We start from the raw sequence: 115,343 nt of genomic DNA, 5'->3' as shown, positions 1-115,343 counted from the left end.
CCAATCGCAACATTGCCGTCTTTCGCGTCAATCCCGACCCGACGCCGGAGCGCCGCTCGCGCCGCCGCGCCGCCATGCTCTTCGGTCGCGACTCGGCCTTGGCCGAACTCGCCGCCGCCCATGCGTGCGTGCGCGATGCAAGCGCCGGCCATGGCGTTGTCGCGCTCGTGATCGGCGAAGCGGGTATCGGCAAGTCAGCGCTCACACGCCACTTCATCGAAACACGCGGCTTGCGCGTGATCGATCTGGCCTGCGCGCAGGATGGTGCCGGCACCCCGTTCCATCCCATCGCGCGCTGGTTGCGCACGCAGTCGGCCACCGAGGCATCGCAATTGCCGCAACCGGCGCTGCTCGCGCACCGGCGTTTGCGTCACCTGTTCGAGTCACCGGCTGAAATCTCCGCGCCGCACGCGTGGAAGCAAGCGGTGCTCGACGAAGCGCCGCATCTGCTCGCCTCGCTACTGCCCGACGACGGCGTGCTGATGCTCGACGATGCGCACTGGGCAGACCCGTCCACGCAGGAACTGCTCGCGCTCATGGCGGAGAACCCACCGGCGGGCCGTTTGCTGATGGTTTGCGCGCGGCCTGAATTCGAAGTGCCGTGGCGGCATACGGTGGCGTTGCGCCGTGTCGATCTCGCGCCGCTCGATGCTGGGGCAGCCGCGTCGATCGTGCGCGCGGCGACACCGCGTGTGGCACTGCCTGCCGCCATGCGCGAGCGCATCGTGCATCTGGCCGAAGGCGTACCGCTGTTTCTGCAAGAACTCGCCCGCGCGACCGCGGCGCAACAGGGCGGGCGCAATGCCACCGGCATGCCCATGCCCGCCAGCCTGCAAGAGTTGATGATGGCGCGCATCGACGCGGCGGGCAGCGCCAAGCCCGTCGCCCATTTCGCCTCGTGCTTCGGCCCCGAGTTTCATGCGGAGATGCTCGCCTCGGCAAGTGGGCGAACCATGGCGCTCGTCGAACGCGCCCTCGATACGCTCGTGGCCTGCGCTCTGGTACAGCGGCAAGAGAGCGGTCGCTACGTATTCCGGCATGCGCTGCTGCATAAGGCCGCCTACGACGCCCAGCCGCAAGAGCGTCGGCAGGACGCGCATCGCCGCATCGCCCTCTCGATGCGCGAGCACGATCCGGCCATCGTTCAGACCGAACCCGAAGTGCTCGCGTGGCATTTCCGTCAAGCCGACGAGCCCGACGCCGCCATCGAGCATTACCGACTGGCAGGTGGTTATGCCACTGGACGGCAGGCGTTCCGCGAGGCCTGCGCGCATTACCAAAGCGCGCTCGACGTGTTGCGCCAAACCGGCACCAGCACCCAAACCGCGCAGCATGAATTGCAACTACGCATGGCGATGGGCGTGCCGCTCGTCTCGCTGCACGGCTACGGTTCCGAGCCCGCGCGTCACAACTTCGAGACGGCACTGGCGCTCGCGCAGCCGATGGGCGACGACGTCGCGCTGTTCCCGGTGTACTGGGGACTGTGGCTCGGCTCGAGTTCATGGAGCGACTTCGACCGCAGCGTCGATCTCGCCCGCAAGCTCATCCTGATCGCAGAACAAGCCGACGCGGCACCGCTGCTCGCCCACGCCTATTACGCGCTGGGCAACAGCCTGTGTTGTCAGGGCGACTTCGGCGGTGCGGTCACGGCGCTCGAAACCGGTATCGCGCATTACCGTGCGGAGACGGCGGACACCGGCCTTGGCGAAGATGCCAAGATCACCGGCCTGTCGTTCCTGTCGTGGGCGTACTGGTTCACGGGGCGGCACGATGCCTCGCTCGCGGCCAGCGAAGAAGCGCTGGCCATGGGGCGTCAGCAGGGTCGCCGCTACTCGTTCTCGTTTGCGCTGGTGTTTGCGGCCATGCTGCGCCGCTTGCGCCGTGAGGTGGCTTCCGCCGAGGCCTTGGCGAGCGAAGCCACGGAAGTGGCCACGGAAACCGGTGTGGCGCTCTGGGCGCTGGCCGGTCAGACGATTCGCGGCTGGGCGCTTGCCTCGCGCGGCGACGTGGCCGGGCTGGAGCGCATTACCGACAGCGTCGGGCGTCTGAGCGAAATCATGGGGGGCGTGGAAGGGATCTTCTTCGGCTTGCTGGTGGAAGCGTGCTCGGGCACGGGCGATATCGCACTGGGCCTACATGCGGCAGAACGCGGCGCGCATGTCTCGGCACGACGCAACGATGGGCATTGGCAGGCGGAATTCCTGCGGCAGAAGGGCGACTTCCTGCGTGCCGGTCATCACCCGGAAGACGCCGTGCGCCCTTGGCTCGAACATGCGTTGCAGATCGCGCGCGCACAAGCGTCGCCGATGCTGACTCTGCGTGCGGCCGTGAGCCTGCTACGCGTGGGCGGCGGCAAAGCCCCGGGAGATGCCGACAGCGCGGCGCTGTTGCGTGAAGCCCTCGACGCGCTGCAAGGCGGTGAGAGTCTCGCAGACGTGCAGGAAGCGCGCGCCATGCTCGCCGATCTTTCCGCGCAGTTGCCCGAGCGGCGCACGGCACGCTGCGGGAGTTGATGCTCTCACCCGTTACTGGCAATCCAGAGCATATGACACGCACTGGCGGGCCTTTGCGGCGGGCTGAATAGCGGCTATCAGGCGCCTCGTATGTCCATGCGGGGCGCCGCCGCTATATTGAGGCGACCGGTGCCCCCAAGCCCGTACACCGAATCCGACATGCCCATCGAATCCTTGCGCGCGCCGGCGGCCAACCCGCTGGCCGCTTCCGACGCTTCTCGTCTGACCGCCAACGGTGCAGCGCTCACGTTAGTGAGTCCGCCACCGGCCATCGCATCGCTCGTCTCGCACGAAGTCGTGGTCTCCGGCTGCGTGAATCGGCGGCATTCGTTTGACCTCGCTGCGCTCATGCGCCTGCCCACGCAGTTGACCGGGCCGCTCGACGTCGTGTGTTTGTCCGGCCGCAAGGTGCGCAGCGCCATCGACTACAAAGGCGTGCGGCTCACGGCACTCCTCGACGTTGCGCGGCTGCGTCTGCCGCAAGCGCGCGACTTCACCCGCGCCTACGTGCTCGCCGAAGGGGCCGACGGATACACCGTCATGTTTTCGTGGCATGAGTTGTACAACACCCCGGTGGGTGTTGGGGCGCTCGTGGTGTATGAGCGCGATGGCCAGCCGCTGGGCGAAGACGAAGGCGGCATCGGTTTGATTTCAACGTGCGATTTGCGCGTGGCGTTGCGGCAAGTGCGCGCACTCACGCGGCTCACGGTTCATCTGGCGGAAACCGGCGCGCGCTAACGCAGCGCGCGACGCGATATCAGGTCGATCAGGTCGTCTTGCGGCGCGGCGCACGCGCTGCAACTTCAGACTTCCCCGCCGCTTTCACCGCCTTCTTCGCCGGTGCTTTCACAGCGGCCTTCGGTGCCGCCTTCGCGCCGCCGATCTCCACACGTTTCGCTGCGGTCTTGCGCGGCACTTTCACCACGGCGACTTCCGGCTCTGCGGCCACGCTTCGTTTCGTCGTCGCACGCGAAGTCTTCACCGGTGCCGTCGCCCCGAGTTGCGAGCGCACGCGCTGCTGCATGTCGGCGATATCCGAATCGAGAATCAACCGCCCGCGCAACTTCCCGTTCATGCGCTTGATATAGGTGCGCGCCTCTTGCATGTGGAATTGCATGAGTTCGCGCACGCGCTGCGCGTCGCCCGCGCGCGCGGCGTCGGTAATTTGGCGATGAATATTGACGTTGGCGGTGCCGAACTTCTCGTGTTCCTTACGCGGTGTTTCGTTGCCGAACACGATCAGTTGGCGAATCATCTCGTTGACGAGTTCGCAGGTAAAACGCAGAAAACTATTCGGATTGGCGGCCGCGAGAATGTCGTGAAAATCGACATCGGCCTGACGCTGACGCAGCAGCTCGCGCCGGTCGTGCGACGCCGGGCTGCAACAGGTCATATTGTTTTCGAGCGCCTCGAAATCGGCCTCGGTGAGATGCGGCACCGCACCGGCGGCGAGCTCCGGTTCGAGCAACTGACGCACGGTATAGATGTCGTCGATGCTCACCTCTTTGAAGAACAGATAGTTCTGCATCAACTGGAACGTGCGCTCGAGCGGCACTTCCACCACCATGCCGCCGCCCGACGGCCCCGTGCTCACCTTGATGAGCCCCTGCACTTCGAGCGACTTGAGCGCTTCACGAATCGTGCTCTTCGACACCGAGAACATCTGCTGCAACTCGATCTCGCGCGGCAGACGATCGCCGGGCAAGAGGTTGCCTTCGGTGATCAGACGCTTGATGGCTTCGGCGACCAGATCGCCGCGTTTCTGTTGTTTGATTTCCAACGGTTCTCGCATCGCTTGCGGATCCAATGCCATGTGGCGCCTCGTTTGGGTCTGTGCCTCGGCGATATTTTTTCCCGATTGACAGTGAAAAGCATTATACCTACGATCAAATTCATCCTATTTATCATAATAAATATGACCGATAGGGATAAGGCCCCGGACGTCGCATTTCGTCGTTGCCAGGTTGCTGCCTGACCGGAGCGTGACGCGCTGCACGTTTGCACCCCATGAACGATTGCTCCCCTTCATTGGAGACCATCTTGAATCGTCGTGAACTGTTGAAGCTCGCCGCCGCTGCGTCTCTGCCTGGCTCCCTACTCACCACCCGCGATGCGTTCGCGCAGGCCTCCGGCGCCATTCAACTGGCGTGTCCGGTGCCGATGTCGGGCCCCTTTGCCGCCAACGGCAAGTTCGCCGATCTCGGCATGAAGCTCATCGTCGAGCAGTACGGCAAAGTGCTCGGCCGACCGCTCGCCTACACCACACTCGATACCGAAGGAAAACCCGCGACGGCCATTCGCCGTGTGCAGGAAATCGCCCAGCAAAAGGGCGCACGCTTCTTCGCCGGCGGCATTCTGTCGTCCGAAGCCCTCGCCATGGGCAAGGAAGCCGAGAAGGCTGGCGGCATTTTCATCACCACGGCAGGCGCCGACGAAATCACCGGCAAAGACTGCAACAGCGCGACCTTCCGCTGGTCGGTGCCCACCTTCGGCGCCATCGAACAAACCGTGCGTCCGCTCATCGACGCGCATCCCAAAGCGAAGCGCTGGTACACCATCACGCCGCAATACGTCTTCGGCGACGGGCTGCTCACCGCCGCGAAAAACATCTTCAAAGAGAAGGGCATCGAGCACGTGGGCAATAGCTACCACTCGCTCACCGAGAAGGAATTCTCGGGCTATCTCACCAATGCTGCGGCGGCCAAGCCCGACGTGCTGCTCATCCTAAATTTCGGTTCGCAATCGTCCGACACGCTACGTCAGGCCGTGAGCTTCGGCATGAAGAACAACTGCGTAATCCTGATGGCGTGGGCCTCGGGGTTGGAACAGTTCGAGACGCTCGGTGCCGACTTGTGCGACGGCGTCTATTTCGGCGCGCAGTACTGGCATGCGGTCGCGTCGCCGCTCAACCTCGACCTCGTCAAGCGCACGCAAGACCGCTTCAAGCAAAACCCGAACTACAGCCTCGCGGGCTCGTACATCTGCACCAAGCTCATGCTCGACGCCATGGTCAAAGCGGGCAGCGCCGATCCGAAGGCGGTGATCGCGGCGATGGAAGGCATGAAGTACGACGGGCTCACCGGGCCGGAAGAGATTCGCAAGGGCGACCACCAGGTGCTCAAGAATTACTACCTGCTCAAGGGCAAGGCAAAGTCGAAGATGAAGAACGCCGACGACTACGCCGACATCGTGAGTGCAGGCAAGTCGTTCCTGCCGCTCGACAAGACCGAGTGCAAGATGGCTTGAGTCGCGCCAGCGCGCACTCAGTTGCTGCCGTTCGCGGGGACGCGTTTCGCTGTCCCCGCCTCTGTCGTCCGCGCGATGCGTCACCGTACGCTCGCGCGGCGGACCACGTCCACTCAAGCTCTTCGGGACGCGCATGAACGTTTATTTGCTGCAAGTCATCAACGGCGTCGGCATTGGCATGCTGTACTTCCTGCTCGCCGTCGGGTTATCGATCATCTTCGGCCTGTTGCGCTTCGTGAACTTCGCGCACGGTGCCTTCTATCTGCTCGGCGCTTACTTCTGCTTTCAGGCGATGCAATGGGGTATGTCGTTCTGGCTCGCACTGATCGTCTGCCCCATCGTCGTGGGTGCCGTCGCGTGGATTGCCGAAAAAGTTCTGCTCTCGCACATCTACGAAAAGCCGCATGAATTTCACATTCTCGTGACGGTCGGGCTTGCGCTCGTCGTGCAGGAACTCGTCATCATTGTGTGGGGTCCGCTCGGCGACAACGTCCCCGTACCGGCCGCGTTGGACGGCGTGGTGATGTGGGGCAGCTTCATTTATCCGAAATACCGGCTCTTCCTGATCGGCTTCACTGCCGTCTTCGCCGCCGTGCTCTGGTGGCTGCTCGAAGGCACCCGCCTGGGCAGCGCAGTGCGCGCGGGCAGCGAGTCGTCGGAGATGGTGTCGTTGCTCGGCATCAACGTGTTCCGCGTGTTCAGTCTCGCGTTTGCGCTCGGTGCGGGCACGGCGGCACTCGCTGGCGTGCTGGCGGCGCCGGTGCGTGGCGTCGAGCCCTTCATGGGCATCGAGGCGTTAGGCATTGCGTTCGTCGTCGTGGTGATCGGCGGCATGGGCAGCTTCGCCGGCGCGCTGGTCGGCGGCCTAGTGATCGGTATCGTGCAGAGCTTGATGAGCACGATCTGGCCGGAAGGCGCGCGCCTGATGATCTATGTGGCGATGGCGGCGGTGTTGCTCATGCGCCCGCACGGCCTGCTCGGGAGGGGATGATGTTGGCACGTTACCGTTTTTGGCTGCTGGCGGCGGCCGTCACGCTGATTCTGCCCGCGACACTCTCGTCGGGCACGCTCGCCACCGAAGTGCTCGTCTACGCGCTCGCGGTGCTGGGCTGCAATTTGCTGCTTGGCTACACGGGGCTGCTGTCGTTCGGTCAGGGCATCTTCTTCGGCCTCGGCAGTTACACACTGGGCATTTTGCTCACGCGCACGTCGCTGCCGATGCCGGTGGCCGTCATCGCGGCCATCGTGCTCGGTGCGTTGATCGCGGCGGTGGTCGGCAGTTTTGCCATCCGGCAGAAGGGCACCTATTTCGTGATGCTCACGCTGGCTTGCGCGCAAATGTTCTACTTCGTCGCCTATACGGCGACCGACTGGACCGGTGGCGACAACGGTCTGCTCGACATCCCGCGTAAGTCGCTCACTGTCGGCGATCAGACGCTGATTCCGCTGACGACGCCGTGGCAGTACTACACCTTCGTTGCGGTCATCTTTTTGATCGTGTTTGCCGTGCTGCTTCGCGTGGCCGACTCGGTGTTCGGGCGCACGTTGCTCGCCATTCGCGACAACGAGACGCGTGCGGCGGCGATCGGCTATCACGTGAAAACCTTCAAGCTCGTGGCGTTTGCGATCTCGGGTGCGGTCACGGCACTGGCCGGTGCGCTGCACGCGCTGATGACGGGCATCGCGCCGCTCTCGAACATCGAGTACCACACGAGCGAGATGATTCTGGTGATGACGGTCATCGGCGGCACGGGCAACCTGTTCGCATCGGTACTCGGCGCAGCGTTCTACGTGTTGGCCGCCGATTGGCTCTCGACGCTCTGGCCGCGCTGGCTGCTGCTGCTCGGTCTGCTGCTTATCGCCGTGAGCCTGTTCATGCATCGCGGCCTGTGGGGCGTGGGCGAGTCGCTGTGGTATCGCCTCGGCGGCAAACGTCGCGACGCCGATGGCGACGCGGCCGAGCCCAGCAAACTGGATACGCAGGGAGACCCGACATGAGCGAAGCCCTCATCGAAGCCGCTGGCATCGTCAAGCGCTACGGCAAGTTCACGGCCCTGCATGGTGTCGACCTGCGGGTCGCACCCCGCACCGTGCACTCTGTCATCGGCCCGAACGGCGCGGGCAAGACGACGCTGTTCCACATGCTGACCGGCACCGTGCCGGTCTCGGGCGGGCGCATCTTGTTCGACGGCCATGACGTCACCACCGAAGCCGACTACCGGCGCGTGCAGCGCGGCATCGCCCGTTCGTTTCAGGTCACCGCCTTGTTTCAGAATCTGTCGGTGCGAGAGAACTTGCGCCTAGCGGCCCTCGGCGTCACGCCAAGCCGTGCGCTGTCGTGCTGGCGCAAGGCGGATGGCCCGCGGGCCTGCGCTTCGGTTGTCGACGATGTGCTGACCCGCCTTGCGCTCACGCGCCACGCCAACACCGCAGCGGGCGCGCTCTCGCACGGTCAGCAGCGCAGGCTTGAAGTGGGTATGGCGCTCGCCGCACGTCCTAAGGCGATTTTTCTCGACGAGCCGACCTCAGGCATGGGGATCGACGATCTCGACGACATGAAGCAACTCATTCGCGGGCTGCGCGACGATCACACGGTCGTGCTCATCGAGCACAACATGAACATCGTGATGGACATCTCCGACACGATCACCGTGATGCAACAGGGCCGCGTGCTGGTCGAAGGCAAGCCCGACGCCATTCGCGCCGACGAGCGCGTGCGCGCCGCCTACCTTGGCAACATGATCACCGGAGGCCGCGCATGATTCTCGACGTCGCAGGCGTTCATAGCTATTACGGCAAGAGCCACATCCTGCAAGGCGTGTCGTTGACGGTCGGTGACGGCGAGCTCGTCACGTTGCTCGGGCGCAATGGTGCAGGCAAATCCACCACACTCAAGACCATCGCGGGCGTCGTCACGCCGAAGGCGGGCAGCATCTCGTTTCTCGGCAAACCCGTCGCGGGTCAGCCCGCGCACCGCATTGCTGCGCGCGGCGTGTGCTTCGTGCCCGAGCATCGCGGCATCTTCAAGCTGCTCACTGTCGAAGAGAACCTGAAGCTCGGTGCGTGCCGCGATTCGCCGTGGCAGCTCGCGGACATTTACCGGATCTTTCCGCGCTTGCAGGAACGCCGCAAGAACGGCGGCGCGCAGTTGTCCGGCGGCGAACAGCAGATGCTCGCCATCGGCCGTGCGCTGATGAATCACCCGCGTCTGCTCATGCTCGATGAACCGGTCGAAGGTCTCGCACCGGTGATCGTCGAAGAGATCGTGGCCCAGTTGAAGCTCATCAAGCAGGCGGGCGTCGCGATCTTGCTCGTGGAACAGAATTTGGAAGTCTGCACGCAGCTTGCCGACCGACATTACATCGTTGAACAGGGCGTGATCGTCTATGGCGCGGACAACGCCGCATTCCTCGCCGACGAAGTGGTGAAAGATCGCTACTTGGGCGTCGGTGTGGCCTGACGGCTAACGCCTGCCCCCTAACGACACGCCATCGAATCCGGCGCGCGCCGCTCCGCCGCACAGCGCACGCGCCATTGTGCCAATGCGTCCGTCCGCGAGACGGACGCCTCAAAGGACTGATGAATCATGGAACGTCTCGATCCAAAGGCTGCCGCAGTGCGCGTCGACGGCGCGCGCCTGTGGGACAGCCTCATGCAACTCGCCAACATCGGTGCGACCGCCAAGGGCGGCGTGTGCCGTCTCGCGCTGACAGACCTCGACCGGCAAGGGCGCGATCTGTTCGTGAAGTGGGCCACCGAAATCGGCTGCACGGTGCGCGTCGATGCCATCGGCAACATCTTTGCGCGTCGCGCCGGGCGCAACCCTTCGCTGCCCCCGGTGATGACGGGCAGCCATATCGACACGCAACCCACCGGCGGCAAATTCGACGGCAACTACGGGGTGCTCGCTGGGCTGGAGGTGCTGCGTACCCTCAACGACCACGGCATCGATACCGAAGCGCCGCTCGAAGTCGCCGTCTGGACCAACGAAGAAGGCTCGCGCTTCGTGCCGGTGATGATGGGCTCCGGCGTCTACGCGGGGGCATTCACGCTCGATCACGCGCTGGTGCAAAAAGATCACGATGGCGTGAGCGTGGCCGAGGCGCTTGCCGCGATTGGCTACGCCGGACCGGAATCGGCCGTGGGTCAGCCGGGTGCCGTCGGCGCGTATTTCGAAGCGCACATCGAGCAAGGGCCGGTGCTGGAGGCGAATGGCAAGACGATCGGCGTCGTGCAAGGCGCGCTTGGACAGCGCTGGTACGACGTGATCGTCACGGGCATGGAAGCGCACGCAGGCCCCACGCCGATGGAGCTGCGCCGCGACGCCCTGCTCACGGCTGCGCGACTGATTCAGGCCGTCAATCGCATCGCCTGCGAGCATGCACCGCACGCGCGCGGTACCGTGGGCTGGGTCGACAACTACCCGAACTCGCGCAACGTCATTCCCGGACGCGTGAAGCTTTCCGTCGATCTGCGTGCGGCCGACGACGCCACGCTCGATGCGCTCGACGCAAAGCTGCGCGCCGAATGCGCGGCACTCGCGACTCACGACATCGATGTCGCGATTGAGCAGGTGGTGTACTTCCCGCCGCAACCGTTTGCGCCCGAGTTGGTCGAGGCCATCCGTAGCGGCGCGCAAGCGCTCGGTCTGTCGTCGATGGATGCGATCAGCGGCGCGGGTCACGACGCCGTGTATCTCGCACGCGTTGCGCCGACGGCCATGATCTTCGTGCCGTGCAAGGACGGCATCAGCCATAACGAGATTGAAGACGCGGACCCCGTGCATCTGGAGGCAGGCTGCAATGTGCTACTTCAGGCCATGCTGCAACGCGCAGGAGGTGCCGCATGAAAGTGATGATCGCCCGCATGAATCACGAGACGAATACGTTCTCGCCAGTGCCCACGCCGCTGGAAGCGTTCGGCAATCACGGGCCGACTTACGACAGCGAGGCGTATCGCGATAACAAGGGCATGCGCACGGCGATGTCCGCGTTCATCGATCTGGCCGAAGCGGCAGGCGCAGAGATGGTCACGCCGGTGTCCGCCAGCGCTAACCCGAGCGGCCCGGTTGCAGCCGCGGCGTATGACGAACTGTGCCGTCGCATCGTGGCGGCCGTGACGGGTGGAACGGGTGGAGCGGGCGTCGATGCCATCTTGCTCGACCTGCATGGCGCGATGGTGGCCGAGAACAGCAACGACGGTGAGGGCGATCTGCTCGAACGCGTTCGCGCTGCGGCCCCCGGCACACCGATTGCCGTGGCGCTGGATCTGCACGCTAACGTCACGCAGAAGATCGCGGCGAATGCCGATATCGTGGTCGGTTTCAAGACCTATCCACACGTCGACATGTATGAAACGGGCGAGCACGCGGGGCGTCTGTTGTTCGACATGCTGGCCGGTAAGCGCCGCCCGCGTGTGGTGTGGCAACAGCCGCCGTTAATGGTGCATTCGCTGCGCAGCACGAGCCACGGCGGCGCGATGAAGCGCGCACTGGACGCCGCACGCCGCGCGGAAGCCGAGGAAGGCATTCCGGCGGTGTCGGTGTTCTCGGGTTTCTCGCTGGCCGACATTCCGGCACCGTGTATCAGCATCGTGGTCACGGCAGATGAAGGCGATGACGGCGTTGCGCGTGCGCAAGCGGTCGCTGATCGTATTGCGAAGCAGGCATGGGACGAGCGCGACGGTTTCGTCTACAACAGCGCGCCGCTGGACGACTCGATTGCCGAAGCGAAGCGCTTGGCGCAGGGCGCGGACAAACCGGTGCTATTGCTCGACCACAGCGACAACTGCATGTCGGGCGGAACGTGCGACACGATGGATGTGCTTGAGGCGGCACTGGCGGGTGGACTCACCGGCATCGGCGTCGGGCCGATATGTGACCCAGAGGCAGTCGCGTTGCTCATTGCGGCTGGCGAAGGGGCGGAAGTGACGCTTGCTGTCGGCAATAAGCGGGCGATGCCGCAGTTGGGCATCACCAAAACGCCGCCGGTCCTCACGGGGATCGTGCGCAGGATCAGCGACGGCGAATATGTCGTCACTGGGCCGACCTATACGGGACAGCGTTGTTATATGGGCCGCACGGTGCTGTTCGACATCGGCACGGCGCGCATCGTGGTGACGGAGCGCACGCACGAGCCGTGGGATCACGGCGTCTTCACGTGCGTGGGGCTCGATCCGCGCGGCGAGCGCTTCTTGCTGCTCAAATCACGCATGTACTGCCGCCCGGTGTTCGTGCCGATCTCGGCAGGGTTGGTGGAATGCGACAGCAATGGCGTGACGAGTTCGAACTACGCCCTATTCCCGTTCTCGCGCGTAAATCGTCCGGTGTATCCGCTGGATCGAGAGACAGGTTTCGACGTTTGAGCGGCTAACGCACGCGCACGCGGATGGCGCCTAAGGAGCGCTCGGATCAGCAGTGAAACCGATTACCGCACGATGTCATCCAGTCCCTCATCCTCCAACGACGGCAGCGTGTCCGCGACGTTCATCAGTTGCGTAAGCGCTTCCTCGATGGGGTTGAAGCCCCCAGCGACGCGGTGCGCTGCGATTGCCGCTTCGACGACCGTCGGCGTACCTTCGAGATGATGGGCGTAGTCGGCGGCTACGGCATTCACAGCCGCTACGTGCGGATCGTATCCATTCGAATCGGCCCAGTTGTCCAGCCCCGGCGCGTTGTTGGCCTGGGCGTGGAGCATCACCGCCATCTGCGCTTGATGCGACAGTTCGGAGACGAGGAATTCGTGGCGCCGCGCGATCAGATCGCCCAGCCACGCTTTGCCTTCCTCCACATACTGTTGCGTTGTCGCTTCCCGATAGGGCAACGACCGCAATTTGCCGAGGTTGTAATACAGCGCCTTCATCGTGCCCGGTTCGAAGCCTTGCTCGGTAAGCAGCATCGACGGCAGACGGTAGTCGAACAATCGAGGAATGGAAGCAGGTTTGATGCCGTCTTCCGGCGCCATGGCGAGCAACCGGTCGAGTAAGACCGGGTTCGACAGCGGTGCGTCGCCGCGCTCGTTCGCCGCCTCCATTTCATAGAACAGATTGGTCATCGTTCTCTGGACGAGCGGGTGTTCGTAGACACTACGGGGTACGCGTGAAGCGGCGCGGGTTGCGGTGGTGGACGCGTTATCGACGCCACTGCAACGCCATGACGCCGGTGCCCCCCCCTGCAACGTAGCCGCCGTTTGTAAATCGCCGGCAAGCGATACTGCGTCAGCCAGACCGGCGCGTACGAGAGGCGCAGCGGACGCCACCGGCACATGCGGCGCGAGCGACGCAGAAAGTGGGGAAAACGCCGCGGGGGTCAGCGAAGTCGAGGGAATAGCCGGCATCAATCATGCTCCTGAGAGTGGTGCGCCGACCCATTCGGCGCACGGAGCCGGGAGCGTCTCTTAGTGCCCTGCGTTCCACTATCGAAAATCGTCGACGGTCTATGCCCCTGCGCACGCCTGCCGTATATTCCCAGTGCATCAATCTCACCTGCGACAAACGACGAGTCGAAAAAACAAAAAAGGCAACGACAGTCTCCCGTCGTTGCCCTTCTGAAGCGATACCGCCCGTGCGTCGAACGATTACTCGTCGAGCACCTTATTACCCGTCTCTTCGAACATCGATACGGCGATCAGCGAGATCAGCACGCAGCCGATCATGTACCAAGCCGGTGCCATCTTGTTACCGCTCACACGAATCAGCCAGCCCGCGACAAGCTGCGCGGTACCGCCGAACAGCGACACGGCAATCGCGTACGCGCTCGACATATACCCTGCGCGCAGATGCTTCGGGAAGTTCTCCGGCATCAGCGCATAGGCCGGGGCCGAGCCCATCGTGTAGCAGAACATCAGCACGACGAGCGCCGCGAGCACCACCGGCAGCGACGGGAAGTGCGTCATGATCCAGAACGCCGGGTACAGCAGCACGATCAGCAACACACGGCCGATGATCGTCAGCGGTTTGCGACGGCCCATCTTGTCCGACCATGCGCCGTAGATCGGGCACATCACCAGCGAGATTGTGCTGGCGGCAACGCCTGCGAGCATCGACATCTTCGGCGGCAACCCGAGGTACTGGATACAGAACGTCGGCATGTAATACATCATCACGTACGTCGACACCGACATGCCCATGATCGAGAAGATCGTGAGGAACCAGTTACGGATGTACAAGCCGCGCTTCGGGTCCTGACGACCGGCGACCACTTTGGGCTTCGGCGGTTCTTCCTGAATATGACGGCGCAGATAGATACCGACCGGTGCGATCAACGTGCCGAGCAGGAACGGAATGCGCCAGCCCCAGCTGTGCATCGTGTCGTCCGAGAGCAGGAAGCCGAGCGTGGCCGCCAAGCCCGAGCCGAGCAACGCCGCAGCGCCCTGGCTCGCCAACTGCCAACTGGCGCGAAAGCCTCGGCTCTTTGCGCCGCCCACTTCCAGCAGCGTCGCCGTCGCCGCGCCGAACTCGCCGCCTTGCGCGAAGCCCTGCAACAAGCGCGCGCCGACAATCAGCAACGGCGCAGCGATCCCGATCTGCGCATACGTCGGCGCCAAACCGATCGCCGCCGAGCCTATCGCCATCAAACCGATGGTGAGCGTAAGCGCAGGCTTACGGCCAGCGCGGTCGGCATAGCGACCGAGCACGATGCCGCCGAGCGGACGCATCACGAAGCCCACGGCGAACACGGCAAACGCCAGCAGCGACGACGTGATCGGATCGTCCGACGGGAAGAACTGCTTGCCGATGGTCAGGGCGAAGTAGCTGTAGACCGTGAAGTCGAAGAACTCCAGCAGGTTGCCGATGACGGCCGCAAACACGACCTTGCGCTGTTGCGCCGGGGTCATTTGCGCAGCACCGGCCTCATTCGCCGGAAACGATTGCGTTGCAATGCTCATGCTCGGTCCTTCGCAAGGAAACGTTCGACCAGACGCGTCCAGAAGGCGGCCCCGATGGTCAAATTGTCGTCGTTGAAATCGTATTTGGCGTTGTGCAGCATCGGCTTGCCTTCGCCATTGCCCAGACGGATGAAGCAGCCCGGCACCTTTTGCAGGTAGTACGCAAAGTCTTCGCTACCGGCGATCGGCGGGAACGGCGAAATGATGTGCTCGTTGCCCACCAGTTCTTCCGCCACGCCGCGTGCGAATTCGGTTTCGGCTTCGCTGTTCACGAGCACCGGATAGCCGCGGATGTAGTCGATCTCGGCCGTGCCGCCGTAACCTTCAACGTGCGTCGTCACCAGCGCGCGAATGCGCTCTTCGAGCTTCGCACGCACGACCGCCGAGAACGAGCGAACGCTCATCTCCATCGTGGCCGATTCGGGAATCACATTCGGGGCAAAGCCTGCGTGGAACGTGCCGACCGTCACCACAGCGGCTTCGGTCGGATCGATATTGCGTGCCACCACGGTTTGCAGCGCCATCACGAGGCTGCTGCCGATCATCACCGGGTCGATCGCCAGATGCGGACGCGCCGCGTGACCGCCACGGCCATGAATCGTCACCTTCACGGTGTCGCAAGCGGCCATGAGCGGACCGGCGCGAAAGCCGAACGTGCCCGTGGCAACGCCCGGGTGATTGTGCAGACCGAAAATCGCCTGACACGGAAAACGCTCGAAGAGCCCGTCGGCAATCATCTGCTCGGCACCGCTGTTCGAACCCGCCTCTTCGGCCGGTTGGAAAATCAGATGCACGGTGCCGTCGAAATTGCGCGTCTTGGCGAGATGTTGGGCCGCCCCCAGCAACACCGTCGTGTGGCCGTCGTGGCCGCATGCGTGCATCTTGCCGTCGTGCACGCTGGCGTAAGCGAGGCCGGTCTGTTCGTGAATCGGCAGCGCATCCATGTCGGCGCGCACGCCCACGGTACGACCGCTGGTGCCCGCGGTGAGCGATGCCACTACGCCGTGGCCGCCCACGTTACGCGTGACCTGATACCCCCAGCTCTCGAGTTTTTCCGCCACGTAACGCGACGTGTCGACTTCCTCGTAGGACAGCTCGGGGTGTTGGTGGATGTGGTGGCGGATATCGGCCAGCTGCTCGCGCGCGTCGGCCAGATCGCTCACCTCGCAATAGCGAATCTCGCTCATCGGGGGCTCCTCTCAATTTTTTTGAATACCGCGAAGTCCCGGAGTATTGCACCGACGAAAATTCGCACCCATGACGCAAACCAGTCCAAAATGTTGCTCTCAGAGCAACAATCGGCGCGATGAAATCGCTCGAACGAGACAGTGAGACCCAGATGACGACCGAATCGTGGATGGACGAGATTGGCGAGCGGCCACTCAAATATCTGACCGAAATTGCCGCCACGGGCGGCGTGCGAATGGCCGCCGAATCGCTCGGCGTGAACCCGTCGGTCGTGAGCCGTCAGATCGCGGCGCTGGAGCGGCGGCTGCGCTTCCCACTGATCGAGCGGCGCGGGCGCAACGTGAGCGTGACCGAGATCGGTCAGGTGCTGATCGACTTCTACCGCGATGGTCAGCGCCGCCAACGCGATCTGTCGGCCCGGCTGGAGGAGTATCGCCACTTAAAACGGGGACGCGTCGCCATCGGCGTTGGCGAGGGCTTCATCGGCAATCTGATTGCGCGCGCGTTGCAGCGCTTTTCGATGACGTATCCCGACATCCTCGTCGAGATCCGCTCCGGCCCCACCCCCGTCGTGCTCTCGCTCGTGCGCGACGACGTGGTCGATATCGGCCTGTGCGCCCGCTCGGCGGACGACCCAGCCATGCGCATCCATCCGTTCGCTCCGAAGCCGCTATGCGCCGTCGTCGCGCCCTCACATCGCTTCGCGCAGATGACCAGCGTGCCGCCGCTGGAATTGGCCAACGAGCGGTTGATCTTCATGACCGAGACCTTCGGCGTGCAGCACTTCGTGCACTCGGTGCTCGACTCGGTACGGCTCAACGTCATTCCCGCCTATCGCGTCGATCTGTTCAATACGGCGCAGACGCTGGCGGCCGCCGGGCTCGGCGTGGCGTTTATGTCGTCGATCACGGCGCGGCGCGGTATCGAACTCGGTGAACTGGTCGCCGTGCCCATCGATCACCCGATTGCCGCCGGTTTCTCCAGCCAGATGATGACCCGCGTCGGCCGACGACTGTCACCGGCGGCCGATCACCTCTGGAAGCAACTCGCCCAAAGTCTGGCCCAGCGCTAATGGGAAGCGCGGCAGTCCCTATCCGCAGATGGCGTATCATCGGCCGAATGTTGGATATCCCTGCCTGCCGATGACGACCGACGAGAACCAACAACCGGGCCCGGCCCACAAACGACTGCGTGCGCGCTTCGTGGCGATTTCATGGCGCGACCTCGCCGTCTCCTTCGGCCCGGTCGTGCTGGTTGCGATTGCCGCGATCTGGCTGGCCGTCTGGCTCGTCCAGCCCGCACCGCCGCGCACCATCACCATCAGCGCCGGCCCCGAAGGCAGTTCCTTCTGGAATGCCGCGCAGCGTTACAAGACAATCCTTGCCCGCAACGACATCACGCTCAACGTGCTGGCCTCGGAAGGCTCGCGTCAGAACGTGGAGCGTCTGGCAGATGGCAAGCAGAACGTCGATCTGGGTCTCGTGCAAGGCGGCGTCTCGGGCGGACTCGATACCGACGGCCTCGTCTCGCTCGGCAGCGTGTTCTACGCGCCGATTTCCGTGTTTTATCGCGGCCCGCGCGTTAGCAAACTCTCCGACTTCACCGGCAAGCGCATCGCCATCGGCCGCGAAGGCAGCGGCGCGCGCGCCCTCGCCCTCGCACTGCTCAAAGCCAACGGCATCGAGCCGGGCGGCCCCACCGACCTAACGTCGTACGACGGGCAAGAGGCCGCACAAGCCCTGATCGATGGCCGCGTCGATGCGGCCATGCTCTCGGGCGATACGGCCACCGGCCCGACCATGGGCAAGCTGATTCGCACGCCTGGTGTGCGGCTGATGGACTTCGCGCAAGCCGACGCGTACACGCGCCGCTTCACGTATTTGAACCAGTTGACGCTGCCACGCGGCGTGTTCGATCTCGGCAAGAATTTGCCCGCGCAACCGGTGCACGTCATCAGCCCGACCGTCGAACTCGTGGCGCGCGACAGCCTGCACCCGGCACTCTCCGATCTGCTTATCGAAGCCGCACGCGAAGTGCACGGCAAAGCGAGCGTGCTGCAACGTGCCGACGAATTCCCATCGTCGCAAGTGCATGAGTTTCCGCTCTCCGACGATGCCGCGCGTTACTACAAGTCAGGTAAGGGCTTTCTGTACCGGCATCTGCCGTTCTGGATAGCGAGCCTCGCCGACCGCATCGTCGTGCTGCTCGTGCCGATTATCGTGGTGCTGATTCCGGCGTTCCGGCTGGTGCCGTCGCTCTACAGTTGGCGCGTGAAATCGAGGTTGTATCGCTGGTACGGCGGCCTCATTGCGCTGGAGCGCGAGGCACTGGCCGACGATGCGCACGTCGAGTACAAGAGCCTGCGTCACCGGCTCGACGCCATCGAAGCCGCCGTGAACCGGCTGAAGATTCCACTCGCCTATGCCGATCAGTTCTACGTGCTGCGCGAGCACATCGGGTTCGTGCGCCAGCGGCTCGACGCCATGAACGCTGAACCCGCGCGCGACGCCGCACCGGGCAGCGACACGGCTAAGCCCGCCGATTCCACAGATGCGGCCCCCACCGGGCACGCTTAGCGATCTCAAAGTGATGCTTATGCACGTCATAACCATCACAAGCTTTTCTTATGGACAGGGGCGGCGCACACTGCGGCAATGTCTCGGGCGGGTATGGCTTTCCTACCTGCCCGCCCTGAATGCCCGCGCTTTTGTCACCGATCGTTCGTATGTTTCTCGCTATGCCGTCCGCTCCCGTGCCTACGCCCGCTAAATCGGGCGCCGCCGCTTGTGTCGTTCGCCCCGTGCGCGACGACGACCTGCCTGCCATCACGGCGATCTATACCCACCACGTGCTGCACGGCTCGGCGTCGTTCGAAGAGGTGCCCCCGGGTCAGGCGGAGATGCGCGCGCGTTGCGCGAAGGTGATCGATGCGGGGTTGCCGTATCTGGTGGCGGAGCGCGACGGCAACGTGCTCGGCTACGCGTACGCCACGCACTACCGCCCGCGCTCGGCGTATCGCTTCACACTCGAAGACTCGGTGTATCTAGCGCCCGACGCCATTGGGCAAGGCGTTGGCCGCGCGCTCCTGCTCGCGCTCATCGCGCGCTGCGAAGGCGGCCCGTGGCGGCAACTGATTGCCAATGTGGGCGACAGCGGTAACGCGGCGTCGATTGGCCTTCATGCATCGTGCGGCTTCGTGCAAGCGGGCGTGCTCACGTCCGTCGGCTTCAAGTTCGGCCGCTGGGTCGACACCGTCCTCATGCAACGCCCGCTGGGCGCAGGCGACGCGACGTTGCCCGACTAATCCCCAACGTCAGAACGGCGACTCGCGATCCAATTCCTTGTAATACCGGAAGATGCCCGTCGTATTGAACGCGACGCGGCGCGGCGACTTGAGATACGCCGCGATACGCGGCTGCCGCGCCACCCCGTCGTGCACCGTCTGACAGCGCGGATACACCTTCGCAAAACCCGCCATGGCGCGCGGGAACGCGTAGTTCAGCCCGGCAATCACTTGAAACAACGAGAGATCGGCGTACGACATCGCCTGTTCGCTGAGCCATCCGCTGCGATGCGGATTGTTGGCCAGCACGCGTTCGAAATAATCGAAGAACTTGGGTAACCGGTAGTCGATCAGGTCGGCGGTGCGCTTGCGCGCCTCGGTGCGCTGATTGCTGTAGTACAGCCGACTGGCGATGGGGTGATGGCCGTCGTGCACTTCCGCGACGAGATCGGCCAGGGTGAGTTGCAACTGATTCACGAACCGCCGCGTGCGGGGCGACTCGCCGACGAGGCCTAGCACCGGCCCGAGATACGCGAGGATATTGGCCGTCTGGCCGATCAACTCATCGCCCACACGCAAGAACGGCGGCGCAAACGGCGGATCGGCGCATGCGGCATCGTCCATCGTGTGCAGCATGCCGTCCATGCCCTGCCCGGGCGCATCGCCCTGCACGATTTCCACGAACGGCGTGCCGGTCGCCTCAAAAGCCAGCCGCACAAACTCGCCGCGCCCCTGCAAACCCGGCCAATAGAACAGCTCGAAGGTCATGCCACCTCCTCACGCCGATTCGGGCTAACGCATCATGAGACGCCCGGCTGCATCTCCACGCGATTCTTGCCCTGTTGCTTGGCGCGATACAGCGCCAAATCCGCCGACTCGATGAGCGAAGTCGACGCCATGTGCGTGCGCGGCACCAGCGCCGCACCGCCCAGACTGATCGTCACGTTGCGCCCGTTTGCCGACCCGACATGCGGGATCGCCATCGCATCGATCTGCGCACGCACCTTCTCGGCAATGATCGCCGCACCAGCCGACGACGTATTCGGCAACACCATCACGAACTCTTCGCCACCGAAACGCGCCGCCAAATCGGCGGGGCGCGTCGCCGCATCGGCCAGCGTCTGCGCCACACGGCGCAGCACGTCGTCGCCAGCAATATGGCCGTACGTGTCGTTATAGATCTTGAAGTTGTCGACGTCGATCATCAACAGCGCCAGTTCGCGCTGCTCGCGCAACGCACGACGCCATTCCGCGCCGAAGTACTCGTCGAAATAGCGGCGATTCGCGAGCCCCGTCAGGCCATCGGAATGCGTGAGCCGCTGCAATTCCAGATTCGTCTCGAGCAACTGCTGCTGACTCTCGCGCAGCGCACGATACGCCTCGTCGCGTTGCAGCAGGTTCATGTACGAGCGCGAGTGATAACGCAGGCGGGCAACCAGTTCGATGGTGTCGGGCAGCTTCACCAGATAGTCGTTCGCGCCCGCCGCGAAAGCTTCACGCTTGATCGTCGACTCTTCCTTCGTCGAGAGCACGATGATCGGGATGTCGCGGGTGAGCGGGCTTGCGCGGTACTGCCGCACGAGCGACAGGCCGTCGGTGCCCGGCATCACCAAGTCCTGAAGAATTACCGTTGGGCGGGTCTGTTCGGCCACGCGCAACGCTTCTTCGGGATTCGAGCAGTAGTGGAAGTCGATGTTCGCCTCGCCCGCCAGCGCCCGCCGGATCGCTTCGCCGACCATCGCCTGATCGTCGACGAGCAACACCATGGCCGACGAATCGTTGAGGCTGCTCTCGGTGCCGGTCGGCAAAGCGGCCGGCGGCGTGGGTTGGCGTGGGGTTGTCGTCATGGTGTGCGTCCTGTCAAACGGTGCCAAACAGCGTAATCAATTGCGGCGCGATTGTCGTAAGCGGCAAGATTTCGGATGCCGCGCCAGCCTCCGCCGCCGCTTTGGGCATGCCATACACCGCACTCGTTGCACGGTCCTGCGCAATGGTGATGAACCCGCGCGTGCGCATGGCGCCCAGCCCGGCCGCGCCGTCGCGTCCCATGCCGGTCAGCAGCACGCCCACGGCGCGGGCGCGCCAGCATTCGGCCACGCTTTGCAGAAATACATCGATCGAAGGCCGGTACACCGCGCTCTTCGGCTCGTCGGAATACGAGCATCGTCCGCTCGCGTCCAACCGCAGATGCCGGTTACCGCCCGCGAGCAACACTTCACCCGCCACCGGGCGATCGCCCGCCTGCGCGAGCCGCACCGTGAGCGGCGTCTGCTGATCGAGCCATGCCGCCATGCCCGGCGCAAACGCATCGTCGACGTGCTGCACGACGATCACGCCCGCCGCGAAATTCGCAGGCAAGCGGCCCAGCAAAGTTGCGAGCGCCGCCGGTCCACCTGCCGAAGCGCCGATGGCGATGAGCGCATCGGTGCGCGGCGTCGCCTGCGGCACCACGGGCGGCACGGGCACGACCGCGTCGGCCTGTTGCGCCGCGACCGCGTCGATCTTGGCGAGCAGCGAGGATGCCGGGCGGGCGAGCTCCGAGCCGCCTAACACCGGCGTGTCGACCGCATCGACCGCCCCCGCACCCATCGCGTCGAAGACCAGACTGGCGTGATGGCCCACGTCGGAGGTCACGATCAGAATCGGGCACGGCGTGCGGCGCATGATTTCGCGCGTCGCGGCCACCCCGTCCATGACCGGCATCACCAGATCCATCAGCACGAGATCGGGAGGCACCGGCGAGCACATCGATACCGCCTGTGCGCCGTCGTATGCCACCCAAGCCACGTCGAGCCCCGGACGCTGCGCGAGCGTGCGGCGTAGCGCTTCCACAGCAATGATCGAATCGTTCACGATCCCGATCTTCATGACTGCGCCTCCCCGATGAGATCCACCACCGCACGCAGGAGCGCGTCGTCGTGGAAACTGCCTTTCGCGAGATAGTAATCCGCGCCGGCATCGAGCCCGCGCTGGCGATCCTCCTCGCGATCTTTATATGAAACGATCATCACCGGCAGGTCGGCGGTGCGCGCGTCGCGCTTAATCAGCGTGACGAGTTCGATACCGTCCATGCGCGGCATATCGACATCGGTAATCACCATGTCGAACGTCTCGCTGCGCACCGCATTCCAGCCGTCCATGCCGTCGACGGCCACACTCACGTCGTAGCCGCGCGCGGCCAGCAGTTTGCGTTCGAGTTCGCGCACGGTCAAGGAATCGTCGACCACCAACACGCGTTTGCGTGCGGCGACGCCCGCCTGCACCGCACGCGTCGGCAGGCGTTCTAGCGAGCCAGTCTCGACCGCCTTGGCGATCGAGCGCAGCAAGTCTGCTGGGTCGATGATGAGCAACGGCGTGCCGTCTTCCGCCAGCGCACCGGCCGCAATGTTCGGCAGCTTACCGAGACGGGCGTCGAGCGGCTGCACCACGAGCATGCGCTCGCCGAGGAATTTGTCGACGGCCAGCCCATAACGCGCTTCGCCGTCGCCAATCACCACCACCGGTTGTGCGCCGGGAGCAGCCACCGGCTCGCTGCCGTACAGCACCTGACGCGCGCTCACCACGCCGATCTGGCGGCCATCGAGCGTGAAATGCGGACGCCCTTCGAGCATTTCGATGTGTTCCGGCGCGAGGGCCAGCGTGCGCGACAGGCTCGCCAACGGCAAGGCATACGGCTCGCCGCCAATCTCCACGAGCAGACTGCGCACAACCGACAGCGTGAGCGGCAGTTGCAAGACGAACTTGGTGCCGCGCCCCGGTGAGTGTTCAATGCGCACCGTGCCACGCACGGCCGCGACCATCGCACGCACCGCATCGAGCCCCACCCCGCGCCCCGAGACGTCGGTGACTGTCTCGCGCAGCGTAAAGCCGGGCAGCATCAGGAATTCGAGCAGTTCGTTGTCGTCGAGCCGCTGCGCCGTTTCCATCGTCACCAGCCCGCGCGCGACGACCGCGTTGCGCACGCGTTCAAGATCGATGCCCGCGCCATCGTCGGCAACACTCACCAGCAGCAGACCGGCGCTGTGGCGTGCGCTCAACGTAATCGTGCCTTGCGCCGGTTTGCCCGCGGCGAGACGTTGCGCGGGGCTCTCAAGCCCGTGGTCGACGGCGTTGCGCAGCAGATGGCCGAGCGGCGCTTCGAGTTGATCGAGAATGTCGCGATCGACTTGCGTGTCGGCGCCGCGAATATCGAGTTGTGCCGGTTTGCCCAGCGAGCGGCCGAGGTCGCGCACCATGCGCGCGAAGCCGCCCAGCCGGTCGCCGAGCGGGCGCATACGGCAGGCGAGGGCTTCGTCGTAAAGCCGTTGCGAGAGTTGCGTCGAACGGCGATCGAACTGATCGAGTTCGTGAAGTTGTTCGCCAAGCAGTTGACTGCCGACGCCCAGCGCGCGACGCAAATCGGCCAGCGCACTGAGCAGCGTCTGACGGTCTTCGTCGTTGCTGACGGCGTGCGTCATGGCCGTGCTCATGCGATCGAGCGCTTCGCCCGCCTCATGCTGATGACGCTTGAGCCGCTGCAACGATTGCGCGAACGGCTGCGACCAGCGCGACGCGACGAGCGCTTCACTCGACAACCGCAGCAGGCGGTTCAGGGTGTCGGCGGAAACACGCAGCGCACGGGAGGCACTGTCGCCGTCGGCAGGGTCGTGACGCTCATCGGCATCGTGGGTGCCGTGCAACACGGCGAGTTCGTCAGGGCTGTGTGACTCGATAGGCGAACTCAACGAAGCGAGCGCGGGCGGCAACGGCTCGGCGTCGGAGGTCGACATTCCGTAGCTCGCATAGTCGAACGCTTCGGCGTCAGCTTGCGCCGCCTTCTCTGGCAACTCCGGCAACTCGGCGAGTTGCGACGTCAGCGCGCTCACGAACGCGTCGATTTCCGCTTTTCCTGCGCCCTGCGCCCAGCCCATGTCGCCACCCGGCGGGTGCGCCATGCGCATGAGCAAATCCACGCCCTGCAACAAGCGGTCGATATACGCGCCATCGAGCTTGAGCGTGCCGCGTTGTGCCGCGACAAACGCGTCTTCCAGCACGTGAGCCAGGGCCACCCCAGCGTCGACCCCCACGATTCGCGCCGCGCCCTTGAGCGAGTGCGCAGCGCGCATGCAGGCTTCCAGTTGCGTGGCATCGGTGGGTGCGCGTTCCAGCGCCAGCAGGCCGTCACCGAGCACCTGCGCCTGCGTTTCCGTCTCCATGCGGAACAGGTCGAGCAACGAGGCGTTATGGAGTTCGTCGCTCATGCGAGGCTCCTGTCGAACGCCGCGCCCACGCGTGCCGGGTCTAGCACGCCAACCACACGCTCGCGCCAGTGCAGCACCGCGTGAGCAAAACCGTCCGACGCGCCGAGTGCCGTCGCGGGCACCGTGCCCAGCGCACTGCTCGCGGGCGTCACGGTGCCGTGCACTTCCGTGACCGGAAACGCGCTCAGATGCGAACCATGGCGCATCGCCAGCAGCCGTGCCATGCCGGTGCGCCACGTATTCGATGGCGTCGCCATCACCGGGGCCGCAGGCTGCACGCCGAGCAATTCGCCCAGCGACACGCACGGCACGAGCGCGCCGCGCAGATTCACCAACCCGAGCAACGCACGCTGGCGATGGCCGGGCACCGTGTGCCACGCTCGCATCGGCGAGACTTCCTCAATGACCGACGCGGGCAGCGCCAGCCATTCGTCGGCGAGACGGAACAGCAGGAGCGCCGCCCCGCGTGTGGTCGCTTCGCTCTGCGTTGCGGCACGCCACGGTGCCGGGTCGGCGGGCACGACCGGCAGCCGGTCGAGCAACTCGGCCGCTTGCCGGTGCAACGCGCCATCGCGCTTCGGTGTGTTCGTCATGTCGGTCATCGATGTCTGGCCCCATGGCGATGGTCGTCGGACGTGCTTTCAGTCCGTTCAGCGCGTTCGGCCCGCTCGCGCAGACGGCGCGCGCCAGCCGCGTCGCCGCGTGCCTCTAGCTGCGCCGCGCAGTGCACGAGCGCTTCGTAATGCCCCGGGTCGAGATAAAGCGCGCGACGGTAATGCACGAGGGCTTGCTGTGCATCGCCGCGTGCGTCTTCCACCAAGCCGAGCAGATATTCCGCCTGCGCATTGGCACGATCGGTCGCGAGGACAGTTCTGCACAATGCGATCGCGCGCGTGAAATCGCCTGCGTCGGCGAAGGCTCGCGCTTCTTTCAATTGTTTTGTGATGTCGGACGGCTCGGGCCGGGGCGTGGGTGCCGGGGCGCGCGTGCCCTGCGTCGTCGTGGCGTTGGGCACGGGTGGCGTCGGCATCAGCGGCGCTGGCCGATTGGCGGGCACCAGCGGCCGCCCCGGGACCGTCGCCGTCACCTGGACAGCATGCACACGCCGCTGCGCCACGGCATCGAACATGCCCGCAGGCGACTGGGCGTTGAAGGTGGCCAGTGTGCCCGTAAGTGGCGACGCCCCGGCGAGGGTCGACGTCACATCTCGCACCGGCCCCGCTACTCGGAAAGAGAACGCTTGCACGTGGCCGGTCGACGCCAACCCATTGGACGTCAGCGCCCCACCTTCGGCAGGCCCGGCAAACAGCGTGGCCCCCATGCGCATCAACTGTTCAAGCGCGGCAATCGCTCGGCGCTGTCCTTCGCGGTCGAAATAGATCAGGACGTTGCGAAAGAACACAAAGTCGAACGTGCCCAGCCGATCGACGAGCGTGGCGTCAAACAGGTTGCCCGCGTGCCAGCGAATCGGCGGGCGCAAGGCACCGTTCACACGATAGGTGTCGCCGTCCGGCGTGAAGTAACGGTCGCGGAACAGCAGGGTCGCGGCCGGACCGCGAAACGAGTTGCGGCCGTAGACGCCCGCGCGCGCAATTTCGAGGGCCCGTTCGCTGATATCGAGCGCATCGATGGTGAAGTCGCCCACCTGAAAGCCCGCGTCGAATAGCGCCATCGCCATCGAATACGGCTCTTCCCCCGTGGCGCACGGCAAGCTCAGCAGTCGCAGCGCCTGCCCTTCGCGCACGGTGCCGCGCCGTGCCGCACGCTCCTCGGTGGCCATCTGCGCGAGGGCCGTGAAAGCTTCGCGATGCCGGAAGAACCACGTTTCGGGAACGACTACCGCTTCGATCAGCGCCTGCAATTCCTGCGGCGATTGCTGAAGCAGTTGCCAGTACGTCTGGGTGTCAGTCTTGTCGTTCGTCTCGGGCGCGAGCGCGGCTAGCCGCGCCCGTACGGCGCGCTCGATGGCATTCGCGCCGAGCGTACCGGCGTCGAGTCCCATCGTGTCGCGCAGCAAGCGCTCGATCTGTTGCACGGGGCTCATGACGCGGCCTCCGGCACCTCACCGTCTGCCTCGGCGTCCGGCGCGCAAACATCCCGCGCCGCATCGAACAACAGCGCGCGGGCTTCGTCGGAGAGCAGTTGATCGACGCGCACCCATTGCACCAGACCGTCCTCGGTATCGAGTACCGGCCCGAGATAACGGCCCTCGGGCAGATCGACACCACTCGCGCGAAAGGCTTGCGCGTCGGCGCGCAAGGTATCGGTCGCGCGCTCGACCAATACGCCCAGACGCCGCGCGTGCGGGCCCGGCTCGGGGTAGTGCACAAGCACAAGACGGGTCGAGCGGCGCGCGGGCGCAGCGGTGCCCGTCGCGAGGTGTGTCAGATCGAGGACAGGCACCGGCTCACCGCGATAGCTGAACGCACCGGCCACCCACGCAGGGGCGGCGGGCAGGCGCTTGAGCGCGAGCCACGGCAGCACCTCGGCCACGTGACTGGCTTCGATGACGTAGTGATCGGTGGCGATGGCAAAACGCAGAAACAGCATGTCGTGGTCCGCGAAAGATCAAAACGCGCGTGGGCGCCTTGGGTTCACCCGGCTCCCGCGCGCCGACACAACGTTGACGGCGTTTGAATCAACCCAGGCCGTTGGGCGTGCTCGAGAGCACTTTGAAGCGCGACACGCCGCTCTTGAGCCCGTTGGCGACGTGATTCAGTTCTTCGATAGCCTGACTCGACTGCTGCAACGATTCGGCCGTCTGCTGCGCCGCTTCGGAGAGCTGCACCAGTGCCTGATTGATCTGCTCTGCGCCGGTGGCCTGCGCCTGCATGCCTTCGTTGACTACTTGGAAGCGCGGCGGCAGCGTCTGCACCTGGGCAATGATCTGCGCGAGCTGGTCGCCCACCTGACGCATTTCGTCCATGCCGCGCCGCACTTCTTCAGCGAACTTGTCCATGCCCATCACGCCTGCGGACACGGCCGACTGGATTTCTTTGATCATCTGCTCGATGTCGTAGGTCGCGACGGCCGTCTGATCGGCCAGACGGCGAATCTCGGTCGCCACCACGGCAAAACCGCGTCCGTATTCACCAGCCTTTTCGGCTTCGATCGCCGCATTGAGCGAGAGCAGGTTCGTCTGGTCGGCCACCTTGGTGATGGTGGTGACCACTTGATTGATGTTGCCCGCCTTCTCGTTGAGGATGCCGAGCTTGCCGTTCACGGAGCCCGCCGCTTCCATCACGTGACGCATCGCATCTTCCATGCGCGTGAGGCCGACGTGGCCGGTGCCAGCCAGCGACGCCGCGTGGTCGGCAACGCCGGCCACTTCGGTCATGGTGCGGGCAAGGTCGCGGGAGGTTGCGAAAATTTCGCGCGAGGTGGCGCCGATTTCCGTGGTCGTCGCGGCAGTCTCGGAGGCGGTGGCCTGCTGCTGACGCGAGGTGGCGGCAATCTCCGTCACCGAGGTGGTCACTTGCAATGCCGACTTCTGCGCCTGCCCCACCAGCCCCGTGAGTTCGTCCGTCATCCGATTGAAGCCCGCTTCGAGCGCGCCGAATTCGTCGCGGCGGTCGAGGTCGAGCCGCTTGGTCAGGTCGCCGGAGCGCATCACTTCGAGAATCTGCATCACGTTCGCGAGCGGCACGCTCACCGCCTTGAACAACAACCAGCCGCACAACACGGCGCAAGCGAGCGCCACGGCGAGCGTGATGAGCAGCGTGGCCTTGGCCGCCGTCACGGCTTCGGCAATGTTGTGCGTCGCTTCGTCGGCGAAAGTCTTGTTGGTATCGACGAGTCGCTGGATCGCAGCGCGGCCACGGCCCCATTCGGGATAGAGCTGCTCGGAGAGCATGGCGCGGGCGGCGGGCATCTGCCCGTTGGCGACGAGTTTGAGCACTTCGTTGCCGATGCGCCCGTATTGCTGGCGAACACCGCGGACTTCGTCGTACTGCATGCGATCGACGGCACGGTTGACGGTACCGCCGTAGTCCTTGATCCAGCCGTCGATTTTGGCGTCGGCCGCACGCAGGGCGTCGAGGTCGACCGCGCGCGTTTTGTCGTTGTCGTCGATGGCTACCACTTGTTGCAGCAACTGGTAGCTCTCGAACCACGCGCCGCGCAGCATGGTGCTGTAGTACAGGCCCGGTGTGGAATCGGACTCCACGCTGAACGCCTCACGCTCGATGGCAGCGAGGCGGGTATAGGCGACGCCGGCCATCAGCGCCATCAATGCGAGGATCAGGCCAAAACTGGCCAGAATGCGATGTCGGATCGACCAGTGTTTCACGCCGCGCTCCCGTGTCGGTGTTCGCGCCCCTCGCCGCACAAGGCGACGCGGGGCTTTTTGAGGTAACGCCGATTCTATTACAGCGGCACCCCGGCACGACGGCGGTCAAAACGTCTATTTGGCTTTATTTCGGGTCTTCCCCGAGGGTTACCCCCGGGGGCGCTCAGTGGGTGAGCGCAGTGAGTTGGCTCAGTTGGTGAGTTCACGCAGCGCGGCGGCAGTCATCGGCGTCAATGCCAGCGGGGTCGCGGCGGCACGCAGCACGTCGAGCGACGCTGCATTGCCTGGCGAAACGCTGCCGTCGGGCAAATACAAGTTGTTTTCGAAGCCGATCCGCGCGTGGCCGCCCTGCAACACCGCCGCGAGCGCACATTCGGCCTCGCGCGGGCCGAAGGCGCACATCGCCCACGGTGTGCCATCGCCATCGGGCGCGGTGCCGACGCTCTGGCCGCCGTCATGCCATGCCGTCAAAAACGGCAGCAAATCCGACGGGGCCGACAACTGGCCCTTGCTGTACCGGCCCAGCACGAACAGCACCCAATGACGTCCCGGGCGAATGGCACCCTTCGCGCGCAGACGCCAGTAGTGAGCGACATCCGCTGCGTCGTAGAGGATGTACTGCGCGACGATCCGTTCCTGCCACATCCATTCGAAGAACGCCTCGGCCGCAGGGCCATGGGCGTCGTCGGGCAACACTTCACGCAAAGCGACCGAAATCGCTTCGGGGCGCAGCGAGTGCACTGTCGCAATTTGCTGCGCCGGGGTGTAGATGCCGACCGCCTCGGTCGTGACCTGAAGCACCAGTTCCTCACCGACCGCGCGGCGCACTGCCGCAATGCCCGCTTCGTAGTCGGCGACTTCGAGGCTATGGGTGCCATCGGCACGGCGCACGTGCAGGTGAATCATGGCCGCCCCGGCGTCGAGGCACGCCTTGGCGCACGCGCCGAGTTCGTCAGGCGTCATCGGCAAAGCCGGGTGGTCGACGTGCGTGCGGCGCGCGCCGTTCGGGGCGACCGCCAAGGCGAAAGCGCGCGTCATGCCACTGCCCCGGCGGTGACCCCCGTCACGTCGGCCACGGCCAGCGCGAGCAATTCGGCAATTCGGTCGATGTCCTTCGGCTGACAAATAAACGGCGGTGCGATCAGCGCATGGTCGCCATGCACGCCGTCGACCGTGCCGCCCATCGGATAAATCAACAGGCCACGCGCCTTGGCAGCCGCCTTCAGACGCGCGTTCATCTTGTCGGCGGCGGGCAGCGTCTGTTTGGTTGCGCGGTCTGCCACGAATTCAACGCCCACAAACAGGCCCCGGCCACGCACATCGCCCACGTTGGGGTGATCGGCGAACACTTCGCGCAAGCGGGCGCGCAGTTGCTCGCCGCGCACCTTCACGTTGTCGAGCAGATGGTCGTCGGCAATGGTGCGTTGCACGGCCAGCGCTGCGGCGCAGGCCATGGCGTGCCCGAGATACGTGTGGCCGTGCTGGAAAAAGCCGGAGCCATCGACCACGGCGTTGTAAATCTTGTCCGAGCAAAGCATCGCGCCGATCGGCTGGTAGCCCGCGCCAAGGCCCTTGGCGATCACCAGAATATCGGGCACGACGCCGTCTTCTTCACAGGCGTACAGGTAGCCCGTGCGGCCCATGCCCGACATCACTTCGTCGAGCAGCAGCAACACACCGTACTTGTCGCATACCGCGCGAATACGTTTGAAGTAGTCGCCCACCGGCGGCACAGCGCCTGCGGTGGCGCCCACCACGGTTTCCGCCACGAACGCGATGACCGTGTCGCCGCCGAGTTCGAGAATCTTCGCTTCGAGTTCGTCGGCCAGGCGCTGCACGTAGGCGTCGTCGGTCTCGCCCTCGTGACGTTCGCGATAGGCAAAGCACGGCGAGACGTGATGCGCAGGCACCAGCAATGGCAGGAACGGCTCGCGGCGCCAAGCATTGCCGCCGATGGCGAGCGCACCCAGCGTGTTGCCGTGATAGCTCTGACGGCGCGCGATGAAGTACTGGCGCTGCGGCTGACCGATTTCGACGAAGTATTGACGGGCGAGCTTGAGGGCGGCTTCCACACCTTCGGAACCACCACTCACGAAATACACATGGTTCAGGTCGCCGGGGGCGCTGGCGACGAGCGTGTCGGCAAGTTGTTCCGCCACTTCTGTCGTGAAGAACGACGTGTGCGCATAGGCCAGTTGTGCAGCTTGCCGTTGCATCGCTTCGATCACACGCGGATGCCCGTGGCCCAGACACGACACGGCGGCACCGCCGCAGGCGTCGAGATAGCGTTTGCCGGTGCTGTCGATCAGTTCGATACCTTCGCCGCCGACGGCGACGGGCAGCGTCTGGCGCGGATTGCGGTGAAACACATGAGTCATGCCATAACCCCTGACGGAAAGAATGCGCACGCGTGCCTGGTCGACAGGGACGACGCGCCAACAATGTCGCTCAGTGTAGGCGCGTCGTTTTATGTTTGCAACATATGTTTCACTCTTTTTAACACCGCAACATTCGCGCAACGCCTTTACCACACCCACTATCTCCGCGCACGGCAGCGCTCTGGGAGATTACGCGTGCGCGTCTGTGGCATTTCATGCAACAATCGTTACACACCTACGTTGCCGCGTTGCCTCCCTCATGAACGAAGCCCCCGTGCTGCCGCAGTCGCTCGAACAACTCAATATCCTGTTACGGGAGCGCTATCCCCATCTCAGCCCGCAGTTTCAGGCGGGCGCCCGCTTTCTGCTCGATCACCCTCAGCAGGTACCTATCAGCTCGATGCGGGCGATTGCCGCGCAGGCAGGCGTGCAGCCCGCAACGTTCGTGCGCCTGGCGCAGCATCTCGGCTTCGACGGCTGGCATGGCTTGCGCGAGTTGTTTCTCGAATCGATTCGCTTGGGGCCGCAGCCGTATGCGAGCCGCGCCCGGCAAGTCATTCGCGAGGGCGACGCCGCGCGCATGGTGCCCGAGATGTTCCGCGTACAGCACAACAACCTCGACCTGACCGAAGCGGGTGCCAATCAGTCGCTCGGCGCGGCCGTGGAACTGCTGGCAAGCGCGGGCACGGTCCATGTGGCGGGCTTTCGCGCGTGCTTCCCGATCGCCTTCACGTTTCAGTACATCTATCGATTGTTCCGCCCCACGGTGCACCTGATTCGCGGCGAGGCGGGCACGCTGGAGATGGAATTGCGGGCGCTCTCGGCGCGCGACGTGGTCGTTGTCATCAGCTTCGCCCCGTATTCGAACGAGGCCCTGGTCGTGGCGCGTGCGGCCAAAGCCGCTGGAGCTCGGGTGCTGGCACTGACCGATTCCACAGTCTCGCCGTTGGCGCTCGATGCCGACGCGACCGTGCTGTTCTCGCACGAAAGCCCTTCGTTTTTTCCGTCGATTACGGCCGGGATTGCGGTCGTCGAGACGCTCGTCGAAATGTTGCTCGCACGCAAAGGCCGGGGTGCCGTGCGCGCGCTGGAGCTCGCGGAAGACCAGTTGCACGGCACTGGCGCGTATGTGACGCCGACGGGTTCCGCCAACCCGCAGCCCCGTTAAGTCTCGTTAAGTCCCGTTAGGCCCCGCGCCTGAGCCGTCGCGCGGCGCGAGGCGGCTGGGATGACGCCGTCACTGGTTTCTTTTATGATCGGCCTGTCCCCTGCCCCCCGCGCCCGACGGCGCCGCACTCGGCAGGCATCGTCCCCGCTCGACAATTTCAAGGACTCCGAATGTCGCATACCCGTTTGCTCGCGCTTGGCGCAGCGCTTCTCATCGGTGCTGGCACAGCCGCGCCGGTGCTCGCCGCCTCCAATCTCACGTTCATGAGCAATTCGCCGCTGGCTTGGCTGCAAAAGAAAGACAATGCCTCGCTCGCGAAAGCCGCCGACGTGGCGCTCTCCACCAAGCAGGACAACGAAACCGTCGACTGGAATAACAAGGGCACGGGCAACCCCACCCAGTTCACCGGGCAGATCACCCCGACCAACACGCAAAAGACCGACGACAAGACGTGTCGCGATCTGATCGTGCTGCTCAACGCCAAGGGTCAGGACGTCACGCTCAAGCTCAACGCCTGCAAAAAGGGCGAAAACGGTAAGTGGGAACTGCAAAAACGCGCCGCACCGTAAGCGCATCGAATACAGTGAGCGCCATGCTCACTGCTGCTGAAAACAAAAACGCCGGTCTGAACATCAGGACCGGCGTTTTTGTTTTGTCGCCGCCGGGAGCCCCCCGGGGCGACCTTTCAAGATCAGGCCGCAGCCGTCTTCTTGTGTCCTTCGACGTCCGGCAGGAAGATCGTCACGATACCGAGCAGCGGCAGGAAGGCACACACGTGGTACACGAAGTCGATGCTCGTCGAGTCGGCCAGTTGACCCAGCACCGCAGCGCCGACGCCGCCCATACCGAACGCAAAGCCGAAGAACAGCCCCGAGACCGTGCCCACCTTGCCGGGAATCAGTTCCTGCGCGTACACCAGGATCGCGGAGAACGCCGACGCCAGAATCAGGCCGATCGCCACCGTCAGAATGCCGGTCCAGAACAGGCTGGCGTACGGCAGCATCAGCGTGAACGGCGCCGCGCCCAGAATCGAGCCCCAGATCACATACTTACGGCCGATCTTGTCGCCCAGCGGGCCGCCGATCATCGTGCCAGCCGCCACGGCGAACAGGAACACGAACAGATGGATCTGCGCGCTCTGCACCGAGACGTGGAACTTGCTGATCAGATAGAACGTGAAGTAGCTGCTGATGCTCGCGAGATAGAAGTACTTCGAGAAGATCAGCACGAGCAGAATGCCGATGGCAAACATGACCTTGCCACGCGGCAGATGCGCGGTGCCGCCGCGACGCGCGGCCGGCTTGCCCTTGCTGGCCGCACGCTGCGCGGCGTACCAGCGGCTCACGTGGAACAGCACGAAGATCGCCACGAGCGCCGCCACCGAGAACCATGCCACGCTGCCACGGCCGTGCGGCACGATGATCAGGGCCGCCAGCAGCGGTCCCAGCGACGAGCCGACGTTCCCGCCCACCTGGAAGAACGACTGCGCCATACCGTGACGTCCGCCCGAGGCCATGCGAGCCACGCGCGACGATTCGGGATGGAACACCGACGAGCCCATACCGACCAGCGCAGCGGCGACCAGCAGGATGCCGAAGTTAGGCGCCACCGCCAGCAGCAGCAGACCCACGAGCGTGAATCCCATGCCGACCGGCAATGAATAAGGCTTCGGATATTTGTCGGTATAAAAGCCGACAACCGGTTGCAGCAACGACGCGGTGATCTGATACGTCAGCGTGATCAGGCCGACCTGCCCGAAGCTCAGATCGAAGTTGGCCTTGAGCAGCGGGTAGATCGCCAGAATCAACGACTGAATCATGTCGTTGAGCAGGTGGGAGAAGCTGATGGCAGACAGCACGCGGAACGCCGTGCCCTGCGCAGCTGGCGTAGGGGCGCCAGCGAGGGAGGATGCAGGTTGACTCGACATGGGAGGAACGGATTGACGTTTGTAGCTTAGGAAAACGGTCTTATTTCGACGACTTTCGCGCAGATATGCATGAAAGTTGGGATATTTCTCAATTTTCGTCAGAAATTTAATGAGTGAAGTGTAGAGCATGCGTAAATCGTCGTTACGCCAACTTTTGTCGCGAATCCGCCATGACCGTGCCCCGAATTGGGTCACTCGGTTTGGCCCCGACGCCGTCGGAATCGCGTCATTCCAGTGCCGAAATGACGCGTTTGCGACACACCTAAGGGTTTTGTCGTGCGGGTTTATCGGGCGTTGGAGGCCACAAGTGTTTCGTGTAGAGTCGATTGACGGGTTGTGCCCTGCAACACAAACAGCACACAAGGGCCCCACTTATTTCCGGGTTGGCAGCAAACCATGATTCAACATTCGAGAGTCGTGCAGTGGCTGGTGACCGGGGTTGTCGTGGCGGTCACGTTTGTTGTCGTCCTCTTCGTAGGCTGGCTGCGCATCTATCACATGTCGCAGTCGATTCTTCAAGACGAAGCCGTGCGTCAGCGCGACGCACTCGAGCGCATCGTCCTCCAAGCTGAGAAAACGCTTCAAGGCGTCACGCCGTGGGTAGGCCGCCCGTGCAGCGAAGTCGGCAGCCAGCTTCAGGCGACCGGCACCCTCAGCCCCTACTTCCGCTCCATCTGGCTCGTCTCCCGCGGTCAGCTTTATTGCTCGTCGGTTGCGCGTTCGACCGAAGGTATCGACATGGCCATGCCGGCCGAAGTCGTCCCGATGCTGACCGGGTCGCGCACGCTGCTGGTGCCCGGCTCGCCCTATGCCCGCGAAGCCCCCGCGTTGGCGCTCTACGTGCCGACATCGGCCACCGATGGCGTGCTCGGCTATGTCGACGGCGTCTATCTGACTGAGACGCTCCATAGCGTGAAGAACAACGACCTCGCGTGGACGGCAATGAGTGTGGGCAAGATGTCACTCACCTCAGAAGGGCCGACGCTTCAGTCATCAAGCGTCGCCACCCGAGGCGCGCAAGTCACGTTGGCGTCGGAGCATTTCGCCACATCGCTCGCTGGCAGCCCCACGCTTATGCGCGAACTAGCGGCCAATCAAGCCCCCATCTTCTTGTCGTTCGGCGGCGTCATCGCATTCCTGCTCGGGGTGATGACGTTCCGCCACCTCGGGCCATCGCAGTTCATGCGCCGCCAGATCGCCCGTGGTATCAAGCGCGACGAATTCAAGGTGTATTACCAACCGGTCATGGAGTTGGCCAGCGGCCGCTGTGCGGGGGCCGAAGCGCTGTTGCGCTGGCATCATCCGCTCGCCGGTCTGGTGCGCCCCGACGCGTTCATTCCGATCGCCGAGAGCAACGGTCTGATCGTCGAACTCACGCGCGCCGTGCTGCGGCAGATTCGCAACGACATGTCGATGGGCGCCCTGCCGCCGGGCTTTCACATGGGCATCAATCTGGCGGAGCGGCACTTGCGCGACACCACGATCGTGCAGGACATCGAGCGGCTATACGGCTCGCTCAACGATACCTATCCGCTGGTGGCTGAGATTACCGAGCGTTATGTGATTCGCGACACCGCTGCCGCCCGCCACGTCATGTCGGAGCTGCAACGGCGCGGCATCGAGACGGCGCTCGACGACTTCGGGGCCGAGAACAATTCGATCGGCTACCTCAAGCGCTACGACTTCAACTATCTGAAGATCGACAAGGAATTTCTGCCGGTGACCGAGGATGATGTCGTCACGCGCAACATCTGCGACTCGATCATCCAGCTTGCCAACAACTTGCAGATGACGATCGTCGCGGAAGGCGTCGAAAACGAGATGCAAGCCGATTACCTGCGCGAGCGCGACGTCACGTATGCGCAAGGGTATTTGTTCGCCCGCCCGATTTCGTTCGACGAACTGGTGCAATTTGCGATTGCCCACGCCGGCACCGGCCTCACGGCCGTCAAGTCGACGCGCCGCAACACCGCGCCGGCGCCGCGCAAGGCCGGTTGACCGACCGTCCGGTTGGTTCGGTGATATCGCAAGGACAACCAACTAATATTCGGCCCCGGGTTTTGACGCTCACGTGCCGGCAAACGAAAACGCCGGGGCGGAATGAACCGGCCCGGCGGAGTATTCGACTGCGGTATGGCTTCGTTAAAACACCAACTGAGGCATATTGCTGCGTGGGGCGGGGGTTGCCGCCGCACGTGTACTGTCTCGCATCTCGGCGCGCAGCAACCAGAGTCGCTGTGCAACGAAACGCCTGAAGCGCATTTCACCCGCGGAGAAAGAGATTTGCATCTGATGTCGCTTACCGTTGGGCAGTGTGCGAACCAGACGATAGTATCGAGCCCCGTCAACCGTTTCCTTGATATTCCTGACGCGCATCATTTCACCCCGTTTCTGTTGTGTCAGGTGAGTGGGCACTTCGGTAAACGTCGCATTCCCGGGCGCACCTCGTCAGGGTCACGAAAGCATGATCTGGCGGGCTCGACCGGCATTGGGGGGGCATGCGGCAAATTCAATGTAGATGAGAAACGTCCCCCATTCGTCCCCCAATCAGATCTCCGAAGCGACCTCCGTTGGTGCGCCGCAACACTCGGGCTTTCGGCTATTGTTTCTGACAGTTCCCGCAGCCCACTACAATGCGGCCACCTCTGGGTTTGATCGAAAAAATTATTATGGTTTCCGAACCTTCTTCAACGCCGGGTGATGTTTTGCGCAACGAAACAAAAGATTCGCTGCAAGTGAGCGGTTCGCTTTGGCTGCATCGCGGCAATTCTTCGCTAGGCGGTCAGGCGCGCATCGCGCTGCTCGAACACATCGCCACGCAGGGGTCGATCACGGCAGCCGCGAAAGCGGCAGGCATGAGCTACAAGGCGGCATGGGATGCCGTCGACGCGATGAATCAGTTGGCGGGAGAACCCCTCGTCGCCCGCAGTACCGGCGGACGTGGCGGCGGCGGCACCACGCTGACCGCGCGCGGCGCTCGCCTGGTGGCCGCGTTTCGCGCGGTGGAAGCGGCGCAGCAACAATTTCTCGCCCGTGTGGCCAACGACCTCGAACACTTCGACGAGCAGTGGCAAGTCATTGCGCGTCTCGGCTTGCAGACGAGCGCGCGCAATCAGTTGCACGGCACCATCACGGCAATTCGCCATTGCGGCGTGAACGACGAAGTGACGCTCACGTTGCCGGGCGGCGAAGCCATCACCGCATCGCTCACGCACCACAGCACGCAGACGCTTGGACTCGCCGTGGGCGGTGACGCCTTCGCACTGATCAAAGCGCCATGGATCGACATTGCCCGCGGAGCAGACCTCGCCGGTCTGCCGACGGCCAACCGGCTGGCGGGCACCGTGGTCGCGGTGACCAACGATGCAGGCCAAGCGGAAGTCATTCTCGCGATGCCCGGCGGCGGCCGTCTGGCCGCCGTGATGCCGCACGACACGTTGGTCAAGCGCGGGCTGGCCGAAGGCACGGGCGCGACCGCGGCGTTTGCCGCCACCAGCGTCATCATCGGCGTGCTCGCCTGACGTCATCTCTAAAGCGCGGAATGAAAAACGGGGCGGAGGGTGTGAACCCATCCGCCCCGGTTTCGTTGTCATGCCATCGCGCGCGACGGCACGTTTCAATGCTTACATCGCCGGAGTTTCGCAGTTAGGCGCGAGTTGCGCGTTCGCGTCGCGGCGATCCAAACGCAAGCTCAACAGCGCCACACCCACCCCAGCCAGCGGCACCAACGCAGCGACCCAAGGCACCGCCGTCAGGCCGCCGTGATTGATGACGAACCCGCCGAGCCATGCGCCGATGGCGTTGCCGAGATTGAACGCGGCAATGTTGAAGCTCGACGCCAGGCTCTCACCGGCCCCCGACGCCTTTTCCATCACCCAAAGTTGCAACGGTGCGACCGTGGCAAACGCCGTGGCGCCAAGCAGCGCAACGAACACGATGGACAGCCACTGCGAGTGCAAGGCGAAGGTCATCAGCCCCAGCACGATCGAGAGTGCCAACAAGCTACCGAGCACGGTCGGCACCACGCGGCGATCCGCCAGCTTGCCGCCCAACAGATTGCCCACCACGAGACCGCCGCCGAAGATCAGCAGGATCGGCGACACCGCCTTCTCGGCAAAGCCGGTCACTTCCGTGAGCAACGGCGCGATGTATGTGAACACACCGAACACGCCCACCCAGCCGAGCACCGTCGTAAGCAGACCCAGCAGCACCGGGCGACGGGCCAGCGCACGCAAGTCGGCGCGCCAGTCGCCAGCGTCCTTCGGCGCAGCGATCTTCGGCACGAACAGCGCGATGACCACGAACGCAAGTGCGCCAATGACGGTCACTGCCCAGAAGCTCGCACGCCAGCCATAGCTTTGGCCAAGCCAAGTGCCGAACGGCACGCCGAGAATGTTGGCTACCGTCAGGCCCGTGAACATCACGGCAATGGCCGAGGCGCGGCGCTCACGCGACACGAGGCCGGTCGCGACCACCGAGCCCACGCCGAAGAACGTGCCGTGCGCGAACGACGTCAGCACCCGCGCGGCCATCAACGCCGTGTAGCTAGGTGCCACCGCACAGGCCGCATTGCCGATGGTGAAAATGGCCATGAGCACCAGCAGCACGGTCTTGCGCGGCCAGCGGGCCGTGGCGGTGGTCATGAGCGGGGCGCCAACGACGACACCCAGCGCATAACCGGAAATAAGCAGGCCTGCGGCCGCAATCGAGACGCCGAAATCGGCACCGACGTTGAGCAGCAGCCCCATGATGACGAACTCCGTCACGCCAATGCCGAAGGCACCGGCCGTGAGGGCGTAAAGGGCGATGGGCACGAGAAACTCCTGTCTGAATTTTGCGAATCGTGGAAAGGGCCGCACGTTGGTGAATCGCAACGCCAGCCAGTGCCACGGAATATAGACGCCCTCGCATTGATGAAATAGACTGCGCGAAGGAAAATCATTTGTGACATCAAGTCACAATACGTCGCAAACCGCCGCGCAGCGGGCATGAGAGGCACTCCCCATGGGACGACAAGACGTCAATCGCTCGGGCGATATGGAAGTTTTTGCGCGCGTCGTAGAACTTGGCGGGTTCTCCGCCGCCGCTCGGGCGCTGCATATGACGCCGTCGGCGGTGAGCAAGCTGGTGGCGCGCCTGGAAGCGCGGCTAGGCGCTCGGCTCTTCAACCGGTCGACGCGCCGCCTGCAACTCACCCCGGAGGGCACGGCGTTCCACGAGCGCGCGGTGCGGGTGCTGTCCGACATTGAAGCGGCGGAGCGCGAAGCGGCTGCGGGCGCGGTGCCGCGTGGCCTGCTGCGGGTGAATTCGAGCGTGCCGATTGGCACGCTTTATCTGTTGCCGGTCATCCCGGCGTTTCTCGCGAAATTCCCTGAGATTCGGCTCGATCTGACGCTGACCGACACCGTTGTCGACTTGCTGGAGCAGCGTGCCGATGTCGCCGTGCGGGCGGGCCCACTGCGCGACTCACGACTCGTGGCACGCAAGCTTGGCGAGAGCCGCATGCATGTCGTGGCGTCCCCCGACTATCTCGCGCGTAACGGTGCACTGCGCACACCCGCCGATCTGATTCATCACAACGTGATGGCCTTCAACTTCGACCGGCAGGTGCAGGGCTGGCCGTTTCTCGATGGTGCTGGCGGCATTACGCACTATCCGCAGATCGGCAACATGGTGGTGAGTAACGGCGAAATCATGCGTCGGCTCGCCGTAGAAGGCTTGGGACTCGCGCGTCACTCGCGCTATCACGTCGATGCCGATCTGCGTGAAGGACGCCTCGTCGCCGTGCTCGAAGACTACAACCCGGGCGATCTCGAACCCGTGCACGCCGTGTATGTCGGGCAGGGCGGACACTTGCCCGCCCGCGTGCGCGCATTCCTCGATTTTCTCGTCGAGCACGTGCATCTGCCGTAATTCGCCGGCGGACGTCGGTCGGCGGCTATGGCCGTTCACGCCGCTTTCGTAAGGCTGTCGTATGGCTTTCGAACGGCTTTCGCGCAGCATTTCCCGTTTCATTCGTGCTGCATTCGTGCTGCCTTCCCGTTAATTCGCCACGCGCCCGCGATGCGACCACACGAACAGCGGCCATGCGAGCGCCGCGCATAACAGCCCGCCCGCCCACACCAGTGCCCAGCCGCCCAGCGAGAGCAGCAACGGGATCGACAGCGGTGTAAGGAACATCGTCATGAACACGCCGGTGTTGCCGATACCGAGCGCTGTCCCGGCCCGCGAAGCGCCAGCAAGCGTCGCCAGTTCGGTGAACGCTACGCCGTGCCATGCCGATGCCACCACGCCGCCCGCGATCAGCAATGCGATGAGCCACGGCGTGCCGTGCGCGAGCCATTCGGCGCGCATCGTCAGCGCTGCGACAAGCGCCGCCAGCAGCGCAAAGACCACCCCGACAATGACCGTGCACACGCGCAGATATTGCGGACGGTTGCGGCGGCGGTCGGTGTAGCGTCCGCTCCAGACGCGCGTGAGCGCCGCCCCGGTCTGCACGGCGCCGAGCGTGAGCGAGATCGTCATGACGCTCACGTGCGCGAAGTCATGCAAAAAGACGGTGCCGAACGTCAGCACGGCGATTTGCGGCATCGCGAGTACGGCCATGCCCAATGCCGTACTCAGCAACCGCGCGTCGCGCAGCGGCGAATACGTCATCGGTGCGGTTGTGCCATTGCCCGCCTGCGCTGGCGACACTTGCGCGGCGTGCGGGGCCTCATGCGCTTCTTCCGGCGGTTCGAGCAGCCACAGCCACGCCATGACCGTTGCGGCGACGCAGGCCGCCGCGAGGCCGAAAAACGCGGCACTGAAGCCAAAATGCAGCGCCGCCCCCGGCAGGAGCATCGCGCCGATTCCCCCGCCAAGCGGGACGGCACATTGCCGCACACTCATCGCCAGCCCGCGCTCGCCGTCGTGAAACCAGCGCATGACGGCACGCCCGCTAGACCCGTTCACACTCCCGCCCAGAATGCCGATCGCGAGCATGCCCGCGGCCAACAACGGCATCGGCGGCACGTACCGAGGTGTCGGCACGACCCAAACCCCCATCGCAAACAGCGCCGCCGCCGTAACCAACAGCCCCACCAGCAGCACACGCCGGTCGCCCCATCGGTCGGTGAGCATGCCCCAAGGCAACTCAGACACCGCGATGCCCAACCCGATCATGCCGAGCACCAGCCCCAGATCGCCGTTGGCGAGCGCATAAGCGCTGCGCATCTGCACGGCCGTCGCGGGAATACCGCCCATCGCTGCGGCAAAACTGGCGTTGGCCGCCACGCCCACTCCCAGCACCTTCCAACGGTGTTCACGACCAAGCGGGCGGGCACCGCCGCGTGGCAGTCCCGCATCGGCGGGCGGAAGCGTTTTCGCCGCGGCTCCGGCAATGGGTAGCGGGATGGCCGGGATGGCCGGGCCGGGCGGCACGGCAGTACACGAGAGGCGATCGTTCATGAGTGACAGGGTGCGCGGCCCGTAGGACGTCGCAGAGGAGGAGGGATGCTACGCATCGTACGGATAGACAATCCATCGGAAAAGCGGGAAAATTCGATGCCTTATATCGTGTTTTCCGGATCATCTGTCCTGCGCCTTATCAGATCGAGGGGATCGAAGAGATTGGCGGGATCGACCGGATCCTTAAGCGATACCGCCCACCCGGGAGCCGCCATGAACGCCCGCGCCTTCGACCTCACGCAGTTACGCACTTTCATCGCGATTCACGATGCAGGCAGCATTTCCGCGGCCGCCGAGCTGATCTTCCTGTCGCAATCGACGGTCAGCGAACAACTCAAGAAATTGGAAGAGCGCGCGGGCCAGCCGTTGCTGGTGCGCTCGCGCAAAGGCATGCGCCCGACGCCTGCGGGGACGCGGCTCATTGCCTACGCGCGGCAAATCTCGGCGCTCTCCGAAGCCGCGTTCGAAGACTTGCAGGGCGTTTTGCTCGACGGCGAGTTGCGCATTGCCATCACCGACTACTACCGTCCGCACGATGTAGGCCGCGTGCTCAAGCGCTTCGCGAGTCTGTACCCGCGCCTGCGCTTACATGTGAGTGCGATGCAGAGTGCGCAGATCGAGCGCACGGCGCTAACCGGCGAGCATTTCGATGTCGGGCTCGCCTTACGGTTGACGAACGAGGATGTCGGCAAGGGCGCGAAGGCGCTGGGCTACCGCACGCCGGGCACGCTGGTGCGGCGTGAGCGTTTGGTTTGGGCGATGTCGTCGACGCTGGCCGAGCCGCTGGGCGAACCGTTGCCGCTGGTCACGCTGCCGCCCTCTTGCGCGCTGCAAAGCCTGGTGCTCAGTGTGCTGGAGCGTCACAAGGTGCCGTATCGCGTATCGCACTCGGCAGCGGGCGTTGCGGGCATGCAGTTAGCGCTGGGCGCGGGACTGGGCATTTCGTGTCTCAACGAATCGGCGCTGACATCCGACCTGATCGTCTGCCCGCCCTCGCTCGGTTTGCCGCCATTGCCGCGCGCTGAATTCCATCTGCTGCCCGGACGCGCCGACGAGACCGACCTGATCCGCCACGCGCGCACTGCGCTGTTGCGGCTATTCGCGTGATACCTTTGCGCCCTCGCGCCCTTGCTCCCCATCTATCAGAGAGTGCACCCGTCATGCCGGAACCCACACCGATTCGTCTGAACTTCAACACCCGTCGTGCGCTACTGTTCGCGCTGACCGCCGAGCGGCTGTCGGCGTATTACGAACACGGACAGTGGATGACCGACAAGCAGGGAGCCTCGCTCGCGCAACTCTGGCTCTCGCGCTCGAAGCTGCAATTGCCGATGGCCGAGCGGCGTGTGCTTTCGGAATTGAGTGACGACTTTGCGCGCGAACTGGCCGGCACGCTCTCTCGCGAAGCTGGCTTGTACACCGCGCACGAGATGACGGAGTCGCTCGACGCGGACTACGCGTATGCGTCGGCCGTCGCGCAAGACTTGTTGGAAGACTGCACGCGACGCCTGCACGAAGCGGGAATTACGGAGTAACTGAGCGTTCCTGAACGAGCACCCACGGGGCCACGACGACGGCCCACAACTCGGGCGTGCGCGCGGCAAAATCGCTGGCCTGTTCGGCTTGCATGCGTTCGACCATGCCCGACGAGAGCCACTGCGTGACGACCGGCGTATCGTCGTTGGCCACGGCTTCGGCGACCGACACGAGATCGACGCCCGGTGCCACGTACAGCAGCACGCCGCGCGCGAAAAACGACTCCAGATCCTTCCAGTCGATTTTGGCGGTCTCGCCGAGCAAACGCGTATACGTCTCGCTGGCAGCGTGGGGGTTGGCTTGGGGGGCTTGATCTTGCTTGGGCGAATCCATGACGGCTCCAGACGGTGCGCGCTAGGAATTGGCTGCACCCGGGGTAAGACAAATGACGAAAGCCGCATTGTAATGCGCCCCGGCGCGCGCGACGGTGGTAGCATCGGAACCCCACGCACGCCGCTGGAGTCGGAAGTGGCATCACTCGCCGCGCTGCGTGGTGACTAACGTTTTACCGAGGACCCGCATGACCAAACAAAAAACCGATCCCAAGCTGGAACAAGCCCTGACACGCGGCGACCTTGCCATGCGTCAGATCAATTCCGCGCGCGCCACTGCCTTGCTGCGCGCGCTTGGCGAGATGATTGTGGCAGCGTCGAAGACGATCGGCGTCGACGCCGTTGTGGACGTGCCGGGTGGCGACAAGATTTACGACCCGGAAGACGGCGTTTGGCCGCAGTCGCTGGTGCTGTCGTTCGATGGCCCCATCGAAGAGGCTGACGAAGAAGAACTGCGCACCGTGCAGCTTCGCGCCGACAAGTATCCCGAGACGTTCCAAGTCGAGTGGCATCGCGCCGATGGCAAGCTTGGCCATCACGAAGCCCGCCCGCTCGCCATGGTCGCGTTCCTGACCGATGTGGAAGTGCCCTGGCTCGACGACGACGCTTAAGCCGTCAAGTCGTTAAGCCGCTAAGGCGTTTTCCGCTGATCGCGTCTCCCACCGCCGCCCGAGGCTCACGCCCGGGCGGCGGTGTCGTTTGCACGCCCTGCTTGGCTTGCACACATTATTTCTGAAATAGCAATTCAAAATAGACAATTATCGACTTTATTGCGATTGATGGCGGCAATAGACTGCAACTGTCGACGGTGAAACGAAAAAGCGAACACCGCCAACGTTCAAACGACAGGAGAAAACATCATGAAGCGCACTCTTATTACCTCGGCTCTGGTTTCCGCAATGCTTGCTGTGTCGGCCGGTTCGGCCTTTGCTAGCGACGCGTTCGAAGGTCCTTCGGAATTCGCATGGGTTCCGCAAACTAGCGCCTTGAGCCGCGCACAGGTCCGTACGGAACTGATCCAAGCCCAACAAGCTGGTCTGCTCGAACAACACGACTCGGTCTACCCGACGACGGTTGCTAAGGTGGGTGGTGCTGCACAGCCGGTGATGGCAGGTTCGGTGACCAACGTTGCCAGCGCAGGTAGCACTTACTTCGGCAGCTAATCGCATGTGGCCTATGTCCGTGAGCCGGTGCCTGACTTAGGCACGCTGCGACTCCGGGCTTCGGTCACCCAGCACTACCGATGACAAATCGGCCGCAATTTAGCGGCCGATTTTGTTTTGTGCGCACGTCACATCCCGTGGCACGTCGGCCAACCCCTGTGGACAAGTCTGTCGATAACCCGGTGAATAAGCTGTGACCGGGCCGGGGATAAGTCTGTGGACAGTCAAGGGATACCCTCGGGATAACACCGGGATAAGTGGGCAATTTCCGGTGGATATCCCGTGGATAAGCCGTGCACAGGCTGTGGATATGCCATGGACAACTCGGCATTTCCCTGTGGATTTCCTGTGGAAATACTGGGGTTTTGCGGTGATTATCCTGTGGATACCCAGTGCACAACCTGGCCCTAATCGCCCGCAAAGGCCCGAGTGGCGGGCCTCTGCCTCAGATCATCGAGATTTGGCACCGAATCGGAAGCCCCCAAACATCAGGAAGCAAAAACCTTCGCAAGAAATGCCGTGACGCGTTCGATGGCGTCGTCGCGCGCTTCCGGCTGCGTGCCGGTGATCGGCACGATATGCGTTTTGGGGTTGGTGAACTCGGGGCGCGAGCGCAACGGCAGGTTCGGGTAATCGAAGTCGTGATACGCGCCCGGATACATGTGGAAGGTCACGGGCGCGCCCTTGGCGGTGACGTCCTTGATGAAAGCGTCACAGGGCACCGGCTTGGACCACACATCGTCAGCACCGATCAACACCAGCACGGGGATACGCGTCATCCAATCCGCCCCCTGCGCCTTCGTGTTGCACCAGCCCGGAGAAAGGCGACCGCCGCAGCGAAATCCGGCGCAGTGACGGGAGCCGAGGCAACGGCGGCAGACGTCGCTACCGATGCCTGACCCGGACCTCTCGGCCCCACCGAGAACAACACCGTGCCGCCGCCATGCGACCAGCCCATCAGTGCGATGCGGTTCGGCGCGATACCAGGCAACTGCTGCAAATACCGCAGCGCCCCATACGCGTCACGCGGGCGCTCCACCGACGGTCGCACATCTCCCCCACCCCGGCACTCGCTGGCTTGTCCGCGCGAAGTAAAGCTATCGACCGCCAGCACCGTGTAGCCCAGCGCATTGAACCGATGCGCCCAGTCGAGCTCACGGCTGTCGATCTTGCCTTTGCGCGTCAGCATCCCATTGCAGCCGTGCATAAACACGACGGCGGGCGTCGGCCCGTTGGCGTTGGTCGCCCGAAAGAGATAAGCATCGAGCATCACCGGCTTACCGGAGTTGTCGGTGTCCAGCGACGCGATGCTCACCTTCTCTTGCGCGTGCGCGGCCGCCGACCATCCTCCGGCAACGACAGCGAGCATCAACGCACAGCGGGCCACCGCGCGGGCACCGTAGCGGACACTGAACCGGACACTGAACCGGGCACTGAAGCGGGCACTGAAGCGGGTAATGCGTGCGGAACGAACCATCATGACCGTGCGACTCCGGAGCAGGGCGAATACAGGGTGAATCGAGTATATCCAGCCGTATCGACGCCAAACGTAAGCACCTGCGCGCGTCATATTACGAATGGTTGGGCGCACACGGCGCTAAGCATGTGCCGATCGGAGATAAGCGGCGCCGGAGCGGCCCATTAGAATGTCATCGGATACCTAAGCAACATCGACCTGCTTCCAACCTGCTCATCAACCCGTTCCGTGTATGGAACGTCATGTTTATCCGGAGACAAACGACATGACCGAGAAGACGCAACCGGCAGAAGACGCTGCACAAGCCCCGAACTGGCGCCTCGAGACGCTGGCTGTGCACGGCGGCTACCGCCCCGATCCGACCACGCGCGCCGTGGCCGTACCGATTTATCAGACCGTGGCCTACGCGTTCGACGACACGCAGCACGGTGCCGACCTGTTCGATCTGAAGGTGCCCGGCAACATCTACACGCGCATCATGAATCCGACGCAGGACGTGCTGGAACAGCGCGTCGCGGCCCTCGAAGGCGGTGTGGCAGCCCTGGCCCTCGCATCGGGTCAAGCGGCCGTCGCCTACGCGATTCAGACCATTGCCGAGGCAGGCGACAACATCGTGTCGGCCAGCACGCTGTACGGCGGCACGTACAACCTGCTCGCTCACACGCTGCCGCTCTCGGGCATCACCACGCGCTTTGCCGATCCGCGCGAGCCCGAATCGTTCGAGCCGCTGATCGACGAGCGCACCAAGGCGATCTTCGCCGAGTCTGTGGGCAACCCGCTCGGCAACATCACTGACATCGCCAAGCTCGCCGAGATCGCGCACCGCCACGGCATTCCGCTCATCATCGACAACACCGTGCCGTCGCCCTATCTGCTGCGTCCGTTCGAGCACGGTGCCGATATCGTCGTGCACTCGCTCACCAAATACCTCGGCGGCCACGGCACGAGCTTGGGCGGCGCCATCGTCGACTCCGGCAAATTCCCGTGGGCCGAGCATAAGACCCGCTTCAAGCGCCTGAACGAGCCGGATGTGAGCTATCACGGCGTGGTTTATACGGAAGCCTTCGGACCGGCGGCCTACATCGGACGTGCGCGCGTCGTGCCGCTGCGCAACACGGGCGCGGCCATCTCGCCGTTCAACGCCTTCCAGATCTTGCAGGGTATCGAGACGCTGGCGCTGCGTTTGGACCGCATTACCGAGAACGCGCTGAAAGTCGCTCAGTTCCTCAAGAAGCACCCGAAGGTGGAATGGGTGAATTACGCCGGTCTGCCGGAGCATCCCGACAACGCACTCGTGCAGAAGTACCTGTCGGGCCGCGGCCCGGGCATTCTGACGTTTGGTGTGAAAGGTGGTCGTACGGGCGGCGCGGCATTCCAAGACGCCCTGCAACTCTTCACGCGCCTGGTGAACATTGGCGACGCCAAGTCGCTGGCGACCCACCCGGCGTCGACCACGCACCGCCAACTCTCGCCCGAGGAACTGCGTAAGGCGGGCGTGAGTGAAGAAACGGTGCGCCTGTCGATCGGTATCGAACACATCGACGACTTGCTGGCCGATCTGGATCAGGCACTCGCGCGGACGTAAGTACATCCCGATCATTTCCTGCGCGGTTCCGGCAGGTACAACGGGCGGCGGCAACGTCGCCCGTTGTCGTTTCCGCAGCGGCTGGGCGGCCCGGCAAAGCCCTCATTCAAAGCCAATTCTGACGGGTTATCATGCGCGGCAGCCGGTCGGGGCAGGGATCGGCGACGCCGTCATATGACTGTCACAAAAAAGACATGATGACAGCGTAGTGTGCTTGCCCATTTCCCAAGGATTGCGCATGGACTATTTGCAAGTGCTGGTGCTCGCGATTGTGCAGGGCGTGGCGGAGTTGTTGCCCGTTTCTAGTTCTGCACACGTCATCATGGCCGAGAAGCTGATGGGCCTCGACCCGACCGCCCCCGAGATGACGTTGCTGCTGGTAATGCTGCACACCGGCACGATGCTGGCGGTGATCGTGTATTTCTGGAAATCGTGGCGCGAGCGTTATTTCTCGTCGCGACGGGATTTCATTCACAACGCCAAGCAAGTGATCGTCGCCACGGCGTTCACCGGCGTGATCGGTATCGCGTTGATGCTGTTCATCGAGAAGGTACTGATGCGGGGCACGCAGCACTCCGAGATCGAGCATCTGTTCGGCAATCTGTACATCATCTCGGCGGGTCTCGCGATGGCGGGCATTTTGATCCTGATCTCGGGCCGCAAGCGCCCGCCGATGGGCGATCGTCCGATGCGGGCGGCCGACTCGGCGTGGATCGGCGCGGTGCAGGGCGTGTGCCTGCCGTTCCGTGGCTTCTCGCGTTCGGGTTCGACGATCTCGACCGGTATGCTGCGCGGGCTCGACAAGATTCGCGTCGAGGAATTCAGCTTTGCGCTGGCGGTGGTGCTCACGCCGCCCGTGATCGTCAAAGAAGCCTACCGCCTGTACAAATCCGGCGCGACGCAAGCGTTCTCGGGGCACTTCATGGCGGTACTCACGCCGTGTCTCGTGGGCATGTTGTTCAGCTTCTTCGCCGGTTTGATCGCGCTGCGCTGGCTCTCGCGCTGGCTGGAGCACGGCCGCTGGTACCTGTTCGGCATTTACTGCCTCGTGGCATCGGTCGTGGTGCTGTTCTCGAGCCAGTACCTGAACTGACGTACTCGTGCGCTTAAAGGTAAAAGGCCGGTGCTTCGCACCGGCCTTTGTCGTTGACGCGCGTGCCGCACACAAGGACGAAATCAGTCCGCCAACTCGTAAGACGTATTGCGCCCGGCCCCACTGCCTTTGCGCAGCACGCCGTGATCGAGCAATTCCGTGATGTCGCGCAATGCGGTGTCCGGCGAGCACTTTGCGAGCGCCGCCCATTTCGCGTTCGTGAGCTTGCCCTCGAAGCCGTCGAGCAGCCGATTGAGCACTTTGATCTGTCGCGTGTTGAGCGCAACCGTCGCCCATTGCTGCCACAGGTGCGCCTTACGCAGTACCGAATCAAGCGTCTTGTCGGCATGCTCGATGGCACGCTCCAGAGCATCGTAGAACCACAGCAGCCACGCAGTGACATCTAACGTGCCCTTTTGGGTTCGTTCGAGAATTTCGTAGTAACCCTTGCGCTCACGCTGAATCTGCGCAGACAAACTATAAAAGCGCTGCGAACTGCCGTCTCCGCGAGCCAGCAGCAAATCGCCGATGGCGCGCGCGATTCGTCCATTGCCATCGTCGAACGGGTGCAGCGTCACAAACCAAAAATGGGCAAGTCCTGCCTTGATCAAGGCGAGTTCGTCCGACTCATGATTCAGCCAGGCGAGAAAGCGAGTCATTTCGTCGTCGATGCTTGCGGCGGGCGGAGCCTCGTAATGCACCCGCTGACGGGTGAGCGGACCTGAGACGACTTGCATCGCCCCATTGGCGTCGTCGCGCCAGTTCGCCACGGAAATGCGCGACATGCCCGAATAGCCAGTCGGAAAAAGGGCGGCGTGCCAACCGAAGAGTCGCTCGCGCGTCACGGGCTTGGCACTGTTCTGCGTGGCGTCGAGAATCATTTCCACAACGCCTTCGACGTGTCGGTCGACGGGCGCCAACGCACCGATGTCGACACCGAGCCGATGCGCGATGGACGAGCGCACCGATGCCGGGTCGAGCTGTTCACCTTCGATTGCGCTGGTCTTGAGGACATCCTGCGTCAGCGCCGCGAGACTCGCCTCGTCGCGCAGCGACATCCCAACATCCGCCATTCGGCCATAAAGCCGCCCCTGTGCGCGACTGACGCGCGCAAGCGGACGGGCTAACACCGCCATGTCGTAGCGCATTGCTGGCCATTCAGGGGCCTGCCAGAGATAGAGCCAATCACCGCGTTCCATGCGGCGATTATGGCGAAGAATCACCGCCTACGCAATTTAATCACCGCAAATTCTGCGGCGATTAACCTCGCTATTCACCGCAAGCGGGTCATCCGTATTACGCGTGCCACGGGCCAATTCATAGCTTTTCTCAATACATCGACAGAAAAATGTGAATTTGAAGTATGGAGCGGGGCTCACCATACTCCAGCACAACCTCTCGCCAACCGATCGCTTTGCAGGGTGCGAAGCGACACGTGCGGCATCGTCCCCGCCATTTGCCATGACTGATCGCTCGCGCTTTCACAACCCTGTCGACGTCCATTTCGGCGACGGTGCCCTCGCCCGTCTGCCAGCCCTCGTCGGCCAGCGGCGCGCCGTGCTGGTCACCATGCCAGAAGCCCGTGCGCTGGGGATGACGGGGCAAGTCGAGGCCCTGCTTGGCAGCCGACTCGCCGGTGTGATCGATCAAGTCAGCCCGAACCCCGACGTGCGCGAACTGGCCCCGATGTACGGCGACTTCTGGCGTCGCTACGGCCAATGCGAGGTCATCGTGGCACTCGGCGGCGGCAGCGCGCTCGACACGGCCAAGCTGCTGATGGTGGCGGGCGACGACGATCGCTTCAGTACGTTGGTAGATGCGCTCGATGCCGGTGGCACGTTCCAACCGGCACGTACCAAACGCCTCATTACAATACCGACGACCGCAGGCACCGGCAGTGAAGTCACGCCGTGGGCCACGCTCTGGGATCGTCACGTAAAGCGCAAGAAATACTCGCTGCATCTGCCCGAAACGTGGCCCGAAGCCGCCATCGTCGATCCCCTGCTCGCGCGCTCGTTGCCGCGCTCCGTCACGTTGCAAAGTGGCCTCGACGCGCTCTCGCATGCCCTCGAAGCCATCTGGAACGTCAACGCAAATCCGATTTCCGACACCTTCGCCGTCACGGCCGCGCGCGACATGATGCGCGTGCTGCCGCGGCTCATGGCCTCACTCGACGACGCCGCACTGCGCCGTGATGCGGCGTTGGCCGCGCTGCGCGCCGGCATGGCGTTCTCGAATACGAAGACCGCCCTCGCCCATTCGATTTCGTACGACATGACGATCCGCCACGGGCTGCCGCACGGCATTGCGTGCTCGTTCACGCTACCAGCCGTGATGCGTCTGGCCATTGGCCGACGCGCCGATCGTGACGCAGTGCTCGCGCAGGTATTCGATGGTGACGTCGCTGGCGCGCCCGAGAAGCTCACCGCGTTTCTGAACGGGTTGGGCGTCGCGACGGAGTTTTCGGCCTACGGTGTCACCGAGCCGGAATCGACCGCCATGATCGCCGCCGCCCTCGACGGTCCGCGCGGCCGCAATTTCATCGGCGCGACCGTCTGAGGTTTACCAGATTTACCCGCAGTCCCCGCAACAGCCATTATCGAAAAAACAGCCGCCGGTCCAACGCGCGGTCACGAGACAACTATGGAGACAGACGCCCCGGCGCAGACCGGTGCGTCGCAGCGCGCCGCCACGGCGCGGCGCACCAACAGGAGGCGCAATGGAACAGGTTCTCAACGGGATCGGCAGCAGCGATACCGTCTCTGCCGAAAAAGCGGTGCGGACGGTGGCGTTAGCCAGTCTGATCGGCACGACCGTCGAATGGTATGACTTCTTCCTGTACGGCACCGTCACGGGACTCGTCTTCAACAAACTCTTCTTCCCCAGCGGCGATGCCTTCGTCGCGACCGCACTCGCTTACACCGTCTATGCAGTCGGCTTCGCTACCCGCCCGCTCGGCGGCATTCTGTTCGGGCACTTCGGCGACAAGCTGGGGCGCAAGCCGTTGCTCATCGTCACGCTCACGATCATGGGGGTGTCGACATTCCTTGTGGGGCTAGTGCCGAGTTACGACAGCATCGGCATCGCCGCGCCGCTCATCTTGCTGTTTCTGCGCTTGCTGCAAGGGATCGGTCTCGGCGGCGAATGGGGCGGTGCCGTGCTGATGGCGTTCGAATACGCGCCGCGCGATAAACGCGGGCAGTTCGCCGCGTATCCGCAAATCGGACTGGCCGTCGGGTTGTGTCTGTCGACCGGTGTGGTGGCCTTGCTCTCGTCGACGCTGACCGACGCGCAGTTCATGTCGTGGGGTTGGCGGCTGGCCTTCATGCTCAGTCTCGTGCTGGTGGCCGTGGGCATGTTTATCCGCCTGAAAGTGCTGGAAACCCCTGAGTTCGCGCGCATCAAAGATAGTCAGCATGTCGCCCATGTGCCGCTCAGGGAAATCGCCCGCGACTATCGCCGCAACGTGCTGCTCGGCTGGGGCGCGCGCTATATCGACGGCGTCGTGTTCAACGTCTACGCCGTGTTCGCCATCTCGTATCTCGTCGGAACGCTGCACTTCCCGAAAACGCCGGTGTTGGTGGCGGTCACACTCGCGGCATTGGTGCTCGTCGTGACCATTCCCTACGCATCGAAACTCTCTGACCGGGTGGGTCGCCGCCGGGTGTTCGGCTGGGGCGCGCTGGCGTGTGGCGTGTCGTCGATTCCGGCACTGGCCGTCATGCATTACTCGACGAACATCTGGTGGGTATCGCTTGCGGTGATCTTGCCGTTGGGGGTGGTGTACGCGTTCGTCTACGGGCCGGAAGCGTCGATGTTCTGCGAGCTGTTCGACACGCGTGTGCGTTACACGGGCATCTCGGTGGTGTATCAGGTGTCGGGAATTGTTTCGAGCTCGATCACGCCGCTCGTGGCGGCCACACTGCTCGAATACGGCGGCCATCAACCGTGGTGGATCGCGGTCTATGTGCTCGTCGTGGGATGCCTGTCAGCTACGTGCGCTGCGGCAATGAAGAAGACTTACTGAGTCGGCACGGCAAGCCGGTGGATGGCTCCCCGGCTTGTCGTTTTTTTGCAGACGCGGGCCGCTGGGGCCCTATCGGTCGCTTTATTGACCGATATACCGACCGACTTACTGACCGAAGTAGATCGAACCAGCGCGGTTCACACGGCCCGGCACTTCATACGCCGGTGCCAAGGTCGTGGTTTGTTGGGCGGCGACGGGGCCCGGCTGGGCTTGTTGCTGCACTTGCACCTGGGCGGCTTGTTGCGTTTGCTGCGGCTGCGCGGCTTGTGCGGGCTGGGTGTTTTCGGCGGCTTGGGCAGCGCCAACGGTCAAAAGGGCAGCAGCAAAGGCCGAAGCGATCAGAGCGTGTTTCATTTTCATTTCTCCTGTCGGAAGCGACGTCCACGACGGGCGCCACCATTGCCGCCAATCTACGCTCGCGCAGGCGTGAGAAAAACGCGATCCCGGAGAAGGACGCATTGCTGAAAACGAAATAATCGGGGGAGCAGGAAGACGATTGATCGCGAAAGCTGAACCATCGCGAATCTTGGCCAAAGGGCTCACGTTGCATGAACCCCGCGCAAGCTAAGGCTTGCGCCGCATGACATCCATCAGACCACATCCATCAGATCGACCGGTTACACCTATCTGCGCCAGCGCAGCTTCGCAACTGCGTGGCGACCGGTATCACATCCACTTTTCGGCAATCAACGGCGCGTGATGCGCACTTCTTGACGACGCGAGCGGCTGGCACGTTCCTGACGGCTGCGCAAATACGCGGCGGTGAGCAACGAAGCACTCGCCAAGAAAAGGAAAGAACCGAGGGCAGCCATTTTTATGCTCCTGTACGGGCCGATATCGTCCGCGGTGCGGCGCACCTTGCGAGCCACGACGTCGGCCTGACTTCATGAATGTCACTTTACTGCCGACGCACTTTGCAATAAACCCCATCGCATCAAAGAGGCTATTGCGCGCAGCGGCATTTCCCGCCAAATCACCGCCCAAACCAGGTCAGCGCCCTGCCATATACCTGGTTTAACGACGCCAAATCATTGATTTTCAATAGATTTTTCAAATCAGACGAATGGTTGCGTTTTGTAGACGCTCAGTTGCGAAAAAACCACGGGTTTTCCCTAAGATTCATTCCATGCCAACGCGACGGACACCGCAACGCAGCAAAACCGCGGAAATGCCCCGAACGCTAGCTGAACACGAAGGACCACAATCAATTGACAGGAGTATCACCATGAACACCCGTATCCTTGCTGCTGTTGTTGCTGCTACCGCATTCGTGTCGGCCTCTGCTTTCGCCGACGCTCGTTATGACAACCAAATTGGCGACACGCAACAACTCGCCGGTCAAAGCCAAGTTTCGCGTGCTGAAGTTCGCAGCGAAATCGCCCAAGCCCGCGCCGACGGCCAACTGAATCAAGTCGAAACCGGCACGCCGCTGACCGCGCAAACGCAAGTTGACAAGGCCGCACCGGCCAGCGGCATCACGCGTGCCGATGTGCGTGCCCAATTGAACGACCGCAATCTGGTCGACCCGGACAATCACTCGTAATCGTCAGCTTCAAGTTGCCCGCGCATCGACCCCAAGCGATGCGAAGCCGCCGGTGTGCCCACATCGGCGGCTTTTTTATTGGCCGATGCCCTCGGCAAAAAAAAGCCGCCCGAAGGCGGCATAAGGTCGGGTGAGACCAAGGAAAAGCGGTAACTCAGGCGTTAGGCGCACCGAGTGAAGCGTCCAGCGCACGACGCGCCGTATCGAACTCCACCGCAAACGTGCGGCGCCACGCGCGACGCGTGCTGTCGTCGATCCATGCGCCATCCAACCCGTTTTGCATAAACGTCTGCAAGTCATCCAGCGAGAAGCCCAGATGGCTGAACATCAGCTCCCACGCCTGCGCCGGATTCACCTTGTGCAGCGTCGGATCGTCGGTGTTCGGATGAATCTTGAGGCCCAACCCCGGCATGCGGCGAATCGGGTGATCCTCCGCCCAGCGCTCGGGCGTGAGCGTGCGCAGGTAGTACGAGTTGGTCGGCACCACGGTGAAGACGATGCCGCGCTCAGCGCATTCACGCGCGAAGTCCGGCGCGTCGACGATGGTGTAGCCGTGATCGATGCGATCGCACTTGAGCAACTCGACTGCCGTCTCGACGTTCGTCCACGGCGTGCCGAATTCCCCCGCATGCGCCGTCGTCTTGAAACCCGCCAGACGTGCATTGCGATACGCCTTCCAGAAGAACTCCGGCGGACGGTCGTTTTCGCGATAGTCGATACCGATGCCGATCACTTCGTCGGCGCGATGCATGCGCATCCACTCGACCATCTCGACGGCTTCGCGCGGATCCGCTTCGCGGTCGATGCTCGGCACCAGACGGCCCACGATGCCGTGGTCGCGCTCGGCATCCCGAATGGCCGCGACGATGGCGTCCTGCGCATCGACGTACGGAATGCCCGACGTGCGCACCGTGCCCGTCGGGTTCCAGAAGAACTCGCTGTAGCGCACGTTATGCGCAGCGGCGTCGGCCAGATATTCGTAGGCGATACGATGCAGATCGTCCGGTGTCGTCAACAGATATTCGTCGAGCGCGCGCAACACACGCAGCACGCCCACAGGCTTTTCGCCACGCGTGTAAAACCCGTCGATTTCCTCGCGCGTGAGCGGTGCGTTCGATTTCTCGGCCAGCGTCACGAACGTGTCGTGACGCACCGCGCCCAGCAAGTGGCAGTGCAATTCGACCTTCGGCATCGCATGGAAGAACGTGCGATGTGCCTCCTGAATCTGCACGCCGGTGCGTGCGGCGGGCACATGGCCCGGTGTCTCTGTCATAACGCTCAGTCTTATTGAATTCGTGAAACCCGCCCGTGGCGGTCAGATCGATGTTGCCGCGTGGTTTAGTGACGTCCCACGACCGTCCAGAAGTAGTACGCGAGCGGCAGCGTCAACACATACAGCCCCCACGGCAGATCCTTGAAACGGCCCATCAGCACCTTCACCAGCACGTAGCAGAGCAGACCGCCAGCGATACCCGTGCCGAAGCTGTTCGAGAGCAACGTGAGCAGCACCATGGCGAGCACCGGGAAGGCATCGCTGAAGTCGTCGAACGGCACATGACGAATCGTGCTGAACATCGACAAACCAATCAGGATCAGCGCAGGCGCCGTCGCTTCCTTCGGGATGGCCAGCGCCACCGGTACGAAGAAGCACACCAGCGCAAACATGAAGGCCGCCGCAATCGACGTCAGCCCCGTACGACCGCCCGCCTCGACACCGGCCGCCGACTCCACCAACGCCGTCAGCGCCGGAATGCCCAGCAATGCGCCGCCCGTGGCCGCAATCGAGTCGACGAGGAACGGACGGTTGATGTTGGCCATATTGCCGTGCTCGTCGAGCAACCCGGCTTTACCACCCACGGCGAGCGTCGTGCCCAGCGTGGAGAAAAACTCCGCCGCGAAGAACGCGAACAAGTACGGCAGCGCCGCCACCGTCAGCGCACTTTGCAGATCCAGTTGGAACGCGACCGGCGCGATGCTGTGCGGCAGCGAGATAAACGACTCAGGGACTTTCGTCACGCCAAGCGGCACGCCAGCAATCGCGGCCAGCAGAATCGACCACAGAATGGCCCCCGGCACCTTGCGGCCTTGCAACAGAATGGCGGCACCCAGCCCGACCAGCGCGACGATCGTGCCCGGCTTGCTGAAGTCGCCCAGCGCAAAGGCGTTGGTCTTCGCGTTCGCCACGACCATCCCAGCGTTACGCACCCCTAGCACCGCGATAAACAGCCCGATGGACGCGCCCAAGCCCAGCTTGATCGCCGTCGGAATCAGCCGCGCGACCACGCTGCGAGCGCCCAGCACCGTGAGCAGCAGGAACAACACCCCCGAGAGGAACGCGATGGCAATGCCCGTCTGCCAAGCCACGTGTTCCGTGGCGGCAAGCGTGACGCCCACAATGACCGAACCGCCAATGCCCGGGCCGACAACGAACGGCAGGTTCGCGTAGAACCCCATCAGCACCGAGAACAACACGAACACGAGCATGACGGCCGTGGTCGCCGCACCGCGGTCCATGCCGCCCGTGGCGAGCAGCGAGGGGATCACCACCATCAGGTAGGCCGCCGCGAGGAAGGTCGTGATGCCAGCCAGCACTTCAGTGCGCACGGACGAGCCGCGCTCGGCAATGGCGAAACGCCGCTCGAGCCAGCCGCGCGGGGCGGTGGCGGTGCTGCTATTCGGCGCGCTGCCGGTCACTTCGCGCTCAGTGGGAGAGGTATGCATATGCCAAGAATAGTTGGGTCTTTGCGTGGCACTTTACGTGCGCTCGACTATAAATAAAAAGTCAAATTACTTATGATTCGATAATTCGAATCTATTCTTTGCGGACTCAGGAGCGCACCATGGCGACTTCCCCGACTTCATCGCGTCGTACTGCGCCACCCGGTGCTGCCAAGGCCGCGTCTGCCGAGGCTCCGCCGAGTGCCACAAAAGCCGCTGCGGCCACTGTGCCGCCCCTTCCCGCGCTGACCTTGCGGCAAGTGCAGTACTTCGTGGCGCTCGCGCATTCGCGCAGCTTCACGCAAGCGGCGCAGACCCTGTCGGTCACGCAACCCGCGCTCACCGCCGCTATCCGTCAAATCGAATTCCTGCTCGGCGGACGCCTCTTCGAGCGCTCGGCCCACCGGCTCACACTGACCGAAGCGGGTACGACCATCCTGCCGCTCGCCGAACGCCTGCTCAATGCGGCGCGCGGCACGTTCGACGACATGACGAGCACCTTCACGCTGCAAGCGCAGACGGTGCGCATCGGCTTCATCCCGTCGGTCGCCGCGCGGTTGCTGCCGGTGCTGGGCAGTCTTCGCGACACCCACCCGGGTGTTCGCTTTGCCCTGAGCGACTTGCCCAACAGCGAACTCGTCGCCGCCCTCGCACGCGGTGAGATCGATCTCGGCGTGGGGATTCGCGATGAAGACGACGAAGCCGTCAGCGCCGAAGACTTTCGCTGCGACGACCTGTTCGACGACGAAATCGTGCTCGTCACGCGCCGCGACGATCCGCTCGCGAAGTCCGCATCCGCCACATGGGCGCAATTGGCCGAGCGCGATCTGGCCGTCTTCGTGCGTGGCAACGTCAGCGATTCGCTACGACGCACCGGCGGCTCGCACAACCTGCGGCTGGAGCCGAAATACCGTATGGAGTACACCGAGCCGCTGTACGCGCTCGTGCGCAGCGGCCTCGCGCTCGCCATCCTGCCCAAGCTCTATACCCTGCACCTGCACGATCCGGAACTCGTCGCGCTCGATGTGACCGCACCGCGCGTCACGCGTACCGTTGCACTCATGTCGCTCGACGGCAAAGAGCGCGGTCCGCAGGTGAGCGCCTGCCGCGACTGGATCGTGAATCATCTCGCGACGTAATCGCAGCGTCGCATCATGCGAAAACGCGGCAACCCGATCCGGGCCACCGCGTCCTATCTCACTATCGAGGCCATCGCTCACAGCCTCGCATCGCGCTCGTCGTAGCGCCCACGCGACCTGCCCTGGCGTGAGCCTCTTCGCTCATTACGGCAAACGCGCAATGCGCGAGAGCAGCGTGTCGTAGAAACGGTCTTCGTCCACATCGGTGATCCACGTGGCGTTCACGGCGCGCTTGGTGCGGCCAGTCCAGTCCACCACGGTCTCGCCCAGCGTCAGTTGACCGGTCGTCTCGACCGCCACATTCACGCGACGCCCGCCGAACATCGTCGGATCGATCAGGTAGCCAATCGTGCAGGGGTCGTACATCGGTGCCGACTCCACACCACGGCGGCCCTTTTGATACGCCACTTCCGCCGCGAGAATATCCGCCACGATCGGACCGCATCGGTTCTTCAATGCGCGGAACGGTGCTACGCGTGCCGGGGTAATCGGTGCCTTCACGCAAACATCGCGCGGGATGACCGTAATCGGCACGCCAGCGCCCAACACGATGCTCGCCGCTTCCGGATCGACAAAGATGTTGAATTCCGCCGACGGCGTGATGTTGCCGCGCTCGAACCACGCGCCGCCCATCACCACGATTTCGCGCAACGCCTTGGCACCTTCCGGCGCGGCCGTGAGCGCCGTTGCCACATTGGTGAGCGGGCCAATCGCCACGAGCGTCACGCTGCCGGGTTTGGCGGCACGCAGCGTATCGATCAGGTACGTCACGGCATGCTGCGGCGCCAGTGGCGCGCGCGGCTCATGCAACGTCACGCCGTCAAGGCCCGTGCGGCCATGCACGTTAGCGGCCGTGATCAAGTCGCGCATCAACGGCTTCGGGCACCCGGCGTACACCGGCAGCGAATTCGTCTTGCCAGCCCAGTCGCGCACGATGCGGGCATTGCGCTCGGTCAGTTCCAGCGGCACGTTGCCGCCCACCGTGGTGAGCGCCTTGAGATCGATCTGGTCGTTGGCACCGAGTGCAAACAGGATGGCGATGGCGTCGTCCTGCCCCGGGTCGCAATCGATGATGACGGTGCGGCGCGGCGTGCCATCGGCAGCCAATCGCGACGCCCCGTCGGTCGACGTCAGTTCGGCCAGTGCGTTACCGGCCCCCGTCGCGCCGAGGGTTGCCAGCGACGCCGCGAGCGACGTGCGCAGGAAGTTGCGGCGGTGTTGCTGCGGGGCCGTGTTCATCTCGTTGATATCTGCCATGACGTCGAATCTAAAGGTAGCGTGAGAGGCGAAGTCGCTTGCGCGCGCCGGTCGATCAGAACGTGTGACGCATGCCGAGCGTCACCGCCAACTGACGCTTCGTGCTCGACGCTGCATAGCCGAACAGTTGCGCATTCTGCGCGTCCCCGGCGGCCTGCTGCGCGTTGAGCGTCAGTGCCACGTCGGTGCGCTTGGACAACCAGTAATCGGCTTGCAGGTTCACCTGATGCCATTGCGGGCGCGTGTTGATCACATCGTACTTACCCGTCGTGAAGCCGTACGCCGCACCCAGCACCAGCGCCGGGGTGAGGTTGTAGTTCAGCGTCAGGTTGTAGTTCTGCAAGTGCAGATGCGAGGCGTCGAGATACGTGTAACGCACATCGGAGAACATCGCGCCGATGAGTGCCGGGCCCCAGCGATAGAAACCGCCCGTGGCGAAGATGCGTTGCTGGCTCGCGTACACGGTCGGGTGCACGGCGCTCTTCGAGAAGATCAGCAGCGGGCTGGCGTAGTCGTTGGCGATGGCGCCGTCGTTGTTCGTGCCGCTAAACGGATTGTTGTACTGCGCGTACGCGGCGTTCCAGTCGAAGTCGGCGTACTTGTAGCCCAAACCGAAGCTGTAGGCGTTGTTGTTGCGAAAACCGGTTGCCGAGTTCGAGAAGCCGTATTGCGCGGTGCCGTGGAAGCCGCCCACCGTCGGGCTCACCCACTTCACCGAGTTCTGCATGCGGATGTCGTTGTAGCCGTTATCGTTGTCGCCGATGTTCACGCCGTTGCTCGAAATGATGATCGGGCCAACGTAGTCGTGAATGGTGTCGTACTGGCGGCCGAGCGTGAACGTGCCCCATTTGTTGTCCGACAGGCCGACGAACGACTGACGGCCGAAGGCGCGGCCGTTCTGTGCGCCGGTGCCGTTCATGATATTGAAACCGGCTTCGAGCGTGAAGATCGCCTTGGTACCGTTACCGAGGTCTTCGCTGCCCTTGAAGCCCCAGCGCGGGTTCTGGTTCGTGCCCGAGAGCGCCTGCCACGTCTTGCTGCCGCCTTGATTGCTCACATACCCCACGCCGCCCGAAATCAGGCCGTAGATGGTGACGTTTTGCGCGTGTACGGAGGTCGCGGCAAGGGCCATCGTGGCGCATGCGCCGGCAAAGCCCAGGCGGGCCAGAATCGTGGTCTTCATGAGGTGTGGCGTTCTCTAAGGATTTATCTGCGCGCCGGCGAGATAGGTGCATTCGGCGCTACAGGGACCGAACTATAGGGAACGGGTTTGTATAAATATAATTTTGATTTTTTATATATCGATAAATTTTATCGATTCAACGAAGCGAGCATGGCGCAGGCCTTGCCGGGCGGCAACCCGCGAATTTTGACGCGGCGATGGCAAGCGCCGCAGAGTGTTGCGCCAGAAAGACATTAGTGTGCGAGGAGGCCTGGCGCTTGCGCGATGAGGTACAGCACCGCGCCGATGAGTCCCCCGACGAGCGTGCCGTTGATGCGGATGTATTGCAGGTCTTGACCGACGCTCAGGCGAATTTGCTGCGAGAGATGTTCGGCATTCCAGCCGTGCACCGTGGCGCGGATGTGCTCGGTCACGAAGTCGGCAAACCCGGGGGCCATGCGCTCGGCGGCATCGAGCAACTGCGCGTCGAGGGCCCGGCGTAGCGATTCGCTACGCGCGAGTTCCTGCGCGATCCACGACGCGGCACCGACGATCTTCGCGCCAATCACCGAGTTTTCCTGCGCCAGATCGCGCTTGACCCAGCTACGCCACTCGTTCCACAAGCCCCCCACATAAGCGGTGAGCGCCGTGTCGCCCTTCAACTGCGTCTTGAACCCGTCTAGCTTCGCCTGAAACTCGGCGTCAGTGCGCAGCCGTTCGATCAGCCCGGCGACCGCGCGATCGAATGCCTGCCGCAGTTGGTGTGATTCGTCGGCTTCCATTTGCGCGAGCAGGCGCGTCACGGCGGCCGAAATCATGTCCGAACCTTTGTTGCCGATCCATTCCGATGGCAGCACTTTCTCTTTCTTCGGATGATCGGCTTTGAGCCACTCCACGATGCGCGCAGAGAGAAACTCTCGCGTCTGCGGTTCGTTCAGCAATTCCACGAGATAGTCGAGCGTCTCGTCGAGTAGCGCCTGATGGCGGCCGTCGCGCGTGAGCGTATCGAGAATCGCCGCCGCCGATTGCGACAAGTCGAGCCGGTCGATCATCGTGTCGAGCGCACGGCGGATAAACGCCTGCACGTTGCGCTCGTCCATCACGTCGAGCACGCCACCGGCCACCTTCACCAAGACCGCGCTCAACTGCCGCGCGTTCTCGTGCGACCCCAGCCAATGCGTGACGGCATCGGCCGGATTTTGCTGCTGAATGAGGCGGACCACCGACGGCGTGTCGAGAAACTTCTCGCGAACAAAGCGCGCCAGACCATCGCCGAGCGCGTCTTTCTTGCGAATGAGAATGTTGGTGTGGGCCGCCAATCCGGGAATGGGAATGCGCCGGAACAACGCCTCGACGGCAAACCAATCGGCCAGACCGCCGACCATCGCGGCTTCGGCGGCTGCGCGAATCCAGCCGGTGAGAAAGTGCGGCGGCATGAAAAGCGTGGCAATGAAAATCGCCAGCGCGACGAGCAGGAAAGACAGGGCACGCCGTTCGGCGCGTTGCAGTGCGATGGCGGGGTCCATGCGCAACAGGCTCCTGAAAAAGCAGAACGCCTGACAGGTTACCCCGTCAGGCGTTCGTTGATAAGCGCAACGCTTATCGGCAGCTTATTTGCGAACTAACGCCGCTTAGCCGCGTTGTTCCGCCTTGAGCTTCAAACGGTACTTGTGCAGCAGCGGTTCGGTGTAGCCGTTGGGTTGCGTCAGGCCTTCGAACACCAGCGCGCTGGCCGCTTGGAACGCCAGCGAATCGCTGAAGTTCGGCGCCATCGGACGGTACTGCTTGTCGCTCGCATTTTGCTTGTCGACCACGGCGGCCATGCGCTTCATGGTCTCTTCGACCTGTTCGCGCGTGATGACACCGTGGCGCATCCAGTTCGCCAGATGCTGGCTCGAAATACGCAGCGTCGCGCGGTCTTCCATCAGGCCGATGTCGTTGATGTCCGGCACCTTCGAGCAGCCCACGCCCTGATCAATCCAGCGCACCACGTAGCCGAGAATACCTTGCGCGTTGTTTTCGATTTCCTTGCGGATCTCGTCGGCGCTCCATTCGGCCTTCGCCACCACCGGCACCGTCAACAAACCGGTGAGCAGCGCGTCGCGTTCCTTGGCGTAATCGATCTTCTCGAGCTCCTGCTGGACGGCTTGCACGTCGACCACATGGTAGTGAATCGCGTGCAGCGTAGCGGCGGTCGGCGACGGCACCCAGGCGGTGTTGGCACCGGCCTTCGGATGCGCAATCTTCTGCTCCAGCATGGCGTGCATCAGGTCGGGCATCGCCCACATGCCCTTGCCGATTTGCGCGCGGCCACGCAGGCCGGCAGCCAGACCCACGAGCACATTGCTCTTCTCGTAGGCGGTGATCCACGCCGACGACTTCATGTCGCCCTTGCGCATCATCGGACCGGCTTCCATCGCCGTGTGCATTTCGTCGCCGGTGCGGTCGAGGAAGCCCGTGTTGATGAACGCCACGCGCGCGGCGGCGGCGGCGATACAGGCCGAGAGGTTCACGCTGGTGCGGCGCTCTTCGTCCATGATGCCCATCTTGAGCGTGTTGCGCGGCAGCGCGTACAGGTCTTCGATGCGGCCGAACAGCTCGTCGGCGAAGGCCACTTCGGCCGGGCCGTGCATCTTCGGCTTCACGATGTAGATCGAGCCGGTACGCGAGTTCAGACGATGCTTGCGATCGTGCAGCGAGGCCAGCACGGTGACCACACCGTCGAGAATGCCTTCCGGAATTTCGCGGCCGTCGCGGTCGGTGATGGCCGGGTTGGTCATCAGGTGACCCACGTTGCGAATAAACAGCAGCGAGCGGCCATGCAGCTTCACCGGTTTGCCATCGGCACCCGTGTATTCGCGGTCGGCGTTCAGGCGGCGCGTGAACGACTTGCCGCCCTTCGACACTTCTTCCGTGAGCGTGCCTTGCATCAGGCCGAGCCAGTTGCGATAGAGCTCGACCTTGTCGTCGGCGTCGACGGCGGCGACCGAGTCTTCGCAGTCGATGATGGTCGTCACCGCAGCTTCGACGAGCACATCCTTGATGTGGGCGGCGTCGGTCTTACCGATCGGGTGATTCGCGTCGAATTGAATTTCGAAGTGCAGGCCGTTTTGCTTGAGCAGCACAGCCGTCGGCTTTGCCGCGTCGCCTTGGAAGCCGATGAAGTGCGCAGGCGTGGCGAGTGCGGTCTTGCCGTTCTTGGTCGTGATGACGAGTTGGCCGTTCTCGACGCTGTAGCCGGTGGCGTCCTTGTGCGAGCCTTCCGCCAGCGGGGCGGCTTGATCGAGGAAGCCGCGAGCAAAGGCGATCACGAGTTCGCCGCGCTTCGGGTTGTAGCCCGTGCCTTTCTCTGCGCCGTTAGCTTCGGGAATGGCATCGGTGCCGTAGAGCGCGTCGTACAGACTGCCCCAGCGTGCGTTGGCAGCGTTGAGTGCGTAGCGGGCGTTGGAGAGCGGCACCACGAGTTGCGGGCCGGCTTGTTCGGCGATTTCGTAATCGACTTCGGCGGTGGTGGCTTTGACGGCGGCCGGTGCGGGCAGCAGGTAGCCAATCTTTTCGAGGAAGGCGCGATAGGCGGCGGCGTCAGCGATCGGGCCGGGGTTGGCGCGGTGCCAGTTGTCCAGTTCGCCTTGCAGGCGGTCGCGCTCGGCGAGCAGCGCGCGGTTCTTCGGCGCGAGGTCGTGGACGATGGCGTCGAAGCCTTTCCAGAAAGTTTCGACATCGACACCGGTGCCCGGCAGGGCTTCCTTTTCGATGAACGCGATCAGATTGTCTGCGACCGTCAGGCCGCCACGCTGGGAAGTGGAAGTCATGATGCTGTACTCGAGTTTGAAAACCAGTTTGACGCTGCTTCGCCGGACCATTCATTCGTCACCGCAAACGCGTTGCACGTCCGGGTGACGCATGCTCGCTGACGAAAAGGGGCAGTCTTATATAAGACCCTGAGTGTAATCGTTCTACCGCCGCTCGGAAACCCGGGATTTCGAGTCGTGGCTCCACCCCAGCTTATAGGTGGCATAAGGGTTTGCGTATGACATCCGCCCGACGGGGCTTTGCGGGAAGCGACCGTTTTTAGGTGTGCAGTTGCAGCATTCGATATGGCGTTTCACTTCGTGAGAAATGAGCGCGCGGTAGTAGGAATCCGAAAAATAGCTTTGGCACTCATCAAGCGTTGCAGCACCCCGTCGCGTTATCCACAATCCTGCCCAGTCCCCCCGACATCACCACCCTTGTGCACCTTCGAAGGGGATATCCCGTGAGCATGAACACCAATTTAGCGGGGCGGTTACGTAATACGCCGCTGCCGCAGCACAAAGGCCTGCTTCCGCTATTCGAAGCGGTCGTGAATTCGATCCATGCCGTCGGGGATCGCGCGCCGGGCACGGCGCGGGGCGAGATTCATATCGATATCGAACGCCTCGCACAGACCGACCTCGCCCTCGATGAGGCAACGTCGCGACGCGGTGCACCGCCCACGGCCCCGATCTCCGGCTTTCGTATCGTCGATAACGGCGTGGGTTTCGATGACGCCAACATGGCCTCGTTCGAGACGCTCGACAGCGACCACAAAGCCGCCCACGGTTGCCGGGGCGTGGGGCGCTTGCTCTGGCTCAAGGCGTTCGAGTGCGTCACGGTGACGAGCGTCTTCCGGGTCGGGCGCTCGCGCGCGCGGCGGCGTCAGTTTCATTTCACCGCCCGGCAAGGCATCCGCAGCGTCGAAGTGCGCGAAGCCAAAGCCCGGGACACACACCAAACCACGGTGCATCTTCAGGGCTTCTTTCAGAGCTATCGTGAAAAATCGGTCAAGACGGCGCGGGCCGTCGCGAACAGTCTCTTCGAACATTGCCTCTGGTATTTCGTCCGCGACGGCGGCGTGCCGCGCATTGTGGTGCGTGACGGCAACGAAAGCATCGATCTCGCCGACGTCTACGACAACTACCTGTTCGGCGGCGCGCAGCGCCAGACGCTCGACATCAAAGGTCATCCCTTTGTCATCACCCACGTGAAACTCAAGACTAGCGCGGTCACGCAACCGGCCATCGCTTGGTGTGCCGCGAGCCGTGTCATCGAATACGAGTCGCTTGCGAGTGGCAAATTACCCGGGCTTCACGGCAAATTGCAGGACGAAGAGGGTGACTTTACCTATGCGTGCTACGTCACGTCGCCTTGGCTCGATCAGCATGTGCGCCCTGAGCGCATCGGCTTCGATATTCCCGAGTCGTCGGACGATCTCTTTGGCGACGGGTCGCCAGGACGCGCCGATATCCGCGATGCGTTGCTGGCCGCGGCAACCGGGTACCTCGCGCCGTGGCTTGCCCAAACCCGGCAAGCGAGCCGCGACCGCGTGGAGCGCTTCGTAGCGCATCGTGCACCCCGCTACCGCCCGATACTCCCTCATATCGATCAAGACCGGCTGAGCGTACCGCCCGACATCTCAGATAAGGATCTTGATCTGCTGTTGCATCGCGAACTGGCCAACGTCGAGCATTCACTCGTTGCCGAGGGACACGACCTCCTGCAATTCGCGTCGAGCGAAACCACCGAAGCCTATCGAAAACGCCTCGCGGGTTACATGGCGAAGGCGAGCGACATCAAACAGTCCGATCTGGCGAACTATGTTTTCCATCGCAAGATCATTCTGGAAATTCTTGAACGCGCGCTACAACGCGACGACGACGGTCGCTTTGTACGTGAAGAAGTGATTCATGAGTTGTTCATGCCGATGGGGAAGAGCTCGGACGAAGTGCATCCGGAGCACGGCAATCTGTGGCTGCTCGATGAGCGTCTGGCGTTTCACTCGTATCTGGCGAGCGACAAGCCGTTGCAGTCGATGCCGATTACCGATTGCGACTCCGGGCGCAGACCCGATTTGTGCGCGTTGAAGGTATTCGACCGCCCAATGTTGATGGCGGACGGCGCGCACGGGCCACTGGCATCGCTCGTCGTGGTCGAACTCAAGCGCCCCATGCGCAACGATGCAGCGGCCGGCGTCGACAAGGATCCCATCGAACAAGCCATCGATTATCTGGTGCGCATTCGCGCCGGGTCCGTCACGACACCCGGTGGTCGGCCCGTACCGGGCGCGGCGTCTCTGCCGGGCTTTTGCTACGTCGTCTGCGACATCACCCGCTCAGTCGTCCAACGCTGCCAGATGCTGCAACTGAGCGAGACCATGGATGGGATGGGGTTCTTTGGCTACAACAGCCACTTCAAGACGTACATCGAAGTGATCTCTTACGACCGGCTGTTGCAATCGGCCTACGAACGCAACCGCGCGTTCTTCGACAGGCTCGGCTTGCCGTGCGGCAGCCGCCCGACACCTTAGTCGCTTCGACCTATCGTTCTCGCCCAATGAAAAACGCCCGGACTTGTCCGGGCGTTTTGTCTCGGCGCATGGGAGACGTCATGCGCTCACCGGGAATGCCCGGCAGATCCAGTATTCATGCGGCTTTCGACGCGATTCTCAGCACACGTCGCACCAAAAATGGGCGAAAAGCGACACGGGTGTTTACCCTAGATTTGTGAATTTTGCGTTGCCGCCCCATTTTTGCCTTTCTAAAATGTACCACATATAGACACAGTGGTGCTAATAGAGAGACAAATTATATGACGCTGAAGACGCTCGACAACGCGCTGACGCTATTGCGCCACTTCACCGCCGAGAATCCGACGTGGGGTGTACGTGAGTTGGCCAAGGAGACCGGCATCAACCACTCGGTGGTCCAGCGCATTCTCGCGACCTGCGCTCAGCACGGTTTCGTCACGCAGCGTGGCAAGTCGCGTAAGTACGCGCTTGGCATGGCCTTTCTCGAATTCGCGCAGTCGTTGCGTGAAGGACTGCACCTCTCCGATCTCATCCTGCCGATCATGCGCCGTCTCGCGGCCAACACCGGCGAGACCGCGTTTCTCGCCGTGCTCGATGGCAAGGAAGCCGTCTATCTCGAAATTGCCGAGTCGGATCAGAACATCAAATACTCGGTCGCTGCGGGCACGCGCTTCGCGCTGCACGCGGGCTCGTCGGGCAAGGTCATCGCCGCGCATCTGCCCGATGCCCAACTCGACACCATTCTCGAACACGGCCTGAAGCGCTATACGAGCAGCACCATCACCGACCCGGACGCCCTGCGCGCCGATCTCGCCGCCATTCGCGAGCAAGGCTGGAGCTACTCGGCCAACGAATTTGCCGACGGTGTGTTCGGCCTCGCGTTGCCCGTGTTCGACGAGACCGACGGCATCCTCGCCTCGTTCGGCGTCTCCGGCCCCGACTTCCGCATGACCGACGACAAGCGCCGCGAGATGCTCGCCGCCGTGCGTCAGGAACTTGCCGAAGTGCAGTCGCTCATGCGCCGCTTTTACTGACCCGCTCCGATTTCGCCAGATAAGTCCCTCCGAGAATCAACCCGATGAAATCCGCCCCGCCCTCTGCCGCTGCCAAGCCACCTGGCGCACCCTCCGGTGCTCCCTACGCGCCGCTCGACGGCAAACACCCCACGGTCTTCGAGCCGACGTCGCTGCTTCTCATGGTGGCCGTCTCGGTCGCGGGCGCGATCATCGGCATGCAACTGATCGTCACGCTCGGCATCTCGGCGAACACGTCGATCATCGGCGCGCTGCTCGCCATGCTCGTCGCCCGCCTGCCCATCGCGATGATGCGCAAGTTCCGCTCGGTGCACCGTCAGAATCTGGTGCAGACGGCCATCTCGTCGGCCACCTTCGGCGCGTCGAACAGCCTGATGATCCCCATCGGCATCCCGTTTGCCATGGGACGTCCCGACCTCATCGTGCCGCTGCTCATCGGCGTGATGATCGCCATGTTCCTCGACGGCACGGTGCTTTACCGCGTCTTCGACTCGAAGGCCTTCCCCGCGACGGGTACGTGGCCTGCGGGCATCGCCACAGCCGAATCGATCATCGCGGGCGATCAGGGCGGCAAGAAAGCACGTCTGCTCGTGTACGGCGTGGCCGGTGGTGTCGTCGGCTCGGTACTGGGCGTTCCGATGTCCGCGTTCGGCGTGGCCTTCATCGGCAACATCTGGGCGCTCGGCAGTTTCGGCGCGGGCCTGCTCATCAAGGGTTACTCGCTGCCGCTGCTGCACGTCGACCTGAACAAGATCTATTTGCCGCACGGCTTCATGATCGGCGCCGGTGTCGTCGCACTCATTCAGGTGACGTTCCTCGTGCTGCGCGGCAACCGCAAGGGCGCGCAAGCCGAGAACGGCTATCAACCCACCGTCTCGGATCGCAAGCTCGTCGGTTTCCTCGGCGCGAGCTTTCTGGCGTATGTCGGTATCGCGTTGCTCATCGCACTGTGCGCCGGACTCGCCACGCATATGTCGCCGGGCATGCTGATCGGCTTCTTGCTGTTCGCAGCGTTCGCGGCCTTCGCGCATGAACTGATCGTCGGTATCGCGGCCATGTATTCGGGCTGGTTCCCGGCATTTGCCGTGGCACTCATCACGCTGGTGATCGGCATGTTGTGCGGCTTCCCGCCGACGGCCCTCGGCCTGCTGGTCGGTCTGTCGTCGGCCACCGGCCCGGCGTTTGCCGATATGGGCTACGACCTGAAGACCGGCTTCATCTTGCGTGGCAACGGTGCCGATCCGGCATTGGAGCGCGCAGGCCGTAAGCAGCAGTACTACGCCGGTATGCTGGGTTTCTGCGTGGCAGCCGTGGCCGTGGTGCTCGCCTATCCGCACTTCTTTGCCAACAACATGTTCCCGCCGGTCGACAAGGTGTATGCCGCCACGATCGAAGCCGGTGTGTCGAGCGATATCGGCCATCAGTTGATGATCTGGGCAATTCCCGGCGCGCTGCTGCAATTGATCGGCGGCCCGAAGCGCCAGTTGGGTGTGCTCATGGCCACCGGCTTGTTGCTGATGAGCCCCGCAGCAGGTTGGGCCGTCGCGGCGGGTCTCGTGCTGCGCGTGCTGATCGTGCGCCGCTGGGGCGCAGCAGGCGAATCGGCCTGCGGCACGCTGGCTGCCGGTTTCATTGCAGGCGATGCGCTGTACAGCTTCTTCAAGCCGTTGCTGTTCGGCAAGTTGTTGGCCAAGTAATTTCGAGTGGCGCGCACGTTTGCAGTGCGCGCCCGTTGTCTTTGTCTCACCCCCGTAGGACAGTTCGATGGATCTGAATCGCATCACCGCCGAGAGCGCACTCGCGCCCGGCCTCGTCTACTTCGATCACGCCGCCGCCTCGGTGCCACCGCGCTGTGTCGTCGACACGATGACCGCGTATCTCAACGAGACCGCTCGCACCGGCCCGTACCTGCCCGCCTTCCGTCGCGAGACGTATGCGCGTGTCGAGCAAGTGCGTGCCGCCACGGCAGCCTTCGTTGGCGCCAACGCGTCGGAAATCGCCTTCACCAAAAACGGTAGCGAAGCCATCAGCCTCGTCGCTGCTGGCATCGACTGGCAAGACGGCGACGAAGTCGTGCTCTCCGATTTCGAGATGATTTCGAATCAGGCCCCGTGGCTGCAATTGCAGGCACAAGGTCGTGTGAAAGTCGTCGTCGTGCCCGCCAACGCCGATGGCGTGATGGAAGTCGACACGCTGGCGAAGTATCTGACGCCGCGCACGCGACTGATTTCGATGGCGCATCTGCCGAACGTGACGGGCGCATTGCAACCCATCGACGCGATCTGTGCGCTGGCGCGCGAGCGCAACGTTTGGACGCTGATCAACGCGACGCAAACCGTCGGCATGGTGCCGATCGACGTGCGCGCGCTCGGCTGCGATTTCCTCGCCACTTGCGGGCGTAAAGCCCTGCGTGGCCCGGAAGGCAGCGGCTTTCTGTACGTGCGCGAAGCGCTCATCACGCAACTGCGTCCGGCATTGATCGGCTGGTGGAATGCATCGATCGACGCCTCGGGTGCACTCTCGTTGCCGCCCACTGCCAAGCGCTTGGAAGCTGGTTGCCCGATCGTGCCGTCGATTCTCGGCATGGGCGAAGCGATCGCCTTCGCTCAGTCGCTGGGCATGGCCGACATCTACGCCCGTGTACAACAACTCACGCGTTACGCCGTCGAACAATTGCAGACGTTGCCGGGCGCCGAGATTTACGGGCCGTCGAAGGTCGAGCAACGATTGAGCCTGGTGCCGTTCAACGTGAAGGGCCTCGAAGCCGACGCCATCGTGGCGCATCTGGAAGCCGCTGGTGTCATCATCGAAGCCGGTCACTTCATGGCCACGCCGATTCTCAAGCGCTTCAACATCGAGCGCATGGCGCGTCTGGCGGTACATTATTTCAATTCCGAGCAGGAAATCGACCGGGCGGTGGCTCTGATTCGCGAATTGCTCGACAAGCGTTCGTGATCCGTCCTTCAGTCATCTTTGATCCGTCACTTCATTCTCTCGACGAGGCATAAGCCATGAAACAAATTCTGATGATGAGCAGCTCCCGCAAGGGCAATCTGGGCTATCTGGAGCATGCAGACGATCAACTGCACGCCCTGCTCAAAGGCCGCGCCAAGCGCGTGCTGTTCGTGCCGTACGCCGGTGGCATTACGTTCAGTTACGACGAATACGAGTCGCGCGTGAAGCCGGTGTTCGAACGTCTCGGTTACGAACTCGAATCGATTCATCACCACAAGGATCCGCGCGCGGCCGTCGAGCAAGCCGAAGCGATTGCTGTGGGCGGTGGCAACACGTTTGCGCTGCTCGATCGCATGTACAACGCGGGCATCGTCGGCCTGATTCGCGAGCGCGTGAACGGCGGTATGCCGTATGTGGGCTGGAGTGCCGGTTCGAACGTCGTGTGCCCGACCATCCGCACCACCAACGACATGCCGATCGTCGAGCCGCCCACGCTCAAGGCGCTGAACCTGATTCCGTTCCAAGTGAACCCGCACTTCATCAGCGGCAAGCCGGCAGGTCACAACGGCGAATCGCGCGAAGAGCGTCTGGCCGAGTACCTCGGGATCAACCCGGACGAGCGCGTCGTCGGCATTCCGGAAGGCACCGCCCTGCACGTGCAAGGCGACAACGCCACGGTGCTGGGCGAATTCGACGCGCTGTATTTCAAGCAAGGCGGCGCCATCGACAAGATCGCGACGGGCAGCACGTTCGCGCTCGCATCGATCTGACGTCGGCACCACTGCACGGCGTCAACTCGCAATAAACGGATTCAAGAGGTACAGAAACATGGCATTGCAGCAAACTCTGGCGGTCTATGAGCTCATCGACCTGCCGAGCGTGAACGGCGACGACATCGTCGCGCTGTTCGCGCCCTACGCCGACGCTGGCGTGACGGTCGCCGTCGAGCGTGTGACCGAAGATCGCGTGGCCGATTTCATCAAGATCGTGGTGCCGGGCGCCGCGGGCAAAACCGCCGGCGGCACGGCCCCGACGCTGGGCCTGATCGGCCGTAACGGCGCGATCGGTGCCCGTCCGGACCGGATTGCACAAGTGTCGGATGCCGATGGCGCAACGGCTGTCATCGCCGCCGGCCTGAAGCTCGCACAATTGCGCGCACGTGGCGACACGTTGCAGGGCGACGTCATCGTCACCACGCACCTGTGCACGGACGCACCGATCACGCCGCGTCAGCCGGTCGACTTCATGGGCATGCCGTGCAGTTCGGCGACGATGAACCAGCTCGAAGTCGACCCGGCCATGGACGCCATCCTCTCGGTCGATACGAGCAAGGGCAATCGCGTGTTCAACGAGCGCGGGTTTGCGATTACGCCGACGTCCAAGCAGGGCTATCTGCTGCGCGTGTCGGACAGTCTGCTCAACATCATGCAGCAGACGACGGGGCATCTGCCGCGCGTGATGCCGCTCACGACGCAGGACATCACCGACTACGACAACGGCCTGTATCACATCAACAGCATCATGCAGCCGACCGTGGCGACCGAAGCCCCGGTGGTGGGCGTGCCGATCACCGCGCAAGCGGCTGTGGCCGGTAGCGGCGGCAGCGCTAGCCATGAAGTGGATATCGCTGAAGCCGTGCGTTTCTGCGTGGAAGTGGCGATTCAGTACACCGATCGTCAGCGCTATCAGTGCGACTTCTACAGCGAGACGGAATACGCACGACTGCTCGAACTGTATGGCCCGATGACGGTGCTGCAAAAGGCGGCATAAAGCTGCGTAAAGCTGCGTAAAGCTGCTAAAGGCTGCCGGTAGTGCAAGGTGGCTCGTGATGAATCGAGCCGCCTACCTTTTCTCCAAGGCGACAGGCTGAACCGCGACACGGCCGCAACGGGTCACAAACCCGCGCGACGTGCCTAACTGCCGCCAATGCCCTGACACAACCGGTTCACCGGCGACTGCGCCGGACCTGTGTCGAGTGGCTCCTCTGCGACGACATGACGTCGTTCTCTTGCCTAGTGCACGAGAGCGCGGGGGCGTTTTTGCGTCAATTTTTTGTATCGAGGGCCAGCACGCATGCCATGGCCCCGTCTATTTCTCGTGATTCAAGACCGACCGGAACTCTCATGAAATATCCGCTTCCTTCCCTGATCGCCGCAGCCGCTGGCGTGTGCTTCGCCTGTGCCGCCCCGAGCGCGTTTGCGCAATCGAACGTCACGTTGTACGGCGTGCTCGACGCCGCTGTGGTCATGCAGACCAACACCAGCCCGCAAGGCGGCAAGACCTTCAGCGTGCAACAGGGTGGCGAAGGCTTCCTGTCGGGCAGCCGCTTCGGCCTGACGGGCAGCGAAGACTTGGGTAACGGCATGAAGGCGCGCTTCGTGCTGGAAAACGGTCTCACGATCAACAACGGCAACTTCGACCAGCAGGGGCAGTTGTTCGGGCGTCAGGCATTCGTGGGGTTGTCGGGTGCGTTTGGCGAAGTGGATATCGGCCGTCAGTACACGGGCGCATTGCTCGCGGTGTCGGCTGTCGACCCGCTGTCTGTCGGCGCTCCGGCGACGAATTCGTGGCAGGTGTACCTCACGGGCCAGCGCTTTAACAACGCGCTGACGTACACGAAGTCGTTCGGGGCGATTGGCGTGAATTTGCAGTACGCACTGGGTGGTATCGCGGGTCAGGGTTCGGCGCGCTCGTCGCTCTCGGGTGGTCTGTCGTATGACGGCAATGGCCTGAAGCTGACGGGGCAGTTGCAACAAACGCGCGATACACAAAGCCGTACCGCCAAGCTGTGGGTGTTGGGTGCGAAGTATGCGTTTGGTCCGGCAACGTTCTACGCTGACTATCTGCAAAGCCAGCGCGATGCGGGCTTCGACGTGACGAACGGCGGCGTCGATTTCGCCTCGATCACGAACATGAGCACGCCTGCGACGGCGAGCTCGACGGCATCGATCGGCTCGGTGTTCAGCGCTGCACGCCGCGATCAGTTCTTGACGCTGGGCGCGACGTACAACTTCAATCCGGCGCTCTCGCTCACGGGTGCATGGATGTACAACAACACGTCGGCAAGCAACTTCGGCGGCACGCGTCAAACGGCTTACGCGATTCTCGATTACCGCCTGTCGAAGCGCACCGACGTCTACGTGGCCGGTGCTTACGATCACGTGAACGGCGATTGGTCGGGCCTGTTCGGCACGTCGACCACGTCGTGGACCGGCGGCTCCGGCGTGCGCCTGAATGGTCACGACAATCAGGTGACCTACTACGCAGGCCTGCGTCATAAGTTCTGATCGGGTGTGGCGGTAATCGCCGCCTATTCGACGTGACTCGGAGCGATTCGACGAGCCGTCACGAAAAGCAAACGGGACGCCATTGGCGTCCCGTTTGTCCTTCTGCAACGCGGCCGTCTTGCGACGACGTCGACTACTTCACCGACTCGACTTCTTCGACCTTCGCCACCGTCTGCGCCAGCAGCGGTCGCAAAGCGACGCCGGTATGGCTCGCTGCAACCTTCGTGAGGGCATCCGGCGACGTTGCCGCCACGACCGTGCCGCCTTCCTTGCCGCCTTCTGGTCCCATGTCGACGATCCAGTCGGCTTCCGCAATGACGTCGAGGTTATGCTCGATCACGACCACCGTGTGTCCGCCGTCGACCAAACGATGCAGCACCTTGATCAGGCGCGCCACGTCGGCCATATGCAGCCCCACGGTCGGCTCGTCGAGCACATACAACGTATGCGGTGTTTTCTGACCACGGCGCGTGATGTCGTCACGCACCTTCGTCAATTCCGTCACTAGCTTGATACGCTGCGCCTCGCCACCCGAGAGCGTCGGTGACGGTTGCCCCAACGTCAGGTAGCCCAGCCCCACGTCCTGCATCAACTGCAACGGGTGTGCAATGCTCGGCATCGACGCGAAGAACTCAACCGCTTCGTCCACTTCCATCGTCAGCACGTCGCCAATGCTCTTGCCGCGCCACGTCACCGCCAGCGTCTCGGCGTTGAAGCGCTGCCCGTGACAGACATCGCACAGCACCTTCACATCGGCCAAGAAGCTCATGCCGATGGTGCGCACCCCCTGCCCTTCGCAAGCCGGGCATCGCCCCTCACCCGTATTGAACGAGAAACGCGATGCCGAGTAACCGCGCGCCCGCGCTTCAAGCGTGTCGGCAAACAGGCGCCGAATCGTGTCCCAGAAGCCGATATACGTTGCGGGACACGACCGCGGCGTTTTGCCGATGGGCGTCTGGTCGACTTCGAGCACCCGATCGATGGTTTCCCAACCCGTCACGGATTCGCAACCATGCCACGCATGCGTCACGGCGCGGCGCGGTTCTGCCGGGACCTCCGACTTCGCGCGCGGCTTGCCGTCGGCCTTCACCGCATGGCGAACCGTTCCCTTGCGCGCGCGACGCTCCGCTGGCGACGACATCACCGAACGGCCCACAGCATCGAGCAAGTTCGTCATCAACACGTCGCGGGCGAGTGTCGACTTGCCTGACCCCGAGACGCCCGTGATCGCCGTCAACCGCGACAGCGGCAACGACGCCGTCACGTTCTTCAAGTTGTGCAGCGTCGCGCCATGCACCGTCAGCCAATTCGGCGGCACAGCCTCCGCGCCCTTCTTCGGTGCGGTAACTTCGCGACGCGGCTGAAGCGGATGCTGCAACGGATGCGCCAGGAACTTGCCCGTCAGCGAATCCGGGTGCGATGCCAAATCGGCCACGCTGCCCTGCGCCACGAGCGTGCCGCCGCGCTTGCCCGCGCCCGGCCCAATATCGATGATGTGATCGGCGCGACGAATGGTGTCCTCGTCGTGCTCGACCACCACCAGCGTGTTGCCCTGATCGCCGAGCTTGCGCAACGCACCCAGCAGAATGCCGTTGTCACGCGGATGCAAACCGATGGTCGGCTCATCGAGCACGTAACACACGCCCTGTAAGTTGCTGCCGAGCTGTGCCGCCAAACGAATCCGTTGCGACTCGCCGCCCGAGAGCGTCGGTGCCGCACGATCGAGCGTCAGATAGCCAAGGCCCACTTCTTCGAGGAATTCCAACCGCCCCTGAATCTCGCTGATCAGATCGCGGGCGATGCTCGCGTCGCGGCCATGCAAATGCAGCCCTTGCACCCATTGGCGAACATCGGTCACCGTCCACTGCGCCACATCGGAAATCGCTTCCTCGTCGAACGTCACCGCGCGCGCCACCGGATTGAGTCGCGCACCGTGACAGTCGGGACACGGCTGGTCACCCACGCCTTCCGGCTCTTGTTCTTCCGACGGCAGCGAATGCTCACGCCCGCGATTGTCCTGCGCCAACACCGTGTCGTCGAACGCTTCACGCTGCTCGCGCGTGAGCGCTAGCCCCGTGCCCACGCAGGTCGTACACCAGCCGTGCTTGCTGTTGAACGAGAACATGCGCGGATCAAGATCGGGGTAACTCGTGCCACATACCGGACACGCCCGTTTCACCGAGAACACTTCAATCTCGCCAACGCCCTCACCCGGTTGTTCAGCCGTCATCGCATCGCCCAGTCCGTCGAGCGGTGCGAGCAGATGCATGACGCCCTTGCCCTGCTCAAGCGCCGCCGCGAGCAGCGTGCGCAGCAAGCCTTCGTTCTCAGGCGTAATCACCACGTCGCCGACAGGCAACTCGATGGTGTGTTCACGGAAGCGATCGAGCTTCGGCCACGGATCGACCGGCAGGAAAACGCCGTCCACACGTAAGTGCGAATGCCCACGCGCCTTGGCCCATTTCGCCAAATCGGTATAGATACCCTTGCGGCCCACGACCAGCGGAGCGAGCAGGCCGACGTGCTGTCCACGCCGGTCGCGCAGCAACTGCGCCACGATGGAATCGGGACTCTGTGCCGTCACCGGTGCACCGTCGTGAATGCAATGCTGAATGCCAAGCTTCACGTACAGCAGGCGCAGGAAGTGCCAGATTTCAGTCGTCGTCGCCACCGTGCTTTTGCGGCCACCGCGCGACAGCCGTTGTTCGATGGCCACCGTCGGCGGAATGCCATACACCGCATCGACTTCCGGACGCCCTGCCGGCTGCACGATGGAGCGCGCATAGGCGTTGAGCGACTCCAGATAGCGCCGCTGGCCTTCGTTGAACAGGATGTCGAATGCGAGTGTCGACTTGCCCGACCCGGAGACCCCAGTAATCACGCTGAATTTGCCGCGCGGAATGTCCACATCGAGCGACTTCAGGTTGTGCTCTCGTGCATTGACGATGCGAATGGCATCGCCGCCCGCAGGCTTGCGATGCGCACGTGCGGCACGGACCGCGGTCTGCAACGGCATGCCCGCATCGCTCGTTGCGCGTGCTGGGCTTGCCGCGATGGCCTGCCCCGGTGCCACAACGTTGCGTTCGTAGTCGGCCAGCGCACGCCCTGTGTGCGAGCCCTGACACGCCACCACGTCCGCGAGTGTCCCGGCGCACAACACTTCGCCGCCGCCCTCACCACCCTCCGGCCCCAGATCGATGATCCAGTCGGCCGCGCGCACCACATCGAGATTGTGTTCGATCACCAACAGCGAGTTGCCGCCATCGAGCAGTTTGCCGAACGCGCGCATGAGCTTGGCGATGTCATCGAAGTGCAAGCCGGTCGTCGGCTCGTCGAAGATGAACAACCGTCCGCGATGCGCGACCTTCTGCCCGCTCGCCGTCTTCTTCTGCGCCGCCTCAGCCAGGAAGCCTGCAAGCTTCAGACGCTGTGCCTCACCGCCCGACAGTGTCGGCACCGGCTGCCCAAGCTTCACGTACTCCAGCCCCACGTCGACGATCGGCTGCAACACGCGCAGCACATCGCGATCCGACGAGAACAGTTTCACTGCCTCGTTCACGGTCAGGTCGAGCACGTCCGACACGCTCAACTCGCGCATCGCTTCGCCAGGCACGGCGCGACGAATCTTCACATCGAGCACTTCGGCGCGATAGCGCTTGCCATCGCAATCCGGGCAGCGCAAGTACACGTCACTCAGGAACTGCATCTCGACGTGCTCGAAACCCGAGCCACCGCAGGTCGGGCAACGCCCATTCCCCGAGTTGAAACTGAACGTGCTCGCGTTGTAGCCGCGTTGCAACGCAACCGGCTCGGCCGCGAACAGCTTACGAATCTCATCGAACGCACCGACGTAGCTGGCCGGGTTCGAGCGCGCCGTCTTGCCGATCGGCGACTGGTCGACGAACACCACGCCAGACAACTGCTCGGCGCCCGTCAGTTCATCGTGCGCCCCGGGGGCTTCGGTCGGATCACCGAAATGACGCGCGAGCGCCGGACTCAGAATGTCCTGCACCAGCGTCGATTTACCGGACCCCGATACGCCAGTGACACATACGAGGCGTTGCAACGGAATCTCGACGTCGATCTGCTTGAGGTTGTGCTCTCGGGCGCCGGAGAGTGTAAGACGCGGCGTCTCGCCATCGACCGGACGCGCCCGCCAGTTCGACGCGTTCGCCACATGCTTGCGCCCACCGAGATAGCTGCCCGTAAGGGTATCGGCATGCCGCACTTCTTCCGGCGTGCCGTCGAACACAATCTGTCCACCGCGCTCGCCGGGGCCGGGCCCCATGTCGATCACGCGGTCGGCGGCCAGCATGACCGCCGGGTCGTGTTCGACCACCACGAGCGTATTGCCCGCGTCGCGCAAACGGTGCATGGCGGCCACGATGCGGTCCATATCGCGCGGATGCAGACCGATACTCGGCTCGTCGAGCACGAACAGCGTGTTCACGAGCGACGTGCCCAGCGCTGTCGTCAAGTTGATCCGCTGGACTTCGCCGCCGGAAAGCGTGCGGCTCTGACGATCGAGCGTGAGATAGCCGATACCCACATCACACAGATACTTCAATCGCGTGCCCACTTCCTCTTGCAGCAGCTTGAGGGCATCGTCGAGCAGGCTCGACGGCAAGGTCAGCGAATCGAAGAACTGACGCACGCGCGAAATCGGCATGAGCATCAGATCGTGCATCGTGAGACCGGGCAGCGCTTCGAGTTGCGCGCGCGTCCACGACACCCCGCGCGGCATAAAGCGCTGCGACGGCGGCAGTACGGCGTCGGCGTTCTCCTTCGACCCCAGCCGCCACAGCAGCCCTTCGGTCTTGAGTCGAGCGCCGCCGCACGTCTCGCAGGTGGTGTAGCTGCGGTATTTCGAGAGCAGCACGCGGATGTGCATCTTGTACGCCTTCGACTCCAAATAGCCGAAGAAGCGGCGCACGCCGTACCACTGTTTATTCCACTCGCCCTTCCACGTCGGGTCGCCCTCGATCACCCACTGCTGATGCTCGGCCGAGAGCTTCGACCAGGGCGTGTCGCGCGGAATGCCCGCCTTACCGGCGTATTCGAGCAAGTCTTCTTGAATCTCTTTCCATGCAGGCGTCTGAATCGTCTTGATCGCACCGCCGCGCAATGTCTTGCGCTCATCGGGAATCACCAGACCGAGATCGACGCCGATCACGCGGCCAAAACCACGGCAAGCCTCGCAGGCGCCGTACGCCGAGTTAAACGAGAAGAGTGCCGGCTGCGGGTCGGCGTAATGCAGATCGCTGTCCGGGCAGTGCAGGTCCTGCGAGTAACGCCAGATGTCCGGCTCGCCTTCTTCGGCGAGCACGTAGACGTTCACCCGGCCGCGCCCGCGTTTGAGCGACGACTCGATGGCCTCCATCGCGCGCGCTTTCTCGGTGTTTTGCAACCGGAAGCGGTCGGCCACCACGTCGAGCACCTTGCGCGTACCGGTGGCGCTCACGACTTCGCGCTCGGCTTGCACACGGGTGTAGCCCGATGCGGAGAGCCATTGCTCGACCTCATCGGCAGTGACGCTGCCCGGCAATTCCACGGGGAAGGTGACGACCAGACGCGGGTCACCCTGCGCGGTACGCGCCATCAGTTCGGCGTAAATGGTCTCGGGCGTATCGTGGCGAACGGGTTGCGCCGTCTCGCGATCGAACAGCGCCGCCGCGCGAGCGAACAGGAGCTTGAGGTGGTCGTTGAGCTCGGTCATCGTGCCGACCGTCGAGCGCGAGCTGCGCACGGGGTTGGTCTGATCGATGGCGATGGCGGGCGGCACGCCTTCCACATGATCGACCTGCGGACGGTCCATGCGGTCGAGGAACTGGCGCGCGTAGGCACTGAAGGTCTCGACATAGCGGCGCTGGCCTTCGGCAAACAAGGTGTCGAAGACCAGGCTCGACTTACCGGAGCCGGACGGACCGGTCACGACCGTCATCTCACCGGTCTGGAGATCGACGTCGAGGTTCTTGAGGTTGTGCTGGCGGGCACCACGAATACGAATGGCGTGGTTGGCCGACGGATCAGCCGACGTGTCGGTCGACGGGTCGATAGACAGGTCAGGTTTCGAGGACGAGTTATCCAATTGTTCAGGGCCGCTTGGTTGACGTCTGAAAGTGCGCATGCGCGCCTCGGGGGAACTACTTTATCAGGCCGATACGACAGGCGCTGACAGCATCCACGCTCCGTTCGGCATTGGCGATTGTACTGTACATTTATACAGTTCGTCGTACATACCCCCATTACCGATAGTCCTAATTTTCGGGATGTCGGCTTCTGCACACCCCCTATTTATTTCCCCCCGTCGCCGCCCCATGCGTGACATGATATGATGCGAATGATTATCATTAACCAACGAAGCTGTTGAATCAGCGACGGTTGCGTCCGTACGCGGCCGAGCCAAGATCATGATGCGTGACGACAACGGGGGCCGCACTGACCACGCACGCGCCGAAGCGTCCGGCGTGGCCGCGCTCTATCACGATCACCACGGCTGGCTTCGCAACTGGCTGCACCGCAAGTTGGGCAATCACGGCGACGCCGCCGATCTCGCGCACGACACCTTCGTGCGGCTGCTCAGCAAAGACACCCCCGTCAGTCCACGCGAACCCCGCGCCTTCCTGACCGTTGTCGCCCAAGGCCTCGTCGCCAATCTGCACCGTCATCGCAAGATCGAAGCCGCATATCTCGATACGCTCGCCGCGCTTCCCGACGCCGTCGCGCCCGATCCGGAAACGCGCGCCATCCTGCTCCAGACCCTCATCGATATCGACCGCCGCCTCGACGGCCTGCCGCCGGTCGTACGCCGCGTGTTCCTGATGTCGCAACTCGACGGCCTCGCGCAGCGCGACATCGCCGCCGCCGTCGGCCTCTCTATTGCCACCGTGCAACGCCATATCGTCAAAGCGCTGCACACCTGCTGCTTCGGGAGCGACCGCCCATGAGCGCCAATTCGCATCGCGCCGGCGACCCGCTGCCGGAATCGGTCACGCTGGCAGCCACCGAGTGGTTCGTGCGCCTGCAAACCAACAACGCCGCCGACGGCAATGCCCACACCCGCGCCACCGACCACGCCGCATGGCGACGTTGGCACGACGCCGATGTGCGGCACGCGCAGGCATGGCAGCGCCTGGTCGACTTCGGCAGTCAGATGCGCACCGTGCCGCCTGCGATCGCACATGGCACGCTTTTACGCCTGAACGCCCGCAAAGCCAAAGCGAGTCAGTCGCGTCGCCGCGTGCTGGGAATGTTGGCTTTCGCCACCGTCGCAGGCGCGGCATGGACCGCTCGCGACAGCTCCACGGTGCGCTCGCTGCACGCCGACTTGAGCACCGGCGTCGGCGAGCGCCGCAATGTCCAGCTCGACGACGGCACCGCACTTGCGCTCAACACCGAATCCGCCGTCGACGTCCGTTTCACGCAAGACGTACGCCGCCTGCATTTGCTGCGCGGCGAGATTGCCATCACTACCGGTACCGATGCGGACCACGGGCATCGCCCCTTCTTCGTCGACACCGCCTACGGCCGCTTGCAAGCCCTCGGCACACGCTTCGTGGTGCGACAACTCGACGACACCGCGTCCGTCACGGTGCTCGAAGGCGCGGTGCGCGTCACACCCTCGAACGCGACGTCCGACGCCATCGTGCTCACGGTGGGTCAGAGCGCCACGTTCGACGCCACGGCGATCCGCTCGCGTGTCGACGATCCAAGCGCCGTCAATGCCGCGGCCGCATGGACGCAAGGCATGCTCGTCGTCCACGCCATGCCGCTCGGCGATTTCCTTGCCGAATTGAGCCGCTATCGACGCGGTCATCTCAGTTGCGCGCCCGAAGTGGCTAATTTGCGCGTCTCGGGCATCTATCCGGTCGACGATACCGATCGCGTGCTCGACATGCTCGCGCGCGCCCTACCCGTCGATGTCACGCGTTACACCCGCTGGTGGGTGCGCGTACAGCCGGGCACGCAAAGCGGGGAGTCGCCCGGGCGCTTCCGGGCTGTCGGTGGCGATCGAACGCACACTTGATTCGCTGGTTCGATCGACACGCGCTACCGCCAATCCAAATATTTTTGCCGTCGGATGAGGGGTTTTCGAATCTCGCGGGGCATAGGAAGGAATGCCCATTTCGATGTTCGATGCTCCATAGAAAGGAATCCGCCGTCATGTCTTCTCACGTCAGCCCCACGCCGATGCGTGCCGCTCGTGTTCGCGCCAATGCTGGTACCCGCCGCGCCGTCTCGCTGGCCGCCTTCGCGCTCTTCGCGCTGAGCGCACACGCCCATGCCGCCGACGCGGCGCCCGCGACGACTGCCACTACTACTACGACCCCGGCAAGCGCCGCCCGCCCGGCACAGTCGCTGCATATTCCGGCCGGCTCGCTGCAACAAGGCCTCGTCGCCTTCGCCCAGCAAACCGGGCTGATGATTTCGTACGACGCCGCCCAAATTGCAGACAAGCGCACCGCAGGCGTGTCCGGCACTTACACGCCGTCGCTCGCACTCGCGATCCTGATCGAAGGCACCGGCCTGCAAGCGACCGGTCAGCCCAACGGCGGCTATATCGTCGCCCCCGGGGCGACACCCGGAGCTGCCGGTGCCGGGGCGGCCGTCTCGCTGCCCACAACCAGCGTGAGCGCGCAAGCAGAACGCGACGTGGCGCGCGGCCCGGTTGTGGGCTACGTGGCACAACGCAGCGATACCGCGACGAAGACCGACACGTCGATCATGCAGACGTCGCAGTCGATCAGCGTGATCCCCCGCGACCAACTCAACGATCAGGCGGTGCAAACCGTGAGCGATGCGCTCAAGTACGCCGCAGGGGTGAACGCCGACCCGTACGGCAGCGATACGCGCGCCGACTGGTTTTACATTCGAGGCTTCAACGCCGATGCCTATTGGGACGGTCTGCGCATTCCGCAAATTGCCAACCGCCCGGGCAGCTATGCCGCGATTCGCGCCGATCCGTACACACTCGAGCGCGTGGAAGTGCTGCGTGGCCCCAGCTCGATCCTGTATGGCGCGGGCAACCTCGGCGGTCTGGTCAATCTGGTGAGCAAGGCACCGAGCGCCGAGGCGTATCGGGAAATCGGTGTCGACTACGGCACGTTCGATCGCCGTCAGTTGCGCGTGGACATGACCGGGCCGATCAACGACGACGGCACGTTGCTCTATCGCGTCACCGGTCTGGGCCGTCTGGCGAATACGCAGACCGACAACGTGACCGACGACCGCATCATGATTCAGCCCTCGATCACGTGGCGCCCGAACGCGCAAACGAGCTTCACGTGGTTCTTCAACTACATGCAGGACAACATGGGCTCGTCGGTCAGCTACGGCCCGGCCATCGGCATGGTGACGCCGTCGCGCTGGGGCCGCATCGACCGCGACCTGCTCACCGGCGACCCCGCCTTCGACCGCTATCGCAAGACGCAGGTCGCGACGGGCTATCGCTTCGAGCACCGCATCAACGACGCGTTGCAAGTCCGTTCCAGCCTGCGTTTCACCCACATGGATCTCGACTACAAGTCGATCTACGGCACCGCACTGCTCGCCGATCAACGCACGTTGCAGCGCACCGCCTATCAGGCCGAGCCAATCCTGAATGGCTGGCAGATGGACAACAACGTGCAGTACGACACGACGACCGGGCCCATCGCGCACAAGGTGGTCGGGGGAACGGACTTCCAGTCGCAACGCTTCTTGAACCGCGTGTGGACCGGCTCGGCACCTTCGCTTGATCTGTATGCGCCGGTCTATGGCGTCAAAGGCGTGCTCCCGGCGAATCCGACCACGAGCACCGACCAAACCCAAACGCAACTCGGCCTGTACCTGCAAGACCAGATGCGCTGGGATCGCTGGTATCTGACGTTGGGCGGACGTGAAGACTTCACGTGGTCGACGACCGACAACAACATCGCGAAAACGTCGGTCAAGCAAACCCCGAACAAGTTCACGTGGCGTGCTGGCCTGTTGTACGAATCGAGCTTCGGTGTGTCGCCGTACTTCAGCTACTCGACCTCGTTCCTGCCGACGCTCTCGACCAATCTCGCCGGTGACCCGCTCAAGCCGACGACGGGCCAGCAGTACGAAATCGGTATCAAGTATCAGCCGACGAACACCAACGCCATCTTCACCGCGTCGTTGTTCAACCTCACGCAGCAGAACGTATCCACGTCGGACCCGACCAATACGCGCAACACGATTCAAACCGGCGAAGTTCGCTCGCGCGGTGTTGAACTCGAAGGCCGCATGAGCCTCACGAACCAGCTCAACGTCGTGGCGAGCTACACGTATCAAGACGTGGAAGTCACACGCAGCAACAACGCCGATCTGGGCAAGCGTCCGTACGGCGTGCCGCGCAATATGGCGTCGTTCTGGGCCGACTACGATTTCGGCAGAATCGGTGACGTGAAGCTCGGCGCAGGCGCGGGGGTGCGTTATCTGGGTCAGACCGCAGGCGACTCGGCCAACTCGTTCTCGGTGCCGGGCGTGACGCTCGTCGACGCCATGCTGCATGCCGACATCGGCTGGCGCTGGCGTCTGCAACTGAACGCCACCAATCTGTTCGACCGCACTTACGTGGCGGGCTGTAACACCACCGTGCAGTGCTATTACGGCACGGGCCGCACGGTCATCGGCAGCGTGACCGCGCGCTGGTAAGCGAGAGCGTCTCGCAGACGCTAGCCCTCGGGGCGATGGAGTAGCATGACGCCATTCAGGCTCTCCATCGTCCCCCATGGGTGCAAACCTGCCGGCGCTGCGCGCCAATGTGCCGACAACGCGTGCCCTGGCGCGTACCACGGCTGCCCTCGCAACCCTTGCCAGTGCATTGATGCTGCTCGGCGCCTGTGCAGGGCCTTCGCAACACAGCGACGCGGCCACCGCGCCATCCGCCTCATCCACTGCGGCAGCGGCGCAACCCCGCTTCAATGTCGCCCGGTTCCCTATCGAGCACTACGATCAGGACGTCGATCACTGGATCCGTCCCGATGCCCCTGGCTACGATCAGCCACTCATTTCCCAAGCCGAACAGACACGCCGCTTCGACGCCTTCCGTGCGCGCTATTTCGGCACGGCGCCGGGGGATCCGTCGCCGTGGAACGGCACGTGGCTTTCGACGTCGCTACTGAACGCCGCCGGCGCGAGCCAGATCGCAGACTCGCAAGCACGGCGCGTGCGGCGTTTTGATAACAGCGCGGTCGGCGTCCGTAAGACGTACGGCGAGAATTTTCAGCCGCACTCGCAAGCGTGGATACGGGCCATCGAGCGCAATATGGCGCTCGCACAACTCGATGCGGATCATGCCGACTGGCGATACGACCCACGCCGTCGCGGCATCACGGTCGACAACGCGCTTGTGCGGCAATTGCCGACGTCCGATCCGGCGTTCTACGACTTCCATCAGGCTGGTGAAGGCTATCCGTTCGACGCGCTGCAAGACTCCGCGCTTCGCCCCGGCACCCCCGTGTACACGCTCGCACGCAGTATCGACGGCGCGTGGCTGCTCGTCTATTCGCCGGATTTGATCGGATGGGTCGATGCGCGCGCCGTGGCGTCGGCCGACGAGCACTTCGTGGCCACCTGGCGGGCGGCGGCACAGCGCGGACTCGGCGCTATCGTGCAGGCAGACACCCCACTCGCCGACACCGTGCCGGGCACGCAGCGGCAGGTCTATCGCACCACAGCCCCCATCGGGACGGTGCTGCCGATGTCACGGCTTCGCGATGGCCGTCAGGCCGTGACGTTCCCGATTGCCGACACGCAACGCGCGGCGGTCGTGCGCACGATCGTGCTCGACGACAGCACCATCGTGCCGATGCCGTGGACGCTGACGCCCCGCCACATGGCGCAAGTCATGAAGCAGATGATCGGACGTCCGTATGGCTGGGGAAACACGCTGTTCTACAACGATTGTTCGGCGGAGACACGCAGTCTCTTCGCGCCTTTCGGTATCTGGTTGCCGCGGCATTCCTCGGATCAGTTGCGTGCGGGCCGTCGTACAGACCTTCGCAACGCCGATATCGATACGCGCTTGCGCACGCTTGCCGAGCATGGAAAGCCATTGATGACGCTGATCCACATCGACGGGCACATCATGCTGTATCTGGGCAACACGCAGATCGACGGACAAACCGTGCCGATGACGTATCAGAACGTGTGGGGACTATCGCCGGCGGATAACAGCCGTCGCAATGTGATCGGCGGCTCGGTGATTCTGCCGTTGCTCAAGACTTATCCGGAAGACCCGGACGCTCGTTCGCTGGCGGGCAAGCGGCTGTTCGAGCTCAGTGTGATCGGCGATGGGAGCGCGGATGCTAACGGCGATGCCGCTCGCGCGAAAAGCGTGGACACGCCAGAGGAAATGCCGCAGTGACACAGCGGCTGCGTGGCTCACCGCAGTGAGCCACGCGCTTGAGACTTACGCCAGTGCGGTGACGGCGATTTCCACTTCGAGACCGGCACGCATGAGCGGCGACTGCACGCAGGCACGCGTCGGGGCGTGGCCTTCGGGCACCCAGGCGTCCCAAACGGCGTTGAATTCAGCAAAGTGCTTGGCGTCCGACAGCCAGATGTTGGCGGTCAGCAGACGGGTCTTGTCGACACCGGCCAGCGCCAGCAATTCGTCGATGCGCGTGAGGATTTCCGTCGTTTGCTGCGTGACCGAGATGTTCGGGGTGTCCGGCACCTGACCCGCCAGATACACCACGTTATTGGCGATCACCACCTGGCTCATGCGGGCATTGGTTTTCAGACGCTTGATTTCGTTCGACATGGGGGCACCGTAAAAGAAAAAGGGCCGGACGTCGGCCCAGGCCCCGATATCTTATACGACTGACGCGCACCGCCCCGCTCCGAATTGCACATCATTAGCGAATGCTTACGACGTGCATAGAACGCGATGGCTACGCGCTCACTGTCGAATCAACGCCATCGCACAGTCCAGCACGGTACGCTTGAGATCCGCCATGCCTTCGGGCGGCAGGAACGGGCCCATCATGTGGCGATACGACACCGTTTTGCTGATCGCGGAAGTCAGCATGAAGAACATCACGTCGGCGTCTTCGACACGGCGGTCTTGCGCGACGAGCCAGTCGGCGACCAGCGGCACCATCGCGTCGCGATAGGGGCGCACGAGGCGCTGCGTGAGGATATCGAGCCGCTCGCCCTCTTCGGTCGCAGCAGTCGAGAAGAACATGCCGATGTCGGGGTTATCGAACACGGCCTCCACGAACAACTGAACCGCTTGTTCGATGCGCTCGGCGGGCTCGATCGGTGCACGCCGCAGCGCGAGCGTGTCGTCGATGAGCGAGCGCGTGAGCGTCGCGATTTGATCGACCACCGCCACCCACAACGCTTCCTTCGAGCCGAAATGATGCGCAATCAGTGCCGCATCGACGCCCGATGCCTCCGCTATCTGACGCACGCTACTCGCATAGAACCCCCGCTGCGCAAAAATGCGCCGCGCGTTGTGGAGCAACGCATCGGCACCGTGACAGTTATCGGTGGGACGGCCGCGCGTACGTTTGCGCGGCAAGTCGGCTTGCGAGACAGCTTTATTCGGAGTCATTGAGCGATGGGGTAATCGAATTCGCGACAGCAATGCGCCAAGTCTAACCGACCCGCGCGAACCTGCCTGCCCAGACACACCCCATTTGACACGATGGGGGCACGGTCGCTATTATGCGCTTATTCATCACTTGTTGAATTTGACATTTCCCCCCAAATGTCCCGCGCAAACCGAATTGTGATCGTCGGTGGCGGTGTTGCCGGTCTCATGCTGGCTACCCGCCTTGGCCGAACGCTGGGTCGTACCGGCGTTGCGCGCGTGACGCTCGTCGACCGCCACCCTACCCATCTCTGGAAGCCGATGCTGCACACCATTGCGGCCGGCACGCGTGATGTGGCGCGGGCGCAGGTGGCCTACCTGGCGCATGCGAGTTGCAACGGCTTCACGTATCAAGTCGGGCACATGTGCGGACTCGATCGCGGCAGCCGCGAGATCGTTTTGGGAGAAATGGACGCACCGGACGGCTCGCGCCTGCTAGGCGAGCGCCGGGTGCCGTACGACGCGCTGGTGCTCTCGCTAGGCTCGCAGGCCAACGATTGCGGCCTCCCCGGCGTACGCGACGCGTGTCATTTCATCGACAGTCAGCCACAGGCGGAAGCCTTCAACGCCGCTTTGCGTTGCGAAGCCGTACGCAGCACCGTGAACGACGACGCCTTACGTGTGGTGATCGCGGGCGGTGGCGCCACCGGCGTCGAACTGGCGGCCGAATTGAGCCGGATGTTCGAAATGGCAACGGCCTACGGCGACCCGCAAATTCGCGAACGCCTGAAGCTCACCCTCGTCGAAAGCGGCCCGCGTTTGCTGGGGGCCTTTCCGTCGGAAGTTTCCTCTGCGACCCAAGCGCAACTGGAGCACATCGGATTTCGCGTGCTGACCGATACGCGCATTGTGTGCGCGGACCGCGACGGCTTTTATCGCGACGACGGACAGTTGATTCCGGGCGATCTGCTCGTGTGGGCCGCCGGCGTCAAAGCACCGGACTTTTTGCAGGGCATCGGCGGTCTGGCGACCAACGATGCGAATCAAATCGTGGTGCGCGCCACGATGCAAACGGCGCAGGACGAGCGCATCTTCGCCATCGGCGATTGTGCGTCGCTCGTGCCGACTAGCGGCGAACGTGCTTTGCCGCCGACGGCGCAGGTCGCCACCCAGCAGGCAGCCCATTTAGGCCGTCATCTGGGGGCGTGGTTCGAAGGTCGCGCGATTCCGGCGTTCAGCTATCGCGACCATGGTGCGCTCGTATCGCTCTCGGACTACAACGCGTTCGGAGCCCTCGGGCGATTTGGATTTTTCAAAGGTGGCATCGTGCGCGGACGCTTTGCGCAGTGGAGCCACGCGATGTTGTACCGGCGTCATCAACATGCGCTGCACGGGGTTGCCCGCGCGACGGCGCTGTTGGGTGCCGAAAAACTCGGCGGCCTGCTCGGGCCGCGCATCCGGCTGGCTTAACTATGCGAAGCGAAAACAGAACCAATTGCAGCAACCGGAGCGGCCGTGGCCGTGTGTCCGGGATATCCAACGCCTCGGGCGCCGCCGTGCGCAACAAAGGCGTATGGCAGCACACGGTGGCCATGCTCGATGCGGAACCTGTCGAGTGTCGCCCGGTGATTCCGTACACCCGGCGCGCGCCTATCGTCCGCGTGCTCGAAATCGCGAGCGAACTGACCATCACCGTGTCGTGGAACGACGCCATGGGCGGCAACTACGGCGCGCAGATCTGGCGCGTGCGCAAGGCCCATCACCCCGGCGTGTGCGCGCTCACCGGCGAGCCGATCGACGTGGGCGATTTCGTCTACCGTCCGCTCTTCGGCGACGTGCCGCCGCTCAACGCGGATGCCATGATTTCCGCCGCAGCGATTCGTCGTGAAGTGCGTGAAGAGCCCGCGCTTCAGGACGGCTGATCGTCCCAACGCCGCTGCACCACGCAGCAGCGTCGAACAAGACCCCCGCGCTGGACGCTAGTCCCCCCTCCCCCCGGAATCGGTTCAGCGTGTTACCGCCCCCAGAGGGCGGTTTTTTTCGTCCCGAGTTGTCGTCAATCGAAGGTTGCATCGGTTACATCCGTTACCAGCATAGGGAACGACCGGCGACAACTTTCGGATTAGGCTTAGCGCAGTCCAAACGAGCGGACGAGCGTCGTCGTTCCCACGACGCCCCGCCGCATCAGCCTTCCGGGAGACCGCATCCGATGACATCGCGCAACTTCACAACCACCGCCTTCGCCGCTATTGCCACCGTCGCCGCTATCGGCTGGATGGCCGTCAGCGCACGCAGTTATGCGGCACAGCCCGGCACCGATCCGCAGCGTGCTGCGATCAAGTCTCTCGTCGATAAAACCATCGCGCCGGTCATGAAAGACAACGCTGTGCCGGGTATGGCGGTAGGTGTCATCGTCGACGGCAAGACGTACGTCTTCACCTATGGCGTCGCCGACAAAGCCGCGAACAAGCCCGTGACTGACGACACGCTGTTCGAGATCGGCTCAGTGACCAAAACGTTCACGGCGACGCTCACGGCTTACGCGCAAGCCACCGGCGCCCTCTCGCTCACCGACAAGACGAGCCGTTTCCTGCCGTCGCTGGCAGGCACACCGTTTGGCGACCTCACGCTGCTCAATCTCGGCACCCACACGGCAGGCGGCCTGCCGCTGCAAGTGCCGGATGAGATTCGCACGGACGATCAATTGCTCGGTTATCTCAAGTCGTGGAAGCCGGAAGGCACGCCGGGCACCGTGCGCAAGTACTCGAACGTGAGCATCGGCACGCTCGGTTTTATTACGGCGCGCGCAATGGGCGGCGATTACAACGCGCTGATGACCCAACACGTGTTCACGCCGCTGGGTCTGTCGCATACGTACTTGAGCGTACCTGCCGATCAGATGGCGAACTACGCGTGGGGCTATGCGAAGAACGACAAGCCTGTGCGTGCGAATCCCGACATTCTCGAAGCGAAAACCTATGGTGTGAGGACGACGGCGGGTGACCTGTTGCGCTTCGTGAGCGTGCAACTCGGCAAACCGATCGGCGACGCCAAGTTGCAGCAAGCGATTCACGACACACGTATCGGTTACTACTTCGACAGCCCGATGACGCAGGACTTGATCTGGGAGCAATACCCGTACCCGGTCACGCTCGATTCGCTGCTCGCCGGTAACGGACCCAAGATGGCTTACGAGACCACGTCGGCCCGTGAGCTCTCGCCGTCGATCGCGCCGACGCAGGCTGTCTGGGTCAACAAGACCGGCTCGACCAATGGTTTCGGTGCTTATGTGGCCTTCGTGCCCGCGAAGCAGATGGGCATCGTGATGCTTGCCAACAAGGCGTTCCCGATTGCCGAGCGCGTGCGCGCCGCGCACCAGATTCTGTCGACGCTGGACGGATCTGCGCGTTGATGCGTTATTGCGCTGCGCATGATGTCAGATTGCTGTGGTACGAATAGCGGCAGCGCACCCGGTGAGATCGTGGCCGGGGCATTCCGTCACGTCGTCTCATTGCCGCTTTCGTCATGCTCAAGTCCGCACAGTCACTGGGGTTAGCGCTTGCCCTTACGGTCGCCGCCAATATGTCTCACGCTGCCAGCACTGAAATACAAGCACCGGGACCGCAAGGGCCGCTCGCGGGGACGCTTGAATCGCCTGCGCAACCGCTCGCCACGGTGCTTATCATTCCCGGCTCCGGGCCGACGGATCGCGACGGCAATAATCCGCTGGGTGTCCGCGCCGAGCCCTATAAGCTGCTCGCCGATGCGCTGGCCGAAAATCGCATCGCCAGTGTGCGCATCGACAAGCGCGGATTATTCGGTAGCGCGAAAGCCGTTCCCAGCGCGAACGCCGTCACCGTCGACGACTATGTGCAAGACACCCTGACGTGGATCGGCACGATCCGCCAGCAAACGAGCGCACGCTGCGTCTGGCTGCTCGGTCACAGCGAAGGCGGATTAATCGCGCTGGCAACGGCAGCGCGGCGTCCGGAGGGTGTTTGTGGGCTAATCCTCGTGTCCACTGGCGGGCGTCCGCTCGGCGAAGTCATCAGCGAACAGTTGCACGCCAACCCCGCCAACGGCCCGATCGCCGATGCCGGTGATGAGGCAATCCGTGCGCTCACCAAGGGTGAACGTGTCGACGTCAAAGCGCTACCCGCACCGCTCGCGCCGCTCTTTGCACCGGCCGTGCAGGGATTCCTGATTAGCCTCTTCGCGCAAGACCCGGCCAAACTGATTGCCAACGTGCAAGTCCCCACGCTCATCGTGCAAGGCGAGCGCGACCTGCAAGTGAGCGTCGTCGATGCGCAGCGCCTCAAGGAAGCCCAGCCTGCTGCGACGCTCGCGCTACTGCCCGACACAAATCACGTGCTGAAAACCGTGACCACCGACAACCGCGCGGCGAACATCGCAACCTACGGCAATCCGTCGTTGCCGCTCGCGCCCAATGTCGTCAGCGCCGTTTCACGCTTCATCGCGGAGCACACGATCACGGATAGCGCGCCGCCAGCGGCAAAGTAACCACCGGCGGCACGCCTTGGCGTCACACCGACGCCGGGTCGAGCTTCTCGGGATCGATACCGTATTTGACGATGGCTTCGGCCGCCAACTCACGCGGCAGTTTGCCTTCATCGGCCAGCGCCGAGAGTGCCGCCAGCACGATGAAATGGCGATCCACTTCGAAAAACGCGCGCAGCGATTCGCGCGTATCCGAGCGGCCGAACCCATCGGTGCCTAACGTCACGAAGCGTCGATTCAGCACGAACGGACGAATCTGATCGCCGACGATCTTCATGTAATCGGTCGCCACCACCACCGGCCCGTCGCGATCGGAAAGACATTGCTGCACATACGGCACGCGCGGCATCTGCGACGGATGCAACAGATTCCACCGCTCAACGGCCAACCCCTCGCGTCGCACTTCCGTCAGGCTCGTCGCACTCCACACGTCGCTCGCGACCCCGAAGTCCTTCGCCAGCAATTCGCTTGCCGCAATGACCTCGCGCAAAATCGCCCCACTTCCCATCAATTGCACGCGCGGCGCATCGGGTGCGGGAGCGATGCCTTCGCGCAGCAGATACAAACCCTTGAGAATGCCCGCTTCGGCCCCTTCTGGCATCGCGGGGTGCGCATAGTTCTCGTTGAGCAGCGTGACGTAGTAGTAGACGTCTTCGTCGTTCGCATACATGCGTCGCATGCCGTCTTGCAGAATCACCGCAAGCTCGAACTGGAACGTCGGGTCGTACGACACGCAGTTCGGAATCACCGACGACAGCACGTGACTGTGCCCGTCATCGTGTTGCAACCCCTCGCCCATGAGCGTCGTGCGCCCCGATGTCGCGCCCAGCAAGAAGCCGCGCGTGCGTGCGTCACCAGCCGCCCACGCCAGATCGCCCACGCGTTGCAGACCGAACATCGAGTAGAAGATGTAGAACGGAATCGTCGCGAAGTCGTGCGTGCTGTACGACGTGCCTGCGGCAATCCACGAGGCAATTGCGCCCGATTCGTTGATCCCTTCCTGCAAGATTTGGCCGTCGCGGGCTTCCTTGTAATAGCTCAGTTGACCGGCATCTTGCGGCGTATATAGTTGGCCGACATACGAGTGAATGCCAATCTGGCGGAACAGACCCTCCATGCCAAACGTGCGCGATTCGTCCGGCACGATCGGGATAACGCGTTTGCCAATTTCAGGATTTTTGAGCAGTGTCGTGAGCATGCGCACGAACGCCATCGTCGTCGATAACTCACGCTCGCCCGAGTCCTTCAACTGCCCCGCAAATGCCTCAAGCGGCGGAATCGCAAGCGGTGCGCGAAGGCCGAAACGCGCAGGCTGATGACCGCCCTGCGCCGACAATCGCGCCGCAAAATAGCGGCCTTCGGGGCTGTCGGGCGCTGGCTTGAGATATGGCATGTCTTCGAGTTGATCGTCGCGCACGGGCAGATCGAAGCGATCGCGAAACGCGCGCACGGCATCGGCACTCATCTTCTTCAGTTGATGGTTGACGTTCTGCCCTTCGCCCGCCTCGCCCATTCCGAAGCCCTTGACCGTCTTTGCGAGAATCACCGTCGGCCGCCCTTCAGTGCGCATTGCCTGCGCATAAGCCGCGTGAACCTTCAGCGCATCGTGACCGCCGCGCGCCAGTTGCCATATCTCGTCGTCGCTCAGATGCGCGACCATGGCAAGCAACTCGGGCGACGTGCCGAAGAAGTGCTCACGCACGTACGCCCCGTTCTGCGACTTGAACGTCTGGTAGTCGCCATCGACGCAAGCCATCATCCGCTCGCGCAGCAACCCGTGGGTGTCTCGCTCCAGCAAGGCGTCCCAGCCGCTGCCCCAAATCACCTTGATGACGTTCCAGCCCGCCGCGCGGAACGTGCCTTCCAGTTCCTGAATCACCTTGCTATTGCCACGCACCGGCCCGTCGAGCCGTTGCAGGTTGCAGTTCACGACGAAGATCAGGTTGTCGAGCCGCTCTCGCCCGCCCAAGGAAATCGCCGCGAGCGATTCCGGCTGATCCATCTCGCCGTCGCCGAGAAACGCCCAGACCTTGCGCCCCTGATGCGGCTTCAAACTGCGGTATTCCAGATAACGCATGAACCGCGCCTGATACGCAGCCGTCAGCGGCCCCAGCCCCATCGAAACCGTCGGGAACTGCCAAAAATCGGGCATCAGCCTCGGATGCGGATACGACGAAATACCGTCGCGCCCGGCCTCGCGCCGAAAGTCGTCGAGTTGCGCTTCGGAGATGCGGCCCTCCAGATACGCCCGGCCATAGATGCCCGGCGCGGAGTGCCCCTGAATGTAGATCATGTCGCCGTCGAACGTCTCGGTACGGCCTCGGAAGAAGTGATTGAAGCCCACGTCGTACAGCACCGCCGCCGACTGATACGTCGCAATATGCCCGCCCACGTTCGAATGCTTGCCCGCACGCAGCACCATCACCATCGCATTCCAGCGAATGAAGGCATTGAGCCGGCGCTCAAGCGACAGATCGCCCGGATAGTCGGGCTGACGCGCCTTCGAAATCGTGTTGACGTATGCCGTCGTCACGCGCCCGTGAAAGTCGCCGTGTCGCTCGAAGTCCCAATCGGCGAGACGGTCCATCAGGTAATGCGCACGGGCACGGCCTTCGTATTGCGTCACACCGTCGAGGGCATCGAGCCACTCGCGCGTTTCCTGTGCGTCGATATCCGTGGGCGTGGAATTGCTTGCGTGTACCGCCTGTATCGGTTGAGTCATGACATGCCTCCTTATGCGTTGCAATTGCAATCGTCTTGACGGCCATTCTAGCCATGTACAATTGCAACTGCAACTCACATCCGAATTCGACGAGGCCCCAATGAGTTCAACCGACCCCGATCTGTGGTTTTCCTTCGTGCGCGCGCACCGCACGATGATTCGCGAAATCGAGCGCCGTCTGGCGGACGCTGGATTACCGGCCTACGCGTGGTACGACACGCTCTGGGGGCTGGAGAGCGGGCCCGAAGGCACGCGCCGCATGCATGAATTGGCCGATGTGCTCGCCATCGAGCGCTACAACCTCACGCGGCTGATCGACAGGCTGGAACAGGAAGGCTTGGTCACACGCATGCGTTCGCCGGAAGACGGCCGCGCCGCCTACGCCACCATCACCGACAAAGGCCGCACGCTGCGCAAGAAGATGTGGAAGGTGTATCAGTCCGCTGTCGCGGAATTGTTCCTGAGCCAATTCCGCGAGAAAGACGTGCGCCCCACCGCCGAAGCGCTCGATCGGGCCAGCGCCGCCGCCTTCGCACTCCTCTCCGACGCCAAGCGCTAGGGCCTGTTCACGCGAAACCGGCGTTCCCGATGGTCGATATGCCCACACCCAATGTGGGCATTCGATGACTCGCTTGCGGTGCCAAACGAAACCGCCTAGGATTGCATTTGCAACGATTGCAATTGCAATCCATTGAGCGCAGTCATCGAGCGACCACCTACGAGAGGAACGTCATGGCAACCCCCATCACGCTGTACACCGCCAACACCCCTAATGGGCTGAAGATCAGCCTGTATCTGCGCGAAGCGGGTCTCGCTTATGAGCAGGTCGATGTCGATCTGTCGGCGGGCGAGCAAAAGCAGCCGGAATTCCTGCGACGCAATCCGAACGGCAAGATCCCAGTCATCGTCGATCACGAAAGCGGCCAAACGGTCTTTGAATCGGGGGCGATTCTCACGTATCTCGCGGCGAAGACCGGCGCGCTACTGCCCGCCGAGGAAGCAGACCGCCTCGCCGTGCAGCAATGGCTCCATTTCCAGATCGGCGGCATCGGGCCGATGCTCGGGCAATTGTGGTGGTTTTTGCACGGGTCGAAGACGGACAACCGCGAAGCCATCGAGCGGTATCGCAAGGAATCGCTGCGGCTGCTCGGCGTCGTCGAATCACGTCTCGCGCAGTCGGCGTATCTCGCGACCGGTGAGTACACGATTGCCGATATCGCCGCGTTTGCGTGGCTGCGTTCGCATGAAGAACTGCATTTGGATATCGCGGCGTTTCCACACGTGCAGCGCTGGCTCGCAAAAATCGAAGCGCGCCCAGCCGTGCGGGCTGCGTGCGCTTCGTAACGTTATGCCGCAATCCGCTCGAAGCTTGCCGCCAGATCTTCCATAAGATCCTGCGGGTCTTCGAGGCCGATGTGCAGTCGCACGATCGGGCCTGCTGTCGACCAGTCTTCGCAGGTGCGCGTGCCCGCGACGTTCGACACCGTCGCGAGGCTTTCGTAGCCGCCCCACGAAGCGCCGATGCCGAACAGCGTCAGCGAATCGACAAACTGATTGGCTTGCGCCGCCGTCGCATTCGAGAATTCAAACGAAATCAGCCCGTTGGTGCCGATGCAATCGCGTTGCCAGAGGTCATGCCCCGGATGCGTCGGCAGTGCCGGACAAAACACGCGTGCCACGTCGGGCAAGCCTTCGAGCCAATGCGCAATCTCTAGCGCGTGACGCTCGTGCATTTGCAAGCGAGCCGCCAGCGTGCGGGTGCCGCGCAGCACGAGATAGGCGTCGTCGGGGCTCACGGCCACACCCTGTGCGTCGCACATTGTCGAGAACGTTTGCCAGACTTCCTCCGTCGTGGTGACGGTGCCCATCATGACGTCCGAGTGGCCGCTCAGATACTTGGTCGCCGCCATCACCGACACGTCGGCCCCTAGCATCAGTGGACGATACTGCACGCCGGAACCCCACGTGTTGTCGGCAACGAGCAGCGCGCCATGACGGTGCGCCAAATCCGCCAGCGCAGGGATATCGCACATCTCGTAGACGAGCGAGCCGGGCGCTTCCACGTAGACGATCTTCGTGCGCGCGGTCATGTGCTCACCGGCGTCGCTGCCATCGGCGCGGAAGTAGGTGACGTGAACGCCCCACGGCTTGAGGAACGTCTCGACGAAATGGCGAAGCGGCTGGTACACGCAATCGGCAATCAGCACGTGATCGCCCGGGCGTACGTAGGCGAGAAACACCATCGAGATGGCAGCCAATCCGGTCGGAAAGAGTCGCGTGCGATAGCCGCCCTCAAGCCCGGCCACCACGTCCTCCAGCGCGAAACCCGTCGGATTGCCGCGTGCGCCGTAAGTGAACATGCGCTCGGTGCCACGGCGGCGGCGGGCGTCGTTCATGTCGTCCATCGTTTCGAACAACACGGTGGACGCACGCACCACGGGCGGATTGACGGCACGGCCGCCGACGACAGGAGTATGCGTGCCGCCTTTCACAAGGCGGGTGGCGAGACGTTGGGGGGGCGATTGTCGGGACATGTTCAGGGCGTTGGCAATGACCGGCAGGTCGAATTCATCGCGTGCACGGTCACGCCGTGCACGCACTGGCTCTGCAATTACTTGGCGACGGGAGCGGCCTGCTCACCGATACGGAACGCACCGCGCTCCTGATCGTCGAGTTGGGCCAGCAGACCCGTCTCCCACGCCAGATACTGACGCGCGGCCGCTTTGTTGCCGTCGTGACGGTCATGCACGAAGAACAAGTAATCGATGCACTCGGCGTCCGGCGGCAAATCCGGCGTGCTTGCGCCCGGCTGGCCTGCGGCCGTCCACGCTTTGAAACCGCCTGCGAGCAGCGAGAACGTACGCGTGTCGCCGGGATGCGCACGACGCCAGTCTGCCACGAACAACTCGGCGACGCCGCGCTCGTCGGCGACGAGAACGATATTTTGCGTCCCAGCCAATTGCGGCAGCTGCGGGCGAATCGCCCATTGCGCACCGGGGATATGTTCCTTCCGATAGCTCATGCTCGGACGCACATCGACCACACTCACGCTTCCATTCGCCATCGATGCGGCGAGCGTCGCCGCGTCGATCTCAGGCAGGGTGATATCGAACGCCGCCGTCGTGGCCGCCAGTGACACACCGCTGTTGAGGCCATCGCGCAAGACACTCGCGTCGTGACCCAACTGACGCAGCCAGCTTGCGACGATCGGTGCACGCACACCATCGTTGTCGAACAGCACCAGCCGCGCATGACGCACGCCGACGTACTGATCGGTGGCCTGAATCAACTGGCCGCCCGGCGTGTGTTGCGCACCGGGCAGGGTGCCTGCGGCGAATTCTTCCGGCGTGCGCACGTCGCACAGGAACAGCGAACGCGACGAATCGGCGGCCCATTGGGCAAACGTGTCGGCGTCGATTTCCGGCACGGCAAAGCGTTCCGCCAGCGCGCCGCTCGCTTCGCGCATCTGCGCCACGCTCGACGGCGTGACCGCATCGGGATACCGGCGCGTGCTGCCATGTTCGAGCGGCAGGTCTTCGAGATACCAGCCTTGCGTGCCGTTCTCGAGCGCCATCACCGGGTTCGGAATACCGAGGTTGATGAGCGTCTGCGCGCCGATGATGCTGCGCGTGCGCCCGGCGCAATTCACCACGATAGGCGTTTGCGGGTTCGGCACGAGTTCGCGAATGCGGTAACCGAGTTCACCATTCGGGCAGCAGATCGACGACGGGATCGTCATCTTCAAATACTCATTGACGGGGCGGCCATCGAGAATCACCACGTCGTCGCCGCGCTCGCGCATCGCGGCGAGTTCACGTGCCGTAACGCGTGGCGTGTGATACGCCATCTCCACGAGTTCGCCGAAGGTTTTCGACGGCACATTCACGCCAGCAAACAGCGCATAGCCCGCTTGCTGCCAGCCTTGCGTGCCGTTCTCCAGCACGTGCACGTTGGTGTAGCCCAGCGCCGCCAGACGCTCGGCCGCCTGCACAGCGACAGTCGCCTCGGTGTCGTAGACCACCACGCGGGCGTCGCGACGCGGCGCGAGGCGAGGGATGTCGAGCTCGAGGCGGCTGTATGGCAGGGTCACGCCGTAGAACAGGTGAGCTTCGCCGTACTGGCCGTGCTCGCGCACGTCGAAGACGGCGATCTCGGCGCCGTCGTGCAGCCAGTCCTTGAGCAGGGCCGCTGGCACGAATGATGGGGTGAACGAGGTCATAGCGTAGCGTCGATATCTAAGTTCGCTGCGGCGTTTGCCGAAACGTAGGGATGAGCGAGCCCGCACCGCCTGTTGGGGCGGTGTGATGCGGGAGGCGCGAGACTCGCTCGCGCCGTCAGGAATTACCGGTGGGGTTTAGCGACGCGTCTTCACGCCGATGTCCATCACCTGATACGTGCCTTTGTCGAGATCGAACGTGATGCGCTCGGTGAGCGTCTCCAGCGCGCGGCCGTACATGTGCAGGTGGCGGATGGGCGCTTCGCCCTTGATTTCCACGGCGTGAATGTCTTCCGATGCCAGCGCGATGCCGTGCCCCGGATCGACCACCACCGTGTCGCTCACTTCGAGCGTGCCGACGCCCGGCGTCGCGCCGTCGTCGGTGCGGCGATACACGTAGTTGTATTCGGTGCCGTCGACCGCTGCGATGCACGCCCACGTGGTGTGGTTATGCGGCGTGATCTTCTTGCCCGGGCGCATCACGTTGAGATACAGCGCGTAGGTGCGGTCGGCATCTTCGTGAATGAGGTAGCGGGCTTGCAGTTCGCCGTCGTTGGGCGGCGGGAAGTCGGCTTCGTCCCACAGCGCGGTGCGTGCCGCGAGCGATTTGACTTGTTCGAGCACGGCGGCGAGTGCCGGACGCGTTTCGCCCGCCGGGGCCAGTGCGGCCTTCATTGCGGCGATGGCATCGGCCACGACGGCCTGGCGTTGTTCAGTTTGCGTGGACATGATGAGGGAGTTCTCCGTGAAGCTTTGTTATGGATATGCCCGAAGGTCGCTGACCCGGGCAGTGTCGCGTGTGTCGTTATAGGTATGGGGTATCAGGCCGGTACAGACGCCAATACAGGCTCGCGCGGCATGCTCACGAACTGCGGGCGCAACACGTCTTGCAGGAAGCGCTGCGCGCGGGCGTGCTTCGGCTGACTGAAAAATTCCGATGGCGGCGCATCTTCGAGCAACTGGCCCTGATCCATGAACCAGACGCGACTCGACACATCGCGCGCGAAACCCATCTCGTGCGTGACGATCATCATCGTGAGCCCTTCGTCGGCCAGCGAGCGCATGACTTGCAGCACTTCCTGCACCATCTCCGGGTCGAGCGCACTCGTCGGCTCGTCGAACAGCATGAGCGGCGGCTTCATCGCCAGCGCGCGCGCAATGGCCACGCGTTGTTGCTGGCCGCCCGAGAGATTGGCAGGCATCGCATCGATCTTATGCGCGAGGCCGACTTTCGTCAGCAGCGCTTCGGCCTGCGCGGTGGCTTCGTCGCGCGACATGCCGAGCACTTTCGTGGGCCCTAGAATCAGGTTCTGCCGCACCGACAGGTTCTGAAACAGGTTGAAGCTCTGGAAGACGAAACCGATACGTGCGCGCAATTGGTTGAGTTTCACGTCGCGTGCCGTCACGTCCTTGCCTTCGAACAGGATGCGTCCCTGCTGAATCGCCTCAAGCCGGGTGACGGTACGGATCAGCGTCGACTTGCCCGAGCCCGACGGCCCGCACACCACCACGACTTCGCCGCGGTTGATGGTGGCGTCGATGCCCTTGAGCACATGGTGCTCGCCGTAGTATTTCTGGACATTCTCGAATGCGAGCATGGTCATGGCCGCGTTCTCCTTCTGAATACTTGAGTGCTTCACGTGCTCAAGCCAACCCCGCGCGTTGGCGGGCGATGCGGCGCTCCAGCCAACCGGCGAAGCGCGAGATGGCGAAACACACCACGAAATAGAATGCTGCGAGCACGAGGAACGTTTGCAGCGGCTTGGTCAGCGTAATGGTGTTGACCTGTGCGGCGGAGTACGTCAGCTCGGGCACGCCGATCACATAGGCCAGCGACGTTGCCTTGATGATCGATACGAACTGATTGACGATCGACGGCAGCATGTTGGCGAGCGCCTGCGGCAGTTGCACGTAGCGCATGCTTTGCAGCCAAGACAGCCCGTTCGAGCGCGCGGCTTCCATCTGACCGCGCGGCAAGCCTTCCAAACCGGCACGCACAATCTGCGACAGGAACGCGCTCTCGTAGACGATGATCGCGCACACCGCCGTCGTGAACGCCGAGACTTCGGCCCCCACGAGCAACGGCACGGCGAAGTACGCCCAGAAGATGATCATCAGCAGCGGAATGCCGCGCACGAGACGCGTCCACACACCGATGATGCGACGCAGCCAGCGCCACGGCGAGACCTGCCCCATGCCGATGGCAACCGCAATCGGAAACGAGATCACCAGCCCCAGTGCCGAGAGAATGAGCGTGATCGCCACGCCGCCCAGCGGGCCGTTGGGCCAACTGCCGACGAGGAACAACGCGAGATAGTCGTGAAGAATCTCGAACATGGCTTTAGGCTCCCGACGGCGCCGTGCGGCGCTTGGAGAAATGCTCGGAGAGCGCCATCAGGGCCAGCGTGCCGATCAGGTACAAAATCGTCGCCACCAGAAAAACGTCGAACGTGCGGAAGGTCAGGTTATCGATCTGACGCGTGCGATACAGCAACTCGTGCACGCCGATGGCCATCGCCAGCGAACTGTTCTTGAAGAGCAACAGCGCCTGATTGAGCAGGGCGGGCAACGCCACGCGAATGCCTTGCGGCAGGATCACGTAGCGAAACGATTGCAGATACGACAGACCGATCGACCACGCGGCTTCCTGCTGCGTATGCGGAATGGCGCGCAGCCCCGAGCGCAAGTCTTCGGAGATGAACGCGCCCGAGTTGAGCGCAAGTGCCACCGTGGCAAAGAAGAACTCGGTGTTGCCGGCATTGATCCAGTCGCGTGCGCCGTCGGGCAGCAGTTGCGGCACGCCGAAGTACCACACGAGAATCTGCACCAGCACCGGCACATTGCGGTGGTACTCCACCACCACGATCACAAAGCCCTTGAGCAGTTTCACCGGCATCGCGCGCAGCGTGGTGAGCACCACGCCCACCACGATCGCGAGCAAGCCCGAGACCACGAACAGGCGCAGTGTGGTGAGCACCCCGTCGCGAAACAGCTTCAGGTAGCCGTCATCGAGCAAAAACGAGAGATCGAACATCGCGGGGCGTCTCGCTTACTGCACTTTGATCGGCTCGACCTTATAGTCGCGCGTGAACTTGTAGACCGACTTGGTGCCGAGCCACTTGTCGAAGCTGTCTTGCAGGCCGTTGGTCTTCTCGTAGTCTTGCAGAATCTTGTTCACCGCTGCCATCAGCGCCGGCTCACCCTTGTTCATCACCACGCCCCAGCGCTCTTCGAACACCGGCTTGGTCAGCAAGCGAAACTGCTGCGGACCGCCTTTGGCCGCTGCTTCGTTGGCAAAGCGCGCCAGAATCAACTGACCGGCGACGAGACCTTCCACCTTGCCCTGTTGCAGCGCGAGGAACGCCGACGAGATGTCGTGGAACGTGAGCAGGTTCGAGTCGGGCAAACGGGTGACCGACACAGCCGCCGAACTGGAGCCTTCGGACGCGGCGATCTTCTTGCCAGCGAGTTGGTCGAGCGTCTGAATCGGCGAATCGGCGCGCACCAGCACGCGAATCGGGGCAACGAAGTATTGGTCGCTGAAATCGACCTGTGCGGCGCGAGCTGGCATCCACGCCACGGCAGCGGCCAGCACGTCGACGCGGCGCGTCTTGAGTTCAGGAATACGGGCATCGGTCGACAGGGCGCGATGTTCGAGCTTCACGCCGAGGCCCTTGGCAATCGCGCTGCACACGTCGACGTCGAAGCCGACGATCTTGCGCGTGGCGGCATCGGGGAACGCGTAGGGCTCGCTGGCGTTTTGCGTACCGCAAACGAGCGTGCCGCGCGCCTTGATATCCGCCAGTTGGTCAGCGTGTGCGACGCCCGTCATGGCGAGGGTCGCGAACAGCGCGGCTGCAAGGTGTCGTTGCCACATGATCCTGAGTCTCCTTGGGTTGGACCGATTGAGGGGATCCATTAGCGGGGGAGTGATCTGCCCTCGGTCACATAAATATTGCTTGAGTGTTAAGCAGGTTATCGACCAAAATCTGCAAGAACAATTTAATTTTTATCCCGGATACATTAGCAACTCTGAAGTATCCCGCTCGGAGATTTATGCGAAATCTGGACATCGATCTGCTGCGCACCTTCGTGGCCATTGCCCAGCACGAGACCTTTGCCGCGGCGGCGACGCGCGTCGGCCGCACGCAGTCGGCGATCACGCAGCAGATGCAGCGGCTGGAGCAGGAAATGGGCTGCCCGCTGTTCGAGAAACAGGGTCGCCAGAAGACGATGACGGCGGACGGTGTCCGCCTGGTGGCATACGCGAACAAAATTCTCGCGCTCAACGATCAGGCCGTGCAGGTGATGCACACGCGCGGTCCGGCGGAGAAGCTGCGCATCGGCTCGCCACACGACGTGGCCGATTCGATTCTGCCGAGCATGTTGCGCCGCTTGTCGAAACTTTCTGCCGAGTTGCAGTTGGAGATCATCGTTGGGCGCAGCCCGCACCTGATGGACGCCTTGCGCGACAAGGAACTGGATCTGGCCATTTCGACGCGCTACGACGAAGGGTTTCCGGGCATCAAGTTGCGCACGTCGCCGATGGTGTGGATTTGCGCGGACGATTTCATCTTCAATCCGGCCGAGCCGGTGCCGCTCGTGATGGCCGACGAGTTGAGCCTGTTCCGGCGGTTGTCGATCGAGCGGCTGAACGCTGCCGGTATTGCGTGGCGAACCAGCTTCCATTCGCCGACGCTCACCGGCATCAAAGCTGCGATCAGCGCCGGGCTGGGTATTACCGCGCGCACCACCGAGTTGCTCGACGCCAATATGCGCGTGCTCTCCGAGGCCGACGGTCTGCCCCGTTTGCCCGACGTGGCGTTCTATCTGTATGTGCAGCCCACGTGCACGAGTCAGGTGCTGCGTGAGTTATTCGAGTCGACCGAACACATCGCGTCGCGCTTCGGGCCGCCGTTTCTGATTGGGGAATAGGGCGGCGGGCCGAACGTGACGCGAGCGTGGTGAAGCGGGGAGGTTATGCCTGCGGCGGCGTGCCCGGGCGCAGGTACGCGAGCACGTGCGGCACGTAGTCGGCTTTGCCGAGTTCCACGCCGTGATGACGCAGGATGCCGTAGGCGGTGTTGGTGTGGAAATAGAACTGCGCGAGCAACCAGTCACGCGCGTATTGATCGCCGGTCATGTCGAAGACCACACCGTTGGGCAGTGCGAGCGACACGGGCACATTCGCGCCTGCATCTAGTGCATTCGGCGGCAGGGCAGCGAGAAACGCGAGGGCATTGGCGAGACAAGCCTTCGCCTCTTCGAACGTGCCCGGCTTCTGATTGGCGTTCCAGCCTTCGCGTTGCACAGCGAGCGCCGCCTCGGGAATCGGTTCCCCGCGCAGGCGGTAGGCAGGTTCCATCGCCTGATAGCTGACAAAACGCACTTGCGCGGCGAGCGGATACATGTCCGGCGCGAGTCGCAATGTCATCAATGCGTCGGGATGTTTGCCTGCGGAACGCTCGAAGTCTGCCGCTTTGTCGAGCCACGCAGACAAGGCGCGCAGCATCTGCGACAGCGTGGGGACCAGAAGCTCAGTTAACGTCATGCCACAACTCCAGTAGTCGGCTCAGGGCCGAGACGGCACCCATTGCCATCGCGCGAAGCATAGCGCGATAGCGTGGTTTTCGCCGCTCAGGTCGTCGCGATCAGCAGTTCTTCCGCGTTCGCAGGTGGGCGCAAACCGTCGCTGCGATGGGTGAAGTAGCGTTGCGTGAGCGCTTCGGCGCTGACATGCTGCGCCGACTGGAAGCCGTTCTCCATCGCGAACGCCATCATCTCGTCGGGCCGGAAGAAGCTGATAAACGGCGTGCCGCTGGCGCGTGCACCTTTCTCTGCCATTTCCAGCCCGGGACGCACGTCGGGATCGGCCATCTCCAGCGGCAGCAGGAACGTCATCGCAAACGTCGAGCCGGGCGCGAATGCCGCCACCTCGCGCAACGTCGCGGCGTTCGCCTCGCGCGAGAGATACATGCTCACGCCGGTCGACACCACGACGGCGGGTCTATTGGCGTCGAAGCCCTCACGCAGCAGCGCTTCGCGCCACGATTGGCCCGCTTCGAAATCCACGGCGACAAAGCGAAGCGTGTCGGGCACGCCGTAACCCAATGCGATCAACCGGTTGCGCTTCCATTGTTGCGGCCCCGGCTTATCGACTTCGAAGATCTTCACGTGCTGCGCGGCTTCGGTGCGCCGCTGCGCGAAGCTATCGAGCCCCGCGCCGAGAATCACGTACTGATCCACGCCGCGTTGCGCCTCGCTCACGACCAGGTCTTCGATGAACCTCGCGCGCGCCACGATCGAGGCGCGAAACGGGCGGGTGAACGCTGGGTTCATATCGCCGCGCTCGCGCCAATCATCGGGCGGGTCTAGCAATTTCAGGCCGATGTCGTCATCGAGCACCGCCGGGGCGACGTCGATTTCCCGATGGAGCGCCCGCCACAGCGCAACGCGCGCGGCCGAACTCTCCGGGGCAATGTCGTGCGAACTCGTCATGGCAACGTGCCTCGCTAAAGTCGATTTATCGCTGACGGTAATGCGTCGCCATAAAGTCGATGAACGCGCGTGCCCTCGGATTGACGTGGCGCGTGCGGGGATACAGCGCGTAGTAGTGATGGGTGCCCGCGCGATACTGCGGCAACACACGCACAAGCGTACCGCGAGCAAGTTCCGTGCGTACAGTGCGCTCGGTGAACGCCGCGATGCCCAAACCGGCAAGCGTTGCGGAGAAAAGCGCAGGGATCGCGTCGCTGGTGAACGTGCCGGTGAGGGTAACGCGCTGTGTCGCGTCAGCCACGTCGGTTAGCGTCCATTCGTTAGGCTGACCGGCGCGCAGCGGCGCGAGCAGCCGATGATTCGCGAGATCGGCGGGGGCGGACGGCAGTCCCCGTTGCGCGAGATAGCCGGGAGATGCGACAAGGACGGTGTCTGACGAGGTCAGCAACTTCGCCATCAGGCTGCTATCGGCGAGCGGCGCACTGCTGATGCGCAACGCCACGTCGAAGCGCTCGGCGACGAGATCGACGAACTGATCGCTGCACGAGAGTGTGAGCGAGACGTCGGGGTACTGCGACTGAAATGCCGGTAACCAGTCCGCCAACTCCAACGTGCCGATGGCAAGCGGAACGCTTACGCGCAACGCCCCTTGCAAATGCTCTCGCTCGCCCGACATCGCATTTGTCATGGCATCGACACGCGAGAGGATGTCGAGACAATGCCGGTGGTATCGCTCTCCAGCACTCGTGAGCGCGAATCGACGGGTTGTGCGATTCAGTAGCTGCACACACAGCGCCGATTCGGTTTGCTTCAACTGGCGCGACACGCTCGAATGCGACATGCCAAGCACGTCGGCGGCCGCCGTGAAGCTCTTGGCATCGACGATGGCGCAGAAGATGCGCATTGCCAGCAATTGATCCATGACGAGCGGTCGAGGCAAGTGAGAACGGGGAGGGCGGAAGACACCCTCGCCCGGCAGGCTTTAACGCAATGGCAGACGGCGAATCGCGTCCGTGGTCATCACATCGCCGAAGGTGTCTTCGATCTCGGCCAGCGCAGCGCGGTGCAACACATCGCTCGATACGTGCGAGCCGTCGATACGCGTAATGTCGCGGGTGGCCGTGGCGTCCGATGCTACCACGACGGTATAGCCCAACGGCACGGCATCCCGAGCCGCACCGGCCACGCAGGCATGCGTCATCAGACCCGCGATGACGAGGGTATCGATGCCACGCGCCTTGAGTTGTTTGTCGAGGTCGGTGCTCGCGAATACGCTCACGGACGTTTTCTGCAAAACGGTGTCATGGGCGCGCGGTGCCATCGCCGGGACAAACGCGACGCTCGTGCCGTCCTTCGCAAAGACGGCGGCCCCGGCGGGTGCCACGTGCTGAATCTGGTAGACGGGAATCTTGGCCGCATCGGCAAACGCGATGAGTTGCTTCGCGTGCTCCATGGCGCGTTTGCCGTCCGGGATCGGCATACGGCCAGTGAAATATTCGTTCTGGAAGTCGATCACGATCAGCGCGGTGCGCTTCGGGTCGAGATGATCGACGGTCTTGGCACCGAGCATCGCTCGGATCGTCGGATGCGAGGCCGGATCGCGGTTTTCCGAAGCGTGCGCGACGCCAGCCGTGGCAGCGCCGATCGAAAGGCCGAATGCGGCGAGTTTGAGCGTGCGAAGCAGCAGATGTGTCATGTGCGGGTTCCTCATCAAGAACAGTCGGGGAACCCAGTCTAGGGACGCGGCAGGGCAGCGAACAGCCGTCCCGCCGCACAGGATTTGTTTGCCGGATGCACGAATGCGCGCCGGATCTGGCCGATTAGGTGGTGAACCAGAGGTGTGACGCCCCCTGATAGCCGACGTAAAGGCCGACGAGAATGATCAATGCGCCCGAGAAGTAGGGTGCCTTGCGGGCGAACTCCCCGAAGCCGGTCCAACGGCGAGAGACGTGGCGCACGCTCAGTGCCGCCAAAACGCCGGAGACCACCATCGTCAGTGCCAGCCCAATGCTGAAGCACAACACCAGCCCCGCGCCCAGCACGAAGCGTTTGAGTTGAAGGCACAACAGCAGCACGGTAATCGACGCGGGGCAGGGCACCAGACCGCCCGTGACGCCAAACATCACGATCTGGCCGGTGGTCACGTTGCGATCGGCGAAGCGCTTCTCGATATCGCGGGCGTGGGCACGCTCGTGCGCGTCTTGATACTCCGCCCGCGCGCTGCCCAGCGCAGCATGCCGCTGCACCGGTTGCGCATGCGCATAGGTGTGGGCGACGCGGCTCAACGACTCATGTGCCTCATGACCGGCATGCGCGTGGACGTGATCGTTTCCGTGTGCATGCGCGTGGGGATGAGGGTGCGGATGCGCGTGGTCGTGGTCGTGGTCGTGGTCGTGGTCGTGATCGTGATCGTGATCGTGCCCAGCATTGTGTGCGCGGGCGCGGGCGTTATCGCGCCACGTACGCCATAGCATCCAGCAGGCGATCAGGATGATGAGCACAGCCGATGCCAGTTGGAAGTACGGCTCGGTGGCGTTGGCGTCCCAATTCCGCCCGAAGTACAGCCCGGCCATCGCCACTATCCACACCACGGCGGTATGCGACACGGTCGCCGACAGGCCGAGCAATACCGCCTGCCCGACGGTGCCGCGAATCGCGACGATAAATGCCGCCATCATCGTTTTGGAATGCCCGGGCTCAAGCCCGTGCAGCGCGCCAAGCAAGATCGCGCTCGGAATGAACAGCCAGGCGTTGCCTTGCTGGAGGAGAGTCGAAAATTCGGGCATGGGACAACTCGCGAACGGTCGGAGATGATCGAACGGCAGTCGCCATTCGACGAAACGGAACTGCCCCGAATATACTCCCCACCAGTATATTTGTGTTAGCATTTTTTTCACGATTTCCCCCGGCATCTACAGGAGCGCGGTCAGACGTGCATACGATTCGAGACAAGAACAAGCTGTTGGCACGTGTTCGCCGCATTCAGGGGCAAGCGCAGGCGCTGGAACGCCAGTTGGATCAGGAAGGCGACTGCGTCGAAATCCTGCAACAGATCGCGGCGATTCGCGGTGCGGTCAATGGTCTGATGGCAGCGGTCATCGAAGGCCACCTCGTCGATCATCTGGTCAACGAACCCGATCAGGCGAACCGGGAGACCGAAATGGCCCCGATGCTGCACGTCATCAAAACCTATCTGAAGTAATCCCTCTCTCGCGGACCGGAGTGCGCGACATGCTGACCCTTCGATTGCGTTGGTATGCCCACGAGACATCGCGCGTGCTGCTCAGGCACTGGCAGGTGCTGGTGCTCACGCTCATGCTGGTGCTGCCGTCGATGCCCGTTTTCGCGCAGGCCCGCATTCTCGGCGCACCGGTGCTGGCCACGCTCGCACCGGCGCGCGGCATCGAGTGGCAATTCCTCTGGGTGCATGCGCTCGAAGCCATCGGCGCGCTTTGGGTGCTGGCGCAACGCCGCGCGATTTCGGGCGGTGCGTTCGCCGCCTTCGTCCGGTCGCTGCCAATTCCTGAATGGCGCGGGCGCACGGTCGATCTCGCCGTGCTGGTGCTCGCGAGCACCCCCTTGCTGCTGAGCGTCGTCGCGGCGGTGATCGCGCTCGCCACCCATCCGGGTGCCCATTACCTTTATGTGATCGACCTGACGCTCATCACACTCGCAGCGCAGTTGGCGGTATTGCATCGCAAGCGGCAACACCTGTGGCCCCTCGTCGCGGCCAACGTCCTGCTTGTGGCGGGGTTGCAGATCGCAGGCACCTCCGGCTATGCGCTGCTCATCGGTGCGCTGCTGATCGCGCTTTGGTCGCTCACGCGCTCGTCGGTCGCACAAGTCTCGCTGCGCAAACCGTCCGCCGTGCCGTTCAATACACTCGCCGCCAGCGAACCGCGTCGTTTTCCGCCTGTCGTGCGACTGCAAGCTGGCATCCTTCGCCGCCATTCGAGCGCCTTGCTGGGGCGGTGTCTGATGATGACGGCGATCGCAGGCGTCACCGTCTATCTCATCCGCCTATGGGAATTCGATGGGCGCACGTTGCCGCTGGTGCTGATCTCACAAGCGGCCATCGTGTTGGTGGCGGCCATGCACTATCGCGAGTTGAGTGCTGCCCATCAGCGCGCAGCGCATTTCACGCGTTCTTTGCCACGCCGCCCGTTCGTGCAAACGTTCGCGGATGTTGCCACCGTCGCAGCGCTTGCACTGCCGTTCGTCGCCGTCGGCCCGGTGTATCTCGCGCTAAACGGTACGATTTCGGTCGCAAGCGCATTGATAGTGCTGATCTTCGGCCTGCCGCTCGTTGCCCTTTTGCGATTGCCGCAACGCTACGTCCCGAAGCAATCGGTGTTGATCGGTGCGACGCTCGCGGCGCTCTGGGTCACCGCCGCGTGGCTTTGCCTTGTTCCTTGATTTGCTAACCCACTTCTCCATGCTTCGTTTCGAACATCTCACCAAACGCTTCGGCAGCCGCACGCTCTTCGACAATCTGCATTTCCACGCTGACGCCGGGTGCGTAGCCCTGAGCGACGAGAACGGCAGCGGCAAATCGACCTTGCTCGGCATTCTCGCGGGCGCCATCGACGCCGATGCGGGCGAAGTCTGGCTCGACGGCCATTCGCTGCGCGCCGCGCCGCTCGCGGCGAAAGGCGCGCTCGCCTTCGTCCCCGACGACTGCCTGGCCTATCCGTTTCAAACCGGTCGCGAATTCCTCGACATGGTCGCCTCTGCCAAGAAAACGGTGGTCGATGACAGCGTGCTGAATCTCGCACATCGCTTCGGACTTGCACCGCATATGGAGAAGCGCTTCGAGCAGATGTCGCTCGGCACGCGCCGGAAATTCTTTCTGAGCGCAACGCTTCTCGGCGCACCGCGCGTCATCGTCGCGGATGAGCCGGGCAATGGTCTCGATGCCGCCGCGCGCGCCGTGCTCGTCGACCTGTTCACGACGCTGGGCAAAGATCGCTGCGTGTTCTTCTCCAGCCACGACCCGGAACTCACTGAAGCCTGTGGCGCGAGAACGGTCGGTTTCGCTGACTTCTGCGCGTCTGACACAGCCAAAACGGCCTAAACCTGCCGACGAAGTCGCGCCCGGGCGACATGTGCCTGTGCCATCATCGGGCCATCGATCCGTTCACGGGAGATGGTCATGGGTGACAAGTGGTTTTCGAACTTTTCGAGCTACCTTTCCTCGGTGACCGGCCGACCGGTTTCATTCGTGCTGGCGGTTGGACTCGTCATCGCATGGGCCGTCACCGGCCCGCTCTTCCATTACAGCGATACGTGGCAACTCGTGATCAACACCTCGACCACGATTGTCACGTTTCTGATGGTGTTCCTCATTCAGAACACGCAAAACCGCGACACCGCCGCGATGCAGATCAAGCTCGACGAACTGATCCGCGCGATGGACGGTGCGCACAACGCGCTGCTCGATCTGGAAGAACTCGACGAGAAGGAATTGATCCGCTTTCGTAACCGCTACGAAGCGCTCGCCGAGGCCGCACGCCAAGCCCTGCGCGAAGGTAACGTCGACACCGGCTCGCCACTCGTCGGCGACGACGAAGGTGAGGACACCGCCGCAGGCAAAGCGCGTAAAGATCGCGACAGCGGCCAGCACAAATAACCGCGACACTTCACAACACATAGAAACATCGCGCGCACGCCTGCTCGTAGACTCCGGCCATCTTCTTCACAGAGACGCCGGTCATGCGCGCCCATCGTGCCAATCTCGAATCGCCGACGGCCGACGTTGCCAGCGTCGAACACGTCGCTCCCCCGCATCACGCGCTGCACACGGCCCAGCGCCGTGTTTTTGCCGCCACGTGCATTAGCTATGTCGTCGTCCTGCTCGACACCTCCATTGTCAATGTCGCGCTCGAACCGCTAAGCGCAGCATTCGACGTGCAGATGGCGGGGCTTCAATGGGTGGTCAACGCCTACACGCTGATGTTTGCGAGTCTGCTGCTCACCGGCGGCACGCTGGGCGACCGCTGGGGTGCGCGGCGCGTTTATCTCGCCGGTCTCGGCCTGTTCACGCTGGCGTCGCTCGCCTGTGCGCTAGCCCTAACACCGGGCATGCTGATCGCCGCGCGTGCGGTGCAAGGCGTGGGGGCCGCGCTGCTGGTGCCGTGTTCGCTCAAACTCATCCGCGACGCGACGCCCGACCCACAAGCCCGTGCACGCGCCATCGGCCGATGGGTGGGTCTCGGCGGCATTGCGATGGCTGCCGGACCGCTCGTAGGCGGCGCCCTGATTCATGGGTTCGGCTGGCGCAGCGTATTTCTCGTGAATGTGCCGATCTGTCTCGCCGGGATAGCGATGGCTTGGCGCGTTCCGGACGAGAAGATTGCCGTACCGCAGCCGCAACAACCGCGTATCGACCTTCTGGGACTGCTGTGCGGCGGCGTCGCGTTGAGCACGCTGGTCGGCGTGCTGATCGAAGGACACACCCTCGGCTGGACGTCACCGGTGATCGTCGGCGGGGCGATGGTGACCTGTCTCGCATGGGCCGTATGGCTGCGCATCGAATCGGTGCACCCACACCCAATGCTGCCGTTGACGCTGTTTCGACAGGGGGTCTTCACAGGCTCGGCGTACGCTTCGATGGCCTCCGCCTTTGTTTTCTACGGTTTGTTGTTCGTCGTCAGTCTGCGCTTTCAGCAAACGCTCGGCTATTCGCCCTTGCAAACCGGCGTGGCGTTACTGCCGATGACCGTCATGGTGGCGACCGGCAGTCTGTGCGCCGGACGCATCACCACGAAGTTTGGTTCGACATGGCCGATGATCGTGGCCTTCGGTGCTTATGCGGCCGGGGCGATCGGGTTGTGGTTTGTCACGGACGGCATGCCGTACGAGTTCGCCATTTTGCCGATGCTGGCGATCGGTCTGGCATCGGGCGTTGTTTCGCCCCTCGCAACAGCCCCCGCTTTAGAGACCGTATCTGCCGCTCGCGCAGGCATTGCGGCAGCGGTGTTGAACACTGCCCGGCAAGCGGGCGCCGCCTTAGGCGTCGCGACGTTCGGATCGCTGCTGGCCGCGTTGCACCCTTTTGAGGCAGGTCTGCGCGCAGCGCTCGCGCTGGCCGCCACCGTCAGCCTCGTCATGCTGCCGCTGTGGTGGCGGGCGATCCGCTACACGCGGTAAGCGTGGTAAGCGCGGTAAGCATCGGAAAGCTTTGCAGGGGCCGGTTGAGCCCCGTCTGACGCGCATTGACCGGCGCTCATTAAAGTTGTCACGGGATTGCGCCGTAAGCCGAGAGAGTAGACCAGTCATGTTTGAGTGCGCCGCCACGGGTAACAGCCCCGCGGCGGCGGTTCCCCTCTCTCAACGGCCCGCGCGCGGGCCAACCGAAGACAGCTCATGAAAGTCACTTCGTTGCGAACCCGGATTCTGCTGATCACCTGCCTGACGGTGGTTGGCGCCCTGATCCTCTCTGGCATCACGACCTATGTGATCGTGCGTGACAGCATGATGTCGAGCATTGCGCATACGCTCTCGGCCGTGGCCAACGGCAATGCCAGCGCCATCGAACGCTGGTCGGCCGACAAGGCAACCGCCGTGAACGCCACCGCGCAAGTCGTGGAGAAAGGCGACCCGGGCGGTCTCGTCAAACTCATGGGGAAGACGAACGACTTCCCGATCACCAGTGTCGGCTGGTCGGACAAGACCTTCTTTTCGACCGCCCCCACGCCGCCCGATTACGATCCCACGGCGCGTCCTTGGTACAAGAGCGCCGTCGCGGCGGGTAAGTTGACCGTCACCAAGCCGTACGGCGATTCGTCGACGGGCATTCCTTACGTCGCCTTCACCACGCCGCTCGTGCGCGATGGCCAGACCATCGGTGCCCTGAGCGGCGCGGTCGCGCTCACCGGCGTGCAAGACATCATCAAGGCCGTGCATCCCACGCCTGCGAGCCTGGCACTGGTCGTGGCAAGCGACGGTCAGGTGATCGCCCACCCGGACAACAAGTTCTCGCTCAAGCCGTCGACCGACGTGGCCGCGACACTCACCGCCGATTCGCTGGCCGGGATGACGGGCGACGATGCGAAGCCTGTCGAAATGACGCTCTCGGGTGCCTCCAAGCTGCTCAAAGCCAAGCGTATTCCGGGCACTGACTGGTATCTCGTGGTGGCGCTCGATCGCGCCGAAGCGACCGCAGGTCTCACGCACGTGCTCACAGCCACCATCATCACGCTGGTCGTGCTCACGCTGATCGCGCTGGCCATTGCCTCGCTCTTCACCTCGCGCGCCTTCAAGCGCTTGTCGATCGTGCGCGATGCCATGGACACCATCGGCTCGGGCGACGGCGACATGACGCAACGTCTCAATGTCGAGGGTCATGACGAAGTCGCGCAGATTTCCAAGTCGTTCAACGCGTTCGTCGACAAGATCAGTTCGGTCATGCTCGATGTGCGCTCGGGGGTGGCGTCGATGACCTCGGCCACGAGCGAAATTGAAATGGGCAACCGCGACCTCTCGCAACGCACGGAGCAATCGGCCGGGTCGTTGCAGGAGACGTCATCGGCACTGACTGAGCTCACCTCCAGCGTGAAGCAGACGGCCGATACCGCCGAACACGCCACGCGTCTCGCCAACGACGCCAGCGCGGCTGCCGTGCGCGGCGGACAAGTGGTGACCGATGCCGTGACGACGATGGGCGCAATCACGCAATCGTCGGAGCGCATCACGGAGATCATCAGTGTGATCGACGGCATCGCGTTCCAGACGAATATCCTCGCGCTCAACGCCGCGGTGGAAGCCGCCCGCGCCGGTGAACAAGGGCGTGGGTTTGCCGTGGTGGCGGGGGAAGTGCGCACGCTGGCACAGCGCAGCGCGGCGGCGGCGCAGGAGATTAAGGCGCTGATCGAAACGTCTGTGCAGAACGTGAAGAGCGGCACCGAACGTGTGCAAGCCGCTGGCACGACGATGAACGAAATCGTGAACGGCATCACGCGCGTGCAGCGGTTGGTGAGCGAAATCCACGGCGCGATGACGGAGCAGAGCACCGGCATCAGCCAGATCGACCGCTCGGTGTCGGAGATGGATCAAGCGACACAGCAGAACGCCGCGTTGGTGGAAGAGTCTGCCGCCGCCTCCGCAATGCTCAGCGAACAAGCCCGCATGCTGGCCGAGACGGTGGCGCGCTTCCGTCTGCGAGAAGAGCCGCGTGCGGCGCATCAGGTGCCGACGTTCGCTCCGGTGGCGGCAGCGCCGCAACGGTTGGCGGCCTGACGTTGGCCGCTTAATGTTGGCAGCTTAAGGCGATCACGTCGTCGACGCGGCGGGCTTCTTGAAAACCCGTCGCGACGCCCGCATCCGGGGTGCGCGAGACGCTCAACGATTGCACCAGTTGGTCGAGTTTGCCGGACGCCGCAATCGCCGGGTCGAACGCGGCACGCCGGAGATCGTCGGGTTCCGGCAGATGGAAATCGTTTTTCACCTGCCAGTCGAACTGTTTCCAATTGGCAAATGCCGCGTCGTCGGTGTACGACCTCGTTTCGTCCGGTTGTCCGCTTCGATGCAGCGTCACGTCGACGGTGAAATGCAGCACGTTGTCTGCGAATCTGAAGGTGTAGCGGGGCGTGAGTGTTGTGTCGGCCGTGACCGTTTCAGTCCGGCCATCCGCTGCAATTTCACCAC

97 protein-coding genes (2 of these 97 cut by a window edge) are annotated in these 115,343 nt (G+C 63.4%); 51 read left to right on the top strand and 46 right to left on the bottom strand.

Annotated elements, in window-relative coordinates:
* Positions 1 to 2,513: the 3' portion of an AfsR/SARP family transcriptional regulator gene (locus PPN31114_RS11080; protein ID WP_174987946.1), read on the top strand. The gene continues 1,246 nt to the left of window position 1, outside the view; 2,513 of the gene's 3,759 nt are visible here — the last part of the coding sequence; the start codon falls outside the window, past its left edge; its stop codon occupies positions 2,511 to 2,513.
* A gap of 159 nt (positions 2,514 to 2,672) precedes the next feature.
* Positions 2,673 to 3,251: a molybdopterin-dependent oxidoreductase gene (locus PPN31114_RS11075; RefSeq protein WP_174987943.1), complete on the top strand. Its 579-nt coding sequence runs from the start codon at positions 2,673 to 2,675 to the stop codon at positions 3,249 to 3,251.
* 28 nt (positions 3,252 to 3,279) lie between these two features.
* On the opposite strand, the gene PPN31114_RS11070 is transcribed toward PPN31114_RS11075, so the two are convergent.
* Positions 3,280 to 4,326 (bottom strand): FadR/GntR family transcriptional regulator, encoded by a 1,047-nt coding sequence (locus PPN31114_RS11070; RefSeq protein WP_174987940.1) that lies wholly within the window; start codon positions 4,324 to 4,326, stop codon positions 3,280 to 3,282.
* A 227-nt stretch (positions 4,327 to 4,553) separates the two neighbouring features.
* Between PPN31114_RS11070 and PPN31114_RS11065 the strand changes: the two genes are divergently transcribed.
* The 7 genes from PPN31114_RS11065 to PPN31114_RS11035 all read left to right on the top strand — a co-directional run bounded on the left by PPN31114_RS11065 (position 4,554) and on the right by PPN31114_RS11035 (position 12,122).
* Complete coding sequence (locus PPN31114_RS11065) at positions 4,554 to 5,759, top strand: ABC transporter substrate-binding protein (protein ID WP_150679565.1); 1,206 nt, start codon at positions 4,554 to 4,556, stop codon at positions 5,757 to 5,759.
* 133 nt (positions 5,760 to 5,892) lie between these two features.
* Positions 5,893 to 6,750 (top strand): branched-chain amino acid ABC transporter permease, encoded by an 858-nt coding sequence (locus PPN31114_RS11060; protein ID WP_150679564.1) that lies wholly within the window; start codon positions 5,893 to 5,895, stop codon positions 6,748 to 6,750.
* Positions 6,750 to 7,757 (top strand): branched-chain amino acid ABC transporter permease, encoded by a 1,008-nt coding sequence (locus PPN31114_RS11055; RefSeq protein ID WP_150679563.1) that lies wholly within the window; start codon positions 6,750 to 6,752, stop codon positions 7,755 to 7,757. Before PPN31114_RS11060 ends, PPN31114_RS11055 begins: the two co-directional genes overlap by 1 nt.
* Positions 7,754 to 8,521 (top strand): ABC transporter ATP-binding protein, encoded by a 768-nt coding sequence (locus tag PPN31114_RS11050; protein ID WP_150679562.1) that lies wholly within the window; start codon positions 7,754 to 7,756, stop codon positions 8,519 to 8,521. Before PPN31114_RS11055 ends, PPN31114_RS11050 begins: the two co-directional genes overlap by 4 nt.
* Positions 8,518 to 9,219 carry an ABC transporter ATP-binding protein gene (locus tag PPN31114_RS11045; RefSeq protein ID WP_150679561.1) on the top strand — a complete coding sequence of 234 codons (702 nt, stop codon included), beginning with the start codon at positions 8,518 to 8,520 and terminating at the stop codon, positions 9,217 to 9,219. Before PPN31114_RS11050 ends, PPN31114_RS11045 begins: the two co-directional genes overlap by 4 nt.
* 126 nt (positions 9,220 to 9,345) lie before the next feature.
* Positions 9,346 to 10,608 (top strand): Zn-dependent hydrolase, encoded by a 1,263-nt coding sequence (locus PPN31114_RS11040; protein WP_150679560.1) that lies wholly within the window; start codon positions 9,346 to 9,348, stop codon positions 10,606 to 10,608.
* Positions 10,605 to 12,122, top strand: coding sequence for a M81 family metallopeptidase (locus PPN31114_RS11035; protein ID WP_150679559.1), 1,518 nt, complete (start codon positions 10,605 to 10,607; stop codon positions 12,120 to 12,122). The genes PPN31114_RS11040 and PPN31114_RS11035 overlap by 4 nt, the downstream gene beginning before the upstream one ends.
* Before the next feature lie 62 nt (positions 12,123 to 12,184).
* Here PPN31114_RS11035 and PPN31114_RS11030 read toward each other — a convergent pair whose 3' ends face one another.
* The 3 genes from PPN31114_RS11030 to PPN31114_RS11020 form a co-directional block, all read right to left on the bottom strand.
* Positions 12,185 to 12,811 (bottom strand): hypothetical protein, encoded by a 627-nt coding sequence (locus PPN31114_RS11030; RefSeq protein WP_150679558.1) that lies wholly within the window; start codon positions 12,809 to 12,811, stop codon positions 12,185 to 12,187.
* A 522-nt stretch (positions 12,812 to 13,333) separates the two neighbouring features.
* The gene (locus PPN31114_RS11025; RefSeq protein WP_370865864.1) at positions 13,334 to 14,644 is read right to left on the bottom strand and encodes an MFS transporter; all 1,311 of its coding nucleotides are present in this window, start codon (positions 14,642 to 14,644) and stop codon (positions 13,334 to 13,336) included.
* Positions 14,641 to 15,831, bottom strand: a complete 1,191-nt coding sequence (locus PPN31114_RS11020; protein WP_150679557.1) for a M20 aminoacylase family protein — start codon at positions 15,829 to 15,831, stop codon at positions 14,641 to 14,643. The genes PPN31114_RS11025 and PPN31114_RS11020 overlap by 4 nt, the downstream gene beginning before the upstream one ends.
* 152 nt (positions 15,832 to 15,983) lie before the next feature.
* Between PPN31114_RS11020 and PPN31114_RS11015 the strand changes: the two genes are divergently transcribed.
* From PPN31114_RS11015 to PPN31114_RS11005, 3 genes are all read left to right on the top strand, one after another.
* Positions 15,984 to 16,904: a LysR family transcriptional regulator gene (locus PPN31114_RS11015; RefSeq protein WP_150679556.1), complete on the top strand. Its 921-nt coding sequence runs from the start codon at positions 15,984 to 15,986 to the stop codon at positions 16,902 to 16,904.
* Between the two features lie 70 nt (positions 16,905 to 16,974).
* Complete coding sequence (locus tag PPN31114_RS11010; RefSeq protein WP_246182510.1) at positions 16,975 to 18,408, top strand: TAXI family TRAP transporter solute-binding subunit; 1,434 nt, start codon at positions 16,975 to 16,977, stop codon at positions 18,406 to 18,408.
* 161 nt (positions 18,409 to 18,569) lie between these two features.
* Entirely contained in the window at positions 18,570 to 19,136 is a 567-nt protein-coding gene (locus tag PPN31114_RS11005) for a GNAT family N-acetyltransferase (RefSeq protein WP_150679555.1), read from the top strand.
* 9 nt (positions 19,137 to 19,145) lie between these two features.
* Here the strand turns inward: PPN31114_RS11005 and PPN31114_RS11000 are convergent, their stop codons facing one another.
* From PPN31114_RS11000 to PPN31114_RS10955, 10 genes are all read right to left on the bottom strand, one after another.
* Positions 19,146 to 19,883 (bottom strand): glutathione S-transferase, encoded by a 738-nt coding sequence (locus tag PPN31114_RS11000; RefSeq protein ID WP_150679554.1) that lies wholly within the window; start codon positions 19,881 to 19,883, stop codon positions 19,146 to 19,148.
* A gap of 32 nt (positions 19,884 to 19,915) precedes the next feature.
* Positions 19,916 to 20,962: a diguanylate cyclase gene (locus PPN31114_RS10995; RefSeq protein ID WP_370865863.1), complete on the bottom strand. Its 1,047-nt coding sequence runs from the start codon at positions 20,960 to 20,962 to the stop codon at positions 19,916 to 19,918.
* Between the two features lie 13 nt (positions 20,963 to 20,975).
* Positions 20,976 to 21,983 carry a chemotaxis response regulator protein-glutamate methylesterase gene (gene cheB / locus PPN31114_RS10990; protein WP_150679553.1) on the bottom strand — a complete coding sequence of 336 codons (1,008 nt, stop codon included), beginning with the start codon at positions 21,981 to 21,983 and terminating at the stop codon, positions 20,976 to 20,978.
* Complete coding sequence (locus PPN31114_RS10985) at positions 21,980 to 24,355, bottom strand: hybrid sensor histidine kinase/response regulator (protein WP_150679552.1); 2,376 nt, start codon at positions 24,353 to 24,355, stop codon at positions 21,980 to 21,982. Before PPN31114_RS10985 ends, cheB begins: the two co-directional genes overlap by 4 nt.
* Positions 24,352 to 24,948 carry a chemotaxis protein CheW gene (locus PPN31114_RS10980; protein ID WP_174987934.1) on the bottom strand — a complete coding sequence of 199 codons (597 nt, stop codon included), beginning with the start codon at positions 24,946 to 24,948 and terminating at the stop codon, positions 24,352 to 24,354. The genes PPN31114_RS10985 and PPN31114_RS10980 overlap by 4 nt, the downstream gene beginning before the upstream one ends.
* A 5-nt stretch (positions 24,949 to 24,953) precedes the next feature.
* Complete coding sequence (locus tag PPN31114_RS10975; RefSeq protein ID WP_150679550.1) at positions 24,954 to 26,399, bottom strand: CheR family methyltransferase; 1,446 nt, start codon at positions 26,397 to 26,399, stop codon at positions 24,954 to 24,956.
* Entirely contained in the window at positions 26,396 to 26,905 is a 510-nt protein-coding gene (locus tag PPN31114_RS10970; RefSeq protein ID WP_150679549.1) for a chemotaxis protein CheW, read from the bottom strand. Before PPN31114_RS10970 ends, PPN31114_RS10975 begins: the two co-directional genes overlap by 4 nt.
* Positions 26,906 to 26,993: 88 nt before the next feature.
* Entirely contained in the window at positions 26,994 to 28,643 is a 1,650-nt protein-coding gene (locus PPN31114_RS10965) for a methyl-accepting chemotaxis protein (protein ID WP_150679548.1), read from the bottom strand.
* Positions 28,644 to 28,832: 189 nt separating this feature from the next.
* The gene (locus PPN31114_RS10960; protein WP_150679547.1) at positions 28,833 to 29,681 is read right to left on the bottom strand and encodes a beta-keto acid cleavage family enzyme; all 849 of its coding nucleotides are present in this window, start codon (positions 29,679 to 29,681) and stop codon (positions 28,833 to 28,835) included.
* Positions 29,678 to 31,021 carry an aspartate aminotransferase family protein gene (locus PPN31114_RS10955; protein WP_150679546.1) on the bottom strand — a complete coding sequence of 448 codons (1,344 nt, stop codon included), beginning with the start codon at positions 31,019 to 31,021 and terminating at the stop codon, positions 29,678 to 29,680. Before PPN31114_RS10955 ends, PPN31114_RS10960 begins: the two co-directional genes overlap by 4 nt.
* A 259-nt stretch (positions 31,022 to 31,280) precedes the next feature.
* Here PPN31114_RS10955 and PPN31114_RS10950 point away from each other — a divergent pair, with 259 nt between their 5' ends.
* Positions 31,281 to 32,189, top strand: a complete 909-nt coding sequence (locus PPN31114_RS10950; RefSeq protein WP_150679545.1) for a MurR/RpiR family transcriptional regulator — start codon at positions 31,281 to 31,283, stop codon at positions 32,187 to 32,189.
* A 170-nt stretch (positions 32,190 to 32,359) separates the two neighbouring features.
* Complete coding sequence (locus PPN31114_RS10945; RefSeq protein ID WP_150679544.1) at positions 32,360 to 32,758, top strand: RT0821/Lpp0805 family surface protein; 399 nt, start codon at positions 32,360 to 32,362, stop codon at positions 32,756 to 32,758.
* Between the two features lie 122 nt (positions 32,759 to 32,880).
* On the opposite strand, the gene PPN31114_RS10940 is transcribed toward PPN31114_RS10945, so the two are convergent.
* Complete coding sequence (locus tag PPN31114_RS10940; RefSeq protein ID WP_150679543.1) at positions 32,881 to 34,116, bottom strand: MFS transporter; 1,236 nt, start codon at positions 34,114 to 34,116, stop codon at positions 32,881 to 32,883.
* Between the two features lie 396 nt (positions 34,117 to 34,512).
* Here PPN31114_RS10940 and PPN31114_RS10935 point away from each other — a divergent pair, with 396 nt between their 5' ends.
* Both PPN31114_RS10935 and PPN31114_RS10930 read left to right on the top strand, forming a co-directional pair.
* Entirely contained in the window at positions 34,513 to 36,114 is a 1,602-nt protein-coding gene (locus PPN31114_RS10935) for an EAL domain-containing protein (RefSeq protein ID WP_150679542.1), read from the top strand.
* 671 nt (positions 36,115 to 36,785) lie between these two features.
* Positions 36,786 to 37,637: a TOBE domain-containing protein gene (locus tag PPN31114_RS10930; RefSeq protein ID WP_150679541.1), complete on the top strand. Its 852-nt coding sequence runs from the start codon at positions 36,786 to 36,788 to the stop codon at positions 37,635 to 37,637.
* Positions 37,638 to 37,739: 102 nt separating this feature from the next.
* On the opposite strand, the gene PPN31114_RS10925 is transcribed toward PPN31114_RS10930, so the two are convergent.
* Complete coding sequence (locus PPN31114_RS10925; protein WP_150679540.1) at positions 37,740 to 38,930, bottom strand: MFS transporter; 1,191 nt, start codon at positions 38,928 to 38,930, stop codon at positions 37,740 to 37,742.
* Between the two features lie 190 nt (positions 38,931 to 39,120).
* Between PPN31114_RS10925 and PPN31114_RS10920 the strand changes: the two genes are divergently transcribed.
* Positions 39,121 to 40,029 (top strand): LysR family transcriptional regulator, encoded by a 909-nt coding sequence (locus PPN31114_RS10920; protein ID WP_150679539.1) that lies wholly within the window; start codon positions 39,121 to 39,123, stop codon positions 40,027 to 40,029.
* Between the two features lie 129 nt (positions 40,030 to 40,158).
* Here PPN31114_RS10920 and PPN31114_RS10915 read toward each other — a convergent pair whose 3' ends face one another.
* Positions 40,159 to 41,565 carry an MFS transporter gene (locus tag PPN31114_RS10915; protein WP_150679538.1) on the bottom strand — a complete coding sequence of 469 codons (1,407 nt, stop codon included), beginning with the start codon at positions 41,563 to 41,565 and terminating at the stop codon, positions 40,159 to 40,161.
* 213 nt (positions 41,566 to 41,778) lie between these two features.
* Between PPN31114_RS10915 and PPN31114_RS10910 the strand changes: the two genes are divergently transcribed.
* Both PPN31114_RS10910 and PPN31114_RS10905 read left to right on the top strand, forming a co-directional pair.
* Positions 41,779 to 42,672 carry a LysR family transcriptional regulator gene (locus tag PPN31114_RS10910; protein WP_150679537.1) on the top strand — a complete coding sequence of 298 codons (894 nt, stop codon included), beginning with the start codon at positions 41,779 to 41,781 and terminating at the stop codon, positions 42,670 to 42,672.
* Between the two features lie 53 nt (positions 42,673 to 42,725).
* Positions 42,726 to 43,100, top strand: coding sequence for a hypothetical protein (locus tag PPN31114_RS10905; RefSeq protein WP_150679536.1), 375 nt, complete (start codon positions 42,726 to 42,728; stop codon positions 43,098 to 43,100).
* Here the strand turns inward: PPN31114_RS10905 and PPN31114_RS10900 are convergent.
* Positions 43,090 to 43,434, bottom strand: coding sequence for a DUF2288 domain-containing protein (locus PPN31114_RS10900; RefSeq protein WP_150679535.1), 345 nt, complete (start codon positions 43,432 to 43,434; stop codon positions 43,090 to 43,092). The genes PPN31114_RS10905 and PPN31114_RS10900 overlap by 11 nt on opposite strands.
* Before the next feature lie 187 nt (positions 43,435 to 43,621).
* Between PPN31114_RS10900 and PPN31114_RS10895 the strand changes: the two genes are divergently transcribed.
* Together PPN31114_RS10895 and PPN31114_RS10890 are read left to right on the top strand one after the other, a co-directional pair.
* Positions 43,622 to 44,044, top strand: a complete 423-nt coding sequence (locus PPN31114_RS10895; RefSeq protein WP_150679534.1) for a hypothetical protein — start codon at positions 43,622 to 43,624, stop codon at positions 44,042 to 44,044.
* Positions 44,045 to 44,293: 249 nt separating this feature from the next.
* Entirely contained in the window at positions 44,294 to 44,596 is a 303-nt protein-coding gene (locus PPN31114_RS10890) for a DUF4148 domain-containing protein (RefSeq protein ID WP_150679533.1), read from the top strand.
* A gap of 488 nt (positions 44,597 to 45,084) precedes the next feature.
* Here PPN31114_RS10890 and PPN31114_RS26420 read toward each other — a convergent pair whose 3' ends face one another.
* Positions 45,085 to 45,375: a dienelactone hydrolase family protein gene (locus PPN31114_RS26420; RefSeq protein ID WP_246182509.1), complete on the bottom strand. Its 291-nt coding sequence runs from the start codon at positions 45,373 to 45,375 to the stop codon at positions 45,085 to 45,087.
* Positions 45,372 to 46,076: a dienelactone hydrolase family protein gene (locus tag PPN31114_RS10885; protein WP_246182508.1), complete on the bottom strand. Its 705-nt coding sequence runs from the start codon at positions 46,074 to 46,076 to the stop codon at positions 45,372 to 45,374. Before PPN31114_RS10885 ends, PPN31114_RS26420 begins: the two co-directional genes overlap by 4 nt.
* A 262-nt stretch (positions 46,077 to 46,338) precedes the next feature.
* Between PPN31114_RS10885 and PPN31114_RS10880 the strand changes: the two genes are divergently transcribed.
* Together PPN31114_RS10880 and PPN31114_RS10875 are read left to right on the top strand one after the other, a co-directional pair.
* Positions 46,339 to 47,658: an O-acetylhomoserine aminocarboxypropyltransferase/cysteine synthase family protein gene (locus PPN31114_RS10880; RefSeq protein WP_150679532.1), complete on the top strand. Its 1,320-nt coding sequence runs from the start codon at positions 46,339 to 46,341 to the stop codon at positions 47,656 to 47,658.
* Positions 47,659 to 47,896: 238 nt separating this feature from the next.
* The gene (locus PPN31114_RS10875; RefSeq protein ID WP_150679531.1) at positions 47,897 to 48,751 is read left to right on the top strand and encodes an undecaprenyl-diphosphate phosphatase; all 855 of its coding nucleotides are present in this window, start codon (positions 47,897 to 47,899) and stop codon (positions 48,749 to 48,751) included.
* An 83-nt stretch (positions 48,752 to 48,834) separates the two neighbouring features.
* Here PPN31114_RS10875 and PPN31114_RS10870 read toward each other — a convergent pair whose 3' ends face one another.
* Positions 48,835 to 49,950 (bottom strand): Fic family protein, encoded by a 1,116-nt coding sequence (locus tag PPN31114_RS10870; RefSeq protein WP_150679530.1) that lies wholly within the window; start codon positions 49,948 to 49,950, stop codon positions 48,835 to 48,837.
* Positions 49,951 to 50,212: 262 nt separating this feature from the next.
* Between PPN31114_RS10870 and psrA the strand changes: the two genes are divergently transcribed.
* Positions 50,213 to 51,310, top strand: a complete 1,098-nt coding sequence (gene psrA / locus PPN31114_RS10865; protein WP_150679529.1) for an iron-containing alcohol dehydrogenase PsrA — start codon at positions 50,213 to 50,215, stop codon at positions 51,308 to 51,310.
* Between the two features lie 160 nt (positions 51,311 to 51,470).
* The gene (locus tag PPN31114_RS10860; protein ID WP_150679528.1) at positions 51,471 to 52,778 is read left to right on the top strand and encodes an MFS transporter; all 1,308 of its coding nucleotides are present in this window, start codon (positions 51,471 to 51,473) and stop codon (positions 52,776 to 52,778) included.
* 105 nt (positions 52,779 to 52,883) lie between these two features.
* Here the strand turns inward: PPN31114_RS10860 and PPN31114_RS10855 are convergent, their stop codons facing one another.
* Together PPN31114_RS10855 and PPN31114_RS26545 are read right to left on the bottom strand one after the other, a co-directional pair.
* On the bottom strand, positions 52,884 to 53,132 hold the full coding sequence (locus PPN31114_RS10855) for a hypothetical protein (protein WP_150679527.1): 249 nt from the start codon (positions 53,130 to 53,132) through the stop codon (positions 52,884 to 52,886).
* A 332-nt stretch (positions 53,133 to 53,464) separates the two neighbouring features.
* The gene (locus PPN31114_RS26545) at positions 53,465 to 53,590 is read right to left on the bottom strand and encodes a hypothetical protein (RefSeq protein ID WP_281350963.1); all 126 of its coding nucleotides are present in this window, start codon (positions 53,588 to 53,590) and stop codon (positions 53,465 to 53,467) included.
* 413 nt (positions 53,591 to 54,003) lie between these two features.
* On the opposite strand from PPN31114_RS26545, the gene PPN31114_RS10850 reads away from it, so the two are divergent.
* Positions 54,004 to 54,321 carry a DUF4148 domain-containing protein gene (locus PPN31114_RS10850; RefSeq protein WP_174987930.1) on the top strand — a complete coding sequence of 106 codons (318 nt, stop codon included), beginning with the start codon at positions 54,004 to 54,006 and terminating at the stop codon, positions 54,319 to 54,321.
* Positions 54,322 to 54,475: 154 nt separating this feature from the next.
* On the opposite strand, the gene PPN31114_RS10845 is transcribed toward PPN31114_RS10850, so the two are convergent.
* The gene (locus tag PPN31114_RS10845; protein ID WP_150679525.1) at positions 54,476 to 55,594 is read right to left on the bottom strand and encodes an adenosine deaminase family protein; all 1,119 of its coding nucleotides are present in this window, start codon (positions 55,592 to 55,594) and stop codon (positions 54,476 to 54,478) included.
* Positions 55,595 to 55,659: 65 nt separating this feature from the next.
* On the bottom strand, positions 55,660 to 57,042 hold the full coding sequence (locus PPN31114_RS10840) for an NCS2 family permease (protein ID WP_150679524.1): 1,383 nt from the start codon (positions 57,040 to 57,042) through the stop codon (positions 55,660 to 55,662).
* Positions 57,043 to 57,161: 119 nt separating this feature from the next.
* Between PPN31114_RS10840 and PPN31114_RS10835 the strand changes: the two genes are divergently transcribed.
* Positions 57,162 to 58,178, top strand: a complete 1,017-nt coding sequence (locus tag PPN31114_RS10835; RefSeq protein ID WP_150679523.1) for a LysR family transcriptional regulator — start codon at positions 57,162 to 57,164, stop codon at positions 58,176 to 58,178.
* 144 nt (positions 58,179 to 58,322) lie between these two features.
* On the opposite strand, the gene PPN31114_RS10830 is transcribed toward PPN31114_RS10835, so the two are convergent.
* The 4 genes from PPN31114_RS10830 to PPN31114_RS10815 all read right to left on the bottom strand — a co-directional run bounded on the left by PPN31114_RS10830 (position 58,323) and on the right by PPN31114_RS10815 (position 64,409).
* The gene (locus PPN31114_RS10830; protein WP_246182507.1) at positions 58,323 to 59,435 is read right to left on the bottom strand and encodes a nucleoside hydrolase; all 1,113 of its coding nucleotides are present in this window, start codon (positions 59,433 to 59,435) and stop codon (positions 58,323 to 58,325) included.
* 55 nt (positions 59,436 to 59,490) lie between these two features.
* Positions 59,491 to 60,618 (bottom strand): porin, encoded by a 1,128-nt coding sequence (locus PPN31114_RS10825; protein ID WP_150679522.1) that lies wholly within the window; start codon positions 60,616 to 60,618, stop codon positions 59,491 to 59,493.
* A gap of 233 nt (positions 60,619 to 60,851) precedes the next feature.
* Complete coding sequence (locus PPN31114_RS10820; RefSeq protein ID WP_150679521.1) at positions 60,852 to 62,123, bottom strand: DUF445 domain-containing protein; 1,272 nt, start codon at positions 62,121 to 62,123, stop codon at positions 60,852 to 60,854.
* A 105-nt stretch (positions 62,124 to 62,228) separates the two neighbouring features.
* Positions 62,229 to 64,409, bottom strand: coding sequence for a malate synthase G (locus tag PPN31114_RS10815; protein WP_150679520.1), 2,181 nt, complete (start codon positions 64,407 to 64,409; stop codon positions 62,229 to 62,231).
* A 449-nt stretch (positions 64,410 to 64,858) separates the two neighbouring features.
* On the opposite strand from PPN31114_RS10815, the gene PPN31114_RS10810 reads away from it, so the two are divergent.
* From PPN31114_RS10810 to PPN31114_RS10780, 7 genes are all read left to right on the top strand, one after another.
* Positions 64,859 to 66,922, top strand: coding sequence for an ATP-binding protein (locus PPN31114_RS10810; protein WP_246182506.1), 2,064 nt, complete (start codon positions 64,859 to 64,861; stop codon positions 66,920 to 66,922).
* A 281-nt stretch (positions 66,923 to 67,203) separates the two neighbouring features.
* Positions 67,204 to 67,956, top strand: a complete 753-nt coding sequence (locus tag PPN31114_RS10805) for an IclR family transcriptional regulator (RefSeq protein WP_150679518.1) — start codon at positions 67,204 to 67,206, stop codon at positions 67,954 to 67,956.
* A gap of 44 nt (positions 67,957 to 68,000) precedes the next feature.
* Positions 68,001 to 69,653 carry an OPT/YSL family transporter gene (locus PPN31114_RS10800; RefSeq protein WP_150679517.1) on the top strand — a complete coding sequence of 551 codons (1,653 nt, stop codon included), beginning with the start codon at positions 68,001 to 68,003 and terminating at the stop codon, positions 69,651 to 69,653.
* A 67-nt stretch (positions 69,654 to 69,720) separates the two neighbouring features.
* Positions 69,721 to 70,911: an aminotransferase class V-fold PLP-dependent enzyme gene (locus tag PPN31114_RS10795; protein WP_150679516.1), complete on the top strand. Its 1,191-nt coding sequence runs from the start codon at positions 69,721 to 69,723 to the stop codon at positions 70,909 to 70,911.
* A gap of 56 nt (positions 70,912 to 70,967) precedes the next feature.
* Positions 70,968 to 71,681, top strand: coding sequence for a dipeptidase PepE (gene pepE / locus PPN31114_RS10790; protein ID WP_150679515.1), 714 nt, complete (start codon positions 70,968 to 70,970; stop codon positions 71,679 to 71,681).
* 58 nt (positions 71,682 to 71,739) lie between these two features.
* Complete coding sequence (locus PPN31114_RS10785; protein ID WP_150679514.1) at positions 71,740 to 72,681, top strand: DUF1177 domain-containing protein; 942 nt, start codon at positions 71,740 to 71,742, stop codon at positions 72,679 to 72,681.
* Positions 72,682 to 73,034: 353 nt separating this feature from the next.
* A complete protein-coding gene (locus PPN31114_RS10780; RefSeq protein ID WP_150679513.1) occupies positions 73,035 to 74,198 on the top strand; it encodes a porin in 1,164 nt (387 codons plus the stop codon).
* 133 nt (positions 74,199 to 74,331) lie between these two features.
* On the opposite strand, the gene uvrA is transcribed toward PPN31114_RS10780, so the two are convergent.
* Positions 74,332 to 80,253 (bottom strand): excinuclease ABC subunit UvrA, encoded by a 5,922-nt coding sequence (gene uvrA / locus PPN31114_RS10775; protein ID WP_150680359.1) that lies wholly within the window; start codon positions 80,251 to 80,253, stop codon positions 74,332 to 74,334.
* Positions 80,254 to 80,608: 355 nt separating this feature from the next.
* On the opposite strand from uvrA, the gene PPN31114_RS10770 reads away from it, so the two are divergent.
* The 4 genes from PPN31114_RS10770 to PPN31114_RS10755 all read left to right on the top strand — a co-directional run bounded on the left by PPN31114_RS10770 (position 80,609) and on the right by PPN31114_RS10755 (position 86,571).
* Positions 80,609 to 81,145 carry a sigma-70 family RNA polymerase sigma factor gene (locus PPN31114_RS10770; RefSeq protein WP_246182505.1) on the top strand — a complete coding sequence of 179 codons (537 nt, stop codon included), beginning with the start codon at positions 80,609 to 80,611 and terminating at the stop codon, positions 81,143 to 81,145.
* Positions 81,142 to 82,224, top strand: coding sequence for a FecR domain-containing protein (locus PPN31114_RS10765; protein WP_150679512.1), 1,083 nt, complete (start codon positions 81,142 to 81,144; stop codon positions 82,222 to 82,224). The genes PPN31114_RS10770 and PPN31114_RS10765 overlap by 4 nt, the downstream gene beginning before the upstream one ends.
* Positions 82,225 to 82,361: 137 nt before the next feature.
* Positions 82,362 to 84,857 carry a TonB-dependent siderophore receptor gene (locus PPN31114_RS10760; protein WP_174987927.1) on the top strand — a complete coding sequence of 832 codons (2,496 nt, stop codon included), beginning with the start codon at positions 82,362 to 82,364 and terminating at the stop codon, positions 84,855 to 84,857.
* Between the two features lie 76 nt (positions 84,858 to 84,933).
* On the top strand, positions 84,934 to 86,571 hold the full coding sequence (locus PPN31114_RS10755) for an SH3 domain-containing C40 family peptidase (RefSeq protein ID WP_150679510.1): 1,638 nt from the start codon (positions 84,934 to 84,936) through the stop codon (positions 86,569 to 86,571).
* Positions 86,572 to 86,616: 45 nt separating this feature from the next.
* Here PPN31114_RS10755 and PPN31114_RS10750 read toward each other — a convergent pair whose 3' ends face one another.
* A complete protein-coding gene (locus PPN31114_RS10750) occupies positions 86,617 to 86,970 on the bottom strand; it encodes a RidA family protein (protein WP_150679509.1) in 354 nt (117 codons plus the stop codon).
* Between the two features lie 138 nt (positions 86,971 to 87,108).
* Positions 87,109 to 87,765, bottom strand: coding sequence for a TetR/AcrR family transcriptional regulator (locus PPN31114_RS10745; protein WP_150679508.1), 657 nt, complete (start codon positions 87,763 to 87,765; stop codon positions 87,109 to 87,111).
* Positions 87,766 to 87,921: 156 nt separating this feature from the next.
* Here PPN31114_RS10745 and PPN31114_RS10740 point away from each other — a divergent pair, with 156 nt between their 5' ends.
* The 4 genes from PPN31114_RS10740 (at position 87,922) to PPN31114_RS10725 (ending at position 92,265) form a co-directional block, all read left to right on the top strand.
* Entirely contained in the window at positions 87,922 to 89,214 is a 1,293-nt protein-coding gene (locus PPN31114_RS10740) for an NAD(P)/FAD-dependent oxidoreductase (protein ID WP_150679507.1), read from the top strand.
* Positions 89,215 to 89,267: 53 nt separating this feature from the next.
* Positions 89,268 to 89,666 (top strand): DUF3331 domain-containing protein, encoded by a 399-nt coding sequence (locus PPN31114_RS10735; protein WP_174987924.1) that lies wholly within the window; start codon positions 89,268 to 89,270, stop codon positions 89,664 to 89,666.
* A gap of 287 nt (positions 89,667 to 89,953) precedes the next feature.
* Positions 89,954 to 91,156, top strand: coding sequence for a PNC family class C beta-lactamase (gene blaPNC / locus PPN31114_RS10730; protein ID WP_150679505.1), 1,203 nt, complete (start codon positions 89,954 to 89,956; stop codon positions 91,154 to 91,156).
* Positions 91,157 to 91,269: 113 nt separating this feature from the next.
* Positions 91,270 to 92,265: an alpha/beta fold hydrolase gene (locus PPN31114_RS10725; RefSeq protein ID WP_150679504.1), complete on the top strand. Its 996-nt coding sequence runs from the start codon at positions 91,270 to 91,272 to the stop codon at positions 92,263 to 92,265.
* Between the two features lie 22 nt (positions 92,266 to 92,287).
* Here PPN31114_RS10725 and aceE read toward each other — a convergent pair whose 3' ends face one another.
* Positions 92,288 to 94,984 (bottom strand): pyruvate dehydrogenase (acetyl-transferring), homodimeric type, encoded by a 2,697-nt coding sequence (aceE, locus tag PPN31114_RS10720; protein WP_150679503.1) that lies wholly within the window; start codon positions 94,982 to 94,984, stop codon positions 92,288 to 92,290.
* A 100-nt stretch (positions 94,985 to 95,084) separates the two neighbouring features.
* Between aceE and PPN31114_RS10715 the strand changes: the two genes are divergently transcribed.
* Both PPN31114_RS10715 and PPN31114_RS10710 read left to right on the top strand, forming a co-directional pair.
* Entirely contained in the window at positions 95,085 to 95,543 is a 459-nt protein-coding gene (locus tag PPN31114_RS10715) for a MarR family winged helix-turn-helix transcriptional regulator (RefSeq protein ID WP_150679502.1), read from the top strand.
* A 173-nt stretch (positions 95,544 to 95,716) separates the two neighbouring features.
* On the top strand, positions 95,717 to 96,328 hold the full coding sequence (locus tag PPN31114_RS10710; RefSeq protein ID WP_150679501.1) for a glutathione S-transferase family protein: 612 nt from the start codon (positions 95,717 to 95,719) through the stop codon (positions 96,326 to 96,328).
* Positions 96,329 to 96,330: 2 nt separating this feature from the next.
* Here PPN31114_RS10710 and metC read toward each other — a convergent pair whose 3' ends face one another.
* The 7 genes from metC to PPN31114_RS10675 form a co-directional block, all read right to left on the bottom strand.
* On the bottom strand, positions 96,331 to 97,518 hold the full coding sequence (gene metC / locus PPN31114_RS10705) for a cystathionine beta-lyase (RefSeq protein WP_150679500.1): 1,188 nt from the start codon (positions 97,516 to 97,518) through the stop codon (positions 96,331 to 96,333).
* A gap of 77 nt (positions 97,519 to 97,595) precedes the next feature.
* Positions 97,596 to 99,203 carry a rhodanese-like domain-containing protein gene (locus tag PPN31114_RS10700; protein ID WP_150679499.1) on the bottom strand — a complete coding sequence of 536 codons (1,608 nt, stop codon included), beginning with the start codon at positions 99,201 to 99,203 and terminating at the stop codon, positions 97,596 to 97,598.
* Positions 99,204 to 99,338: 135 nt separating this feature from the next.
* Complete coding sequence (locus tag PPN31114_RS10695; RefSeq protein ID WP_150679498.1) at positions 99,339 to 99,929, bottom strand: cysteine dioxygenase family protein; 591 nt, start codon at positions 99,927 to 99,929, stop codon at positions 99,339 to 99,341.
* A 92-nt stretch (positions 99,930 to 100,021) separates the two neighbouring features.
* Complete coding sequence (locus PPN31114_RS10690) at positions 100,022 to 100,798, bottom strand: amino acid ABC transporter ATP-binding protein (protein WP_174988105.1); 777 nt, start codon at positions 100,796 to 100,798, stop codon at positions 100,022 to 100,024.
* Positions 100,799 to 100,844: 46 nt separating this feature from the next.
* Positions 100,845 to 101,537 (bottom strand): amino acid ABC transporter permease, encoded by a 693-nt coding sequence (locus PPN31114_RS10685; protein WP_150679496.1) that lies wholly within the window; start codon positions 101,535 to 101,537, stop codon positions 100,845 to 100,847.
* Positions 101,538 to 101,541: 4 nt separating this feature from the next.
* Complete coding sequence (locus PPN31114_RS10680; protein WP_150679495.1) at positions 101,542 to 102,234, bottom strand: amino acid ABC transporter permease; 693 nt, start codon at positions 102,232 to 102,234, stop codon at positions 101,542 to 101,544.
* Between the two features lie 15 nt (positions 102,235 to 102,249).
* The gene (locus tag PPN31114_RS10675) at positions 102,250 to 103,077 is read right to left on the bottom strand and encodes a transporter substrate-binding domain-containing protein (protein WP_150679494.1); all 828 of its coding nucleotides are present in this window, start codon (positions 103,075 to 103,077) and stop codon (positions 102,250 to 102,252) included.
* A 179-nt stretch (positions 103,078 to 103,256) separates the two neighbouring features.
* Here PPN31114_RS10675 and PPN31114_RS10670 point away from each other — a divergent pair, with 179 nt between their 5' ends.
* Positions 103,257 to 104,135: a LysR substrate-binding domain-containing protein gene (locus PPN31114_RS10670; RefSeq protein WP_150679493.1), complete on the top strand. Its 879-nt coding sequence runs from the start codon at positions 103,257 to 103,259 to the stop codon at positions 104,133 to 104,135.
* 43 nt (positions 104,136 to 104,178) lie between these two features.
* Here PPN31114_RS10670 and PPN31114_RS10665 read toward each other — a convergent pair whose 3' ends face one another.
* The 5 genes from PPN31114_RS10665 to PPN31114_RS10645 form a co-directional block, all read right to left on the bottom strand.
* Complete coding sequence (locus tag PPN31114_RS10665) at positions 104,179 to 104,751, bottom strand: DUF1993 domain-containing protein (protein ID WP_150679492.1); 573 nt, start codon at positions 104,749 to 104,751, stop codon at positions 104,179 to 104,181.
* An 86-nt stretch (positions 104,752 to 104,837) separates the two neighbouring features.
* Positions 104,838 to 105,698, bottom strand: coding sequence for a class I SAM-dependent methyltransferase (locus PPN31114_RS10660; protein WP_150679491.1), 861 nt, complete (start codon positions 105,696 to 105,698; stop codon positions 104,838 to 104,840).
* Between the two features lie 25 nt (positions 105,699 to 105,723).
* The gene (locus PPN31114_RS10655; RefSeq protein WP_150679490.1) at positions 105,724 to 106,620 is read right to left on the bottom strand and encodes a LysR family transcriptional regulator; all 897 of its coding nucleotides are present in this window, start codon (positions 106,618 to 106,620) and stop codon (positions 105,724 to 105,726) included.
* Between the two features lie 60 nt (positions 106,621 to 106,680).
* On the bottom strand, positions 106,681 to 107,394 hold the full coding sequence (locus tag PPN31114_RS10650) for a cysteine hydrolase family protein (RefSeq protein WP_150679489.1): 714 nt from the start codon (positions 107,392 to 107,394) through the stop codon (positions 106,681 to 106,683).
* Positions 107,395 to 107,518: 124 nt separating this feature from the next.
* The gene (locus tag PPN31114_RS10645; protein ID WP_150679488.1) at positions 107,519 to 108,484 is read right to left on the bottom strand and encodes a nickel/cobalt efflux protein RcnA; all 966 of its coding nucleotides are present in this window, start codon (positions 108,482 to 108,484) and stop codon (positions 107,519 to 107,521) included.
* A 146-nt stretch (positions 108,485 to 108,630) separates the two neighbouring features.
* Between PPN31114_RS10645 and PPN31114_RS10640 the strand changes: the two genes are divergently transcribed.
* The 6 genes from PPN31114_RS10640 (at position 108,631) to PPN31114_RS10615 (ending at position 114,935) form a co-directional block, all read left to right on the top strand.
* Positions 108,631 to 108,900 carry a metal/formaldehyde-sensitive transcriptional repressor gene (locus PPN31114_RS10640; protein ID WP_150679487.1) on the top strand — a complete coding sequence of 90 codons (270 nt, stop codon included), beginning with the start codon at positions 108,631 to 108,633 and terminating at the stop codon, positions 108,898 to 108,900.
* A 29-nt stretch (positions 108,901 to 108,929) separates the two neighbouring features.
* Entirely contained in the window at positions 108,930 to 110,114 is a 1,185-nt protein-coding gene (locus tag PPN31114_RS10635; protein WP_150679486.1) for a DUF6136 family protein, read from the top strand.
* Positions 110,115 to 110,133: 19 nt separating this feature from the next.
* On the top strand, positions 110,134 to 110,772 hold the full coding sequence (locus tag PPN31114_RS10630; RefSeq protein ID WP_150679485.1) for an ABC transporter ATP-binding protein: 639 nt from the start codon (positions 110,134 to 110,136) through the stop codon (positions 110,770 to 110,772).
* Positions 110,773 to 110,850: 78 nt separating this feature from the next.
* The gene (locus PPN31114_RS10625; RefSeq protein ID WP_150679484.1) at positions 110,851 to 111,327 is read left to right on the top strand and encodes a low affinity iron permease family protein; all 477 of its coding nucleotides are present in this window, start codon (positions 110,851 to 110,853) and stop codon (positions 111,325 to 111,327) included.
* 83 nt (positions 111,328 to 111,410) lie between these two features.
* Positions 111,411 to 112,847 carry an MFS transporter gene (locus tag PPN31114_RS10620; RefSeq protein ID WP_150679483.1) on the top strand — a complete coding sequence of 479 codons (1,437 nt, stop codon included), beginning with the start codon at positions 111,411 to 111,413 and terminating at the stop codon, positions 112,845 to 112,847.
* Positions 112,848 to 113,063: 216 nt separating this feature from the next.
* Positions 113,064 to 114,935, top strand: a complete 1,872-nt coding sequence (locus tag PPN31114_RS10615; RefSeq protein WP_246182504.1) for a methyl-accepting chemotaxis protein — start codon at positions 113,064 to 113,066, stop codon at positions 114,933 to 114,935.
* Positions 114,936 to 114,945: 10 nt separating this feature from the next.
* Here the strand turns inward: PPN31114_RS10615 and PPN31114_RS10610 are convergent, their stop codons facing one another.
* Positions 114,946 to 115,343, bottom strand: partial view of a hypothetical protein gene (locus PPN31114_RS10610; protein ID WP_150679482.1) — the end only. The gene runs 772 nt beyond the window's last position; the window shows 398 of its 1,170 coding nt (coding positions 773-1,170); its start codon lies beyond the right edge, outside the window — the gene reads right to left on this strand; it ends in the stop codon at positions 114,946 to 114,948.

Source organism: Pandoraea pneumonica, from assembly GCF_902459645.1.
Lineage (GTDB): Bacteria > Pseudomonadota > Gammaproteobacteria > Burkholderiales > Burkholderiaceae > Pandoraea > Pandoraea pneumonica.
The sequence above is the reverse complement of the archived record's forward strand: the minus strand, read 5'-3'. Positions and strand labels throughout refer to the sequence as shown.

Bases quoted from the DNA above. Each gene is read 5' to 3' on its own strand.
- PPN31114_RS11075 (WP_174987943.1), top strand. From the start codon at position 2,673: ATGCCCATCGAATCCTTGCGCGCGCCGGCGGCCAACCCGCTGGCCGCT.
- PPN31114_RS11070 (WP_174987940.1), bottom strand. From the start codon at position 4,326: ATGGCATTGGATCCGCAAGCGATGCGAGAACCGTTGGAAATCAAACAA.
- PPN31114_RS11060 (WP_150679564.1), top strand. From the start codon at position 5,893: ATGAACGTTTATTTGCTGCAAGTCATCAACGGCGTCGGCATTGGCATG.
- PPN31114_RS11055 (WP_150679563.1), top strand. From the start codon at position 6,750: ATGTTGGCACGTTACCGTTTTTGGCTGCTGGCGGCGGCCGTCACGCTG.
- PPN31114_RS11050 (WP_150679562.1), top strand. From the start codon at position 7,754: ATGAGCGAAGCCCTCATCGAAGCCGCTGGCATCGTCAAGCGCTACGGC.
- PPN31114_RS11045 (WP_150679561.1), top strand. From the start codon at position 8,518: ATGATTCTCGACGTCGCAGGCGTTCATAGCTATTACGGCAAGAGCCAC.
- PPN31114_RS11040 (WP_150679560.1), top strand. From the start codon at position 9,346: ATGGAACGTCTCGATCCAAAGGCTGCCGCAGTGCGCGTCGACGGCGCG.
- PPN31114_RS11035 (WP_150679559.1), top strand. From the start codon at position 10,605: ATGAAAGTGATGATCGCCCGCATGAATCACGAGACGAATACGTTCTCG.
- PPN31114_RS11030 (WP_150679558.1), bottom strand. From the start codon at position 12,811: ATGACCAATCTGTTCTATGAAATGGAGGCGGCGAACGAGCGCGGCGAC.
- PPN31114_RS11025 (WP_370865864.1), bottom strand. From the start codon at position 14,644: ATGAGCATTGCAACGCAATCGTTTCCGGCGAATGAGGCCGGTGCTGCG.
- PPN31114_RS11020 (WP_150679557.1), bottom strand. From the start codon at position 15,831: ATGAGCGAGATTCGCTATTGCGAGGTGAGCGATCTGGCCGACGCGCGC.
- PPN31114_RS11015 (WP_150679556.1), top strand. From the start codon at position 15,984: ATGACGACCGAATCGTGGATGGACGAGATTGGCGAGCGGCCACTCAAA.
- PPN31114_RS11010 (WP_246182510.1), top strand. From the start codon at position 16,975: ATGACGACCGACGAGAACCAACAACCGGGCCCGGCCCACAAACGACTG.
- PPN31114_RS11005 (WP_150679555.1), top strand. From the start codon at position 18,570: ATGCCGTCCGCTCCCGTGCCTACGCCCGCTAAATCGGGCGCCGCCGCT.
- PPN31114_RS11000 (WP_150679554.1), bottom strand. From the start codon at position 19,883: ATGACCTTCGAGCTGTTCTATTGGCCGGGTTTGCAGGGGCGCGGCGAG.
- PPN31114_RS10995 (WP_370865863.1), bottom strand. From the start codon at position 20,962: ATGACGACAACCCCACGCCAACCCACGCCGCCGGCCGCTTTGCCGACC.
- cheB (WP_150679553.1), bottom strand. From the start codon at position 21,983: ATGAAGATCGGGATCGTGAACGATTCGATCATTGCTGTGGAAGCGCTA.
- PPN31114_RS10985 (WP_150679552.1), bottom strand. From the start codon at position 24,355: ATGAGCGACGAACTCCATAACGCCTCGTTGCTCGACCTGTTCCGCATG.
- PPN31114_RS10980 (WP_174987934.1), bottom strand. From the start codon at position 24,948: ATGACGAACACACCGAAGCGCGATGGCGCGTTGCACCGGCAAGCGGCC.
- PPN31114_RS10975 (WP_150679550.1), bottom strand. From the start codon at position 26,399: ATGAGCCCCGTGCAACAGATCGAGCGCTTGCTGCGCGACACGATGGGA.
- PPN31114_RS10970 (WP_150679549.1), bottom strand. From the start codon at position 26,905: ATGCTGTTTCTGCGTTTTGCCATCGCCACCGATCACTACGTCATCGAA.
- PPN31114_RS10960 (WP_150679547.1), bottom strand. From the start codon at position 29,681: ATGACGCGCGCTTTCGCCTTGGCGGTCGCCCCGAACGGCGCGCGCCGC.
- PPN31114_RS10955 (WP_150679546.1), bottom strand. From the start codon at position 31,021: ATGACTCATGTGTTTCACCGCAATCCGCGCCAGACGCTGCCCGTCGCC.
- PPN31114_RS10950 (WP_150679545.1), top strand. From the start codon at position 31,281: ATGAACGAAGCCCCCGTGCTGCCGCAGTCGCTCGAACAACTCAATATC.
- PPN31114_RS10945 (WP_150679544.1), top strand. From the start codon at position 32,360: ATGTCGCATACCCGTTTGCTCGCGCTTGGCGCAGCGCTTCTCATCGGT.
- PPN31114_RS10940 (WP_150679543.1), bottom strand. From the start codon at position 34,116: ATGTCGAGTCAACCTGCATCCTCCCTCGCTGGCGCCCCTACGCCAGCT.
- PPN31114_RS10935 (WP_150679542.1), top strand. From the start codon at position 34,513: ATGATTCAACATTCGAGAGTCGTGCAGTGGCTGGTGACCGGGGTTGTC.
- PPN31114_RS10930 (WP_150679541.1), top strand. From the start codon at position 36,786: ATGGTTTCCGAACCTTCTTCAACGCCGGGTGATGTTTTGCGCAACGAA.
- PPN31114_RS10920 (WP_150679539.1), top strand. From the start codon at position 39,121: ATGGGACGACAAGACGTCAATCGCTCGGGCGATATGGAAGTTTTTGCG.
- PPN31114_RS10915 (WP_150679538.1), bottom strand. From the start codon at position 41,565: ATGAACGATCGCCTCTCGTGTACTGCCGTGCCGCCCGGCCCGGCCATC.
- PPN31114_RS10910 (WP_150679537.1), top strand. From the start codon at position 41,779: ATGAACGCCCGCGCCTTCGACCTCACGCAGTTACGCACTTTCATCGCG.
- PPN31114_RS10905 (WP_150679536.1), top strand. From the start codon at position 42,726: ATGCCGGAACCCACACCGATTCGTCTGAACTTCAACACCCGTCGTGCG.
- PPN31114_RS10900 (WP_150679535.1), bottom strand. From the start codon at position 43,434: ATGGATTCGCCCAAGCAAGATCAAGCCCCCCAAGCCAACCCCCACGCT.
- PPN31114_RS10895 (WP_150679534.1), top strand. From the start codon at position 43,622: ATGACCAAACAAAAAACCGATCCCAAGCTGGAACAAGCCCTGACACGC.
- PPN31114_RS10890 (WP_150679533.1), top strand. From the start codon at position 44,294: ATGAAGCGCACTCTTATTACCTCGGCTCTGGTTTCCGCAATGCTTGCT.
- PPN31114_RS26420 (WP_246182509.1), bottom strand. From the start codon at position 45,375: ATGACGCGTATCCCCGTGCTGGTGTTGATCGGTGCTGACGATGTGTGG.
- PPN31114_RS10885 (WP_246182508.1), bottom strand. From the start codon at position 46,076: ATGATGGTTCGTTCCGCACGCATTACCCGCTTCAGTGCCCGCTTCAGT.
- PPN31114_RS10880 (WP_150679532.1), top strand. From the start codon at position 46,339: ATGACCGAGAAGACGCAACCGGCAGAAGACGCTGCACAAGCCCCGAAC.
- PPN31114_RS10875 (WP_150679531.1), top strand. From the start codon at position 47,897: ATGGACTATTTGCAAGTGCTGGTGCTCGCGATTGTGCAGGGCGTGGCG.
- PPN31114_RS10870 (WP_150679530.1), bottom strand. From the start codon at position 49,950: ATGGAACGCGGTGATTGGCTCTATCTCTGGCAGGCCCCTGAATGGCCA.
- psrA (WP_150679529.1), top strand. From the start codon at position 50,213: ATGACTGATCGCTCGCGCTTTCACAACCCTGTCGACGTCCATTTCGGC.
- PPN31114_RS10860 (WP_150679528.1), top strand. From the start codon at position 51,471: ATGGAACAGGTTCTCAACGGGATCGGCAGCAGCGATACCGTCTCTGCC.
- PPN31114_RS10855 (WP_150679527.1), bottom strand. From the start codon at position 53,132: ATGAAACACGCTCTGATCGCTTCGGCCTTTGCTGCTGCCCTTTTGACC.
- PPN31114_RS26545 (WP_281350963.1), bottom strand. From the start codon at position 53,590: ATGGCTGCCCTCGGTTCTTTCCTTTTCTTGGCGAGTGCTTCGTTGCTC.
- PPN31114_RS10850 (WP_174987930.1), top strand. From the start codon at position 54,004: ATGAACACCCGTATCCTTGCTGCTGTTGTTGCTGCTACCGCATTCGTG.
- PPN31114_RS10845 (WP_150679525.1), bottom strand. From the start codon at position 55,594: ATGACAGAGACACCGGGCCATGTGCCCGCCGCACGCACCGGCGTGCAG.
- PPN31114_RS10840 (WP_150679524.1), bottom strand. From the start codon at position 57,042: ATGCATACCTCTCCCACTGAGCGCGAAGTGACCGGCAGCGCGCCGAAT.
- PPN31114_RS10835 (WP_150679523.1), top strand. From the start codon at position 57,162: ATGGCGACTTCCCCGACTTCATCGCGTCGTACTGCGCCACCCGGTGCT.
- PPN31114_RS10830 (WP_246182507.1), bottom strand. From the start codon at position 59,435: ATGGCAGATATCAACGAGATGAACACGGCCCCGCAGCAACACCGCCGC.
- PPN31114_RS10825 (WP_150679522.1), bottom strand. From the start codon at position 60,618: ATGAAGACCACGATTCTGGCCCGCCTGGGCTTTGCCGGCGCATGCGCC.
- PPN31114_RS10820 (WP_150679521.1), bottom strand. From the start codon at position 62,123: ATGGACCCCGCCATCGCACTGCAACGCGCCGAACGGCGTGCCCTGTCT.
- PPN31114_RS10815 (WP_150679520.1), bottom strand. From the start codon at position 64,409: ATGACTTCCACTTCCCAGCGTGGCGGCCTGACGGTCGCAGACAATCTG.
- PPN31114_RS10810 (WP_246182506.1), top strand. From the start codon at position 64,859: ATGAACACCAATTTAGCGGGGCGGTTACGTAATACGCCGCTGCCGCAG.
- PPN31114_RS10805 (WP_150679518.1), top strand. From the start codon at position 67,204: ATGACGCTGAAGACGCTCGACAACGCGCTGACGCTATTGCGCCACTTC.
- PPN31114_RS10800 (WP_150679517.1), top strand. From the start codon at position 68,001: ATGAAATCCGCCCCGCCCTCTGCCGCTGCCAAGCCACCTGGCGCACCC.
- PPN31114_RS10795 (WP_150679516.1), top strand. From the start codon at position 69,721: ATGGATCTGAATCGCATCACCGCCGAGAGCGCACTCGCGCCCGGCCTC.
- pepE (WP_150679515.1), top strand. From the start codon at position 70,968: ATGAAACAAATTCTGATGATGAGCAGCTCCCGCAAGGGCAATCTGGGC.
- PPN31114_RS10785 (WP_150679514.1), top strand. From the start codon at position 71,740: ATGGCATTGCAGCAAACTCTGGCGGTCTATGAGCTCATCGACCTGCCG.
- PPN31114_RS10780 (WP_150679513.1), top strand. From the start codon at position 73,035: ATGAAATATCCGCTTCCTTCCCTGATCGCCGCAGCCGCTGGCGTGTGC.
- PPN31114_RS10770 (WP_246182505.1), top strand. From the start codon at position 80,609: ATGATGCGTGACGACAACGGGGGCCGCACTGACCACGCACGCGCCGAA.
- PPN31114_RS10765 (WP_150679512.1), top strand. From the start codon at position 81,142: ATGAGCGCCAATTCGCATCGCGCCGGCGACCCGCTGCCGGAATCGGTC.
- PPN31114_RS10760 (WP_174987927.1), top strand. From the start codon at position 82,362: ATGTCTTCTCACGTCAGCCCCACGCCGATGCGTGCCGCTCGTGTTCGC.
- PPN31114_RS10755 (WP_150679510.1), top strand. From the start codon at position 84,934: ATGGGTGCAAACCTGCCGGCGCTGCGCGCCAATGTGCCGACAACGCGT.
- PPN31114_RS10750 (WP_150679509.1), bottom strand. From the start codon at position 86,970: ATGTCGAACGAAATCAAGCGTCTGAAAACCAATGCCCGCATGAGCCAG.
- PPN31114_RS10745 (WP_150679508.1), bottom strand. From the start codon at position 87,765: ATGACTCCGAATAAAGCTGTCTCGCAAGCCGACTTGCCGCGCAAACGT.
- PPN31114_RS10740 (WP_150679507.1), top strand. From the start codon at position 87,922: ATGTCCCGCGCAAACCGAATTGTGATCGTCGGTGGCGGTGTTGCCGGT.
- blaPNC (WP_150679505.1), top strand. From the start codon at position 89,954: ATGACATCGCGCAACTTCACAACCACCGCCTTCGCCGCTATTGCCACC.
- PPN31114_RS10725 (WP_150679504.1), top strand. From the start codon at position 91,270: ATGCTCAAGTCCGCACAGTCACTGGGGTTAGCGCTTGCCCTTACGGTC.
- aceE (WP_150679503.1), bottom strand. From the start codon at position 94,984: ATGACTCAACCGATACAGGCGGTACACGCAAGCAATTCCACGCCCACG.
- PPN31114_RS10715 (WP_150679502.1), top strand. From the start codon at position 95,085: ATGAGTTCAACCGACCCCGATCTGTGGTTTTCCTTCGTGCGCGCGCAC.
- PPN31114_RS10710 (WP_150679501.1), top strand. From the start codon at position 95,717: ATGGCAACCCCCATCACGCTGTACACCGCCAACACCCCTAATGGGCTG.
- metC (WP_150679500.1), bottom strand. From the start codon at position 97,518: ATGTCCCGACAATCGCCCCCCCAACGTCTCGCCACCCGCCTTGTGAAA.
- PPN31114_RS10700 (WP_150679499.1), bottom strand. From the start codon at position 99,203: ATGACCTCGTTCACCCCATCATTCGTGCCAGCGGCCCTGCTCAAGGAC.
- PPN31114_RS10695 (WP_150679498.1), bottom strand. From the start codon at position 99,929: ATGTCCACGCAAACTGAACAACGCCAGGCCGTCGTGGCCGATGCCATC.
- PPN31114_RS10690 (WP_174988105.1), bottom strand. From the start codon at position 100,798: ATGCTCGCATTCGAGAATGTCCAGAAATACTACGGCGAGCACCATGTG.
- PPN31114_RS10685 (WP_150679496.1), bottom strand. From the start codon at position 101,537: ATGTTCGAGATTCTTCACGACTATCTCGCGTTGTTCCTCGTCGGCAGT.
- PPN31114_RS10680 (WP_150679495.1), bottom strand. From the start codon at position 102,234: ATGTTCGATCTCTCGTTTTTGCTCGATGACGGCTACCTGAAGCTGTTT.
- PPN31114_RS10675 (WP_150679494.1), bottom strand. From the start codon at position 103,077: ATGTGGCAACGACACCTTGCAGCCGCGCTGTTCGCGACCCTCGCCATG.
- PPN31114_RS10670 (WP_150679493.1), top strand. From the start codon at position 103,257: ATGCGAAATCTGGACATCGATCTGCTGCGCACCTTCGTGGCCATTGCC.
- PPN31114_RS10665 (WP_150679492.1), bottom strand. From the start codon at position 104,751: ATGACGTTAACTGAGCTTCTGGTCCCCACGCTGTCGCAGATGCTGCGC.
- PPN31114_RS10660 (WP_150679491.1), bottom strand. From the start codon at position 105,698: ATGACGAGTTCGCACGACATTGCCCCGGAGAGTTCGGCCGCGCGCGTT.
- PPN31114_RS10655 (WP_150679490.1), bottom strand. From the start codon at position 106,620: ATGGATCAATTGCTGGCAATGCGCATCTTCTGCGCCATCGTCGATGCC.
- PPN31114_RS10650 (WP_150679489.1), bottom strand. From the start codon at position 107,394: ATGACACATCTGCTGCTTCGCACGCTCAAACTCGCCGCATTCGGCCTT.
- PPN31114_RS10645 (WP_150679488.1), bottom strand. From the start codon at position 108,484: ATGCCCGAATTTTCGACTCTCCTCCAGCAAGGCAACGCCTGGCTGTTC.
- PPN31114_RS10635 (WP_150679486.1), top strand. From the start codon at position 108,930: ATGCTGACCCTTCGATTGCGTTGGTATGCCCACGAGACATCGCGCGTG.
- PPN31114_RS10630 (WP_150679485.1), top strand. From the start codon at position 110,134: ATGCTTCGTTTCGAACATCTCACCAAACGCTTCGGCAGCCGCACGCTC.
- PPN31114_RS10625 (WP_150679484.1), top strand. From the start codon at position 110,851: ATGGGTGACAAGTGGTTTTCGAACTTTTCGAGCTACCTTTCCTCGGTG.
- PPN31114_RS10620 (WP_150679483.1), top strand. From the start codon at position 111,411: ATGCGCGCCCATCGTGCCAATCTCGAATCGCCGACGGCCGACGTTGCC.
- PPN31114_RS10615 (WP_246182504.1), top strand. From the start codon at position 113,064: ATGAAAGTCACTTCGTTGCGAACCCGGATTCTGCTGATCACCTGCCTG.